Annotated in this window: 94 protein-coding genes (1 of these 94 running past the window's edge); 75 read left to right on the forward strand and 19 right to left on the reverse strand. The window is 66.6% G+C overall.

What is annotated here, in order from left to right:
- The 57 genes from flgJ to ACYJSS_RS25820 form a co-directional block, all read left to right on the forward strand.
- Window positions 1–1072, forward strand: partial view of a flagellar assembly peptidoglycan hydrolase FlgJ gene (gene flgJ, locus ACYJSS_RS25540; protein ID WP_236205866.1) — the 3' portion only. Its footprint begins 137 nt before the window's first position; the window shows 1072 of its 1209 coding nt (coding positions 138–1209); its start codon lies off the left edge, out of view; it ends in the stop codon at window positions 1070–1072.
- A 9-nt stretch (window positions 1073–1081) separates the two neighbouring features.
- Complete coding sequence (gene flgK / locus ACYJSS_RS25545) at window positions 1082–3106, forward strand: flagellar hook-associated protein FlgK (protein ID WP_111260915.1); 2025 nt, start codon at window positions 1082–1084, stop codon at window positions 3104–3106.
- Between the two features lie 12 nt (window positions 3107–3118).
- Window positions 3119–4423 carry a flagellar hook-associated protein FlgL gene (gene flgL, locus ACYJSS_RS25550; RefSeq protein ID WP_111260914.1) on the forward strand — a complete coding sequence of 435 codons (1305 nt, stop codon included), beginning with the start codon at window positions 3119–3121 and terminating at the stop codon, window positions 4421–4423.
- 191 nt (window positions 4424–4614) lie between these two features.
- A complete protein-coding gene (gene pseB, locus ACYJSS_RS25555) occupies window positions 4615–5610 on the forward strand; it encodes a UDP-N-acetylglucosamine 4,6-dehydratase (inverting) (protein WP_111260913.1) in 996 nt (331 codons plus the stop codon).
- Between the two features lie 2 nt (window positions 5611–5612).
- A complete protein-coding gene (gene pseC / locus ACYJSS_RS25560) occupies window positions 5613–6770 on the forward strand; it encodes a UDP-4-amino-4,6-dideoxy-N-acetyl-beta-L-altrosamine transaminase (RefSeq protein WP_236205867.1) in 1158 nt (385 codons plus the stop codon).
- A 12-nt stretch (window positions 6771–6782) separates the two neighbouring features.
- Window positions 6783–7403 carry a pseudaminic acid biosynthesis-associated methylase gene (locus ACYJSS_RS25565; RefSeq protein ID WP_236205868.1) on the forward strand — a complete coding sequence of 207 codons (621 nt, stop codon included), beginning with the start codon at window positions 6783–6785 and terminating at the stop codon, window positions 7401–7403.
- Window positions 7400–8104, forward strand: a complete 705-nt coding sequence (pseF, locus tag ACYJSS_RS25570; RefSeq protein WP_236205869.1) for a pseudaminic acid cytidylyltransferase — start codon at window positions 7400–7402, stop codon at window positions 8102–8104. Before ACYJSS_RS25565 ends, pseF begins: the two co-directional genes overlap by 4 nt.
- Before the next feature lies 1 nt (window position 8105).
- Window positions 8106–9170: a UDP-2,4-diacetamido-2,4,6-trideoxy-beta-L-altropyranose hydrolase gene (pseG, locus tag ACYJSS_RS25575; protein WP_236205870.1), complete on the forward strand. Its 1065-nt coding sequence runs from the start codon at window positions 8106–8108 to the stop codon at window positions 9168–9170.
- A gap of 24 nt (window positions 9171–9194) precedes the next feature.
- Window positions 9195–10268 carry an N-acetylneuraminate synthase family protein gene (locus tag ACYJSS_RS25580; RefSeq protein ID WP_236205871.1) on the forward strand — a complete coding sequence of 358 codons (1074 nt, stop codon included), beginning with the start codon at window positions 9195–9197 and terminating at the stop codon, window positions 10266–10268.
- Complete coding sequence (gene pseH / locus ACYJSS_RS25585; RefSeq protein WP_236205872.1) at window positions 10265–10822, forward strand: UDP-4-amino-4,6-dideoxy-N-acetyl-beta-L-altrosamine N-acetyltransferase; 558 nt, start codon at window positions 10265–10267, stop codon at window positions 10820–10822. The genes ACYJSS_RS25580 and pseH overlap by 4 nt, the downstream gene beginning before the upstream one ends.
- Window positions 10815–11510: a WbqC family protein gene (locus ACYJSS_RS25590; RefSeq protein ID WP_236205873.1), complete on the forward strand. Its 696-nt coding sequence runs from the start codon at window positions 10815–10817 to the stop codon at window positions 11508–11510. The genes pseH and ACYJSS_RS25590 overlap by 8 nt, the downstream gene beginning before the upstream one ends.
- Window positions 11507–12184 carry a class I SAM-dependent methyltransferase gene (locus ACYJSS_RS25595; protein WP_111260905.1) on the forward strand — a complete coding sequence of 226 codons (678 nt, stop codon included), beginning with the start codon at window positions 11507–11509 and terminating at the stop codon, window positions 12182–12184. The genes ACYJSS_RS25590 and ACYJSS_RS25595 overlap by 4 nt, the downstream gene beginning before the upstream one ends.
- Window positions 12181–13539, forward strand: a complete 1359-nt coding sequence (locus ACYJSS_RS25600; protein WP_236205874.1) for an FAD-dependent oxidoreductase — start codon at window positions 12181–12183, stop codon at window positions 13537–13539. The genes ACYJSS_RS25595 and ACYJSS_RS25600 overlap by 4 nt, the downstream gene beginning before the upstream one ends.
- Window positions 13536–14219 (forward strand): PIG-L deacetylase family protein, encoded by a 684-nt coding sequence (locus ACYJSS_RS25605; protein ID WP_111260903.1) that lies wholly within the window; start codon window positions 13536–13538, stop codon window positions 14217–14219. Before ACYJSS_RS25600 ends, ACYJSS_RS25605 begins: the two co-directional genes overlap by 4 nt.
- Before the next feature lie 25 nt (window positions 14220–14244).
- On the forward strand, window positions 14245–15312 hold the full coding sequence (locus ACYJSS_RS25610) for a hypothetical protein (protein WP_236205875.1): 1068 nt from the start codon (window positions 14245–14247) through the stop codon (window positions 15310–15312).
- Window positions 15309–19250, forward strand: a complete 3942-nt coding sequence (locus ACYJSS_RS25615) for a glycosyltransferase (protein WP_236205876.1) — start codon at window positions 15309–15311, stop codon at window positions 19248–19250. The genes ACYJSS_RS25610 and ACYJSS_RS25615 overlap by 4 nt, the downstream gene beginning before the upstream one ends.
- Before the next feature lie 245 nt (window positions 19251–19495).
- Window positions 19496–20962, forward strand: a complete 1467-nt coding sequence (locus ACYJSS_RS25620; RefSeq protein ID WP_173177766.1) for a flagellin — start codon at window positions 19496–19498, stop codon at window positions 20960–20962.
- 77 nt (window positions 20963–21039) lie between these two features.
- Window positions 21040–21417 (forward strand): flagellar protein FlaG, encoded by a 378-nt coding sequence (locus tag ACYJSS_RS25625; protein ID WP_111260899.1) that lies wholly within the window; start codon window positions 21040–21042, stop codon window positions 21415–21417.
- 79 nt (window positions 21418–21496) lie between these two features.
- Window positions 21497–22948 carry a flagellar filament capping protein FliD gene (gene fliD, locus ACYJSS_RS25630; RefSeq protein ID WP_111260898.1) on the forward strand — a complete coding sequence of 484 codons (1452 nt, stop codon included), beginning with the start codon at window positions 21497–21499 and terminating at the stop codon, window positions 22946–22948.
- A gap of 127 nt (window positions 22949–23075) precedes the next feature.
- Window positions 23076–23456, forward strand: a complete 381-nt coding sequence (fliS, locus tag ACYJSS_RS25635; protein ID WP_111260897.1) for a flagellar export chaperone FliS — start codon at window positions 23076–23078, stop codon at window positions 23454–23456.
- Between the two features lie 14 nt (window positions 23457–23470).
- Window positions 23471–23770 (forward strand): flagellar protein FliT, encoded by a 300-nt coding sequence (locus ACYJSS_RS25640; protein ID WP_111260896.1) that lies wholly within the window; start codon window positions 23471–23473, stop codon window positions 23768–23770.
- 223 nt (window positions 23771–23993) lie between these two features.
- Entirely contained in the window at window positions 23994–25466 is a 1473-nt protein-coding gene (locus tag ACYJSS_RS25645) for a sigma-54 dependent transcriptional regulator (RefSeq protein ID WP_111260895.1), read from the forward strand.
- A gap of 109 nt (window positions 25467–25575) precedes the next feature.
- Window positions 25576–26790 (forward strand): sensor histidine kinase, encoded by a 1215-nt coding sequence (locus tag ACYJSS_RS25650; RefSeq protein ID WP_111260894.1) that lies wholly within the window; start codon window positions 25576–25578, stop codon window positions 26788–26790.
- 4 nt (window positions 26791–26794) lie between these two features.
- Window positions 26795–28219: a sigma-54-dependent response regulator transcription factor FleR gene (fleR, locus tag ACYJSS_RS25655; RefSeq protein WP_236205877.1), complete on the forward strand. Its 1425-nt coding sequence runs from the start codon at window positions 26795–26797 to the stop codon at window positions 28217–28219.
- Between the two features lie 364 nt (window positions 28220–28583).
- On the forward strand, window positions 28584–28916 hold the full coding sequence (gene fliE / locus ACYJSS_RS25660; RefSeq protein ID WP_111260891.1) for a flagellar hook-basal body complex protein FliE: 333 nt from the start codon (window positions 28584–28586) through the stop codon (window positions 28914–28916).
- Between the two features lie 15 nt (window positions 28917–28931).
- A complete protein-coding gene (fliF, locus tag ACYJSS_RS25665; RefSeq protein WP_111260890.1) occupies window positions 28932–30725 on the forward strand; it encodes a flagellar basal-body MS-ring/collar protein FliF in 1794 nt (597 codons plus the stop codon).
- Complete coding sequence (fliG, locus tag ACYJSS_RS25670) at window positions 30718–31734, forward strand: flagellar motor switch protein FliG (protein WP_111260889.1); 1017 nt, start codon at window positions 30718–30720, stop codon at window positions 31732–31734. The genes fliF and fliG overlap by 8 nt, the downstream gene beginning before the upstream one ends.
- A 10-nt stretch (window positions 31735–31744) precedes the next feature.
- Window positions 31745–32578, forward strand: a complete 834-nt coding sequence (fliH, locus tag ACYJSS_RS25675) for a flagellar assembly protein FliH (protein WP_111260888.1) — start codon at window positions 31745–31747, stop codon at window positions 32576–32578.
- Window positions 32568–33926 (forward strand): flagellar protein export ATPase FliI, encoded by a 1359-nt coding sequence (gene fliI / locus ACYJSS_RS25680; protein ID WP_111260887.1) that lies wholly within the window; start codon window positions 32568–32570, stop codon window positions 33924–33926. The genes fliH and fliI overlap by 11 nt, the downstream gene beginning before the upstream one ends.
- Window positions 33927–33932: 6 nt before the next feature.
- Window positions 33933–34382, forward strand: coding sequence for a flagellar export protein FliJ (gene fliJ / locus ACYJSS_RS25685; protein ID WP_111260886.1), 450 nt, complete (start codon window positions 33933–33935; stop codon window positions 34380–34382).
- Between the two features lie 72 nt (window positions 34383–34454).
- Window positions 34455–34760 (forward strand): STAS domain-containing protein, encoded by a 306-nt coding sequence (locus ACYJSS_RS25690; protein ID WP_111260885.1) that lies wholly within the window; start codon window positions 34455–34457, stop codon window positions 34758–34760.
- 7 nt (window positions 34761–34767) lie between these two features.
- Window positions 34768–36465 (forward strand): fused response regulator/phosphatase, encoded by a 1698-nt coding sequence (locus ACYJSS_RS25695; RefSeq protein ID WP_111260884.1) that lies wholly within the window; start codon window positions 34768–34770, stop codon window positions 36463–36465.
- Between the two features lie 31 nt (window positions 36466–36496).
- On the forward strand, window positions 36497–36850 hold the full coding sequence (locus ACYJSS_RS25700; protein ID WP_111260883.1) for an Hpt domain-containing protein: 354 nt from the start codon (window positions 36497–36499) through the stop codon (window positions 36848–36850).
- An 84-nt stretch (window positions 36851–36934) separates the two neighbouring features.
- Window positions 36935–38278 (forward strand): flagellar hook-length control protein FliK, encoded by a 1344-nt coding sequence (locus ACYJSS_RS25705; RefSeq protein ID WP_236205878.1) that lies wholly within the window; start codon window positions 36935–36937, stop codon window positions 38276–38278.
- Window positions 38279–38478: 200 nt separating this feature from the next.
- Window positions 38479–39012: a flagellar basal body-associated protein FliL gene (gene fliL / locus ACYJSS_RS25710; RefSeq protein ID WP_111260881.1), complete on the forward strand. Its 534-nt coding sequence runs from the start codon at window positions 38479–38481 to the stop codon at window positions 39010–39012.
- A 12-nt stretch (window positions 39013–39024) separates the two neighbouring features.
- A complete protein-coding gene (gene fliM, locus ACYJSS_RS25715; protein ID WP_111260880.1) occupies window positions 39025–39996 on the forward strand; it encodes a flagellar motor switch protein FliM in 972 nt (323 codons plus the stop codon).
- 40 nt (window positions 39997–40036) lie between these two features.
- The gene (gene fliN / locus ACYJSS_RS25720; RefSeq protein ID WP_236205879.1) at window positions 40037–40507 is read left to right on the forward strand and encodes a flagellar motor switch protein FliN; all 471 of its coding nucleotides are present in this window, start codon (window positions 40037–40039) and stop codon (window positions 40505–40507) included.
- Between the two features lie 4 nt (window positions 40508–40511).
- The gene (gene fliO / locus ACYJSS_RS25725; RefSeq protein WP_111260878.1) at window positions 40512–40985 is read left to right on the forward strand and encodes a flagellar biosynthetic protein FliO; all 474 of its coding nucleotides are present in this window, start codon (window positions 40512–40514) and stop codon (window positions 40983–40985) included.
- Window positions 40985–41740 (forward strand): flagellar type III secretion system pore protein FliP, encoded by a 756-nt coding sequence (fliP, locus tag ACYJSS_RS25730; RefSeq protein ID WP_111260877.1) that lies wholly within the window; start codon window positions 40985–40987, stop codon window positions 41738–41740. Before fliO ends, fliP begins: the two co-directional genes overlap by 1 nt.
- A gap of 2 nt (window positions 41741–41742) precedes the next feature.
- On the forward strand, window positions 41743–42012 hold the full coding sequence (gene fliQ / locus ACYJSS_RS25735) for a flagellar biosynthesis protein FliQ (RefSeq protein WP_021220581.1): 270 nt from the start codon (window positions 41743–41745) through the stop codon (window positions 42010–42012).
- Window position 42013: 1 nt separating this feature from the next.
- Entirely contained in the window at window positions 42014–42790 is a 777-nt protein-coding gene (gene fliR / locus ACYJSS_RS25740; RefSeq protein WP_111260876.1) for a flagellar biosynthetic protein FliR, read from the forward strand.
- A gap of 75 nt (window positions 42791–42865) precedes the next feature.
- On the forward strand, window positions 42866–44002 hold the full coding sequence (gene flhB / locus ACYJSS_RS25745; protein WP_111260875.1) for a flagellar biosynthesis protein FlhB: 1137 nt from the start codon (window positions 42866–42868) through the stop codon (window positions 44000–44002).
- 155 nt (window positions 44003–44157) lie between these two features.
- Complete coding sequence (flhA, locus tag ACYJSS_RS25750; RefSeq protein ID WP_111260874.1) at window positions 44158–46281, forward strand: flagellar biosynthesis protein FlhA; 2124 nt, start codon at window positions 44158–44160, stop codon at window positions 46279–46281.
- A 15-nt stretch (window positions 46282–46296) separates the two neighbouring features.
- Window positions 46297–47658 carry a flagellar biosynthesis protein FlhF gene (gene flhF / locus ACYJSS_RS25755; protein ID WP_111260873.1) on the forward strand — a complete coding sequence of 454 codons (1362 nt, stop codon included), beginning with the start codon at window positions 46297–46299 and terminating at the stop codon, window positions 47656–47658.
- A gap of 72 nt (window positions 47659–47730) precedes the next feature.
- On the forward strand, window positions 47731–48564 hold the full coding sequence (gene fleN / locus ACYJSS_RS25760; RefSeq protein ID WP_021220576.1) for a flagellar synthesis regulator FleN: 834 nt from the start codon (window positions 47731–47733) through the stop codon (window positions 48562–48564).
- The gene (fliA, locus tag ACYJSS_RS25765) at window positions 48561–49307 is read left to right on the forward strand and encodes an RNA polymerase sigma factor FliA (RefSeq protein WP_031288164.1); all 747 of its coding nucleotides are present in this window, start codon (window positions 48561–48563) and stop codon (window positions 49305–49307) included. The genes fleN and fliA overlap by 4 nt, the downstream gene beginning before the upstream one ends.
- An 84-nt stretch (window positions 49308–49391) precedes the next feature.
- Window positions 49392–49766 carry a chemotaxis response regulator CheY gene (locus ACYJSS_RS25770; protein ID WP_003083073.1) on the forward strand — a complete coding sequence of 125 codons (375 nt, stop codon included), beginning with the start codon at window positions 49392–49394 and terminating at the stop codon, window positions 49764–49766.
- A 19-nt stretch (window positions 49767–49785) separates the two neighbouring features.
- Window positions 49786–50574: a protein phosphatase CheZ gene (locus ACYJSS_RS25775; protein WP_111260872.1), complete on the forward strand. Its 789-nt coding sequence runs from the start codon at window positions 49786–49788 to the stop codon at window positions 50572–50574.
- An 11-nt stretch (window positions 50575–50585) separates the two neighbouring features.
- On the forward strand, window positions 50586–52862 hold the full coding sequence (locus ACYJSS_RS25780) for a chemotaxis protein CheA (protein WP_236205880.1): 2277 nt from the start codon (window positions 50586–50588) through the stop codon (window positions 52860–52862).
- 40 nt (window positions 52863–52902) lie between these two features.
- Entirely contained in the window at window positions 52903–54018 is a 1116-nt protein-coding gene (locus ACYJSS_RS25785; RefSeq protein ID WP_111260870.1) for a protein-glutamate methylesterase/protein-glutamine glutaminase, read from the forward strand.
- A 16-nt stretch (window positions 54019–54034) separates the two neighbouring features.
- Window positions 54035–54775, forward strand: coding sequence for a flagellar motor protein (locus tag ACYJSS_RS25790; protein ID WP_111260869.1), 741 nt, complete (start codon window positions 54035–54037; stop codon window positions 54773–54775).
- Window positions 54776–54785: 10 nt separating this feature from the next.
- The gene (gene motD / locus ACYJSS_RS25795) at window positions 54786–55673 is read left to right on the forward strand and encodes a flagellar motor protein MotD (protein ID WP_111260868.1); all 888 of its coding nucleotides are present in this window, start codon (window positions 54786–54788) and stop codon (window positions 55671–55673) included.
- Window positions 55674–55713: 40 nt separating this feature from the next.
- Complete coding sequence (locus ACYJSS_RS25800) at window positions 55714–56502, forward strand: ParA family protein (protein WP_111260938.1); 789 nt, start codon at window positions 55714–55716, stop codon at window positions 56500–56502.
- 87 nt (window positions 56503–56589) lie between these two features.
- On the forward strand, window positions 56590–57516 hold the full coding sequence (locus tag ACYJSS_RS25805) for a CheW domain-containing protein (protein WP_111260867.1): 927 nt from the start codon (window positions 56590–56592) through the stop codon (window positions 57514–57516).
- A gap of 98 nt (window positions 57517–57614) precedes the next feature.
- Window positions 57615–58094 (forward strand): chemotaxis protein CheW, encoded by a 480-nt coding sequence (locus tag ACYJSS_RS25810; RefSeq protein WP_021220567.1) that lies wholly within the window; start codon window positions 57615–57617, stop codon window positions 58092–58094.
- A 4-nt stretch (window positions 58095–58098) separates the two neighbouring features.
- Window positions 58099–58506 carry a DUF2802 domain-containing protein gene (locus ACYJSS_RS25815; RefSeq protein ID WP_111260937.1) on the forward strand — a complete coding sequence of 136 codons (408 nt, stop codon included), beginning with the start codon at window positions 58099–58101 and terminating at the stop codon, window positions 58504–58506.
- 117 nt (window positions 58507–58623) lie between these two features.
- On the forward strand, window positions 58624–59052 hold the full coding sequence (locus ACYJSS_RS25820) for a rhodanese-like domain-containing protein (protein WP_111260866.1): 429 nt from the start codon (window positions 58624–58626) through the stop codon (window positions 59050–59052).
- Here ACYJSS_RS25820 and ACYJSS_RS25825 read toward each other — a convergent pair.
- Window positions 59042–59377, reverse strand: coding sequence for an EscU/YscU/HrcU family type III secretion system export apparatus switch protein (locus tag ACYJSS_RS25825; protein WP_111260865.1), 336 nt, complete (start codon window positions 59375–59377; stop codon window positions 59042–59044). The genes ACYJSS_RS25820 and ACYJSS_RS25825 overlap by 11 nt on opposite strands.
- A gap of 37 nt (window positions 59378–59414) precedes the next feature.
- Complete coding sequence (gene fliK / locus ACYJSS_RS25830; RefSeq protein ID WP_236205881.1) at window positions 59415–60953, reverse strand: flagellar hook-length control protein FliK; 1539 nt, start codon at window positions 60951–60953, stop codon at window positions 59415–59417.
- A 151-nt stretch (window positions 60954–61104) separates the two neighbouring features.
- Here fliK and ccmA point away from each other — a divergent pair, with 151 nt between their 5' ends.
- The 11 genes from ccmA to ACYJSS_RS25885 all read left to right on the forward strand — a co-directional run bounded on the left by ccmA (window position 61105) and on the right by ACYJSS_RS25885 (window position 69275).
- Window positions 61105–61740, forward strand: coding sequence for a cytochrome c biogenesis heme-transporting ATPase CcmA (ccmA, locus tag ACYJSS_RS25835; protein WP_213625444.1), 636 nt, complete (start codon window positions 61105–61107; stop codon window positions 61738–61740).
- Window positions 61737–62408 carry a heme exporter protein CcmB gene (gene ccmB / locus ACYJSS_RS25840; protein WP_236205882.1) on the forward strand — a complete coding sequence of 224 codons (672 nt, stop codon included), beginning with the start codon at window positions 61737–61739 and terminating at the stop codon, window positions 62406–62408. The genes ccmA and ccmB overlap by 4 nt, the downstream gene beginning before the upstream one ends.
- A gap of 165 nt (window positions 62409–62573) precedes the next feature.
- Window positions 62574–63329: a heme ABC transporter permease gene (locus tag ACYJSS_RS25845; protein WP_111260861.1), complete on the forward strand. Its 756-nt coding sequence runs from the start codon at window positions 62574–62576 to the stop codon at window positions 63327–63329.
- On the forward strand, window positions 63326–63502 hold the full coding sequence (gene ccmD, locus ACYJSS_RS25850) for a heme exporter protein CcmD (protein ID WP_111260860.1): 177 nt from the start codon (window positions 63326–63328) through the stop codon (window positions 63500–63502). The genes ACYJSS_RS25845 and ccmD overlap by 4 nt, the downstream gene beginning before the upstream one ends.
- On the forward strand, window positions 63499–63951 hold the full coding sequence (gene ccmE, locus ACYJSS_RS25855; protein ID WP_111260859.1) for a cytochrome c maturation protein CcmE: 453 nt from the start codon (window positions 63499–63501) through the stop codon (window positions 63949–63951). The genes ccmD and ccmE overlap by 4 nt, the downstream gene beginning before the upstream one ends.
- Before the next feature lie 4 nt (window positions 63952–63955).
- Entirely contained in the window at window positions 63956–65929 is a 1974-nt protein-coding gene (locus ACYJSS_RS25860; RefSeq protein WP_111260858.1) for a heme lyase CcmF/NrfE family subunit, read from the forward strand.
- Window positions 65926–66462, forward strand: a complete 537-nt coding sequence (locus ACYJSS_RS25865; RefSeq protein WP_111260857.1) for a DsbE family thiol:disulfide interchange protein — start codon at window positions 65926–65928, stop codon at window positions 66460–66462. The genes ACYJSS_RS25860 and ACYJSS_RS25865 overlap by 4 nt, the downstream gene beginning before the upstream one ends.
- Window positions 66459–66944: a cytochrome c-type biogenesis protein gene (locus ACYJSS_RS25870; RefSeq protein ID WP_111260856.1), complete on the forward strand. Its 486-nt coding sequence runs from the start codon at window positions 66459–66461 to the stop codon at window positions 66942–66944. Before ACYJSS_RS25865 ends, ACYJSS_RS25870 begins: the two co-directional genes overlap by 4 nt.
- Window positions 66944–68152, forward strand: a complete 1209-nt coding sequence (gene ccmI, locus ACYJSS_RS25875) for a c-type cytochrome biogenesis protein CcmI (protein WP_111260855.1) — start codon at window positions 66944–66946, stop codon at window positions 68150–68152. The genes ACYJSS_RS25870 and ccmI overlap by 1 nt, the downstream gene beginning before the upstream one ends.
- A 25-nt stretch (window positions 68153–68177) precedes the next feature.
- Window positions 68178–68582 carry a hypothetical protein gene (locus tag ACYJSS_RS25880; RefSeq protein WP_236205883.1) on the forward strand — a complete coding sequence of 135 codons (405 nt, stop codon included), beginning with the start codon at window positions 68178–68180 and terminating at the stop codon, window positions 68580–68582.
- 129 nt (window positions 68583–68711) lie between these two features.
- Window positions 68712–69275: a DUF4124 domain-containing protein gene (locus ACYJSS_RS25885; RefSeq protein WP_236205884.1), complete on the forward strand. Its 564-nt coding sequence runs from the start codon at window positions 68712–68714 to the stop codon at window positions 69273–69275.
- Window positions 69276–69350: 75 nt separating this feature from the next.
- Here ACYJSS_RS25885 and ACYJSS_RS25890 read toward each other — a convergent pair whose 3' ends face one another.
- The 9 genes from ACYJSS_RS25890 to gcl form a co-directional block, all read right to left on the reverse strand.
- A complete protein-coding gene (locus tag ACYJSS_RS25890; protein ID WP_236205885.1) occupies window positions 69351–70349 on the reverse strand; it encodes a sulfate ABC transporter substrate-binding protein in 999 nt (332 codons plus the stop codon).
- Window positions 70350–70436: 87 nt separating this feature from the next.
- A complete protein-coding gene (locus tag ACYJSS_RS25895) occupies window positions 70437–71054 on the reverse strand; it encodes an HD domain-containing protein (RefSeq protein ID WP_111260851.1) in 618 nt (205 codons plus the stop codon).
- Window positions 71041–71883 carry an ion transporter gene (locus ACYJSS_RS25900; protein WP_236205886.1) on the reverse strand — a complete coding sequence of 281 codons (843 nt, stop codon included), beginning with the start codon at window positions 71881–71883 and terminating at the stop codon, window positions 71041–71043. Before ACYJSS_RS25900 ends, ACYJSS_RS25895 begins: the two co-directional genes overlap by 14 nt.
- Window positions 71884–71924: 41 nt before the next feature.
- Complete coding sequence (locus tag ACYJSS_RS25905) at window positions 71925–72845, reverse strand: urea transporter (protein ID WP_111260849.1); 921 nt, start codon at window positions 72843–72845, stop codon at window positions 71925–71927.
- 120 nt (window positions 72846–72965) lie between these two features.
- On the reverse strand, window positions 72966–74381 hold the full coding sequence (gene pyk, locus ACYJSS_RS25910) for a pyruvate kinase (RefSeq protein ID WP_236205887.1): 1416 nt from the start codon (window positions 74379–74381) through the stop codon (window positions 72966–72968).
- On the reverse strand, window positions 74378–75652 hold the full coding sequence (locus ACYJSS_RS25915; RefSeq protein WP_111260847.1) for a glycerate kinase type-2 family protein: 1275 nt from the start codon (window positions 75650–75652) through the stop codon (window positions 74378–74380). The genes pyk and ACYJSS_RS25915 overlap by 4 nt, the downstream gene beginning before the upstream one ends.
- A 177-nt stretch (window positions 75653–75829) precedes the next feature.
- A complete protein-coding gene (locus ACYJSS_RS25920; RefSeq protein ID WP_236205888.1) occupies window positions 75830–76720 on the reverse strand; it encodes a 2-hydroxy-3-oxopropionate reductase in 891 nt (296 codons plus the stop codon).
- 16 nt (window positions 76721–76736) lie between these two features.
- The gene (gene hyi, locus ACYJSS_RS25925) at window positions 76737–77519 is read right to left on the reverse strand and encodes a hydroxypyruvate isomerase (RefSeq protein WP_236205889.1); all 783 of its coding nucleotides are present in this window, start codon (window positions 77517–77519) and stop codon (window positions 76737–76739) included.
- 60 nt (window positions 77520–77579) lie between these two features.
- Window positions 77580–79355, reverse strand: a complete 1776-nt coding sequence (gcl, locus tag ACYJSS_RS25930; protein WP_111260844.1) for a glyoxylate carboligase — start codon at window positions 79353–79355, stop codon at window positions 77580–77582.
- A 335-nt stretch (window positions 79356–79690) separates the two neighbouring features.
- Here gcl and ACYJSS_RS25935 point away from each other — a divergent pair, with 335 nt between their 5' ends.
- Together ACYJSS_RS25935 and ACYJSS_RS25940 are read left to right on the forward strand one after the other, a co-directional pair.
- Window positions 79691–80134, forward strand: a complete 444-nt coding sequence (locus tag ACYJSS_RS25935) for a GlcG/HbpS family heme-binding protein (protein WP_236205890.1) — start codon at window positions 79691–79693, stop codon at window positions 80132–80134.
- 159 nt (window positions 80135–80293) lie between these two features.
- On the forward strand, window positions 80294–81730 hold the full coding sequence (locus ACYJSS_RS25940) for an RtcB family protein (RefSeq protein ID WP_111260843.1): 1437 nt from the start codon (window positions 80294–80296) through the stop codon (window positions 81728–81730).
- A gap of 10 nt (window positions 81731–81740) precedes the next feature.
- On the opposite strand, the gene ACYJSS_RS25945 is transcribed toward ACYJSS_RS25940, so the two are convergent.
- Window positions 81741–82370, reverse strand: a complete 630-nt coding sequence (locus tag ACYJSS_RS25945; RefSeq protein WP_111260842.1) for a TetR/AcrR family transcriptional regulator — start codon at window positions 82368–82370, stop codon at window positions 81741–81743.
- A 222-nt stretch (window positions 82371–82592) separates the two neighbouring features.
- Here ACYJSS_RS25945 and moaA point away from each other — a divergent pair, with 222 nt between their 5' ends.
- From moaA to ACYJSS_RS25965, 4 genes are all read left to right on the forward strand, one after another.
- Entirely contained in the window at window positions 82593–83588 is a 996-nt protein-coding gene (gene moaA, locus ACYJSS_RS25950; protein ID WP_236205891.1) for a GTP 3',8-cyclase MoaA, read from the forward strand.
- A gap of 161 nt (window positions 83589–83749) precedes the next feature.
- Entirely contained in the window at window positions 83750–85108 is a 1359-nt protein-coding gene (locus ACYJSS_RS25955) for an 8-oxoguanine deaminase (RefSeq protein ID WP_111260840.1), read from the forward strand.
- 61 nt (window positions 85109–85169) lie between these two features.
- Window positions 85170–85997: a substrate-binding periplasmic protein gene (locus tag ACYJSS_RS25960; RefSeq protein WP_371921685.1), complete on the forward strand. Its 828-nt coding sequence runs from the start codon at window positions 85170–85172 to the stop codon at window positions 85995–85997.
- Window positions 85998–86183: 186 nt separating this feature from the next.
- The gene (locus ACYJSS_RS25965; protein ID WP_111260839.1) at window positions 86184–86633 is read left to right on the forward strand and encodes a PA2169 family four-helix-bundle protein; all 450 of its coding nucleotides are present in this window, start codon (window positions 86184–86186) and stop codon (window positions 86631–86633) included.
- 80 nt (window positions 86634–86713) lie between these two features.
- On the opposite strand, the gene ACYJSS_RS25970 is transcribed toward ACYJSS_RS25965, so the two are convergent.
- The 7 genes from ACYJSS_RS25970 to puuE all read right to left on the reverse strand — a co-directional run bounded on the left by ACYJSS_RS25970 (window position 86714) and on the right by puuE (window position 94311).
- Window positions 86714–87535, reverse strand: a complete 822-nt coding sequence (locus ACYJSS_RS25970; protein ID WP_111260838.1) for an outer membrane protein OmpK — start codon at window positions 87533–87535, stop codon at window positions 86714–86716.
- Between the two features lie 748 nt (window positions 87536–88283).
- Window positions 88284–89630, reverse strand: coding sequence for a nucleobase:cation symporter-2 family protein (locus ACYJSS_RS25975; RefSeq protein ID WP_111260837.1), 1347 nt, complete (start codon window positions 89628–89630; stop codon window positions 88284–88286).
- A gap of 256 nt (window positions 89631–89886) precedes the next feature.
- Complete coding sequence (locus ACYJSS_RS25980; protein ID WP_111260836.1) at window positions 89887–91197, reverse strand: urate hydroxylase PuuD; 1311 nt, start codon at window positions 91195–91197, stop codon at window positions 89887–89889.
- A 53-nt stretch (window positions 91198–91250) separates the two neighbouring features.
- Window positions 91251–91754: an ureidoglycolate lyase gene (locus tag ACYJSS_RS25985; protein ID WP_111260835.1), complete on the reverse strand. Its 504-nt coding sequence runs from the start codon at window positions 91752–91754 to the stop codon at window positions 91251–91253.
- Window positions 91755–91818: 64 nt separating this feature from the next.
- The gene (alc, locus tag ACYJSS_RS25990) at window positions 91819–92814 is read right to left on the reverse strand and encodes an allantoicase (protein ID WP_111260834.1); all 996 of its coding nucleotides are present in this window, start codon (window positions 92812–92814) and stop codon (window positions 91819–91821) included.
- A gap of 55 nt (window positions 92815–92869) precedes the next feature.
- Window positions 92870–93385, reverse strand: coding sequence for a 2-oxo-4-hydroxy-4-carboxy-5-ureidoimidazoline decarboxylase (gene uraD / locus ACYJSS_RS25995; RefSeq protein WP_111260833.1), 516 nt, complete (start codon window positions 93383–93385; stop codon window positions 92870–92872).
- Entirely contained in the window at window positions 93382–94311 is a 930-nt protein-coding gene (puuE, locus tag ACYJSS_RS26000) for an allantoinase PuuE (protein WP_111260832.1), read from the reverse strand. Before puuE ends, uraD begins: the two co-directional genes overlap by 4 nt.
- A gap of 405 nt (window positions 94312–94716) precedes the next feature.
- Here puuE and uraH point away from each other — a divergent pair, with 405 nt between their 5' ends.
- Entirely contained in the window at window positions 94717–95070 is a 354-nt protein-coding gene (uraH, locus tag ACYJSS_RS26005; protein ID WP_111260831.1) for a hydroxyisourate hydrolase, read from the forward strand.
- The last annotated feature ends 199 nt before the right edge of the window (window positions 95071–95269 follow it).

The raw sequence follows: 95269 nt of genomic DNA on the forward strand, positions 1-95269 counted from the left end.
GGAATTCGAGTCGCTGTTCCTCAACGAGATGATGAAGGCCATGCGCTCGGCCAACAATGTGTTCGCCGAGGGCAACTTCCTCAACAGCAACGAGAGCAAGACCTACCAGGACATGTACGACCAGCAGCTGGCCGTGACCATCTCCAAGGGGCAGGGCATCGGCCTGTCCGACGTGCTGACCCGCCAGCTGACCAAGAACAAGGGCGTCTCCAAGGCCACCGGCCCGAACCCCTTCGCCCAGGTGGCCGAGACCAACGGCATCAGCTGGCCGCAGAAGGGCAGCAAGCTCGAAGCACCGGCCGACGGTCGCGACGACTCCAGGCTGCTGGCCATGCGTCGCATCAGCCTGCCGAGCAAGCTCACCGACCGCCTGCTGGCCGGCATCGTGCCCTCCGCCAGCGCCGCCGAAGGCGCTGCCCAGGCGCCGGCGCAGAGCCAGGCCCTGGCCGGCTCCGACTGGCTGCCGGCCAAGTCCTATGGCGCCCCCGAGACCAGCGCCAACCGCATCGCCGGCAACGACGCCGTGATCGGCCGGCGCATCGCCCAGCCGCCACTGGCGCCGGGCAAGTCCGCGTTCGGCTCGCCGCAGGAGTTCATCGACACCATGCTGCCCATGGCCCAGGAGGCGGCGAAGAGCATCGGTGTCGACCCCCGTTACCTGGTGGCCCAGGCGGCGCTCGAGACCGGCTGGGGCAAATCGATCATCCGCCAGCAGGACGGCAGCAGCAGCCACAACCTGTTCGGCATCAAGTCCCATGGCTGGGACGGCCAGTCGGCCCGTGCCCTGACCACCGAATTCAAGGACGGCCAGGCCGTCAAGGAAGCGGCATCGTTCCGCGCATACGATTCCTATCAGCAGAGCTTCCACGATTATGTGAACTTTCTGCAGGGGAACGATCGATATCAAGAGGCACTGGAAGTAACCGACAAGCCTGAGCGTTTCGTCCGCGAACTGCAGCAGGCCGGCTACGCGACCGACCCGCAATACGCGCGCAAGGTCGCCCAGATCGCCCGGCAGATGCAGACCTACCAGGCTGTAGCGGCCGGCGAGTCGGCGGTGCCCCGCTCATGAGGATGAGACATGGCTGACCTGTTATCCATCGGGCTGTCCGGGCTGCGCACCTCGCAGACCTCCCTGACGGTGACCGGACACAACATCAGCAACGTGAACACGCCGGGCTATTCGCGCCAGCAGGCCGTGCAGCAATCGAACATCCCGCAGTTCACCGGCGGCGGCTACATCGGCTCCGGCAGCCAGGTGGTCGACGTGCGTCGCCTGGCCAGCGAGTTCCTCACCTCGCAGCTGCGCACCGCCACCAGCCAGAACAGCGAACTGCAGACCTTCAAGAGCCAGATCGAACAGCTCGACGGCCTGCTGTCCAACACCACCACCGGCATCAGCCCGGCGCTGAAGAGCTTCTTCACCTCGCTGCAGACCGCCTCCCAGGACCCGTCCTCGGTGGCTGCGCGCGAGGCGGTGCTGTCCCAGGCCAAGGGCCTGGCGGACACCTTCAATACCCTCTACGACCAGCTCGACAAGCAGAACAGCCAGATCAACGACCAGCTCGGCGCGCTGACCACCCAGGTCAACTCCCTGGCCGCCAACGTCGCCAACTACAACGACGCCATCGCCAAGGCCCGCGCCAGCGGCGCCGAGCCCAACGACCTGCTGGACGCCCGTGACGAGGCCATCCGCCAGATTTCCGAGATGATCGGGGTCAAGACCCTGGAGCAGAGCGACGGCAGCGTCAGCCTCTTCGTCGGCACCGGGCAGCCGTTGGTGGTGGGCAACACCGCTTCCACCCTGCGTGCCAAGCCCGGCGTCGACGACCCGTCGCGCTACCAGATCGACCTGGTCACAGGCGGCGTCTCGCAGACCATCACCACGCAGATCTCCGGTGGCGAGATGGGCGGCCTGCTGGCCTACCGCGACACCGCGCTGGACCAGTCGTACAACGCCCTCGGCCAGCTGGCGATCACCCTCTCCGACACCATCAACAGGCAGCTGGGGCAGGGCCTGGATTCCGCCGGTCGGGCCGGCAGTCCGCTGTTCGGCAACATCAACGACCCGCAGTCGACGTCGCTGCGGGTGCTGCCGAACGTCAACAACACCGGCACCGCCAATGCCACGCTGAACATCACCGACACCAGCAAGCTCGGTACCAGCGACTACCGCCTGGATTTCGACGGCACCAACTACACCGCCACGCGCCTGTCGGACAACGCGCCGATGACGGTCACCGTCACCGGCACCGGCCCCTACACCCTGGCCTTCGCCGACGCCGCGGGCAACGACCAGGGCTTCCAGGTGCAGCTGGACTCGCTGCCGGCGGCCAATGATCGTTTCACCCTGCAGCCGACCCGGCGCGGCGCCACGGATTTCGAGAGCGTGCTCAAGACCTCCGACCAGCTGGCCTTCTCCGGCTCGGCGCGGGCCGAGGCGACCACCAACAACCGTGGCACCGGCACCATCAGCCAGCCGGCCCTGACCAGCGGGCCCTCGCCGATCGACGTCACCGACCTGCAGGACCTGTTCGGCGCCAGCGGCATCGCGCTGACCTTCGACGCGACCACCAACACCCTCAACGGCACCCTGCCGGCCGGCGCCACCCTGAGCTACGTGTCGCCGTCCACCACGGCGCTGACCCCGGGGCAGACCAACACCCTGCGGCTGAACTACACCGACCCGTCGACCAACAACAGCTACACCTACGAATTCACCATGGGCGGCACCCCGCAGAGCGGCGATAGCTTCAGCCTGGCCTTCAACAACAAGGGCACCGGCGACAACCGCAACGCCCTGGCCCTGGTCGGCCTGCAGACCAAGCCGGTGGTCGGCAACGGCAGCACCGGCGCCACCTACACCGATGCCTATAGCGGACTGGTGGAGCGGGTCGGTTCGCTGACCGCGCAGGTGCGGGTCAACTCCGATGCCAGCGAGGCGGTGCTGAGCCAGGCGCAGGAGAACCGCGACTCGCTCTCGGGCGTGAACCTGGACGAGGAGGCGGCGAACCTGATCCAGTTCCAGCAGTACTACAACGCCAACGCCCAGGTCATTCAAGTTGCGCGCGCGCTGTTCGATACACTCATAGGCGCCTTCAATTGAGGCTGATGTGAAATGAGAATCTCGACTATCCAGGCTTTCAACAACCAGGTCGCGGGCCTGCAGAAGAACTACGCGAACGTGACCCGGACCCAGGAGCAGATCAGCACCGGCAAGCGCATCCTCACGCCCGCCGACGATCCCGTGGCCTCCGTGCGCCTGCTGCAGTTGAGCCAGGAAGAGGCGCTCAATGCCCAGTACAAGTCCAACATCACCGCCGCGAAGAACAGCCTGAACTCCGAGGAGAGCATCCTCACCTCCGTCGGCAACGTGATGCAGCGCATCCGCGAGATTGCCGTCGAAGCGGGCGACGGTGCCCTGGACTCCACCGACAAGGCTTCCCTGGCCACCGAGCTGCAGCAGCGCGAAGACGAGCTGATGAGCCTGCTCAACAGCAAGGACGCCAGCGGCAAGTACCTGTTTTCCGGTTCCCAGGCCGACACCCAGCCCTTCGTGCGCAATGCCGACGGCACCTACAGCTACCAGGGCGACGAAGGCCGGCGCGAGGTCCAGGTGGCCAGCAGCAACTTTCTGGCCCTGGGTGACAACGGCAAGGACCTGTTCGAGAACGTCTTCAACGCCAACCGCGTGACCACCTCCAAGAGCGCCACGGGGACCGGCAGCACCGCGACCATTTCCCAGGGCCTGGTCGTCGACAAGACGGACTACGACACGGTCTTCCCGTCCAGCAACCCGCCGGCGGCCACCGACGCCATCGGCATCCACTTCCTCGATGCCCAGCGCTACGTGGTCTACGACCCGGCCACCCTGCCGGTCGGCTATGACTGGACCACCTACAACCCGGCGACCCCGCCGGCCGGGCAACTGGCCACCGGCGCCCTGGACACCAACTCGCAGACCTCCGATTTCATCACCTACGGTGGCGTCAAGGTACAGATCGACGGCGCGCCGGCGGCAGGTGACGACTTCGCCGTCAACCGCAAGCCGGATGCCGAGAAGCGCAGCCTGCTCAACGTGGTCTCCGACCTGCGCAAGGCGCTGCAGTCGTCCTCCGACACCCCGGCGGGCAACCGGCAGATCCGTGACGCGGTGGCGGTCGCCACCTCCAACCTCGACGCGGTCAACACCAAGGTGCTGGCCGTGCAGGGCTCGGTGGGCGCACGCCTCAACACCCTGGATTCCACCGAAGGCTTCGTCGACGACGTCAGCCTGGTGAACAAGTCCGTGCAGTCGTCGCTGGAGGACCTCGACTACGCCGAGGCCCTGTCGCGCCTGACCATGCAGTCCACCATCCTCCAGGCCGCGCAACAGAGCTACGTGAAGATCAGCGGCCTGAGCCTGTTCAACTTCCTCAACTGAGCCGTCCGCCGCGCTGTCGCGCGCGGTGCCAGGCCATCCATCTCCCCGCCGGGCCACCTTGCATTTCAACGGGTTGGCACCATGCTTGCTTTGGGTCTCGACATCAAAAGCGAGCGCCATAAAACTGTCGGTGACAAAGGCAGCGCGTTCATCCGGCGCAGGGCCGGCTGACATGGGCAGGGGAGAGCAGCATGTTCGATGGCAAGTCCGTATTCGTTTCCGGGGGCACCGGCTCGTTCGGTCGCGCGTTCATCCGTACCCTGCTGGCGCGCTACCAGCCCAAGCGCGTGGTGGTGTTCTCCCGCGACGAACTCAAGCAGTACGAGATGCAGCAGGAGTTCAACGCCCCCTGCATGCGCTATTTCCTGGGTGACGTGCGCGACGCCGACCGCCTGCAGCAGGCCATGCGCGGCATCGACCTGGTGGTCCACGCCGCCGCGCTGAAGCAGGTGCCGGCCGCCGAGTACAACCCCACCGAGTGCATCCGCACCAACGTCAGCGGCGCCGAGAACATCATCAACGCGGCGCTGGCCAATGGCGTGCAGAAGGTCGTGGCGCTGTCCACCGACAAGGCCTCCAGTCCGGTCAACCTCTACGGCGCCACCAAGCTGCTCAGCGACAAGCTGTTCGTCGCCGCCAACAACATCACAGGTGACCACCAGACCCGTTTCGCGGTGGTGCGCTACGGCAACGTGGTCGGCTCCCGGGGCTCTGTCCTGCCGTTCTTCCGCAAGCTGATCGCCGAAGGCGCCCGCGAGCTGCCGATCACCGACCCGCGCATGACGCGCTTCTGGATCACCCTCGACGAGGGTGTCGACTTCGTCATGCGCAGCTTCGAGCGCATGCACGGTGGCGAGCTGTTCGTGCCGAAGATCCCCTCCGCGCGCATCACCGACCTGGCCGAGGCGCTGGCGCCCGGCATGCCGCACAGGCAGGTGGGCATCCGTCCGGGCGAGAAGCTGCACGAGATGATGATCTCCCGCGACGACAGCACCCACACCTTCGAATTCGCCCGGCACTTCGTCATCGCCCCGTCGATCACCTTCAACACCCAGTACGACTACGCCCGCGATGGCCTGGGCGGCGTGGGCGTGGCGGTGGAGGAGGGCTTCGAGTACGTCTCCGACAGCAACCCCCACTACCTGAGCGTGCCCGAGCTGCGACAGCTGGCCGACGCCTGGGCCTGACCATGATTCCCTACGGTCGCCAGAACATCAGCCAGGCCGACATCGATGCGGTGGTCGCCACCCTGCGTTCCGACTGGCTGACCCAGGGCCCGGCCATCGAACGCTTCGAGCAGGCCGTTGCCCAGCGTTGCCAGGCCGCCCATGGCATCGCCGTGAGCAACGCCACCGCCGCCCTGCACATTGCCTGCCTGGCCCTCGACCTGGGGCCGGGCGACCGCCTCTGGACCAGCCCCAACACCTTCGTCGCCAGCGCCAATTGCGGCCTTTATTGCGGCGCCCAGGTGGATTTCGTCGACATCGACCCGGCGACCCTCAACCTCGACGTCGCCCAGCTCGACGCCCGCCTGCAACGCGCCGAGCGCGACGGCACCCTGCCCAAGGTAGTGGTTCCCGTGGCCTTCGCCGGGCAGAGCTGCGACATGGCTCGCATCGCCGAGCTGGCGCGGCGCTACGGCTTCCGCGTGATCGAGGATGCCTCCCATGCCATCGGTGCCCGCTACGGCGGTCGCCCGGTGGGCTGTTGCGAGCATGCCGACATCACCGTATTCAGCTTCCACCCGGTGAAGATCATCACCACGGGGGAGGGCGGCCTGCTCACCACCAACGACCCGCGGCTGGCCGAACGCCTGCGTCGCCTGCGCAGCCACGGCATCACCCGTGACCCGGCGGCGATGACGGGGCCGAGCGAAGGCCCCTGGTACTACCAGCAGCTGGAACTGGGCTTCAACTACCGCATGACCGACCTGCAGGCCGCCCTCGGCCTGTCCCAGCTGCAGCGCCTGGACGCCTTCGTCGCCCGTCGCCGGCAACTGGTGGCCCGCTACGGCGAGCGGCTCGCCCACCTGCCGCTGGAGCTGCCGCAGGTGCAGGCGGGAGCCGAGCCGGCCTGGCACCTTTACCCGGTGCGCCTGCGCCTGGAACGCCTGCAGCACGGCCATCGGGCGATCTTCGAAGCCCTGCGCGGCGCCGGCATCGGCGTCAACCTGCACTACATCCCCGTGCACCTGCAGCCCTATTACCGGCAGCTGGGCTTCGCCCCGGGCGACTTCCCCGAGGCCGAGCGCTACTACGCCCAGGCCCTGAGCCTGCCGCTGTTCCCCGACCTGACCGACGAGCAGCAGGACCAGGTGGCGAGCACCCTCGCCAGCGTCCTGCAGTGACTGGAGAAACCCGTGCGTGAGCTGACCGAGCAAGAACGATTCTGGCAGGGCGAGTTCGGCGACCAGTACGTCGACCGCAACGACGGCGAGGTCCATGTCGCCAACGTCACCGCCTTCTTCGTCCAGGCCCTGCGCCGTGCCGGACGCATCGACAGCGTGCTGGAGCTGGGCACCAATCGCGGCCTCAACCTGCGCGCGCTGAACCGCCTGTTCCCCCAGGCGACGCTGCGGGGCGTCGAGCTCAACGCCAAGGCCCGCGACATCGCCCAGGCCCTGGGCATCGCCGACATCTGGCAGGGCTCGCTGTTCGACTACCCGGTGCAACAGCCCGTGGACCTGGCCTTCACCCGCGGCGTGCTCATCCATCTGCCGCCGGAGCTCCTGCCCCAGGCCTATGCCAAACTCCATGAGGCCAGCCGCCGTCACTTGCTGATCGCCGAGTACTACAGCCCCTCGCCGGTGGAAATCAGCTACCGGGGCCATGCCGGCAAGCTGTTCAAGCGGGACTTCGCCGGCGAGATGCTCGACCTGTATCCCGACCTGCAGCTGGTCGACTACGGCTTCGTCTATCGGCGCGACGTCAATTTCCCGACCGACGACATCAACTGGTTCCTTCTGGAAAAACGCCCATGAGCAAGGTCGCCATCATTCCTGCCCGCGGAGGCAGCAAGCGGATTCCGCGCAAGAACGTGAAGCTGTTCCAGGGGCAGCCGATGATCGCCTACTCGATCCGCGCGGCGCTGGCCTGCGGGTTGTTCGAGCGGGTGGTGGTCAGCACCGACGATGCCGAGATCGCCGACATCGCCCTGGCTCAGGGCGCCGAGGTGCCCTTCCTGCGTCCGGCGGCGCTGGCCGACGACCATGCCGGCACCGTCGAGGTGATCCAGCACGCCCTGCGCGAGCTTGCCGCCGCCGGGTACCACCCGGACTACGCCTGCTGCCTCTACGCCACCGCCCCCCTGGTGCTGCCGGAGAAGCTCTGCGACGGCTTCGAACTCCTGGCCGCGAACCCGGACAAGGACTTCGCCTTCACCATCACCGACTACGGCTCGCCGGTGCAGCGCGCCCTGCGGATCAACGCCGATGGTGGCGTGGAGTCGCTCTACCCGGAGTTCTACGACACCCGTTCCCAGGACCTGGAGCGCGCCTACCACGACGCCGGCCAGTTCTACTGGGGCCGCGTCGCCGCCTGGCTCGACGGCAAGGCCATCCACGCCCCGCATTCGCTGCCGCTGGTGCTGCCGCGCTACCTGGTTCAGGACATCGACAGCCCCGAGGACTGGCACCGCGCCGAACTGATGTACGCGACCCTGCTGCTGGAGGGGGACATCTGAGATGCGCGTGCTGTTTCGCGTGGACGCCTCGCCCGTCATCGGCAGCGGCCACCTGATGCGCTGCCTGACGCTGGCCCGCGAACTGCACGAGCAGGGCGCCCGCCTGAGCTTCGCCTGTCGCGGCCTGGAAGGCGCGCCCCTGTCGCTGGTGCCGGCCGAATACGAGCTGCTCGAGCTGCCGGCACGCCATGCCGACCCGATGGCCGCTACCGCCGAGGCGCGGATCGACAACCGCGCCGACGCCGAGGCGTTGCATGCGCTGCTGGGCGATCGCCAAGTCGACTGGTGCGTCGTCGACCACTACGGCCTCGACGCCGAGTGGCACGGCCTGGCGCGTCGCCATGCGCGGCGGGTCATGGTGCTGGACGATCTGGCCAACCGCCCGCTGGACTGCGACCTGCTGCTGGACCAGGGCCTGCACGCCGCGCCGGAGGCGCGCTATGCCGGCTACCTGGCGCGTGCGGCAACCTGCCTGTTCGGCCCCACCTACGCGCTGTTGCGCGACGAATTCCTGCTGGCCCGCGAGCAGGTCGCCCCGCGTACCGGGGAGCTGGAGCGCGTGCTGGTGTTCTTCACCGGCGGCGACGACCAGGGCGAGACGCTCAAGGCCCTGCACGCGCTGGCCGGCTGGCGGCCGTCACTGCAGGTGGACGTGGTCATCGGCCAGGGGCACGCGGACCGGCAGGCGCTGGACGCCCTGTGTGCTGCCCACGGCTGGCGCCTGCATTGCCAGATCGACTACATGGCCCGGCTGATGGCCGAGGCCGACCTGGCCATCGGCGCCGCCGGCTCGTCGTCCTGGGAGCGTTGCGCCCTCGGCCTGCCAGCGCTGGTGGTGGTGCTGGCCGAGAACCAGCGTGAGCTGGCCAGGGGGTTGCAGGAACTCGACCTGGCCATCGACCTGGGCGAGCACGCCCGCCTTACCCCCATGGACTACCGGCGCGCGCTGGACGGCCTCGATGCCGAGCGGTTGCGCGGGCTTTCCCAACGCGCCTGGGACCTGGTCGACGGCTTCGGCGCCGTCCGGGTCTGCCGCGCACTCCTGGATGCGTCGGTCGGCTCCTGAGCCGGCCGCAGAGGAATCATCAGCATGTCGACACGCCGCTTCGAAATAGCCGGACGCCCCATCGGGCCCGACGAGAAGCCCTATTGCATCGCCGAGGTGGGCATCAACCACAACGGTGATCTCGACCTGGCCCTGAGGATGATCGAAGTCGCCCGCGAGTCGGGCGCCGATGCGGTGAAGTTCCAGACCTTCAAGGCCGAGGAGTTCTGCGGCGACCCGCAGCAGATGTTCACCTACCAGTCCCAGGGGCGAAGCGTCACCGAATCCATGCTGGCGATGTTCAGGCGCTACGAGTTCAACGAGGCGCAGTGGCGGGCGGTCAAGGCCCATTGCGCCAAGGTCGGCATCACCTTCTTCTCCTCGCCGCAGAACCGCAGCGATCTCGAGGTGCTGCAACGCATCGGCGTGCCGGCGATCAAGGTCGGCTCGGACGATTTCAGCAACCTGCCGCTGCTGCGCCACTACGCCGGCGCCGGGCTGCCGCTGATCCTTTCCTGCGGCATGAGCGACCTGGCCGACGTGCACCAGGCGCTGGAGACGGTGGGCTGGTTCGACGGGACCCAGGTCGCGCTGCTGCTGTGCACCTCGCAGTACCCGACCCCCGACGCGGACGTCAACCTGGCCAAGCTGGGCACCCTGCAGCAGGCCTTCCCCGGGCTGCTGACCGGTTTTTCCGACCACACCCAGGGGCCCTTGGCCGCCTCCCTGGCGGTGGCGCGCGGGGCGCGGCTGTTCGAGAAGCACTTCACCCTCGACCACGACCTGCCGGGGCCGGATCACTGGTTCTCCGAGAACCCCCAGGGCCTGGCCGAATGGATCGCCCATATCCACCGGGCCGACGCCATCATCGGTTCGCCCTACCTGCGCCCGACACGCGCCGAGGGGGACATGCGCGTGCTCGCCCGGCGCAGCCTCATGGCGCTGCGCGATATCGCCGTGGGCGAACGCCTGGACGAGCACAACCTGGGACTGCGCCGCCCCGGCAACGGCTTGCCGCCCGCCCTTTACGAGCAGGCGCTGGGCAGCGTCGCGACACGGGCGATCGCCAGTGGCGAGCTGCTGCGCCTGGGGGATTTCGCCCCGGTGGACGCGCCATGAGCGCGGTGCCCGCACCGACCTTCCGGCTGCGCCCGGTGACCCTGGACGATGCCGCGCTGCTGCTGCGCTGGCGCAACGCCGAGCCGGTGCGCCAGTGCATGTACAACACCGCCGAGATCGCCCTGCCCGAGCACCAGAGGTGGTTGCAGCGCGAACTGGCCAACCCGGCCTCGCGCCACCTGTTGCTCGAGCGTGACGGTGCGCCCGTGGGCTACGCCAGCCTCGCGGACATCAGCGAGCGACACCGGCGCTGCACCTGGGGCTTCAATCTCGGGGACGCGTCCCAGCCCCGGGGCACCGGCCTGCGCATGCTGGCGCTGCTCGCCGAGCAGGTGTTCGAGGTGCTGCAGCTGGAGAAGATCTGCTCGGAGGTGCTCGACTTCAATGCGGCCAGCCTGCGGGTCCACCAGCGCCTGGGCTTCGTGGCGGAGGGACGCCTGCGCCGGCACATCCACCGCCCGGATGGAGTCTTCGACGTCGAGGTGCTGGCGCTCTTCGCCGAGGACTGGCGACGCCTGCGCGGGCCACTTCTGGCGGAGCTCTTCGATGAGTGACGCGCGCCGGGTCGCCATCCACCAGCCTGCCTACCTGCCGTGGCTGGGCTACTTCGACCGCATCGCCCGGGTCGACCGCTTCGTCTTCCTCGACACCGTGCAGTTCGAGAAGAACAGCTTCATCAACCGCAATCGCATCAAGACGCCCCAGGGCGCCCAGTGGTTGACGGTGCCGGTGCTCGGCCGGGGCCACCTGGCCAGCACCCTGCGCGATACCCGCATCGACGAGAGCCGCGACTGGCGCCGCGACCACCTCAAGGCCGTGGCGATGAACTACCGCCGGGCACCACGCTTCGCCGAGCGCTACGCGCAGCTGGAGCAGCTGTACGCCGAGCGCCAGGACAACCTGGCCGAGCTCTGCTGGCGCCAGCTGGGCTTCTGGCTGGATGAACTCGGCATCGAGACGCCCCTGGTGCGTGCCAGCGAGCTGGACGTCGACAGCCGCAAGTCGCAGCTGGTGCTCGACATCTGCCTGGCCCTGGGCGCGGACAGCTACCTGTCCGGCGCCCTGGGCCGGGACTACCTCGACGAGGCCGCCTTCGCCGAGCGGGGCATCGACGTGCATTACCAGGCCTTCACCCCGCCCACCTATCCTCAGCTGTGGGGCGCGTTCGTGCCCGGCCTCGGCGTGCTGGACTGGTGGATGAACAGCGGCGACAGCCGCAGCGAATTCAGGGAGCTGACATGAGTTTTTCCATCGAGTGGGAACAGCGCTACGCCGCCAGCACCCACCTTTCCATCTGGCCCTGGTCCGATGTGGTCAGCCTGACCAAGCGTCATTGCCGCGAGCTCGGCCCCGGCAGGCGTGTGCTGGAGCTGGGCTGTGGCGCGGGCGCCAACATCCCGTTCTTCCAGTCCCTTGGCGTGGACTACCACGCCGTGGAAGGCAGCCCGACCATCGCCGCCCAGTTGCGCGAGCGTCTGCCCGAGCTGGCCGCGACCATCGCCACCGGCGACTTCACCCAACCCTGGCCCTTCGCCCCGGGCTTCGACCTGGTGCTGGACCGCGCCTCCCTCACCTGCAACGGCGAGCAGGCCATCCGCCGCTGCCTGCGCCAGGTGCACGACGCCCTGGTGCCCGGAGGGTTCTTCATCGGCGTCGACTGGTACTCGGTGAACCATTCGGACGCCAGCCGTGGCCAGCCCGATGCCGACCCGCACACCCGCAGCGGCTTCACCGATGGCTCCTTCGCCGGCACCGGCCGCGTGCATTTCTCCGACGAGGCGCACCTGCGTGCGCTGTTCGCCGACTTCGAACTGCTGCACCTGGAGGAGAAGCAGTCGGTGCGCTACGAGCCGGCGGATGGTCATCGCTTCGCCTCCTGGCTGCTGGTGGCGCGCAAGCCGGCGGTGCGGGCATGAACGCCGTGCGCCCGGTCGTGGTGGTGGGCGGCGGCATCGCCGGGCTGTTGGCGGCGAACTGGGTACAGGCCTGCGGCCTGCCCGTGGTGCTGATCGAGCGCGCCGACGCGTGCGGCGGGCTGCTGCGCTCCTACCGCGACGAGGACGGCAATGCGTTCGACCAGGGCACCCACGTCCCGGCGATGACCGGTGATGCGCGGGTCGACCGCCTGCTGTTCGACGAGGCCGGCCTCGACTGGCAGGACGTGCCCGTGTTGCGGGTCGGCAACGTCTTCGCCGGCGTGCTCAACGACCGCAGCCAGTTCATCGACATCAGCGTCCTGGCACCCGGCCTCTACCAGGCCTGCTTCACCGGGCTGCTGAACAGCCTGACCACCGACCGCGACGCCCCGAGTCTCGAAGCGGCGCTGCTCGCGCACTTCGGCGAGCCGCTGGCGCGCGAGGTGTTCTTCCCGCTGCTCAGGCGTTTCTACGTGGCGCCCTTCGACCAGCTCAGCGCGAGCAGCCACCGCTTCCTCGGCTATGGCCGTGTCATCGCCGGCAGCGCCGAGGTGTGCCGGGAGCTCAAGCGCTCGGTGGTCTACGACGCCAAGGTGGCGTTTCGCGACTACCTGGAGGGGCGCAGCGCGGTGCGCCACCGCTACCCCCGCAACGGCGGTGTCGGCAGTTGGGTCGAAGCCCTCTGCGAGCGCCTGCGCGCTGGCGGCGGGCGCATCCTCACCGGCGCCCAGGTCCAGGGCGTCGATCACGCGGCGCAGGTGCTGAGCCTGGCCGATGGCGAGCGGCTGGGCTTCGAGCAACTGGTCTGGACCGCGCCGCTGGCGCTGCTGGCCAGGGCGCTGGGGCTGCCGGTCGCCTCCGCGCCTCCGCGCTTCCTGCCCCTGCGCCTGTTCCATTTCCTGCTGGACCGGCCGGCGGCGTGCGACTGCCATTACCTGTACCTGAACGACCCGGCGGCACGCGCCTTCCGCATCACCCTCTACGACAACGTCCTGGAGCGGAACGAGGCACCCTGGCGCCTGACCGTGGAGGCCCTCGATGCGCCGGGCGAGACCACCGGGCAGCAGGCCGCGGCGGTGTTGCGCGAGCTGCGCGATGCCGGCGTGCTGGCGCCCGGTTGCGAGGCGCGGCTGGTGCTGGAGCAGTCCATCGCCAATGGCTTCCCGGAGGTCACCCTGGCCCAGGAAGCCGCCAACCGCGAGCTGCGCGAGCGCGTGCTGGAGCATGCCCCGGAGCTGGTGCTCTGCGGCCGCAACGCCTCGGATGCCTTCTTCACCACCGACGTCCTGCTGGATACCGCCACCCAGCTGGAACGCCGCTTCGGCGTACCCGCCACCCCCGGAGACCCCCGATGAGCAAGGAACGCGTACTGGTCATCGCCGCCCACCCCGACGACGAGGTGCTGGGTTGCGGCGGCAGCATCGCCCGTCATGTCGCCGACGGCGACGAGGTGCAGGTGGCGATCATGGCCCAGGGCCTGTTCAGCCGTGGCACCCCGGAGGAGGCCGAGCAGCAGGCGCTGCGCGATGCCTGCGCCGAGGCCAACCGCATCCTCGGCGTGCAGGGCCTGGAGTGCTTCGACCTGCCGGACAACCGCCTGGACGGCCTCGACCTGCTGGACCTGGTCAAGCCCGTCGAGGCGCTGGTCGCCCGCCACCGCCCGGGCATCGTCTATGCCCACTGGAGCGGCGACGTGAACATCGACCACCGGCGCCTGCACGAGGCGGTGGTCACCGCCTGCCGCCCGCAGCCGGGCCACCCGGTGCACACGCTGCTGTTCTTCGAAATCCCCTCGTCCACCGAATGGCAGGTGCCCCACAGCGCGCCGGCCTTCTGGCCGGGCTGGTTCAACGACATCGGCTCGACCCTCGACACCAAGCTGCGCGCCCTCGACGCCTACGCGATGGAGATGCGCGAATGGCCGCATCCGCGCTCGCTCAAGGCCGTCGAGCACCTGGCCCGCTGGCGCGGCGCCTGCGTGGGCATGGAGGCCGCCGAGGCCTTCGTGCTCGGCCGCCACCTGAACCGACACTGATGGGGCCTGGCCCCTGGAACCGCACATGAATCCGCAGCCGCTTGACGAGAAAGACTGGAGCGCCAACCACCTGGCGCTGTCCGAAGGGCCGCAGCTCTTCGACAACCCCGGCATCGCCCGCCTGCGCCGTGCCGTGGAGGACGACTTCGCCGCCCGCCACCTGGCCGGGCGCGTGGTCGTCGAACCGACCGCCGGTGCCCGCGAGGCCTGGGACGGCGTTCGCGCCTTCGCCGCGCTGCCGGCGCCGGGCGACCTGGCGCACCTGCTGGATCGCTGCACCGAAGGCCTGCGGCCTGCGGGGCGGGTGGTCCTCGACCTGCGCTCGCCCGCCCATTGGCAGGCGGCCTTCGGCGAGTCGCCGGCGGCCTGGCCCGAGCGTGGCCGTGACGACCCGGCGGTGGCGCTCTGCTCGCCTGCCGCGTTGCTGGCGGCGGCCGATGCCCGGGGCCTGAGCCTGGTGGCGCTGGAGCCCTATGCGGGCCTGTGGGACAACGCCTTGCTCTACCTGCGCCTGGAGCGGCGCTTCAAATGGTTGCGGCTGCTGTCCTGGCTCGACAGCGACGAGGCGCTCTTCGGCCTGGCGCTGCAACTGGAGCAGAAGGTGCTCGCCAGGCTCGGCACCTCTGCCAGCGGGCGCTACCTGGTGGCCCTGGAGAAGCGTCGCGACCCGGCCGGCAACGCCGCCTGGGCCGAACGCCTGGCTGCCCGCGAGGCGGTGCTCGCGGCGCCGTCGCTGGCCGGTATCGAGGGCCTGCTGCAGCAGGGCCCCGAAACCTTTGCCGCGCAGACCGCCGGGCTGCTCGGCAGCTTGCGGACCCGGCACGTGCTGTTCCTCCTGCACCAGGCCCTGGCCTTCCATCGCCCCGACTTCGACCTGGAGCCCTGGCTGGCGCCCGAGGTCGCCGAGCAGCTGCGTCGCTGGCAGCGGGCCCAGGCCATCGACGGCCGCAACATGGCCATCGCCCGGGGCTGGGTGGTGGAGCCGATGCTGCGGCAGCGGCAAGGCGTGGACCTGGTCTCCGGCCTCGAGTACCACCTGGCGACCGCGCTGCTGCGCGATTACTTCAAGACCCACAGCGGAGTCAGCTCGTGAAAACCCCCGCCATCGTCAGTTTCCTCTGGGAGCCCCAGGTGGGCGTGCTGAAGGAATTCTTCAAGCGCCACGGCCCGCTCACCGTGGTCACCCTGACCCCGTACATCTCCCAGGCGCTGATCGATATCGTCGACGAGGCCGGTGGCAAGCTCTATGCCATGGACCAGGAGCTCGGCGACATGGGCGCCCAGGGTATACGTGCCGAGTGGGAGCCGCTGCGCGAGCTGTACGGCCAGCACCTGGAACAGGCGCTGCCGGCGCTGCTGGCGGCCGAGGAGGGCGGGGCGCTGGCGCGGGTGATCGGCGCGCGCCTGGATGCCGAGCTGCCGCTGCTGATGACCGTGCTGCATGGCCTGGAACTGGCCCAGCGGCACTACCAGTTGTGCCTGATGATCGGCAGCGAGGACGTGCTGCCGGTGTCCAAGGTGGCGATGCACTGGGCGCGGACCCAGGGCATCCCGTCGTTGCACCTGTCCCACGCCCTGGCGCTGAACGACCCGCACACCGTGCATGCTCACCTGGTGGCGGACATCCATGCGGTCTATGGGCAGCGCGGGCTGGAGGGGTACCTGGACTACGGCGTGCCGGCCGAGCGCCTGCGCGTGACCGGCAACCCGGCCTGGGACAAGTTCCTCAAGCTGGCCGGCGAACGGCTGGTCCACGAGGGCGAGCTGCGACGCCGGCACGCCTTGCGCGAGGGCGAGCCCATCGTGGTGTTCGGCACCACCTGGACCAGCAGCCTGACCGCCCATGGCGACGAAGGCATCTTCGGGCAGACGGTGGGTGCCTTCATCGACGCCTGCGAAACCCTCTTCCGCGCCGGCCTGCAGATCAACCCGATCATCAAGGACCGGCCGCCGAACTATCACTTCGGCGAGCGCCGCTTCAAGGAGCTGCTGGCCGAGCGCGGTGCGGACCCGGCGCGCTATTTCTACCTGGTCGAGGATGGCCCGCTCTGGGCCGCCAGCGCCGACGTGCTGGTGGCGGTGGACTCCAACTACTGCGTCGAGGCGATGCTCTGCGGCACCCCGGCGATCAACCTGCAGCACCCGGCCAACACCCTGTTCGGGCCGTGCTACGACGCCGAGGCGGGCGTGCTGGACGTCGAGCCCGGTGAGCTCGCCGAGGCCATCCGCCTACTGCTGGTGGATACGGCGTTCCGCGAGCGGCAGCAGGCGCTGGCGGCACGGGCGCGTCCCTATTTCAACCTCGGCATCGACGGCCTGGCCTCGGCCCGTGTCGCCGAGCTGATGGGCGAGATGGCCGTGGGCCTGGTGCCCAAGCTGCTCGCCTGGCTCGATTCGCGCCTGCCGGTGGCGGCCGAGCGCGCTCTGATCGACGAGCGCCTGGCGCTGTGCAAGGGCGACGGCCCCGTGCTCGGGGTGCTGGTGCTCGAGCGCAACGATGCGCGGGCGCTGGAGCGCACCCTGGCGAGCCTGGAGCGCGCATTGCCGGCGCCGGTGGACGTCACCGTCTTCGGCGCCAGTGCGACGGCCGTGGGCACGCGCGCCGGTTTCGTCCTGGCCTCGCCCGATGATCCCTATGAGGCGATCAACGGGTTCGTCGCCGCAGCCGCCTTCGACTGGGTGCTGCTGGTGGACGCGGGCACCGAGTTCACCCAGGCCGGGCCCTTGCTGTTCTGCCTGGAGCTCGCCGAGGCCCTGGCCCATGAGGCGCAGACCGGCGAGATCATCCACGCCTTCTATGCCGACGAGCTGCAACGTTCGCCCTCCGGTGCCCTGGGGGCGCTGTTCAAGCCGGACTTCAACCTCGATCTGCTGCTGAGCTTCCCGGCCATGCACGGCCGTCACTGGGCGCTGCGCCGGCGCAGCTTCGTCGAGCTGGGCGGCTTCGATCCGGTGTTCGGCGATGCCTGCCGGCTGGACCTCGTCCTGCGCCTGGTCCAGGGCTCTGGCGGCAACGGCCTGCTGCACCTGCCCGAGGTGCTGCTGGTGGCGGATGTCCCCAGCCTGGCCTTCAACCCCGCCGAACAGGTCGCGCTGGAGCGCCATCTGCAGGCCCGTGGCTACCCGGCCACGGTGCAGGCGTTCATGCCGGGGCGCTACCACATCGACTACGGCCACGCGGACCAGCCACGGGTGTCCATAGTGGTGGCGGTGCGTGACCACCTGCCGCTGCTCCAGCGCTGCGTGGAGAGCGTGCTGGAGAAGACCCGCTACGCCCGCTACGAGTTGCTGCTGGTCGACTGCGAGAGCCGGGAGCCGGCGACCCGCCAGTGGCTCGACGGCGTCGAGGCGCTGCAGAGCGAGCAGGTGAAGGTCTGGCGCTTCGCCGGGGCATTCAATTTCTCGGCGACGGTCAATGCCGTGGCGATGGCGGTGGAATCCGACTACCTGCTGCTGCTGAGCCACGACGTGCAGGTGGTGCAGGAGGATTGGCTGGAGCAGTTGCTCAATCATGCCCAGCGCCCGGAAGTGGGGGTGGTGGGTGCCAAGGTGCTCGATTCGATGGGGTGCATCGAGCAGGCCGGCATCGTGCTGGGGTTGCACGACGTCGCCGGGCGCGCCTTCGTCGGCGAGGAGGGCGACGCCCCTGGTTACATGAACCGCTTGCAGGTGACGCAGAACTACAGCGCGGTCGGCTCGGCCTGCCTGATGGTGCGACGCAGCGCCTACATCGAGGTCGGCGGCATGGACGAGGCGCAGCTGAGCGCCTTCTATGGCGACATCGACCTGTGCCTGCGCATCCGCAGCGCGGGTTTGCTGAACGTCTGGACGCCCCATTGCACGGTGCTGCGCGACGGCATCGAGCTGCCCGTGCTGGCCATCGACGGCGCCTTGCAGCGCCAGGCCGCGCTCAAGGCGGCGCGCGAGGAGATGTTGCAGCGCTGGCTGCCGACCCTGGCCCGCGATCCGGCCTACAACGCCAACCTGTCCCTGGCCGGCAATGGCTTCGGCTTCGAGTACGGCACGCGGCGGGTGCACCATCCGTTGCTGCCCCAGGTGCTCTGCTACCCGGCGGACGCCACCGGCTGCGGCCACTATCGCGTGCGCCAGCCCTTCGCCGCGCTGCGCGAGGAGGGCCTGATCGACGGCCTGATCAGCGCCGTGCACCTGGCGCCGGTGGAGCTGGAGCGCTTCGGTGCCCGCAGCGTGGTGTTCCAGCGGCAGATCATGGAGCCGCAGATCGCGGGCATGCGCGAGGTGAAGGCCCTCTCCGGCGCCTTCAAGGTCTACGAGCTGGACGACTACCTGCCCAACCTGCCGCTCAAGAGCATGCACCGCGAGACCATGCCCCGGGACATCCTCAAGTCCCTGCGCCAGGCGGTTTCCCTGACCGACCGCTTCGTGGTCTCGACGCAGCCCCTGGCGGAAGCCTTCGCCGACCTGCACCCGGACATCCGCGTGGTGCCCAACACCCTGCCCACCCATTGGTGGGGCAACCTGCGCAGCCAGCGCCGTCGCGGTCGCAAGCCCCGCGTCGGCTGGGCCGGCGGCAGCAGCCACCAGGGCGACCTGGAGCTGATCGCCGACGTGGTGCGCGAACTGGCGGGGGAGGTGGAGTGGGTGTTCTTCGGCATGTGCCCGGAGAAGCTGCGACCGTTCGTCCACGAGTTCCACATGGGCCTGCCCATCGACCAGTACCCGGCCAAGCTGGCCAGCCTGGACCTCGACCTGGCCCTGGCGCCGCTGGAGCAGAACCTGTTCAACGAGTGCAAGAGCAACCTGCGCCTGCTGGAGTACGGGGCCTGCGGCTTCCCGGTGATCTGCAGCGATGCGCTTTGCTACCGCGGCGATCTCACCGCCACCCGCGTGAAGAACCGCTTCCGCGACTGGGTGGACGCCATCCGCATGCACCTGGCCGACCTGGACGCCACGGCCGCCGCCGGCGACGCCCTGCGGGCACAGGTGCTGGGCAACTGGATGCTGGAGGGGGACAACCTCGTGCGCTGGCGCTCCGCCTGGCTGCCGGACTGACCGGAGGTCGCCGACGAACGGCGTGGCGAACGGCTAAACCTTCGCTACGCCTGCCGATAACCCTGGTACGAACACTGTTCGAGCCTGCTCGGCAAGCCCAAGGCGAAATAAATTTCAAATTTCCCCTAAAGCTCCACCAGCAAGCGCCGATAAACAGTTCGAATGCGAATTCTAGGGGCACCTGAGCAGCAGGTCCTGAAGGTCGCAAAGCTCAGGTAAATACTAGGTACTTCGGGAGACGCCAAATGGCACTTACAGTCAACACAAACATCGCTTCGCTCAACACTCAGCGCAACCTGAACGCATCGTCCAACTCGCTGAACACCTCGCTGCAGCGTCTCTCCACCGGCAACCGTATCAACAGTGCCAAGGACGACGCCGCCGGCCTGCAGATCTCCAACCGTCTGACCAACCAGATCAGCGGCCTGAACCAGGCGACCCGCAACGCCAACGACGGCATCTCCCTGGCGCAGACCGCTGAAGGTGCCCTGCAGCAGTCCACCAACATCCTGCAGCGTATCCGCGACCTGTCCATCCAGGCAGCCAGCGGCTCGAACAGCGACGCCGACCGCGCCGCCCTGCAGAAAGAAGTGACCGCCCAGCAGGCCGAACTGTCCCGTATCGCCGAAACCACCACCTTCGGTGGCCGCAAGCTGCTGGACGGCACCTTCGGTACCACCAGCTTCCAGGTCGGTTCCAACGCCTACGAAACCATCGACGTGACCCTGAAAGACGCGTCCTCCGCCAAGCTGGGTTCCTACCAGGTCGGTGGCGGTGCCTCCACCAACGCTGCCGGTGCTTCGGCCGCCTCGGTCTCCACCGTCGCAGGCACCCTGGTCACCGGTAGCGGCGGCGCCTTCGCCTCCGGCACCGTGACCGTGGTCGGCAATGGCCAGACCAAGGACGTGAACATCACTGCGACCGACAGCGCGAAGAGCATCGCGCAGAAGTTCGACGGCTCGATCGCCGGCCTCTCTGCCACTGCCCGTACCGTGATCCAGGCCGATGTGAACTTCACCTCCGGTGCTGCCACCTTCAACATGACCGTAGGTTCCAACACCGTTCAGATGGTGGGTGTGACCTCCAACGAAGACCTGGCCAACCAGATCAACTCCAACGCCGGCAAGCTTGGCCTGACCGCCAACTACGACACGCAGAGCGACAAGATCACCATCACCTCGTCCACCGGTGAGACGATCCAGTTCGGCACTGCCACCGGTACCTCCGCAGGCACCATCGACGTGGCCGTACAGGGCAGCGACGGTACCTACGGCGCATCCGCGGACGTGAAGGCGGGTGGGGGCAAGGCCTTCGGTTACGTACAGCTGGATTCCCCGGTATCCTTCGCGGTGACCGGTGCGACCGGTGGTGTGTTCAACGCCAGCTCCTCGACGCTGAACACCGTTGCCAACGTCGATATCTCCACCGCCGACGGTGCCCAGCGCGCCCTGGCCGTGGTCGATAGCGCCCTGGCCGCGATCGACTCCCAGCGTGCCGACCTCGGTGCTGTGCAGAACCGCTTCGATAACACCGTAGCCAACCTGCAGAACATCTCCGAGAACGCCGACGCTGCTCGTAGCCGGATCAAGGACACCGACTTCGCAGCTGAAACTGCGACCCTGTCCAAGAACCAGGTTCTGCAACAGGCCGGTACCGCGATCCTGGCCCAGGCGAACCAGCTGCCGCAGTCGGTCCTCAGCCTGCTGCAATAACGCAGGAAGAGCGCCCAGCAACAATGGGGGGAAGGGGATAACCCTTCCTCCCATTTGGCCATTGTGAGGTATGTAAAATGGATATCTCGAACATTACGTCGGTCGGTGCCCTGCCCAGGTTGGCCAAGGACCCCGTTGCCAGCGTAACGCCCGGCCAGGAGGCTGCCAGGACGGTAGCGCCCGCCAGCAATGCGGCAAGCCCCGAAGAGGCGGATGCCCGTTCCCAGGCCCAAGGTGGTGACCTGGAATCGGCGGTCGCCGATATCCAGTCCTTCGTCCAGACGGTGAAACGCGGCCTGGACTTCAACGTCGATGACTCCAGCGGTGAAGTGGTGGTGAAGGTCATCGATACGGATTCCGGCAAGCTGATCCGGCAGATCCCCTCCGAGGAATTGCTGAAGCTCGCTGAACGCCTGGAAGACATCCGCAGTCTGATGTTCGAGGCCAAGGCTTGAGTTGGTACGTTTCTTGAGTGCCAAACTCATGATCGTTCCCCGAAGGGAACTCGGGACGTTTTTTTGACGGAGGTGTGAGATGGCTACCACCATCGGTACGGTTGGATCTGGACTCATCGATATCGATGCCACTGTGAAAGCGCTGGTGGCCAACGCCAGGGCGCCGAAGCAGAACCAGCTCGATACCCTCGAGTCGAAGTCCACGACCAAGCTCACCGCCCTCGGCTCGCTTCGGAGCGCCGTCAGTGATTTCCAGACGGCGATGTCGCTGCTCAACAGCCCCACCAGCTTCCTGTCCCGCACCGCGACCTCGAGCAACACCGCGGCGCTCAACGCCACGGCCAGCCAGAGCGCCATCGGCGGCACCTACAAGATCAACGTCACCCAGCTGGCCACCGGCAGCAAGATCGCGTCCGCTGCATTCGGTACCGGCGCGACCACCAAGTTCAACGAAGGCTCGCTGGACATCAAGATCGGTGGCGACGATGCGCTGACCGTTGCCGTCGACAGCACCAACAACACCCTTTCCGGCATCCGCGACGCGATCAACAAGCAGGGCGCGGCGAAGGGCATCAGCGCCACCATCGTCACCGACAACCAGGGTTCGCGCCTGGTGTTGAGCAGCAGCAAGATGGGCGATGGCAAAGACATCACCATGACCGGCACCAGCACCTCGGGCAGCAACACCGACCTGAGCCAGCTGACCTTCCCCGGCCCGACCCTGAACCCGGCGGACTTCCCGACCACCGCCGAGTACGACGCGGCCGTGGCCAAGGCCGGCAAGACCCTGTCGACCGCCCAGAGCGCGAAGCTGACGGTGGACGGCCTCAACGTGGTGAGCGACTCCAACGCCGTCACCACCGCCATCGATGGCGTCACCCTGAACCTGACCGCCGAGACCGAGGCCAACAAGCCGCTGACCCTGACCGTCTCGCAGAACAGCAGTGCGGTTAAGACCAACGTGCAGAACTTCGTCACCGCGTACAACAAGATGGTCAGCACCATCAGTTCGCTGACCAAGGTGACCACTGTGGAAGGCAGCGACCCTGTGGTGGCGGCGCTGGCCGGCGACTCCACCGCCCGTTCCCTGCTCGCCTCGATGCGCAGCGAGCTGGTCACCCCCAGTGGCGAAGGCTCCGTCAAGGCCCTGGCCAGCCTGGGTATCACCACCAAGCAGGACGGCACCCTGGACCTGGACGCCACCAAGCTGGACAAGGCCATCGCCGCCGATTACCAGGGCATCTCCGATTTCTTCACCGGTGACAACGGCCTGGCCAGCCGCATGACCAAGCAGGCCAAGCCCTATACCGACTCCACCGGTGTCATCGAGCAGCGCAGCAAGGTGCTTCGCGACACCATCAAGGGGGTCGACAAGCAGCAGGAGGCCCTCGACCTGCGCATGACCGCGCTGCAGACCCGCCTGTACAAGCAGTTCACCACCCTCGACTCCCTGCTGGCGCAGATGCAGGGCACCAGCGACAGCCTGACCTCTCAGCTCGACGCACTGCCTGGCCTGACCAAGAAGAACTGACCGAACCCGAGGTTTGGTCAGCTCGCGTCCTAATGACGAAAAAAGCTCAGCAGGAGGCTTAAAGCTCCCGTGAAACCAGCCGATATTATGGACATCGAAGAAACACTGGTTCACGAGGAGTTGCGAGATGAGAGCGATGTTGGCCATGAAGCAGTATCAGCAGGTGAATGTTCAGGCTCAGGTCTCTGATGCAAGCCCTCATCGCCTGATCCAGATGCTGATGGAAGGCGGGCTCGAACGCATGGCTCAGGCCCAGGGCGCGATGATGCGCGACCAGGCCTCACTGAAAGGCGAGCTGATCAGCAAATCCATCGGTATCATCGGCGGCCTCCGCGAGGCACTGGACCCGACTCGCGGTGGCGAAGTCGCGGCCAATCTCGATCGCCTGTACGAATACATGATCGCGCGCCTCATCCACGCCAACAAAGCCAACGACCCTGCGGTTCTCACCGAGGTTGCCGGCCTGCTGCGTGAAGTGAAGTCCGGCTGGGATGCCATAGCGCCCTGAGTTAGGAGAGGAAAATGAGCCAAGCCATGCTCCAGCAGATCGAAGAAACCCGCCTGGCCCTGGTCTCCGCCTTCGAGAGCCAGGACTGGGAAATCGTGAGCCAGCTCGACCGCCAGTGCCGCGACCAGGTGAATGTCGCCATGCTCGATTGCGCCGACATGGAAGAGGGCCTGCGTGCCCAGCTGGAAGCGCTGATCGATGTCTACCGTCGTCTCACCGAAGCCTGTGCCCAGCAGCGCGACCAGGTCGCCGACGAACTCCGCAATCTCGTCCGCTCCAACCAGGGCGCGAAGGTCTATCAGCTGTTCGGCTGATAGCGTCCCGATGCGGCGTCGGCAGGTGATCGGCGCTGCACCCTCAGCCTCTTAGGCTATCTGTCGCCAGACGCAAAAAAAGCACGCCATAAATTTGACTCTTGGCACTTTTTTGACTTTACTAGTGGCCAATTGCTGGCGTTCATCGGGAATCTGATGGCACCGGTTGCCCTTGTGCCGCTGCAGAGGCGGCATCAGCCCTCGAGCAAAGAACAGAACAAGCATGTGGCGTGAAACCAAGATTCTGCTGATTGACGACAACAGCGATCGCCGCCGTGATCTGGCGGTCATTCTGAACTTTCTCGGCGAAGAGCACCTGGCCTGCGCCAGCCGCGACTGGCGTGAAGCCGTCGGCGCGCTGAACGCCACGCGCGATGTGCTCTGCGTCCTGCTCGGGGATGTCGAGTCCAAGGGTGGCACCACCGAGCTGCTCAAGCAGGTGGCCACCTGGGACGAGTTCCTGCCCGTGCTGCTGATCGACCAGGTGGTCCCGGCCGACTGGTCCGATGAGGTGCGCCGCCGTGTGCTGGCCAGCCTCGAGATGCCGCCCAGCTACAACAAACTGCTGGACTCCCTGCACCGCGCCCAGGTCTACCGCGAAATGTACGACCAGGCCCGCGAGCGCGGGCGCCAGCGCGAGCCGAACCTGTTCCGCAGCCTGGTGGGCACCAGCCGTGCCATCCAGCAGGTGCGGCAGATGATGCAGCAGGTGGCCGATACCGACGCCAGCGTGCTGATCCTGGGCGAATCGGGCACCGGCAAGGAGGTGGTGGCGCGCAACCTGCACTACCACTCCAAGCGTCGCGATGCGCCCTTCGTTCCGGTCAACTGCGGTGCCATCCCTGCCGAGCTGCTGGAAAGCGAACTGTTCGGCCATGAGAAGGGCGCCTTCACCGGTGCCATCACCAGCCGCGCCGGGCGTTTCGAGCTGGCCAACGGCGGCACCCTGTTCCTCGACGAGATCGGCGACATGCCGCTGCCCATGCAGGTCAAGCTGCTGCGCGTGCTGCAGGAGCGCACCTTCGAGCGCGTGGGCAGCAACAAGACCCAGAACGTCGACGTGCGCATCATCGCCGCCACCCACAAGAACCTCGAGCAGATGATCGAGACCGGCGGCTTCCGCGAAGACCTCTACTACCGCCTCAACGTGTTCCCCATCGAGATGGCCCCGCTGCGCGAGCGCGTGGAGGACATCCCGCTGCTGATGAACGAGCTGATCTCGCGCATGGAGCACGAGAAGCGTGGCTCCATCCGTTTCAACTCCGCCGCCATCATGTCGCTGTGCAACCACGACTGGCCCGGCAACGTCCGCGAGCTGGCCAACCTGGTGGAGCGCATGGCGATCATGCATCCCTACGGCGTCATCGGCGTGACCGAGCTGCCGAAGAAATTCCGCCACGTGGATGACGAGGACGAGCAACTGGCCGCCAGCCTGCGCGAGGAGCTCGAAGAGCGCTCCGCCATCGGTGCCGGCCTGCCTGGCGTCAGCAGTCCGGCGATGCTGCCGCCCGAGGGCCTGGACCTCAAGGACTACCTGGGCAACCTCGAGCAGGGGTTGATCCAGCAGGCCCTGGACGACGCCGCCGGCGTGGTGGCCCGCGCCGCCGAGCGCCTGCGCATCCGCCGCACCACCCTGGTGGAGAAGATGCGCAAGTACGGCATGAGCCGTCGCGACGACGAAATGGCAGAAGATTGACGCTGATTTCGTAATTCATTGTTTTAAAAGGATATTTTTTTAGGCACGGGTATTGCTATGTCTCTCTCGACTGACCGTCTCCTGACGGTTTGCCGAGCGAGAGAGAATCATGACCGCCAGTGCCAGCCCATCGCAGAAACCTGAGTCCGCCAGTGCGGCGCCCGTGGAAGAGGCCGGCCGAGCCAGCCTCGAGCAGGCGTTCGCCATGTTCAACCAGATGTCCAACCAGCTGAGCGAGTCGTACAGCCTGTTGGAAGCCCGGGTGACGGAGCTCAAGGGGCAGCTGGCCCTGGTCAGCGCCCAGCGCATGCAGGAACTCGCCGAGAAGGAACGCCTGGCCCTGCGCCTGCAGAGCCTGCTCGACCTGCTGCCCGGCGGCGTCATCGTCATCGACGGCCAGGGCGTGGTCCGGGAAGCCAACCCCGTGGCGCGCAGCCTGCTCGGCAAGCCGCTGGTGGGGATGCTCTGGCGCGAGGTCATCGCCCGCAACTTCGCCCCCCGCAAGGACGACGGTCACGAGATATCCATGAAGGACGGGCGCCGCCTGTCCATCGCCACCCGTTCATTGAACGGCGAGCCCGGGCAACTGGTACTGCTCGCCGACCTCACCGAAACCCGTCGCCTGCAGGACCAGCTGGCCCGTCATGAGCGCCTCTCCGCGCTGGGGCGCATGGTCGCCTCCCTGGCCCACCAGATCCGTACGCCGCTGTCCGCCGCGCTGCTCTATGCCAGCCATCTCACCGAGCAGGTCCTGCCGGTGGAGCAGCAGCAGCGTTTCGCCGGGCGCCTGAAGGAGCGGCTGCACGAGCTGGAGCACCAGGTCCGCGACATGCTGATCTTCGCCCGTGGCGACCTGCCCCTGCCGGATCGCCTGAAGCCGGTGATGCTCTTCGCCGCGTTGCGCTCGGCCGCCGAATCCCATGTCGGTGGCCTCTCCGTGCGCTGGCAATGCGACGCCAGCGGCGGCGAACTGCTGTGCAACCGCGACACCCTGGTGGGGTCGCTGCTCAACCTCATCGAAAACGCCATCCAGGCCGCCGGCCGCGACGTGCGCCTGAAGATCCACCTGTACAGCCGCAGCGGCACGCTGCGCCTGTGCATCAGTGACAACGGCCCGGGCATGGACGCCGCCACCCTGGCTCGCCTGGGCGAACCCTTCTTCACCACCAAGACCACCGGAACGGGCCTCGGCCTCGCGGTGGTCAAGGCGGTGGCGCGTGCGCACCAGGGTGAGTTGCTGCTCAGCTCCCGCCCCGGTCGTGGCACCTGCGCCACCCTGGTCCTGCCGCTGCTTGGCACGGCACAGCCGGTAATTCAGGAGTAACCCCATGACCGTCAAAGTTCTGTTGGTCGAAGACGACCGTGCCCTGCGCGAAGCGCTTGCCGACACCCTGATGCTCGGCGGCTACGACTTCCGCGAAGCGGATAGCGCCGAGGCCGCCCTGGTGGCCCTGGGCGAGGAGCCCTTCGGCATGATGATCAGCGACGTCAACATGCCCGGCATGGATGGCCACCAGTTGCTCGCGCTGGTGCGTACCCGCTACCCGCAACTGCCGGTGCTGCTGATGACCGCCTATGGCGCCGTCGAGCGTGCGGTCGACGCGATCCGCCAGGGTGCCGCCGACTACCTGGTCAAGCCCTTCGAGCCGCGCGCGCTGCTGGAGTTGGTCGAGCGCCATGCCCTGGGACGCGCCAGCGCCGGTGAAGGGGAGGGCCCCGTGGCCCAAGAGCCGGCCAGCCTGCAACTGCTGGAACTGGCCGCCCGTGTGGCCCGCAGCGACTCCACCGTGCTGATCTCCGGTGAGTCCGGTACCGGCAAGGAAGTGCTCGCCCGCTACATCCACCAGCAGTCACCGCGTGCCAACAAGCCCTTCATCGCCATCAACTGCGCGGCGATCCCCGACAACATGCTCGAGGCGACCCTGTTCGGTCACGAGAAGGGTGCCTTCACCGGTGCCATCGCCGCCCAGCCCGGCAAGTTCGAACTGGCCGATGGCGGCACCATCCTCCTCGACGAGATTTCCGAGATGCCCCTGGGCCTGCAGGCCAAGCTGCTGCGCGTACTGCAGGAGCGCGAGGTGGAGCGGGTCGGTGCGCGCAAGCCCATCGAGCTGGACATCCGCGTACTGGCCACCACCAACCGCGACCTCGCCGGCGAAGTGGCGGCGGGGCGCTTCCGCGAGGACCTCTATTACCGCCTCTCGGTCTTCCCCCTGGCCTGGCGCGCGTTGCGCGAGCGCCCGGCGGACATCCTGCCCCTGGCCGAGCGCCTGCTGGGCAAGCACGTCAAGAAAATGAACCATGCCCCGGTGCGCTTCTCCGCCGAGGCGCGCCAGGCGCTGGTCAGCCACCCCTGGCCGGGCAACGTCCGCGAACTGGACAACGCCATCCAGCGTGCGCTGATCCTCCAGCAGGGCGGCCTGATCCAGCCCCACGACCTGTGCCTCATCGCGCCCATCGGCATGGCCGTCGCACCGGTATCGGTACCCCTGAGCCCGGTCGCCGCCGTCGTTCCGGCGCCGGTCGGCCTGCCCGCCAGCCCTGCCGCGCCCGCTGCGGACGCCGCAGGCGCGCTGGGCGAAGACCTGCGTCGACACGAGTTCCAGATGATCATCGACACCCTGCGCTCCGAGCGCGGCCGCCGCAAGGAAGCCGCCGAACGCCTGGGCATCAGCCCGCGCACCCTGCGCTACAAGCTCGCGCAGATGCGCGATGCGGGGATGGATGTGGAGGCGTATCTGTATGCCAGCTGACGCTGGAGCGCGCGCAAGCGCTTGAGCTATAAGCCGCAAGCTGCAAGAAGTCCGGCCTGCTCACCTCGAGTGGGCCTGCTACTGCCCGCTACTTGTAGCTTGCCGCTGTGTAGGGTGGGTAGAGCGGAGCGAAACCCACGCAGATCGCAGTTCAGGAAGACTCCGAATGGTGGACCGGTGAAGCGTGGTCCACCCTACGCTCTGGAGGCCATGCGAGAGCTTGAGCGGCTGCTGCTCTTAAGACTTGCCGCTTGAAGCTTGCTGCTTGAGGCTGCTCCCCCCCCCCCCACCTTGGCACCCTTGTTGCAACCTCCCCCGCAAAGACCGCTCCAGTGTCAAAAAATTGCGGTCGCGGAGGAATGTGATGAGCCAGGGTGTCGAATTCAATCGCCTGATGTTGGAAATGCGCTCCATGCAGATGGAGGCCATGGCCCGTACCAAGCCCGTGGCCAGCGCTACGCCCGAGGTCAACGCGCCGAGCTTTTCCGACATGCTCGGCCAGGCCGTCAACAAGGTGAACGAGACCCAGCAGGCGTCCAGCCAGCTCGCCACCGCTTTCGAGATGGGGCAGAAAGGCGTCGACATCACCGACGTGATGATCGCCTCGCAGAAGGCCAGCGTGTCCTTCCAGGCCATGACCCAGGTACGCAACAAGCTGGTCCAGGCGTATCAAGACATCATGCAGATGCCGGTTTAAGGGCAGGGTTGAGAAATGGCAGACGCGGCAACCGCTAACGTCCCGGCCCAGGCGGGCGAGCAAGGCGAGAAGAAGCCCCTGTTCGGGCTGGCATTCCTGGAAAACCTGTCGCAGATGAGCATGCTGCGCCAGATCGGCCTGCTGGTCGGTCTCGCCGCCAGCGTGGCGATCGGTTTCGCCGTGGTGCTCTGGTCGCAGCAGCCGGACTACCGTCCGCTCTACGGCAGCCTCAGCGGCATGGATGCCAACCAGGTGATGGAAGCCCTGAACGGCGCCGACATCCCCTACAAGATCGAACCCAATTCCGGCGCCCTGCTGGTCAAGGCCGACGACGTCGCCCGTGCCCGCATCAAGCTGGCCGGTGCCGGCATCGCGCCGAACGATGGCAACGTCGGCTACGAGATCCTCGACCAGGAGCAGGGGCTGGGCACCAGCCAGTTCATGGAGGCGACCCGCTACCGTCGGGGCCTGGAAGGCGAGCTCGCACGCACCATCTCCAGCCTGAACAACGTCAAGGGCGCTCGCGTGCACCTGGCCATTCCCAAGAGCTCGGTATTCGTCCGCGACGAGCGCAAGCCCAGCGCTTCGGTGCTGGTCGAGCTGTACCCGGGGCGTTCCCTGGAGCCGAGCCAGGTGATGGCGATCGTCAACCTGGTCGCCACCAGCGTGCCGGAACTGGACAAGGGCCAGGTCACGGTCGTGGACCAGAAGGGCACGCTGCTGTCCGACCAGCAGGAGCTTTCCGAGCTGTCCATGGCGGGCAAGCAGTACGACTACACGCGTCGCATGGAAAGCCTGTTCACCCAGCGCGTGCACAGCATCCTGCAGCCGGTGCTGGGCAATGGCCGCTACAAGGCCGAAGTGTCCGCGGATGTCGACTTCAGCGCGGTTGAGTCCACCGCCGAAATGTTCAACCCGGACCAGCCCGCGCTACGCAGCGAGCAGAAGCTCAATGAGGAGCGCCAGGCCGCCTCCGGTCCGCAGGGCGTGCCCGGTGCGCTGTCCAACCAGCCCCCGGGCCCGGCCACGGCCCCGCAGCAGGCCGCTCCGGCCGCTGCCGCACCGGCCGTGGCACCCGGTCAGCCGATCCTCGACGACAACGGCCAGCAGATCATCGACCAGGCCACCGGCAAGCCGATGCTGGCGCCGTACCCGACCGACAAGCGCGACCAGACCACGCGCAACTTCGAGCTGGATCGCTCCATCAGCTATACCAAGCAACAGCAGGGTCGCCTGCGCCGGCTTTCCGTCGCCGTGGTGCTGGACGACCAGGTCAAGGTCAACGCCCAGGGCGAGACCACCCATGTACCCTGGACGGCCGACGAGATCGCCCGCTTCACCCGCCTGGTGCAGGATGCCGTTGGCTTCGATGCCAGCCGTGGCGACAGCGTCAGCGTGATCAACACCCCGTTCGTCGGCGGGGGCGAGGAGGTGATCGAACTGCCGTGGTACGAGCAGGTCTGGTTCCAGATGCTGACGTCGGGCCTGAAGCAGCTGTTCCCGGCGCTGCTGATCCTGATCCTGGTGTGGTTCGTGCTGCGTCCCGTGCTCAACAACATCTCCGGCGGCGGCAAGGGCAAGGACCTGGTCGGCGGCGGTCGCGACGGGGACGTCGAGCTGGGCGAAATGGGCGGGCTGTCCGGCGAGCTGTCCGATGATCGGGTGAGCCTCGGTGGGCCGCAAAGCATCCTGCTGCCGAGCCCGAGCGAGGGGTATGATGCACAACTGAACGCGATCAAGAGCCTGGTAGCCGAAGACCCGGGCCGCGTGGCCCTGGTAGTCAAAGAGTGGATCAACGCCGATGAGTGATAATCGCGCCCCGGTCAAGCTGACCAAGGTGGACAAGGCCGCCATCCTCCTGCTTTCCCTCGGCGAGACCGATGCCGCGCAGGTGCTGCGCCACATGGGCCCGAAGGAAGTGCAGAAGGTCGGCGTGGCGATGGCGCAGATGCGCAACGTGCACCGCGAGCAGGTCGAGCAGGTGATGGGCGAGTTCGTCGAGATCGTCGGCGACCAGACCAGCCTGGGCGTCGGTGCCGACGGCTACATCCGCAAGATGCTCACCCAGGCCCTGGGCGAGGACAAGGCCAACAACCTGATCGACCGTATTCTGCTAGGCGGCAGCACCAGCGGCCTGGACAGCCTGAAGTGGATGGAGCCGCGCGCCGTGGCCGATGTCATCCGCTACGAGCACCCGCAGATCCAGGCCATCGTGGTCGCCTACCTCGACCCGGACCAGGCCGGCGAGGTGCTCAGCCACTTCGACCACAAGGTGCGCCTGGACATCATCCTGCGCGTGTCCTCGCTGAACACCGTGCAGCCTTCCGCGCTCAAGGAACTCAACCTGATCCTCGAGAAGCAGTTCGCCGGCAACGCCAGCTCCACCCGCACCACCATGGGCGGCGTGAAACGCGCGGCGGACATCATGAACTTCCTCGACAGCTCGGTGGAGGGCCAGCTCATGGACTCCATCCGCGAAGTGGACGAGGACCTGTCCAGCCAGATCGAGGACCTGATGTTCGTCTTCGACAACCTCGCCGACGTCGACGATCGCGGCATCCAGGCGCTGATGCGCGAGGTGTCCTCCGATGTGCTGGTGCTGGCCCTCAAGGGGTCGGACGAGGCGATCAAGGAGAAGGTCTTCAAGAACATGTCCAAGCGCGCGGCCGAGCTGCTGCGCGACGACCTCGAGGCCAAGGGCCCGGTCCGCGTCAGCGACGTGGAGACCGCGCAGAAGGAAATCCTCACCATCGCCCGTCGCATGGCCGAAGCCGGAGAAATCGTGCTCGGCGGCAAGGGCGGCGAAGAAATGATCTGAGGCCCGCCCGATGGCTACCAAGGAAGCGCAGAGCGAGCTGATCCGCGCCAAGGACGTGAGCGCCTTCGACCGCTGGTCCCTGCCCAGCTTCGACCCCGAAGGGCCCGCCGATGTGGCCGAGGAGCCGGTCGAGCCCGTCCGGCAGCCGGACGCACCGGCCACCGCCGAAGCCGCTGAAGCCGCCCCGACGCTGGAAACGCCCCAGGCGATCGAGGAGGTCGAGCCCGAGGCCGTCAAGCCGCTGACGCTCGATGAGCTGGAAGCGATCCGCCAGGACGCCTACAACGAGGGCTTCGCCACCGGCGAGAAGGACGGTTTCCACGCCGGCCAGATCAAGGCGCGGCAGGAGGCCGAGGTGGCCACCAATGCGCGCCTGGAGTCCCTGGAAAGCCTCATGGGCCAGCTCATGGCGCCCATCGCCGAACAGGACCAGCAGCTGGAAGAGGCCATGGTGCACCTGATCGGGCAGATGACCCGCCAGGTCATCCAGCGCGAGCTGGCGATGGACTCCAGCCAGATCCGCCAGATCCTGCGCGAGGCCCTGAAGCTGCTGCCCATGGGCGCCAGCAACCTGCGCATCCACATCAACCCGCAGGACTTCGAGCTGGTGAAGGCCCTGCGCGAGCGCCACGAAGAAACCTGGCGCATCCTCGAGGACGAGACGCTGCTGCCCGGTGGCTGTCGCATCGAGACCGAGCACAGCCGCGTCGACGCCAGCATCGAGACGCGCATGAGCCAGGCGCTCAAGCAGCTGTTCGACCAGCAGCGCGAGCAGAAGGTGCACCCGCCGGCCGCCGACATCGCCCTCGACCTGAGTGCCCCGGAACACCCCCATGCGTCTTGAGCGCATCAGCTTCGCCAAGCGCCTCGGCGGCTACGCCGATGCCGTACGGCTGCCCACCCAGCCGGTGGTGGAAGGACGCCTGCTGCGCATGGTCGGCCTCACCCTCGAGGCCGAAGGCCTGCGCGCCGCGATCGGCAGCCGCTGCCTGGTGATCAACGACGACAGCTACCACCCGGTGCAGGTCGAAGGCGAGGTCATGGGCTTTTCCGGCAACAAGATCTACCTGATGCCCGTCGGCAGCCTCGCCGGCATCGCACCGGGCGCGCGCGTGGTGCCGTTGCCCGATACCGGGCGCCTGCCCATGGGCATGTCCATGCTCGGTCGCGTGCTCGATGGCGCCGGGCGTGCCCTGGATGGCAAGGGCGGGATGAAGGCCGAGGACTGGGTGGCGATGGACGGCCCGGTGATCAACCCGCTCAACCGTGACCCCATTTCCGTGCCGCTGGACGTCGGCATCCGCTCCATCAACGGCCTGCTCACCGTTGGCCGGGGCCAGCGTCTCGGCCTGTTCGCCGGCACCGGCGTCGGCAAGTCGGTGCTGCTGGGCATGATGACCCGCTTCACCGAGGCGGAGATCATCGTCGTCGGCCTGATCGGCGAGCGGGGCCGCGAGGTCAAGGAATTCATCGAGCACATCCTCGGCGAGGAGGGCATCAAGCGCTCCGTGGTGGTCGCATCCCCTGCGGACGACGCCCCGCTGATGCGCCTGCGCGCCGCCATGTACTGCACGCGCATCGCCGAGTACTTCCGCGACAAGGGCAAGAACGTCCTGCTGCTGATGGATTCGCTGACCCGCTTCGCCCAGGCCCAGCGGGAGATCGCCCTGGCCATCGGCGAGCCCCCGGCGACCAAGGGCTACCCGCCATCGGTGTTCGCCAAGCTGCCCAAGCTGGTGGAGCGTGCCGGCAACGGCGAGAAGGGCGGGGGTTCCATCACCGCCTTCTACACCGTGCTGTCCGAGGGCGACGACCAGCAGGACCCGATCGCCGACGCGGCGCGTGGCGTGCTCGATGGCCACTTCGTGCTGTCACGCCGCCTGGCGGAGGAGGGGCACTATCCGGCCATCGACATCGAGGCGTCGATCAGCCGGGTCATGCCCCAGGTGGTCAGCCCGGAGCACATGAAGCTGGCCCAGCGCTTCAAGCAACTGTGGTCGCGCTACCAGCAGAGCCGCGATCTGATCAGCGTCGGGGCCTATGTCGCCGGTGGCGACGCCGACACCGACCTGGCCATCGCCCGGCATCCGGCCATGGCCCGCTACCTCCATCAGGGGCTCAACGAAAGCGAGCCGCTGGCGCAGAGTGTCGAAGGCCTGGCAGCGGTGCTGAACACCGGCAACGCGGGCTGATGATCCATGGCCCGTGACCGCGCCGCGCGCCTGGCACCCGTGGTGGAAATGGCGCAGAAAGCCGAACGCGACGCCGCCCGCCAGGTCGGCCACTGCCAGGGCCTGCTCGGCCAGGCCGAAGGCAAGCTCGGCGATCTCGAGCGTTTTCGGTCCGACTACCAGCAGCAGTGGATCACTCAGGGCAGCAAGGGCGTCTCCGGCCAGTGGCTGACCAACTACCAGCGCTTTCTCTCGCAATTGGAAACGGCCGTCGCCCAGCAGACCCAGAGCGTGGCCTGGCACCGCGAGAATCTGGTCAAGGCGCGTGAGGCCTGGCAGCAGCGCTACGCACGCCTGGAGGGCCTGAAGAAACTGGTGCAGCGCTACCTCGACGAAGCGCGGGCGATCCAGGACAAGCGCGAGCAGAAGCTGCTCGACGAGCTCTCGCAACGCCTCATCGGGCGTGAGGAACGCTAAATCGCGGTTGCCGAGGCTCCAGGCGGGTGCTAAATCTTCAGCACGCGTTTTCATCTGATCAAGGAGTCTTGCATGGCCATCACCTCGCTGCCTTCGAGCGACGGGCAAGAGTTGACCATCGTCATCCAGGGACGTTTCGATTTCGGGGCCCACCAGGAATTTCGCGACGCCTACGAGCGCGTGAGCATCCACCCCACACGCTACGTGGTGGACCTCAAGGGCACCACCTACCTCGACAGCTCGGCCCTGGGCATGCTGCTCCTGCTGCGTGACCATGCGGGCGGCGACAGCGCGCAGATCCGCCTGGTCAACTGCAACCCCGACGTCCGCAAGATCCTCGCCATCTCCAACTTCGAACAGCTGTTCCAGATTGCCTGAAACCGCCATGTCGGCCCGCCTGTCGATCCTCATCGCCGAGGACAACGCAGCCGACCGCATGCTGCTCTCCACCATCGTCAACCGCCAGGGCCATCGTGCCCTGACGGCGGCCAATGGCCTGGAAGCGGTGGCGCTGTTCGAGCAGGAGCGGCCGGACATGGTGCTGATGGATGCGCTGATGCCGGTCATGGACGGCTTCGAGGCCGCACGGCGGATCAAGCAACTGGCGGGCGAGGAGCTGGTGCCGATCATCTTCCTCACCTCGCTGACCGAGAACGAGGCCTTGGTGCGCTGCCTGGAGGCCGGTGGTGACGATTTCCTCGCCAAGCCCTACAACCGCGTCATCCTCGAAGCCAAGATCAAGGCCATGGATCGCCTGCGCCGCCTGCAGGAGACGGTCCTGCACCAGCGTGACCTGATCGCCAAGCACAACGAACACCTGCTCACCGAGCAGCGGGTGGCCAAGGCGGTGTTCGACAAGGTGGCCCACTCCGGCTGCCTCAATGCCTCCAACATCCGCTACCTGCAATCGCCCTACGCGCTGTTCAATGGCGACCTGCTGCTGGCCGCGTTCAAGCCCTCCGGCGGCATGCACGTACTGCTCGGCGATTTCACCGGCCACGGCTTGCCGGCCGCCATCGGCGCGATGCCGCTGGCCGAGGTGTTCTACGGGATGACCGCCAAGGGCTACGCCATGGTCGACATCCTCCGCGAGATGAACGCCAAGCTGAAGCGCATCCTGCCGGTGGGCGTCTTCTGCTGTGCGACCCTGCTCAACCTCAGCTTCCAGCGTCGTGTGCTGGAGGTGTGGAACGGCGGCCTGCCCGATGGCTACCTGCGTCGTGCCGACGGCAGCCCGGTGGTGCCGCTGGTGTCGCGGCACCTGCCGCTCGGGGTGCTCGACCCCGCAGTGTTCGATGACAAGTACGAGGTCTACCCGATGGAAGTCGGCGACCGCGTGTTCCTCTGGTCCGACGGCGTGCTGGAGACCCGCAACGAAGCCGGCGAGCTGTTCGGTGACGAGCGCCTGCAGCGGGTGTTCGCCGGCAATACCCGCGCCGATCGGTTGTTCGACGAAATCCAGCGCACCCTGGCCGCGTTCCGTGGCGAGGCGCAGGACGATGTCAGCATGATCGAGGTGGCGCTGGTCGAGGACCTCGACCAGCGTCCGCAACTGGCCTTCACCGACAGTGGCCAGCTGAGCCCGATGGATTGGTCCGCCTGTTTCGAGTTCCGCGCCCCGACCCTCAAGCGCTTCAATCCCCTGCCTTTCCTCCTGCAACTGCTGCTGGAGGTGCAGGGGTTGCGTGACCAGGGCGGGGCGCTCTACACCGTGCTCGCCGAGCTCTATTCCAACGCACTGGAGCACGGTGTGCTGGGCCTGGACTCATCGCTCAAGCGCGATGCGCGCGGGTTCGCCGAGTACTACCGCGAGCGTGCCCTGCGCCTGGCCTGCCTGGAGGACGGCCATGTGCGCATCCACCTCGAACTGCTGTCCGAGAGCGAGGAAAGCGGGTGCCTGTCGATTCGGGTCGAGGACAGCGGCAAGGGCTTCGATGCGCAGGCGATGCTGGCGCGTGCGGCGGACACGTCGCGCCTCAGCGGTCGTGGCCTGACCCTGGTCAGACAACTTGCCGCGCGCTGCGACTTGCCGGAGGATGGCAGGGGCATTCGCGTGGAGTTCGTCTGGCCGCGCCCATCCTGATTCCCATCGTGTCGTTCAAGGAGTGATCCGGTTGTCCGATCTGCATATCGACAATGGCGTACTGGCCGCTTTGCAGGAAGTCATGGAAGACGAGTACCCGGTGTTGCTGGACACCTTCCTGGTCGACTCGGAAGAGCGCGTGCGCCTGCTCCACCAGGCCTGTGACCAGCAGGACGCGCAGGCCTTGCGCCTTGCCGCGCACAGTTTCAAGGGCAGTTGCAGCAACATGGGCGCGCCGTTGCTGGCGAGCCTGTGCAAGCAGCTGGAAGAGAGCGCTCGCCGCGAGCGCCTGGAAGACGCGCCGGACCTGGTCGAGCGCATCGAGCGCGAGTTCGCCATCGTGCGCATCCTGTTCCGCTCCGAGCGCCAGCGCCACAGCTTCTGACGCACCGCTGCCCTGCATGGCTGAAACTTGGCCCGCCCCTTGCAATCCCCTTGGCACGAACCAACCCCTCAGCGGAGAGTGCCCATGCCCGTTGCCACCGATATGCTTCTGCAGGCCAGCCCTGATGTGAAGCCGAAAGTGCAGGCGGCAAAAGCCCAGGTGAAGGCCCCGGAGCCCAGCAGGAATGCGGCTCCCAGCTTTGCCCAGGTGTATGCGAAGGAGCAGCAGGCCAAGCCTGTAGAACGAAACGAGCCGGCGGCCAAGCCCGCCCGTGACAAGCCCGATGACACCCGCAAGGCGGACGATTCGGCGGACCGGCCGGCCAATGACAGCAGCGGCAAGCCATCGACGGTTGCCGATAGCGGCAACGACTTGCCGGCCGACCGCGACAGCGGAAAGGGAAGCGGCGGCGGGGGCGAGGCCAGCGACGACACCGTCACCGCCAGCGACGGCACCCAGCCGGATGACCCGGTGATCGACCCGCTGCTGCTGATGGCCATGAGCGGCCAGATCGCACCTCCGGTGGTCGAGCCGCCGGCGCCGGAAATCACCCTGCCCACCGGGCTGCCCGGCGTCGCCGCGGCCACTCCCGGTACCTCCACCCTGGAGGTCGACCCGCAGGCGGACCCGCTGCAGGGCTTCGCCGGCATGCAGGTCGGCCTGCAGGCCACCGGCGAGGGCGACCAGGTCCAGGTCGCGACCACAACTACGGTCACTGCGCAGAACTCGGCCAGTGCCGGGCAGAGTTTCGCCAGCGCCATGGCCGCGTTCTCCGACAAGCCGGCGGAGACGGGCGAGGCCCCGGTGGATGTCGAGCTGCCGGTGGCCGAGCTCTCCGAGCAACTGACCCAGGGCCTGGGCGAGAGCAAGTCGGAGATCCGCAGTGAAGTCCTCGACAGTCGCCTCAACGCGCTCGGCCAGGCCATCAGCCAGCAATCGGCCCTGGCCCAGCGCACGCCGGCACTGGTCCCCGGCCAGCCGGTGGCGATGAACCAGGGGGGCTGGAGCGAAGCGGTGGTCGACCGGGTCATGTGGCTGTCCAGCCAGAACCTCAAGTCGGCCGAGATCCAGCTCGACCCGCAGGAACTGGGGCGCCTGGAAGTGCGTATCCACATGAACCAGGACCAGACCCAGGTGACCTTCGCCAGCCCCAACGCCGGGGTGCGCGACGCACTGGAAGGGCAGATGCACCGGCTGCGCGACATGTTCTCGCAGCAGGGCATGAACCAGTTGGACGTCAACGTCTCCGACCAGTCCCTGAACCGCGGCTGGCAGGGCCAGCAGGGCAACGAGGGGGGTAGCGGCCGTGGCAATGGCGGCGCATCGCACCTGGGCGGGGGCGGCGATGAGGAGATCGCCGTCGGCATCAGCGAGATTCGCAGCCCGACGGCGGGTGGCGGGCGTGGCCTGGTGGACTACTACGCCTGATCCGCATCCCGGCAATCGCCATGTTCTAGACTGAAGGCGCCCGGTGGCTGAACGAAAAGCCACCGGGCGCCTTTTTCGTGGGTGACAGGCGCCAAGGACACTGGTATATCCGCTGCGGCGTTTGTTGAGAAGCTGGCATAACACTTGCTCTCAACCCATTGAATGCGGGTGTGAACCCGAATCAGCGACGGAATTTTGGCATGGCGAAGAAAGAAGCGAAGGCGGACGCGGGCGGCGGCGAGAAGCCGGCGGGCAAGAGCAAGCTCAAACTGATCATCCTGCTGGTCGTCGTGCTGCTGGTGGTGGTGGGCGCCTCGGTCGGCGCCACCTGGTTCCTGCTCGGTCGCGGCGATGCCAAGAAGGACGATGCCAAGGACGCCGAAGCGGCCGCCGAGCACGCCGCACCGGTCAAGCAGATCGCCCTGTACGAACCGCTGGCCCCGGCCTTCGTGGTCAACTTCAACCAGAACGGCCACCAGCGCTACATGCAGGTGACCGTCGCCCTGATGGGCCGCGACAAGGCCGAGATGGACGCGCTGAAAGTCCACATGCCGGTGGTGCGCAACAAGCTGGTGATGCTCTTCTCCAGCCAGACCTTCGACACCCTGGTCACGCCGGTGGGCAAGGAAATGCTGCGCCAGCAGGCGACCGCGACCATCCAGGAGGTGGCCAAGGCGCAGACCGGCAAGGTGGCGATCGAACAAGTGCTGTTCACCAATTTCGTATTGCAGTAGCAGGGGAGACCGATGGCAGTCCAAGACCTGCTTTCCCAGGACGAGATCGACGCGCTGCTCCACGGCGTCGACGACGGCCTGGTCGAGACCGAGAACGACGCGGAACCCGGGAGCGTCAAGAGCTACGACCTGACCAGCCAGGATCGCATCGTCCGCGGACGCATGCCGACCCTGGAGATGATCAACGAGCGCTTCGCCCGTTACACCCGCATCAGCATGTTCAACCTGCTGCGCCGCTCGGCGGACGTGGCGGTGGGTGGCGTGCAGGTGATGAAGTTCGGCGAGTACGTGCATTCGCTGTACGTGCCCACCAGCCTCAACCTGGTGAAGATGAAGCCGCTGCGCGGCACCGGCCTGTTCATCCTCGACGCCAAGCTGGTGTTCAAGCTGGTGGACAACTTCTTCGGTGGTGACGGCCGTCACGCCAAGATCGAGGGCCGGGAATTCACCCCCACCGAGCTGCGCGTGGTGCGCATGGTGCTGGACCAGGCCTTCGTCGACCTGAAGGAAGCCTGGCATGCGGTGATGGACGTGAACTTCGAGTACATCAACTCCGAGGTGAACCCGGCGCTGGCCAACATCGTCAGCCCCAGCGAAGTGATCGTGGTCTCCACCTTCCACATCGAGCTCGATGGCGGCGGCGGCGACCTGCACATCACCATGCCCTACTCGATGATCGAGCCGATCCGCGAGATGCTCGACGCGGGCTTCCAGTCCGATGTCGATGACCAGGACGAGCGCTGGATCAAGGCCCTGCGCGAGGACATCCTCGACGTCAGCGTACCGGTCGGCGCCACCGTGGTCCGCCGCCAGCTGCGCCTGCGCGACATCCTGCACATGCAGCCGGGCGACGTGATCCCGGTGGAGATGCCCGAGCACATGATCATGCGCGCCAACGGCGTGCCGGCCTTCAAGGCCAAGCTGGGGGCCCACAAGGGCAACCTGGCCCTGCAGATTCTCGATCCGATCGACCGTCAGCGCTGACGGTCGCTCCACCCCCATTTGAGCCAGCCGAGGTCAACCGATGGCAGACGAAGAAAACACCACCCCCGAGGAACAGGCGCTCGCCGACGAGTGGGCGGCGGCCCTGGCCGAGGCGGGCGACGAGGCCAGCCAGGACGATATCGACGCACTGATGAACCAGGGCGCTGCCCCTGCGGCACCGTCCAATCCGCGCGCGCCGATGGAGGAGTTCGGCAGCATGCCGCGTTCCAACGCACCGGTGAGCCTGGATGGCCCCAATCTCGATGTGATCCTCGACATCCCGGTATCGATTTCCATGGAAGTGGGCAACACCGACATCACCATTCGCAACCTGTTGCAGTTGAACCAGGGGTCGGTGATCGAGCTGGACCGCCTGGCCGGCGAACCGCTGGACGTGCTGGTCAACGGCACCCTGATCGCCCATGGCGAAGTCGTGGTGGTCAACGAGAAGTTCGGCATCCGCCTGACCGACGTGATCAGCCCCAGCGAACGCATCAAGAAGCTGCGCTGACGCCATGCGCCGACTCCTGCTCGCACTGCCCTGCCTGCCGCTGCTGGCCTTCGCCGCCGATCCTGTCGCACCGGCGGCCTCCGCCACCCCGATGACGATGGCGGCCCCGGCTGCCGCGGCTCCGGTGGTCAATGCCGGCGGTGGCGTGGCCGCGCAGCTCGGGCAGCTCACCCTGGGCCTGCTGCTGGTGGTGGGTGTGATCTTCCTGCTCGCCTGGCTGTTGCGCCGGGTCCAGCAGATGAACCCACGTGGCGGCCAGGTGATCAAGCTGATCTCCAGCCAGGCGCTGGGCCCGCGTGATCGGCTGGTGCTGGTGCAGGTCGGCGGCGAGCAGATCCTCCTCGGGCTGACCGCCGGGCGCATCACCCCGCTGCACGTGCTCAAGGAGCCGGTGCACATGCCCGACGCCGAGCCTGCCACCCCCGAATTCGCCCAGCGCCTGATGGAGCTGCTGGGCAAGGACAAGGACAAGAGCTGATGGGTTACTGGCGCATCCTGATCGCCCTGCTGCTGGCACTGGCGGCCCCCCTGGCGCTGGGCGCCGACGACCCGTTGTCGATCTCCGCCATTACCCTGTCGACCAACGCCGAAGGCCAGCAGGAATACTCGGTCAGCCTGCAGATCCTGCTGATCATGACCGCGCTGAGCTTCATCCCGGCGTTCGTCATGCTGATGACCAGCTTCACCCGGATCATCATCGTCTTCTCCATCCTGCGCCAGGCGCTGGGCCTGCAGCAGACGCCGTCGAACCAGATCCTCACCGGCATGGCGCTGTTCCTCACGATGTTCATCATGGGGCCGGTGTTCGACCAGGTGAACCGCGACGCCCTGCAGCCCTACCTCAACGAGCAGTTGCCGGCGCAGGAGGCGATCAAGCGCGCCGAGGTGCCGGTGAAGAACTTCATGCTGGCGCAGACCCGCTCCAGCGACCTGGAGCTGTTCGTGCGCCTGTCCAAGCGCACCGACATCCAGTCGCCCGACGCCGCGCCGCTGACCATCCTGATCCCGGCCTTTGTCACGTCCGAGCTGAAGACCGCATTCCAGATCGGCTTCATGATCTTCATCCCGTTCCTGATCATCGACCTGGTGGTGGCCAGCGTGCTGATGGCGATGGGCATGATGATGCTGTCGCCGCTGATCATCTCGCTGCCGTTCAAGATCATGCTGTTCGTGCTCGTGGATGGCTGGGCGCTGATCATCGGCACACTCGCCGGAAGCTTTGGAGGGGTTTAGCCATGACGCCCGAAGTCGCTGTCGACCTGTTCCGCGAAGCGCTGTGGCTGACCTGCGTGATCGTCGGCATCCTCGTGGTGCCGAGCCTGGTGGTGGGCCTGATCGTTGCCATGTTCCAGGCCGCCACGCAGATCAACGAGCAGACCCTGAGCTTCCTGCCGCGCCTGCTGGTGATGCTGATCTCGCTGATGTGGGCCGGGCCCTGGCTGACCCGTGAGTTGATGGAATACATGACCAACCTGTACCACAACATCCCCATGCTGATCGGCTGACATGTTCGAGCTGAGTGCGGCGCAGATCGGCGGGATGCTCAGTGGCTACCTGTTGCCGCTGTTCCGCATCGCCTCCCTGCTGATGACCATGCCGCTGATCGGCACCCAGCTGGTGCCGACCCGGGTGCGGCTGTACCTGGCCCTCGGCATCACCACGGTGCTGGCGCCCTCGCTGCCGCCGATGCCGGCGGTCGATGCCATCAGCCTGCAAGCCTTCCTGCTGATCGCCGAACAGATCCTGGTCGGCGCGGTGATGGGCTTCGCCCTGCAATTGTTCTTCCACGCCTTCGTCGTCGCCGGGCAGATCCTCGCGGTGCAGATGGGCCTGGGCTTCGCCTCGATGGTCGACCCCACCAACGGCGTCTCGGTGCCGGTGATCGGGCAGTTCTTCACCATGCTGGTGACCCTGCTGTTCCTCGCCATGAACGGCCACCTGGTGGTTTTCGAGGTGCTCGCCGAGAGCTTCGTCACCCTGCCGGTGGGAGGCGGCCTGATGGCCGCGCACTACTGGGAGCTGGCCACCAAGCTCGGCTGGGTGCTCGGCGCCGGCCTGCTCCTGGCGCTGCCGGCGATCACCGCGCTGCTGGTGGTCAACATCGCCTTCGGCGTGATGACCCGCGCCGCGCCGCAACTGAACATATTCTCCATCGGCTTCCCGCTGACGGTGGCCCTGGGCCTGGTGATCATCTGGATCGGCATGGCCGACATCCTCGCCCAGTACCAGATCCTCGCTTCCGACGCCTTGCAGCTCCTGCGCGAGCTGGCGAGGGCGCGCTGATGATCGTCCAGCCTGGCTGCGCGCAGCCCATTGCCCGTCCCGGTCGGTTAACCGGGCCTGCTGCCGAGGTGCGCCATGGCGGAGAGTGAGAGCGGGGCGGACAAGAGCGAAGAACCCACGGCGAAACGCCAGCAGGAGGCGCGCGAGAAGGGGCAGATCGCCCGTTCCAGGGAGCTCAACACCCTCGCCATCACCCTGGGTGGGGCAGGGGGCGTGCTGGCCTCGGGCGGCGGCCTGGCGGACATGATGATGCGCATGATGCAGTCCAACTTCACCCTGCCGCGCGAGGTGCTGATGGATGAGCGCAGCATGGCGTTGTGGCTGTTGCAGTCCGGGCAGATGGCGCTCTCGGCCATCACGCCGCTGCTGGTGACCCTGCTCATCGTCTCCCTGGTGGCGCCCATCTCCCTGGGTGGCTGGCTGTTTTCCTTCGAGGCGCTGGCACCCAAGTTCAGCCGCATGAACCCGCTGTCCGGCCTCAAGCGCATGTTCTCCATGCACGCGGTGGTGGAGCTGCTCAAGGCGCTGGGCAAGTTCGGGCTGATCCTGATGGTGGCGCTGATGGTGCTGTCCTCGGATGCCGACGACCTCCTGGCCATCGCCCACGAGCCGCTGGAGCAGGCCATCCTGCACAGCGTCCAGGTGGTGGGCTGGAGTGCGGTCTGGCTGGCCTGCGGGCTGATCCTGATCGCCGCCATCGACGTGCCCTACCAGCTCTGGGACAACAAGCAGAAGCTGATGATGACCAAGCAGGAAGTGCGCGACGAGTACAAGGACAGCGAGGGCAAGCCGGAGGTCAAGTCGCGCATCCGCCGCATGCAGCGCGAGATGGCCGAGCGCCGCATGATGTCCGCCGTGCCCCAGGCCGACGTGGTGATCACCAACCCGACCCACTTCGCCGTGGCCCTGAAGTACGACCCGGCCAAGGGCACGGCGCCCTTGCTGCTGGCCAAGGGCAACGACTTCACCGCCTTGAAGATTCGCGAGATCGCCCAGGAGCACAAGATCACCGTGCTGGAGTCCCCGGCCCTGGCGCGGGCGGTGTTCTACTCCACCGAGCTGGACCAGGAGATCCCTGCCGGCCTCTACCTGGCGGTCGCCCAGGTGCTGGCCTACGTCTACCAGCTCAAGCAGTTCCGCGCGGGCAAGGGCAAGCGCCCTGCGCCCCTGGCGGAGCCGCCGATCCCTGCCGACCTGCGCCGCGACGAGTGACCCGCAGACGGTCGGCCATTGCCGCTTCAACCCCTCTGTAAAGCCGATCCCGGCGAAGTTGGTGAGCTTCTTGCACAAGCCCTCCAGCGCGCATCCGCGCGTCAAAAGATTGAATGGGCGAGGGCTGTGTTTCGCCATTGCGTGAGGGTAGAGATTTGGATCGTTCGCAACTGATCGGCAACGTGCGCGGCAACTTCGCCAGCCTTTCCAGGGGCAACCTGGGGGTGCCGCTGCTGGTGCTGATCATGCTCGGCATGATGACGTTGCCGGTGCCGCCGTTCCTCCTGGACGTGTTCTTCACCTTCAACATCGCCCTCTCCATCGTGGTCCTGCTGGTCAGCGTCTATGCCCTGCGCCCGCTGGACTTCGCGGTCTTCCCCACCATCCTGCTGGTCTCGACCCTGCTGCGCCTGGCACTGAACGTGGCCTCCAGCCGCGTGGTGCTGCTCCACGGCCAGGACGGCCACGACGCCGCGGGCAAGGTGATCCAGGCCTTCGGTGAAGTGGTCATCGGCGGCAACTACGTGGTCGGTGCGGTGATCTTCGCCATCTTGATGATCATCAACTTCGTGGTGGTCACCAAGGGTGCCGGGCGTATCTCCGAGGTGAGTGCACGTTTCACCCTGGACGCCATGCCCGGCAAGCAGATGGCGATCGACGCCGATCTCAACGCCGGCATCATCGACCAGGTCGAGGCCAAGAAGCGCCGCGCCGAAGTCTCCCAGGAAGCCGACTTCTACGGCTCCATGGACGGTGCCAGCAAATTCGTCCGCGGCGACGCCATCGCCGGCCTGCTGATCCTGTTCATCAACCTGATCGGCGGCATGGCCATCGGCATCATCCAGCACGGCCTGACCTTCGGCGACGCCGGGCGCATCTACTCCCTGCTGACCATCGGTGACGGCCTGGTGGCGCAGATCCCCTCGCTGCTGCTGTCCACCGCCGCTGCGATCATGGTGACCCGCGTCTCCAGCTCCGAGGACATGGGCCAGCAGGTCAACCGCCAGATGTTCGCCTCGCCCAAGGCCCTGGCCGTCTCCGCCGCCATCCTCATCGCCATGGGCCTGGTCCCGGGCATGCCCCACGTGTCCTTCCTCGGCCTCGGCCTGATCGCCGCCGGCGGTGCCTGGTGGATCTGGCGCAAGGGGCAGAAGGAGAAGGAAGTGGCCGTCCAGGAAGCGCAGCGCCAGCAGGAACTGCTGCCGGCCCAGCGTGCTCCGGAGACCAAGGAGCTGGGCTGGGACGACGTCACCCCGGTGGACATGGTCGGCCTGGAGGTCGGCTACCGCCTGATCCCCCTGGTGGACCGCAACCAGGGTGGCCAGTTGCTCACCCGGATCAAGGGCGTGCGCAAGAAGCTGTCCCAGGAAATGGGCTTCCTCATGCCCTCGGTGCACATCCGCGACAACCTCGACCTGCTGCCCAACGCCTATCGCCTGACCCTGATGGGCGTCAGCGTGGCCGAGGCGGAGGTCTACCCGGACCGCGAGCTGGCGATCAACCCCGGACAGGTCTTCGGCACCCTCAATGGCATCGCCGCCAAGGATCCGGCGTTCGGCCTGGAGGCCGTTTGGATCGATGGCAGCCAGCGCGACCAGGCGCAATCCCTCGGCTACACGGTGGTGGACGCCAGCACCGTGGTCGCCACCCACCTCAACCAGATCCTGCACAAGCACGCCCACGAGCTGCTGGGGCACGAAGAAGTGCAGCAGCTCATGCAATTGCTGGCCAAGAGCTCGCCCAAGCTGGCCGAGGAGCTGGTGCCGGGCCTGGTGTCGCTGTCGACCCTGCTCAAGGTGCTGCAGGCGCTGCTGCAGGAGCAGGTACCGGTGCGCGACATCCGCACCATCGCCGAGGCCATCGCCAACGTGGCCCCGAAGAGTCAAGATCCCGCCGCTATGGTGGCGGCGGTTCGCGTGGCGCTCGCCCGTGCAATCGTGCAAAGCATTGTGGGACTAGAGCCGGAGCTGCCTGTGATCACCCTGGAGCCCAGGTTGGAACAGATATTGCTCAGTAGCATGCAGAAGGCCGGACAAGGCTCCGAGGATGGCATCCTCCTGGAGCCTGGCATGGCCGAGAAGCTGCAACGTTCCCTGGTGGAGGCGGCGCAGCGCCAGGAGATGCTCGGCAAGCAGGCCATCCTGCTGGTGGCCGGGCCGATCCGGGCGATGCTGTCGCGCTTCGCAAGGCTCGCCGTGCCAACCATGCACGTACTGGCCTACCAGGAAATACCGGACAACAAGCAGGTCACCATAGTCGCGACTGTGGGGCAGAACTAACCGAGGTCACAGGCCATGCAGGTCAAACGCTTCTTCGCTGCGGATATGCGCCAGGCCATGAAACTGGTGCGGGACGAACTGGGCGCGGATGCCTCCATCATCGGCACCCGTCGGGTCGCAGGTGGCGTGGAGATCACCGCCGCGCTCGACTATCCCATGCCGGCTCCCGCGCCGAGCAAGCCCAACCCGGCCCTCGAAGCCGAGCTGCGCCGCACCCAGGCCCGCATCGCCGAGGCCCACGCGGAGCTGAGCAACCGCGGTGGCCAGGCCGACGCCGGCAAGAACCGCCAGCTGATCGCCGACCGCTCGGAGCTGTCCCCGGAAAGCCTCGCCGCCGCCATGCGTTCGTCGCGCCTGGAGCGCCCGTCCGCCGCGCCGGTGGCCCCGTCTCCCGCCGCCGCTCCGGCCAGGCCCGCCGCACCGGCGGCCGCCGACCAGCGCAGCCTGGACGCCATGCGTTTCGAGCTCAATGGCCTGCGTGAGCTGATCGAAGTACAACTCGGCTCCATCGCCTGGGGCCAGATGCAGAGCCGCCGTCCGCAGCAGGCCGGCCTCTGGCGTCGCCTGCAGCGCATGGGCCTGTCCGCCGAACTGTCGCGGGCGCTGATGGAGCGCGTTGCCTCGGTCAAGGACCCGCGCCAGGCCTGGCGCATGGTCCTGGCCCACCTGGCCCACGCCATCCGCACCCCGCAGCAGGAGCCGCTGGAGGAGGGCGGGGTGATCGCCCTGGTCGGCCCCGCCGGCATGGGCAAGACCACCACCCTGGCCAAGCTGGCTGCGCGCTACGTGCTCAAGTACGGCGCCCAGCAGATCGCCCTGGTGAGCATGGACAGCTATCGCATCGGCGCCCAGGAGCAGCTCAAGACCCTCGGCCGCATCCTCAACGTCTCCGTGACCCACGTCGATCCGGGCCAGTCCCTGACCCAGGCCCTGGCGCCCCTGGCGCGCAAGCGCGTGGTGCTGATCGATACGGCAGGCCTGCCGGCAGCCGATCCTGCGCTTAAAATGCAGTTGGAAACGTTGGCCAGCAAAGGGGTCAAAGCCAGGAATTATCTGGTGCTGGCTGCAACCAGCCAGAGCCAAGTGCTAAAGGCGGCCTACCATAGTTACAAGCGCTGCGGTCTTTCCGGCTGCATCCTGACCAAGCTCGACGAAGCGGCGAGCCTGGGAGAGGTTTTAGGACTGGCTATCGGCCAGCATCTCCCGGTAGCCTATCTCGCCGATGGGCCCAGGATTCCGGACGACCTGCAGGTGCCCCGCAGCCACCAACTGGTGAGCCGTGCGGTCAGCCTGCAGACCCCGGAAGACCCCAGCGAAGAAGCCATGGCCGACCTCTTCGCCGGCCTGTACCAGAATCCGGCCCGCCGAGTCGGTTAGAACCCCAGCCACTCCGGATGAGTGGCACGAGCCCGCCAAGTGGCCCAGTCGACGTGAGACAAGGTGTAATAAATGGGTAGTTTGCATCCCGTACAGGTGATTGCTGTGACCGGCGGCAAGGGTGGCGTCGGCAAGACCAATGTGTCGGTGAACCTCTCGCTGGCCCTCGCCGACCTCGGTCGCCGGGTCATGCTGCTGGACGCCGACCTCGGCCTGGCCAACGTCGACGTGCTGCTCGGCCTCACCGCCAAGCGCACCCTCGCCGACGTGATCGCCGGCGAGTGCGACCTGCGCGACGTGCTGCTGCAGGGGCCGGGGGGTGTACGCATCGTGCCGGCCGCTTCCGGCACCCAGAGCATGGTGCAGCTTTCGCCCATGCAGCACGCCGGCCTGATCCAGGCCTTCAGCGAGATCAGCGACAACCTCGATGTGCTGGTGATCGACACCGCTGCCGGTATCGGCGATGCGGTGGTCAGCTTCGTGCGTGCGGCGCAGGAAGTGATAGTGGTCGTCTGCGACGAACCCACTTCCATCACCGACGCCTATGCTTTGATCAAGCTCCTCAACCGCGACTACGGCATGAGCCGTTTCCGCGTATTGGCCAACATGGCACACAGTCCACAGGAGGGTCGCAACCTCTTTGCTAAGCTGACAAAAGTGACTGATCGCTTCCTGGATGTGGCCTTGCAATACGTCGGTGCGGTGCCCTATGACGAGTCCGTACGCAAGGCCGTGCAGAAGCAGCGCGCGGTTTACGAAGCCTTCCCGCGCTCGAAGTGCGCCCTGGCGTTCAAGGCGATAGCCCAGAAGGTGGATAGCTGGCCCCTGCCGGCGAACCCACGCGGTCATCTGGAGTTCTTCGTCGAGCGCCTGGTGCAGCAACCGATCGCGGATTCGGCCATATGACACCCGCTAGTGGACTTCGTATGTACAACAAGGCACAGGCTAGGGATTCCCAGCACCAGCTGATCGAGCGCTACGCGCCGCTGGTCAAACGTATCGCCTACCACCTGCTGGGCCGCCTGCCGGCCAACGTGCAGGTGGAGGACCTGATGCAGGCCGGCATGATCGGCCTGCTCGAAGCCTCGAAGAAATACGATTCCAGCAAGGGCGCCAGTTTCGAGACCTACGCCGGCATCCGCATCCGCGGTGCCATGCTCGACGAAGTGAGGAAAGGGGACTGGGCACCACGTTCGGTCCACCGCAACACCCGGATGGTGAGCGATGCCATCCGGAAAATTGAGGCGAGAACCGGGCGAGACGCTAAAGATCAGGAAGTTGCGGCCGAACTTGGATTGAGTCTCGAAGATTACTACGGCATCCTGAGCGACACTTTGGGCAGTCGCCTGTTCAGCTTCGACGACCTGTTGCAGGACGGTGAGCATGGCGCGACGCACGAAGATACCGGAGTCACCCATCTCGAACCTTCGAATGATCTGGAAGACGAACGCTTCCAGGCGGCGCTGGCTGACGCCATCGCCAATCTGCCGGAACGAGAGCGCCTGGTACTGGCGCTGTATTACGACGAAGAGCTGAATTTGAAGGAAATCGGCGAAGTGCTGGGGGTCAGTGAATCGCGTGTGAGCCAGTTGCACAGCCAATGTGCTGCGCGTTTGCGGTCGCGGCTGGGCGAGTGGCGAGCACACTGATCGGCACGCCGGTTTTTCGATTGATCGACGCCCCCGTTATTCGGGGGCGTTTAGGACTGTACGGAGGTCGATTTGGACAAGAACATGAAAATCCTCATCGTGGACGATTTCTCGACGATGAGACGCATCATCAAGAACCTCCTGCGTGACTTGGGTTTCACCAATACCGCAGAGGCCGATGATGGCACCACCGCTCTACCCATGCTGCACAGTGGCAATTTCGATTTCCTGGTCACCGACTGGAACATGCCCGGCATGACCGGGATCGATCTGTTGCGCGCCGTGCGTGCCGACGAGCGCCTCAAGCACCTGCCGGTGCTGATGGTGACGGCCGAGGCCAAGCGTGACCAGATCATCGAAGCGGCCCAGGCCGGTGTGAATGGCTATGTGGTCAAGCCTTTCACCGCCCAGGTGCTCAAAGAGAAGATCGAGAAGATCTTCGAACGGGTCAACGGCTGATGCCAGTCGCGAGGACGCCATGGACCAGAAAGATTCCCAATCGGGAGACCTAGAGTCGACCCTGAAAAACCATGCGCGCGAGCTGGTCGAGACCCTTGAAAAAGGCAATTTCGGCGATGCCGTGCAACTCATCCATGAACTCAACAAGGTCCGTGACCGTGGGCTTTACCAGGAAGTCGGCAAGCTGACGCGCGAGCTGCACACCGCGATCGTCAACTTCCAGATCGACCCGCATCTGCCCCACGCCACCGAGGTCTCGCAGATCGCCGATGCCACCGATCGTCTCTCCTACGTGGTGAAGATGACGGAGAAGGCTGCCAACCGGACCATGGACCTGGTGGAGGAGAGCGCGCCGCTGCTCAACGGGTTGGGCGACGAAGCCCAGAGCCTGGGTGAGGAGTGGGGCCGCTTCATGCGTCGGGAAATTGGCGCGGATGCCTTCCGCGACCTGGCCAAGCGTATCGAGACCTTCCTTGCTCGCAGTCAACGCGACACCGAGCAGCTTTCGTCCAGAATGAACGACATCCTTCTCGCTCAGGACTACCAGGACCTGACGGGGCAGGTGATCAAGCGCGTTACCCAGTTGGTCACCGAAGTCGAGAGCAATCTGGTGAAACTGGTACTGATGGCCAGCGACGTCGATCGTTTCGCCGGCATCCAGCACGACCGTGCGGAGCTCGTGGCTGAAAAAGAAAAACAAAAAGAGCCTTCCAGGGGTGAAGGTCCGCAGATCAATGCCGATAAGCGTGATGATGTCGTGTCCGGTCAGGTCGATGTCGATGATCTGTTATCCAGCCTTGGATTCTAGGGAGCAACCGAATGAGCTTCGACGCCGATGAAGAAATCCTCCAGGACTTCCTGGTTGAGGCCGGCGAAATATTGGAGCAATTGTCCGAACAGCTGGTCGAGCTCGAGAGCCGTCCGGACGATATGGATCTGCTCAATGCCATTTTCCGCGGCTTCCACACGGTCAAGGGCGGTGCCGGTTTCCTCCAGCTGAATGCGCTGGTGGAGTGCTGCCACATCGCCGAGAACGTGTTCGACATCTTGCGCAAGGGTGAACGCCGCGTGACGGCGGAGCTCATGGACGTGGTCCTGCAGGCGCTGGACACCGTCAACGAGATGTTCAGCCAGGTGCGTGAGCGTGCCGAGCCGACGCCGGCCACCCCCGAACTGCTCGCCGCCCTGGCGCGGCTGGCCGAGCCGGGTGGCGACGACGAGGAATCGCCCGCTGCCGAGCCGGAGTACGAGCCCGAGCCTGAACCTGTCGCCGAGGCCGCTCCCGCTGTATCCGGCGACATCACCGACAGCGAGTTCGAGCAACTGCTGAACGTGCTCGACGCGCCAGCTGCCGAAAGCCCCGTATCGCCTGCCGCCGCCGCTGCCGGCAGCGACGAGATCAGCGACGACGAATTCGAAGCCTTGCTCGACCAGTTGCATGGCAAGGGCAAGTTCGTTGCCGAGCCGACGGAAGCCGCCGCGCCGGCGAAACCGGCCGCACCTGCGCCTGCCGCACCGGTTGCCGGTGGGGGCGACGAGATCAGCGACGACGAGTTCGAAGCGCTGCTCGACCAGTTGCACGGCAAGGGCAAGTTCGCTGCGACGGAAGCCGCTGCACCGGCTGCCGCCGCGCCCGCCCCGCAGGCGGCTGCACCCGGTGCCGGTGCCGGCGACAACATCACCGACGACGAATTCGAAGCGCTGCTCGATCAACTGCACGGCAAGGGCAAGTTCGTTGCCGAAGCTGCCGAGGTCGCGCCTGCCAAACCCGCTGCACCGGCCAAGCCCGCTGCCGCACCGGCCGCCAAGCCTGCTGCCGCCGCGAAGCCGGCGGCTCCGAAGGCCGCCGAGCCGCCCAAGCCGGCTGCCAAACCCGCAGCGGCGCCTGCACCGGCGGCGGCCGACAAGGCCGCGTCTCCCGCCAGCGAAGCCGAGACCACGGTGCGCGTGGACACCGCGCGCCTGGACGAGATCATGAACATGGTCGGCGAACTGGTGCTGGTGCGTAACCGCCTGGTGCGCCTGGGCCTCAACAGTGGCGACGAGTCCATGGCCAAGGCCGTGTCCAACCTCGACGTGGTCACCGCCGACCTGCAGACCGCCGTCATGAAGACGCGCATGCAGCCGATCAAGAAGGTCTTCGGCCGCTTCCCGCGCCTGGTCCGCGACCTGGCGCGCAACCTGAAGAAAGAGATCAACCTCGAGCTGGTGGGCGAGGAGACCGACCTCGACAAGAACCTGGTCGAAGCCCTGGCCGACCCGCTGGTCCACCTGGTGCGCAACGCCGTCGACCACGGTGTCGAGACGCCCGAGGAGCGCGAGGCCGCCGGCAAGCCGCGTACGGGCCGCGTGGTGCTCTCCGCCGAGCAGGAAGGCGACCACATCCTCCTGATGATCACCGACGACGGCAAGGGCATGGATGCCAACATCCTCCGCGCCAAGGCGGTGGAGAAGGGGTTGCTGGACAAGGACGCTGCCGACCGCCTGACCGATCTGGAGTGCTACAACCTGATCTTCGCCCCGGGCTTCTCGACCAAGACCGAGATTTCCGACGTGTCCGGCCGTGGTGTCGGCATGGACGTGGTGAAGACCAAGATTTCCCAGCTCAACGGCACGGTCAACGTGTTCTCGCAGAAGGGGCAGGGCTCGAAGATCGTCATCAAGGTGCCGCTGACCCTGGCGATCATGCCGACCCTGATGGTGATGCTGGCCAACCAGGCCTTCGCCTTCCCGCTGGTCAACGTCAACGAGATATTCCACCTCGACCTGTCGCGCACCAACGTGGTGGACGGCCAGGAAGTGGTGATAGTCCGCGACAAGGCACTGCCGCTGTTCTACCTCAAGCGTTGGCTGGTTCGCGATGCCGCCCATGAGGAACAGGGCGAAGGCCATGTGGTGATCCTTTCCGTGGGCACCCAGCGCATCGGCTTCGTGGTGGACCAGCTGGTCGGCCAGGAAGAGGTGGTGATCAAGCCCCTGGGCAAGATGCTCCAGGGTACGCCCGGCATGTCCGGCGCGACCATCACCGGTGATGGGCGCATCGCCCTGATTCTCGACGTGCCGAGCATGCTCAAGCGCTACGCGCGCCGCGGTTGATCGTTTAGGCGGCCCGTCGGGCCGCCTGTTAGGAGTGTTTATGGCAGTCAAGGTTCTGGTGGTTGATGACTCCGGGTTCTTCCGTCGTCGCGTTTCGGAGATTCTGTCCGCCGACCCCAATATCCAGGTGATCGGTACCGCCACCAATGGCCGCGAGGCCATCGACCAGGCGCTGGCGCTCAAGCCGGACGTGATCACCATGGACTACGAGATGCCGATGATGGACGGCATCACCGCAGTGCGGCACATCATGCAGCGCTGCCCGACCCCCGTGCTGATGTTCTCCTCCCTGACCCACGAAGGCGCCCGGGTGACCCTGGACGCCCTGGACGCGGGTGCTGTGGATTTCCTGCCGAAGAACTTCGAGGACATCTCGCGCAACCCCGACAAGGTCAAGCAACTGCTCTGCGAGAAGGTCCACAGCATCGCGCGTAGCAACCGTCGCTACAGCAGCTACAGCCCGGCTCCGGCTGCCCCGACGCCGTCGCCCAGCCACGCCGCACCCGCTCCGGCACCCTCGCGTCCCAGTGCCGGCGCTGCGCCTGCACCGGCTTCGGGCGCCGGTGGCGCTTCCAGCCCGAGCCCCAAGCGCAAGTCCTACAAGCTGGTGGCCATCGGTACATCGACTGGCGGCCCGGTGGCCCTGCAGCGGGTGCTGACCCAGCTGCCCGGCAACTTTCCGGCGCCCATCGTCCTGATCCAGCACATGCCGGCGGCCTTCACCAAGGCCTTTGCCGAGCGCCTCGACAAGCTCTGCCGGATATCCGTCAAGGAGGCCGAGGACGGTGATGTGCTGCGCCCCGGCCTGGCGCTGCTGGCGCCCGGGGGCAAGCAGATGATGGTGGACGGGCGCGGCACCGTGCGCATCCTCCCCGGCGATGAACGCCTGAACTACAAACCCTGCGTGGACATCACCTTCGGTTCCGCGGCCAAGGCCTATAACGACAAGGTCCTGGCGGTGGTGCTGACCGGCATGGGCGCCGATGGCCGGGAGGGCGCGCGTCTGCTCAAGCAGGGCGGCAGCCAGGTGTGGGCGCAGGATGAGGCCAGCTGCGTGATCTATGGCATGCCCATGGCCATCGTGAAGGCCAACCTGGCCGATGCCGTTTACGGGCTCGACGATATCGGCAGGCACATCGCCGAGGCGTGCCTGTAATGGAGAGCACGCTTCAATGGATGTACTGAGTCTCGTCGGGGTCATTCTCGCGCTCGTCGCGATCATCGGTGGCAACTACCTGGAAGGCGGGCACGCCGGGGCCCTGCTCAACGGCCCGGCGGCGCTGATCGTCATCGGCGGCACCCTGGGCGCGGCATTCCTGCAGACCCCCATGAGCGTGTTCAAGCGCTCCCTGGTCGTCATCCGCTGGATCATCTTCCCGCCGCAGATCGACCTCGCCGGTGGTATCAACCGCGTGGTCGGCTGGAGCATGGCGGCGCGCAAGGAAGGCCTCCTGGGACTCGAACCCATTGCCGATTCCGAGCCCGACGCCTATGCGCGCAAGGGCCTCCAGTTGCTGGTGGACGGCGCCGAGCCGGAGGCCATCCGCAGCATCCTCGAGGTGGACCTCTACACCCAGGAAGCCCGCGACTTCCAGGCCGCCAAGGTGTTCGAGAGCATGGGCGGCTACGCGCCGACCATCGGCATCATCGGCGCGGTGATGGGCCTGATCCACGTGATGGGCAACCTGGCCGATCCCAGCCAGCTGGGCGGCGGTATCGCGGTGGCCTTCGTCGCCACCATCTACGGCGTCGGCTTCGCCAACCTGCTGCTGCTGCCCATCGGCAACAAGCTCAAATCCATTGCCATGCGCCAGTCGCGCTACCGGGAAATGCTGCTCGAAGGCATCCTTTCCATCGGCGAGGGCGAGAACCCGCGCTCCATCGAGTTGAAGCTGCAAGGCTTCATGGATTGATGGAGGCGACATGGCCCGCAGACGTCATCAGGAAGAACACGAGAATCACGAGCGTTGGCTGGTCTCCTACGCCGACTTCATCACCCTGCTTTTCGCCTTCTTCGTGGTCATGTATTCCATCTCCTCGATCAACGAAGGCAAGTACAAGATCCTCTCGGAGAGCCTGACCGGGGTCTTCAACCAGCCGGATCGCTCGATCAAGCCGATCCCCGTGGGCGAGGAGCGCCCGCGCACCACCGAGTCCGACAAGTCCATGACCCAGGACTCCGGCAGCAGCGACGGCGACGCCAGCGATCCCCTGCGGGAGATCACCCGCAATATCAGCGATGCGTTCGGCGACCTGATCAAGGACGAGCAGATGACGGTTCGCGGCAACGAGCTGTGGGTGGAGATCGAGTTGAACTCCAGCCTGCTGTTCCCCAGCGGCGACGCCATTCCGGCCAACGAAGCCTTCACCATCATCGAAAAGGTCGCGAAGATCCTCGCCCCCTACGAAAACCCGGTGCACGTGGAAGGTTTCACCGATAACCTGCCGATCAGCACGGCGAACTATCCTTCCAACTGGGAGCTGTCTACGGCGCGGGCCGCGAGCATCGTGCGGATGTTGTCGATGGACGGTGTGAACCCGGCGCGATTGGCGGCGGTCGGCTATGGCGAGTTCCAGCCCGTAGCCGACAACGCGACGGCAGAAGGACGCGGGCGCAACCGGCGCGTGGTATTGGTGATTTCCCGCAATCTGGACGTGCGTCGCGCGGTGAGCGGCGTCGGCAGTGCCAACGCAAAACCTGATGGCGCCTTGCAGCGTGCTGGCACGCAACCTGCACCGTCGCCAGCAGCGAGCCCCTCTGCAGAGGGGGGCGTCAATTCCCCGTCGCCGGCCCCCGCAGGCGGACAATGATTCTCGGCAAGGCGGCGTTTCTGCCGGGAGGATGAAGAAGATGAGAGTTTGGGCGGTAGCCAATCAAAAGGGTGGTGTAGGCAAGACCACCTCGTCGATCGCACTGGCGGGCCTGCTGGCCGACGCCGGCAAACGTGTGGTCGTGGTCGACCTCGACCCCCACGGTTCGATGACCAGCTACTTCGGGCATGACCCGGACACCCTGGAGCACAGCTGCTTCGACCTGTTCCTGCACCAGGGCAACGTGCCGGATGGCCTGCCGCGCCAGTTGCTGCTGCAGACCAGTCATGAGCGCATCTCCCTGCTGCCTTCCAGTACCGCGCTGGCGACCCTGGAGCGCCAGTCTCCGGGGCAGAACGGCCTGGGCCTGGTGGTCGCCAAGAGCCTCGCGCAACTGTGGCAGGAGTTCGACCACGCCATCATCGACAGCCCGCCGCTGCTGGGCGTGCTGATGGTCAACGCCCTGGCTGCCAGCCAGCAACTGGTGATCCCGGTACAGACCGAGTTCCTCGCGGTGAAAGGCCTGGAGCGCATGGTCAGCACGCTGGCGATGATCAACCGCTCGCGCAAGCAGGCGCTGCCGTACACCATCGTCCCGACCCTGTTCGACCGCCGCACCCAGGCCTCCCTGAATACCCTGCGGGTGCTGCGCAATTCCTACCCCGAGCACCTGTGGCCGGCCTATATCCCGGTGGACACCCGCCTGCGCGATGCCAGCCGCGCCGGGGTCACGCCTTCGCAGTACGATTCCAACAGCCGTGGGGTGATCGCCTACCGTGCGCTGCTCAAGCATCTGCTCAGCCAGCAACTGGCCGCCCAGGTAGCCTGAAATGAGCGTCTATGCTGAATTGCATCCCTCAAGTCGCGCGGCCTTGCTGCCGATAGACTCTGGAGCCCACTCCTGCAGGTCCCATCAATGAGCCGTACCGTCGCCACCGCCACGAGGCCGCAGCTGGCCTTGCAGTCCTACCTCGATTCCCTGTTGCAGGAAGCGACGATCGAACTCGCCGACAGCATCACGCTGGACGAGTTCGAGGCAGCGGTGCTGGAGGAGCAGGTCCGTGATGCCCGGCTGATGACCGCCAAGCCGGTGATCGCGGCCGTGCCATCCCCTGCGCCCGTGGCGGCTCCTTCCGTGGTCGCCGCTGCGGTCGCAGCGCCAGCACCCGTGGCCAGGCCGGTGGTCGAGGCCGCGCCGTTGCGTACGCTGGTCGCGGCGCCGACCGAGCTGCGTACCGAGGCCATGCCCGCCGCACCTGTGGCGCCGGCCGCTCCGGTCGCTCCCGTTGCCCGCCCCAGCCTGGTCGAGCCGGTCGCCGAGCTCAAGGCAGTCAACGCGCCGCTGCTCGACAGCGAGCCGATGTCCTTCGACCAGCGTCCGAGCTGGGCCGAAGAGCCCTTCGAGTGCCTGCTGTTCGACGTGGCCGGCCTCACGCTCGCGGTCCCGTTGGTTTGCCTGGGCTCCATCTATCCCCTGGCCGGCCAGGAGCTGACCCCGCTGTTCGGCCAGCCCGACTGGTTCCTCGGCATCCTGCCGAGCCAGGCCGGCAACCTGAAAGTGCTCGACACCGCGCGCTGGGTCATGCCGGACCGGTATCGCGATGATTTCCGCGAAGGCTTGCAGTACGTTATCTCCGTCCAGGGCTACGAGTGGGGCCTGGCCGTGCACCAGGTGAGCCGCTCCATCCGCCTGGACCCGAGCGAGATCAAGTGGCGCACCCAGCGCACCCAGCGTCCCTGGCTCGCCGGTACCGTGATCGAACACATGTGCGCGCTGCTGGACGTCTCCGCGCTGGCTGAACTCATCGCCAGCGGTGCCGTCAAGAAGATGTCGCTCAACTGAATGCCGGCGCCTCGCACGAGCGTGGCGCCCAGGTTTGTAAAAAAGCGGGCAGAACCCGCGAACGCCGCCCCGGGCGGTTCTAGAAGAGGCTAGGGAACATGAAGAAATCGTCAGGGCAAGGTTCCGAAGATCCCATTCTGCAATGGGTGACTTTCCGCCTGGACAACGAGACCTACGGCATCAACGTGATGCAGGTCCAGGAAGTGCTGCGCTACACCGAGATCGCGCCGGTCCCGGGTGCCCCGAGCTACGTGCTGGGCATCATCAACCTGCGCGGTAACGTCGTCACCGTGATCGACACCCGCCAGCGCTTCGGCCTGGACTCGGCCTCGGTCACCGACAACACCCGCATCGTCATCATCGAGGCGGACAAGCAGGTGGTGGGCATCCTCGTCGACAGCGTCGCCGAAGTGGTCTACCTGCGTCAGTCCGAGGTCGAGACCGCGCCCAACGTGGGCAACGAGGAATCGGCCAAGTTCATCCAGGGCGTCTGCAACAAGAACGGCGAGCTGCTGATCCTGGTCGAGCTGGACAAGATGATGAGCGAGGAAGAGTGGTCGGAGCTGGAGAGCATCTGACGTGCTGACCGAAATCGCGCTGGCGATCCTGGCGATCGCCTGTGCAGCCCTCGCAGTCACCTGCGTGCGGCTGCAGAAGGGGCAGCGCCTGGCAGCCGAGGAGCAGACCCGGCGGGACGCCGTGCGCGATCAGCGGATCAAGGAGCTCGCCCGGCGGCTCGACGCCTACCTCAGCGGCAGCATCCGCATGGGGGAGGAGTTGCACGAGCTGCGCCGGGTGGTGGCGCCGCTGCCCGACAAGGTCAGCCAGATCGAGCAGCGCGATCCCAGCAGCCTGTCCTTCACCCAGGCCGCGCGCCTGGCAGGCATGGGCGCCAGCGTCGATGACCTCACCCATTCCTGCGGCCTCACCCAGGCCGAGGCCGAGCTGGTCAGCAAGCTGCAGCTCGCTCGCAAGCAGAAGCAGGGCTGAGCCCCGCTAACTCCCTCTCGCTCTAACCACCTCATCCCCTCTGAACCAATAGTTCCAAGGCCTGCTCCGGTCGCTGCCTAAGCTCAAGGCTCGGGTATCGATTCCGCGAGGTCCGCCATGCGACTTCTGCCGCTCCTGCTGTTGTGCGTCCTGCCGTTTGCCGTAGCCGAGGAAGCTCCCCTGAGCGTCAAGGGAGCGACCACGGTGAATGTGCTCCAGGCCAAGCGGCTGTATGACTACGGCGCCCTGTTCATCGATGTGCGGCCTTCGGCGGAATGGAGCTGGGGCCATGTGCATGGCGCCGTGCACCTGGACCTGGCCGATCGCTTCGCCGGCCTGGCGATGCCCCACTGGCCCCGGCACGTGCCGCTGGTGATCTATTGCGACAGCGACGTCTGCCCGAGAGGCGCCTTGGCGGCGCAGCTCGCGGTGAGCTGGGGCTACAAGCAGGTGTTCTACTTCCGCGATGGTTACTTCGCCTGGCAGTTGCTCGACTTCCCGCTGGGCAAGGGGGTGGAGGGCGAGGTGCTGGCGTTCAGCCCCTAGGGCCGCCCAGCAACGGCACTGCTGGGGTGACGTCGCGTTCGCCATCGGCGACGAAGCCTGCCGGGCACTTGCCCTTGAGGTACCAGGCGAAGGCGATGATCTCGGCGATGGTGCGATAGAGCGCCTCGGGAATGGCCTCGCCCAATTCCATGCGCGCCAGGAGGCGCACCAGCTCGGCGTTCTCGTAGATCGGCACTTCGTACTCCCGCGCGATGGCGAGGATCGCTTCCGCCAGTTCGTCGTCGCCCTTGGCGGTCAGGCTGGGGGCGGTGGCGCCGTCGTAGGAGAGGGCGATGGCCTGGCGTGGCTGCTTGGCCTGGGTCATTGCGGTGTGCTCCGGGTGAGCGGGAAGGGCAGGGCGTTCATGCGGTCTCGTCCACCCAGCGCTGCTGCAGGTTGGTGCGCGGGCCTTGTGGCGGTATGCCCTGGCGGCAGGCCAGCTCGCTGACTTCGAGGCCGGCGGACACCAGGCGCTCACGCAGGTTGGGCAATTCACCATCGATCAGGCTCGCGGTGCGCGCGCGCTCGGCCCAGAGCTGGCTGGAGATGGCGCCGCGCATCAGTTGTGCCTGTACCTGCAGCGGCCCCAGCGGCTCCATGTCGAAGGCCAGCTCGATGCGCCACAGGGTCTCCTTCTGTTCTTCCTTGCGCTTCTGCGGGGTCTGCTCCTGCTGCACCTTCACCTGCAGGGGCACGATGTCCTGGTTGTTGCGCATGGGCAGCTCCAGCTGCCAGGTGGTGAGCAGGTTGCCCTCGGGGGTCATCTGCGACTGGGCGAGGCTCGACAGCTGATGGGTTTGCAGGCGCGAGACGGCGGCGGCGGCCATCTTCAGCAGCAGCTCCAGGTCGCCTTCGCCCTCGGCCTGCTGCGCCAGGCGCGAGGGCAGGGGGAAGCTCAGGGCCTGTTGCCGGGCGCTGGCCTGGCCCAGGGAGCCCAGCGCGCTGCGGATGAAGGCCGGCAGGGCCTGGGCCATGGCGTTGCTGGCGCCGGCGGTGGGGAGCGCGGCCGGGCCGTTGGGCAGGTTGGGCAGCAATTGGGCGATCAGGCGCAGCAGGTTGCCCTTGATGTCCTGGCCAAGGGCTGCCCCATGGCCAGCCAGCAGGCGCGCCTCCAGCAGGGCGCCGCTGTTCTCCATGGCCTTGGCCAGCAGCTTGGCGTCACTGAGCTGAGAGGCGTCGGGCAGGCTCGCCAGCAGGCGGTCGACGCTGCCGCGCAGGTTGCTCGGGAGCGCGTCGCCCATGCCCTTGAGCGCCTGTACCAGGCCCTCCAGCGAACCCTGGCGGCTCTGCTGGGTAGCGAGCTGCTGGGTGAGGGCGAGCTGGTCGAGCTGGGCGGACAGGGGCAGGAACTGCAGGGACTGGCTGCTCTGCACCTGGGCGCTCAGCAGGCTGCCGATGGGCAGTGGCAGCGGGCCTTCCACCGCCATCTGGCGACCGGCCAGCGATGTGTTGATCAGGTTGATCAGGGAGCGATAGACGGTGCTGCGGGCCTCGGCCAGTTGCTCGCTGGAAACCACCTTGCCCTGTACCAGGGTGCCCACCGGCAACTGGTCCAGATCGATGCTGTCCAGTACGGCGGTGCCGCCGGGCTGCAGGGCCACCATCAGTCGGGTTTCCGAGACGGCGGTGACGTTGAGTAGGCTGCCCTGGGCCAGGGGACGGTTGCTGCTGGCTTCCACCGTGGCCTGCTGGCCGCCGTTCAGGGTGAGCTTGAGCAGCACCTGGAAGCTGTTCTGTGCGTTTTCCTTGACGCTGACCACTTCGGCGTCCGCGCTGTCACCCGCCGCGAGCAGTCCGCCGATCGGCTGCAGCAGCTTCACGGCGGCTTCCGCAACCGTCTGTACGGGGCGGCTGGCCGCCGGGGTGGCACTGATGGGGCGCGAGGAACTGATCTCGGTCATCAAGGGTAACAACCTGTTGAAAAGCCCCCTTCGGGGGCCGTGGTGGACATGTATAATGCCGCCCCGTCCGGGCCGGGCGCCGAATTCGCGCGCACCTGAGTATAGCGGCCGGCACCTCCATGACTTGAGTTCCCCCAGGGTATCCGTTGCCGTGACCAGTCCTTATCTCGAGACCCACGACCTCGCCTGCGAGCGCGACTGGCGGATGCTGTTCGAGCGGCTCGACCTGCGCCTGGGCCACGGCGAGATGCTGCAGGTGGCCGGCCCCAACGGCAGCGGCAAGACCAGCCTGCTGCGCCTGCTCTGCGGGCTGATGCAGCCGACCGCCGGCGAAGTACGGCTGAAGGGCGTGGCCCTGGCCGGGCAGCGCGGTGAACTCGCCCGCGAACTGCTGTGGATCGGGCATGCCGCCGGCATCAAGGGCCTGCTCAGCCCCGAGGAGAACCTCGCCTGGCTCTGCGCCCTGCACCAGCCGGCCAGCCGCGATGCCATCTGGCAGGCGCTGGAGGCGGTGGGCCTGCGCGGGTTCGAGGACGTCCCCTGCCATACCCTGTCCGCCGGCCAGCAGCGCCGCGTGGCCCTGGCGCGCCTGTACCTCGATGCGCCGCCGCTTTGGATCCTCGACGAACCCTTCACCGCCCTCGACAAGCAGGGCGTGGCGCAACTTGAGGAACACCTGGCCCAGCATTGCGATGCGGGTGGCCTGGTGGTCTTCACCACCCACCACAGCATGGCCCGCGTCCCCGCCGGCTACCGCGAACTCGACCTCGGGCGGCGTGCCGCATGATCCGTGTATTCGGCCTGGTGGTCGCCCGCGAAGCGCGCCTGCTGTTCCGCCGACCGGCGGAGCTGGCCAACCCCCTGGTGTTCTTCGCTATCGTCATCGCCTTGTTCCCCCTGGCCGTCGGTCCGGAGACGCAATTGTTGCAAAGCCTTTCTCCGGGGCTGGTCTGGGTCGCGGCCCTGTTGGCCGTCCTGCTCTCTCTGGACGGGCTTTTCCGCAGTGATTTCGAGGATGGATCGCTGGAACAGTGGGTCGTTTCGCCGCACCCCCTGCCGCTTCTGGTTTTGGCCAAGGTACTGGCACACTGGCTTTTTTCCGGGCTGGCACTGGTGCTGCTGGCGCCCTTGCTGGCGCTGATGCTGGGCCTGCCTGCGCGCTGCCTGCCGGTACTGCTCGGTTCGTTGCTGTTGGGTACGCCGGTGCTGAGCCTGCTCGGCGCGGTCGGCGCTGCCCTGACCGTTGGTCTCAAGCGCGGCGGGCTGTTGCTGGCGCTGTTGATTCTGCCGCTGTACATCCCGGTGCTGATCCTTGGCAGCGGGGCGATGCAAGCGGCCCTGCAAGGACTGCCGACGGTGGGCCACCTGTTGTGGCTGGCCTGCCTCACCGCCCTGGCGGTGACCCTGACTCCCTTTGCCATAGCCGCCGGCCTGTCCATCAGCGTCGGCGAATAAGAAACAGAGTTGCCTGATCATGAGAAAGCTGTTGAAAAACGTAGCGAGCGCAGCCGAGACAAGGCGAAAGCAGGCGAGGGCGCGGAGTTTAGTCGCCCTGAATGAGCAGCCCGAGCCTGCTTTCAACGCCGTATCGGCAAGCGCAGTAGTTTTGAGGCAGCTTTCATGAACTGGACCTGGTTCCACAAGCTGGGCTCGCCCAAATGGTTCTACGAGATCAGCGGTCGCTGGCTGCCCTGGTTCGCCTGGGCAGCGGGCATCCTGATCCTCGCCGGCCTGGTCTGGGGCCTGGCCTTCGCGCCGCCGGACTACCAGCAGGGCAACAGCTTCCGCATCATCTACATCCACGTGCCGGCCGCCTTCCTGGCGCAGTCCTGCTACGTGATGCTGGCGGTGTGCGGCGTGGTCGGCCTGGTGTGGAAGATGAAGCTGGCCGACGTCGCCCTGCAGGCCGCCGCGCCCATCGGCGCCTGGATGACCGCCATCGCGCTGCTCACCGGGGCCATCTGGGGCCGCCCGACCTGGGGCGCCTGGTGGGTGTGGGATGCCCGACTGACGTCGATGCTCATCCTCCTTTTCCTCTACTTCGGTGTCATTGCCCTGGGCCAGGCGATCAGCAATCGTGACAGCGCCGCCAAGGCCTGCGCGGTGCTGGCCATCGTCGGCGTTATCAACATCCCGATCATCAAGTACTCGGTGGAGTGGTGGAACACCCTGCACCAGCCGGCCACCTTCACCGTCACCGAGAAACCGGCCATGCCTGCCGAAATGTGGGTGCCGCTGCTGATCATGGTGCTGGGCTTCTACTGCTTCTTCGCCGCCGTGCTGATGCTGCGCATGCGCCTGGACGTGCTGCGCCGCGAGGCGCGGGCCAGCTGGGTCAAGGCGGAAGTGAAGGCACTGGTGGAGAAGGCATCGTGAATTTCGCAACGTTCGGCGAGTTCCTCGCCATGGGCCATCACGGCCTCTATGTCTGGACCGCCTACGGCATCAGCCTGGCGATCCTGATCCTCAACGTCGCGCTGCCGCTGATGGCGCGCCGTCGCTACCTGCAAGACGAGGCGCGCCGTTTGCGCCGGGAGGAGTCGAAGTGAATCCGGTCCGCAAGAAGCGCCTGTTCATCATCCTGGCCATCCTGGCCGGTGTGGGAGTCGCCGTGGCGCTGGCGTTGTCGGCGCTGCAACAGAACATCAACCTGTTCTACACCCCCACGCAGATCGCCAACGGCGAAGCGCCGAAGGACACCCGCATCCGCGCGGGCGGCATGGTGCGTGATGGCTCGGTGCAGCGCTCGCAGGATTCCCTGGAGGTGCAGTTCGTGGTCACCGACTTCGCCAAGGACGTGACCATCCGCTACCACGGCATCCTCCCGGACCTGTTCCGCGAGGGGCAGGGCATCGTCGCCCTGGGCAAGCTGGACGCCGAGGGCGTGCTGGTGGCCGATGAAGTGCTGGCCAAGCACGACGAGAAATACATGCCGCCGGAAGTGACCAAGGCGTTGAAAGAAAGCGGCCAGATGGCCCCCGCGAAGAAAGAGGGCTGATTCCATGATTCCCGAACTCGGCCACCTGGCCCTGATCCTCGCCCTGTGCATGGCCGCCGTGCAGGCGACCCTGCCGCTGATCGGCGCCTGGCGCGGTGATCGCCAGTGGATGAGCCTGGCCCAGCCCGCCGCCTGGGGGCAGTTCGCCTTCCTGGCGTTCGCCTTCGGCTGCCTCACCTACGCCTTCATGGTCGACGACTTCTCCGTCTCCTACGTCGCCAGCAACTCCAACAGCGCGCTGCCCTGGTACTACAAGTTCAGCGCCGTGTGGGGGGCCCACGAAGGCTCGCTGCTGCTCTGGGCGCTGATCCTCGGCGGCTGGACCTTCGCCGTGTCGGTGTTCTCCCGGCAGTTGCCCGAGGTGATGCTGGCCCGCGTGCTCGCGGTGATGGGCATGATCAGCATCGGCTTCCTGTCGTTCCTGATCATCACCTCCAACCCCTTCAACCGCCTGCTGCCGAACATGCCGGCCGACGGCAACGACCTCAACCCGCTGCTGCAGGACTTCGGCCTGATCGTCCACCCGCCGATGCTCTACATGGGCTACGTGGGCTTCTCGGTCGCCTTCGCCTTCGCCATCGCCGCACTGCTCGGCGGCCGCCTCGACGCCGCCTGGGCTCGCTGGTCGCGTCCGTGGACCATCATCGCCTGGGCCTTCCTCAGCGTCGGTATCGTGCTCGGCTCCTGGTGGGCCTACTACGAGCTCGGCTGGGGCGGCTGGTGGTTCTGGGACCCGGTGGAAAACGCCTCCTTCATGCCCTGGCTGGTGGGCACCGCACTGATCCATTCCCTGGCGGTGACCGAGAAGCGCGGCGTGTTCAAGAGCTGGACGGTGCTGCTGGCCATCGCCGCCTTCTCCCTCAGCCTGCTGGGCACCTTCCTGGTCCGTTCCGGCGTGCTGACCTCCGTGCACGCCTTCGCCTCGGACCCGGAGCGCGGCGTGTTCATCCTGATCTTCCTGCTGATGGTGGTGGGCGGCTCGCTGGCCCTGTTCGCCGTCCGCGCGCCGGTGGTCAAGAGCCAGGTGGGCTTCGCCCTGTGGTCCCGCGAGACCCTGCTGCTGGTGAACAACCTGGTGCTGGTGGTGGCCGCTTCGATGATCCTCCTCGGCACCCTCTACCCCCTGGTGCTGGACGCGATCTCCGGCGCCAAGCTGTCGGTGGGGCCGCCGTACTTCAACGCCCTGTTCGTGCCGCTGATGGCGCTGCTGATGGTGGTCATGGCGGTCGGCGTGCTGGTGCGCTGGAAGGACACCCCGATGAAGTGGCTGCTGGGCATGCTCGGCCCGGTGCTGATCGGCAGCCTGGTACTCGGCCTGCTCGGCGCGTTCGTCTATGGCGACTTCCACTGGGCGGTGCTGGCGGTGTTCGCCCTGGCCGCCTGGGTGGTATTGGCCGGTGTGCGCGATCTGCTCGACAAGACCCGCCACAAGGGCCTGATCAAGGGCGCCCGCAGCCTGACCCGCAGCTACTGGGGCATGCAACTGGCCCACGCCGGCATCGCCGTGTGCGCCCTGGGCGTGGTGCTTTCCAGCCAGTACAGCGCCGAGCGCGACCTGCGCCTGGCCCCGGGCGAGTCCGTCGAGCTGGGGGGCTATCGCTTCGTGTTCGAGGGCGCCGCCCACCACGAGGGCCCCAACTTCACCTCCGACAAGGGCACCGTGCGCGTGCTCGACGGCGACCGCGAAATTTCCGTGTTGCACCCGGAGAAGCGCCTGTACACCGTGCAGCAATCGGTGATGACCGAGGCGGGCATCGACGCCGGCCTGACCCGCGACCTCTACGTGGCCCTGGGCGAACCCCTGGGGGATGGCGCCTGGGCCGTGCGCGTGCACGTCAAGCCCTTCGTCCGCTGGATCTGGCTCGGCGGCCTGCTGATGGGCCTGGGCGGCGTGCTGGCAGCGTTCGACCCGCGCTACCGGGTCAAGGTGAAGACCCGCGTGCGTGACGCGCTGGGCATGGCTGGAGCGCAAGCATGAAGCGCCTGATCCTGTTGCTGCCCCTGGTGATCTTCCTGGGCGTGGCGGTGTTCCTCTATCGCGGTCTGTTCCTCGACCCCGCCGAGCTGCCGTCGGCGCTGATCGGCAAGCCCTTCCCGGCGTTCTCGCTGCAGTCCGTGGACGGCTCGCGCAACCTCAGCGAGGCCGACCTCAAGGGCAAGCCGGCACTGGTCAACGTCTGGGGCACCTGGTGCATCTCCTGCCGGGTCGAGCACCCGGTGCTGAACAAGCTCTCGCAGATGGGCGTGGTGATCCACGGCGTCAACTACAAGGACGACAACGCTGCGGCGCTGAAATGGCTGAAGGAGTTCCACAACCCCTACCAGCTGGACATCCGCGACGAGCAGGGCAGCCTCGGGCTGGACCTGGGCGTCTATGGCGCCCCCGAGACCTTCCTGATCGACAAGGACGGCATCATCCGCCACAAGTTCGTCGGCGTGATCGACGAAGTCGTCTGGCGCGAGCAACTGGCGCCGCTGTACCAGGCCCTGGTCGACGAGGCCGGCCAATGAAGCGCCTGCTCGCCACCCTGGCCCTTGGCCTCGCCCTCACCGGCGTGGCCCGCGCGGCCATCGACACCTACGAGTTCAAGGACGAGGCCGAGCGCGAGCGTTTCCGCGTGCTCACCGAGGAACTGCGCTGCCCCAAGTGCCAGAACCAGAACATCGCCGACTCCAATGCGCCCATCGCCACCGACCTGCGCCGCGAGATCTTCCGCATGCTGGAAGAGGGCAAGGGCGACGACGAGATCGTCGACTACCTGGTCGCCCGCTACGGCGACTTCGTGCGCTACAAGCCGCCGGTCAACGGCCGCACCCTGCTGCTCTGGTACGGCCCGGCGGGCCTGCTGGTGGGCGGCCTGCTGGTGCTCGGGGTGATCGTGCTGCGCCGCCGCCGCGTCGAGAACGCCCCCGGCGACGCACTGCTTTCCAGCGATGAGCGCGCCCGCCTGGATGCGCTGCTCAATCAAGAGACTCAGGACAAGAACCACTGATGATCGATTTCTGGCTTGCCGCCGGCCTGCTCCTGCTGGTCGCCCTCGCATTCCTGCTGATCCCCGTGCTGCGTGGCCGCAAGGCCCAGGCCGAAGAGGATCGCACCGCACTCAACGTCGCCCTGTACCAGGAGCGCCTGGCCGAGCTCCAGGGCCAGCGCACAGCCGGCACCCTCACCGAGGAGCAGCTCGAGGCCGGCCGTGCCGAAGCCGCGCGTGAGCTGCTGGCCGACACCGAGGGTGCCGACACCGGCCGCAGCTCGCGCCTCGGCAAGGCCCTGCCGCTCGCTGTCGCGCTGGCCGTGCCGCTGCTGGGCATCGGCCTGTACCTGCATTGGGGCGCCAGCGACAAGGTCGAGCTGGCCCGCGAGATGCGCGAGCAGCCGCGCACCATCGAGGAGATGACCGCGCGCCTGGAAAAGGTCGTGCAGGCGCAGCCGGATTCCGCCGAAGGCTGGTATTTCCTCGGCCGTACCTACATGGCCCAGGAGCGTGCCGGCGATGCCGCCAAGGCCTACGAGCGCGCCGTGCAGGTCGCCGGTCGCCAGCCCGAGCTACTGGGGCAATGGGCCCAGGCGTTGTATTTCGCCAGCCAGAAGCGCTTCACCCCCGAGGTGCAGGCGCTGACCGAAGAGGCCTTGAAGGCCGATGCCAATGAAGTCACCAGCCTTGGCCTGCTGGGTATCGCCGGCTTCGAGGAGGGCCGTTTCAAGGACGCCATCGGCTACTGGGAACGCCTGATCGCGGTGTTGCCGCAGGACGACCCGTCCCGCGGTGCCCTGCAGGGCGGTATCGAGCGTGCCCGCGAGAAGCTCGCCGAGAGCGGTGAAACGCTGCCGGAGCGCGATACCCTCACCAAGTCCATGCCGCAGCTGAAGGTCCGTGTCGACCTGGCCTCCGCGCTCAAGGACAAGGTGCAGCCGGGGGATGCGGTGTTCATCTTCGCCCGCGCTGCCGAAGGCCCGCCCATGCCGCTGGCCGTCAAGCGCCTGACGGTGAAGGACCTGCCGGCCGAGGTGGTGCTCAGCGACGCCGATGCGATGATGCCGCAGCTGAAGATTTCCAACTTCGCCCAGGTGCAGCTGGTGGCGCGCATCTCCCGCGAGGGCAATGCCAAGGCAGGCGAATGGATCGGACGCAGCCCGGCGTTGTCTAGTGCTGTGCAGGAGCAGCAGCGCCTGACCATCGACAGCCCGGACCAGCCCTGATCCACCGACCGACGAGCACGCAGCCATGAATTCGACCCTTCGATTTTCCCTTGCCTGCCTGCTCCTCGGCCTTGCCGGCTGCTCCCTGCAGCCGCCGGCTCCCGAGCACGGCGGCGGGCCCGCTGCACCGCGACAGCTGCCGCCGCCCGGCCAGCAGAACCGCCCGCCGGTGACGCCGTCCCAGCCGCTGCCGCCCAAGGTCACGCGGATGAAGAGCCACCCGCGCTACGCGCCGCCGCCCGGCGCTGCCTGCTACTGGGACACGGCGCTCGGGGTCTATGTGCTCGAAGGCGAGCAGGACCTCTACTACCGCGAGCGCACCTACTACCACTGGGACCAGGGCTGGCACTGGTCCAACAGCCCCAGCGGCCCCTGGCAGGCCACCGATTCCAGCGGCGTGCCCGCCGGTCTCGGGCGTCGCCACCCCTGAGCCCGGCCGCGCGTCCTGACGCGCGTCCTGACGCGCGGTCATGCCGTTCCGACCACCGTCACCGCGGCGCGTGGACAGCCTGGCAGCCCTTGTGTACTGTGCTGGCGTTCTGCCATTTGGAGCACAAGGATGTTCGCTCGCATCGCCCTGGCCTTTCTGTCCATGCTCATCGCCCAGCCGGTTCTCGCCCAGGTCTACCAGTGGCGCGACGAACAGGGGAAGATGCATTTCACCGATACCCCGCCACCGGAAAGCCGCAATGTCACCGAGCAGAAGCTGCAGGTGAACACCATCCAGGGCCTGGACGACTCCGAGCTCCAGCGCACCTCTTCGCGCAGCACCCTGTTCGAGGACGACGAGGAAAACCTGAACCCCGGGCAACTGCACCAGAAGGGCATGGTGCAATGTGCCGCCGCCATCCGCCGCATGCCGTCGCTGATCACCGAGACGCAGAAGATCGGTCGCGAGGCCGTGCGCCAGAAGCGCGCTACCCAGGCGCAGCTGGATGACGCCATGTACAAGATGGACACGGCCTACAAGGAGATGAAGCGCAACGAGAAGGCCTGCGCGAGCGACTACGCCAAGGGCGGCACGGCGCGCCTGGCGGTCAACTGCCTTGCCGATACCGATGACGTGATGAGCTTCGGCCTGTGCATGAAGTTCGGCGAATGGGCCAGCACCTTCGGGCAGTGAGGCCGGCGACTCCGGCCTGATCCACAAACAAGAACGGCGACCCCAGGGTCGCCGTTTTCGTGTCTGCCGCCCGGCTTACTGGCCGGTGTAGACCTGGTCGAAGACGCCGCCGTCGTTGAAATGGGTCTTCTGCACGTCACGCCAGTCGCCGAAGGTCTTCTCCACGGAGAGGAATTCGACCTTGGGGAAGCGGTCGGCGAACTTGGCGAGGATCGCCGGGTTGCGCGGGCGCAGGTAGTTGTTGGCGGCGATGGTCTGGCCCTCGTCGCTCCACAGGTACTTCAGGTACGCCTCGGCGGCCTCGCGGGTGCCTTTCTTGTCGACCACCTTGTCGACCACGGCCACCGGCGGCTCGGCTTCGGCGGAGACGCTCGGGTAGACCACTTCGAAGCCGCCACGACCGAATTCGCGGGCGATCATCTCGGCTTCGTTCTCGAAGGTCACCAGGACGTCGCCGATCTGGTTCTGGATGAAGGTGGTGGTGGCGGCGCGGCCACCGGTATCGAGCACCGGCGCCTGCTTGAACAGCTTGCCGACGAACTCCTTGGCCTTGTTGTCGTCACCGCCGTTCTTCAGCACGTAGCCCCAGGCGGAGAGGTAGGTGTAGCGACCGTTGCCGGAGGTCTTGGGGTTGGGCACCACCACCTGGACGCCGTCCTTGAGCAGGTCCGGCCAGTCCTTCAGCCCCTTGGGGTTGCCCTTGCGCACGATGAACACGGTGGCGGAGGTGAACGGGGCGCTGTTGTTCGGCAGGCGCTCGGCCCAGTTCTGCGGCACCAGGCCGCCGTTGTCGGCCAGGGCGTTGATGTCGGTGGCCTGGTTCATGGTGATGACGTCGGCGGGCAGGCCGTCGATCACGGCACGGGCCTGCTTGCTGGAGCCGCCGTGGGACATCTGCAGGGTGATGTTCTCGCCTTTCTCCTGCTGCCAGTGCTTCTGGAAGGCGGCGTTGTAGTCCTTGTAGAAGTCGCGCATCACGTCATAGGAGACGTTGAGCAGGGTGGGGGCGGCCTGGGCCGCGCTGGCCAGGGCCAGGCCCGCTGCCAGCAGCGAAGCGGAGAACAGACGTTTCACGGATCGTTCCTTCTAGGGGGTGAGGGCAAGGGAATATAGCGGTGTGCCATATATTCTTTTAAATACTGAAAACGAATTTGCTTATTCTCAGGCCAAGGCCTTCAGGGCGCCAAGCAGATTCTCGCGCGCCGGCTGCTCCCAGCGTTGCGCGAGCGGGGTCTTGTGGTAGAGGCGGGGCATGTCCAGCAACTGCTTCAGCAGCTTGCTGCGCCCAGCTCGGAACAGCGGTTCCGGCACCCATTCGTATTCGGCGCGCACGGCCTTTTCGTAGGCGTCGTAGACCTCCCTCGGGGCTGCCAGGATCGACAGGTCCAGGTCCACCACCAGCTCGGCGTCACCGGCACGCGGCGGTTCCATGTGGCGGGTGGCGAGGATCAGCCCGCGCAGCGCCTCGCCGTGCTCGCCAAGCCCGGCCTGGAGCAGCCAGGCGACCGTCTGCTCGGCGCTGGCTGCCTCGTTGTCCTGGCGCTGCGGGTCGTACACCAGGTCGTGGGTCCAGAGCGCCAGTTCGACCCGGTCGGGGTGGTCCGCCAGGTGGCTCCATTCGTCGAAGTGGCCCAGGCAGGCGCTGATGTGTGCGGTGCTGTGGTACTGGCGCTGGGGCGCACCGTAGGCCTCGCGCAGCTGATCGAAGCTGCCTTCGGGCGCGGGCGCGCCCAGGCGCAGCCAGAGGGCGTCCCAGCGTGCCTGATCAAGTTGTTTCATGTTCGCCTCCTCGCGGGAAAAGCGGGTTGCCGCAGCGGCTGTAGAAGCTCGCGGCGGATTCGTGGCCGCGCTTGCGGCAGGTGGCGCACTCCTTGTCCAGTTGCCCCTCCTGGCGCATGGCGTTGGCCAGCTCGGCGCTGAAGATACCGGTGGGCACGGCGATGATCGAGTAGCCGGTGATCATCACCAGGCTGGCCACTGCCTGGCCCAGTGCCGTCTTCGGGGTGATGTCGCCGAAGCCGACGGTGGTCAGGGTCACCACCGCCCAGTAGATGCTGGTGGGAATGCTGGTGAAACCGTTCTCCGGACCTTCGATCACGTACATCAATGCACCGAACACCACCACCAACGTGGAGACGCTGAGCAGGAACACCGCGATCTTCTGCTGGCTGCCGCGTAGCGCGCTGAGCAGGAAGTTCGCCTGCACCAGGTAGTGGCGCAGCTTGAAGATGCGGAACACCCGCACCAGGCGCAGGGCGCGGACGATCAACAGGTACTGGGCATCCGGATAGAGGAGTGCGACCACCCCGGGGATGATCGCCATCAGGTCCACCAGGCCGAAGAAGCTGAAGGCGTAGCGCAGCGGCTTCGGCGCGCTGTAAAGGCGCAGCAGGTATTCCGCGATGAACAGCGCGGTGATCGCCCATTCGAGCCCCGACAGCAGGCCGGCGTGGCGGCGGTGGATGTGCTCGACGCTGTCCAGCAGCACGACGGCCAGGCTGGCCAGGATCAGCCAGATGAGCCAGGTGTCGAAGCGCCGCCCGGCCGGGGTGTCGGCCTGGAAGATGATGCTGTACAGACGCTCGCGCCTGCTGTGTGGCTCGGCCATGGAGTCCTCCTCAGGAGACGAACCTTAGCAGAGCCGCCCTTTCAGTGGCGCAGGCGGGTGGGGCGCGGCCGCGTGCCGTTCTGGCGCAGCAGGCGGCCGCCGGCAATCACCAGCCAGCACGCGAGGATGAATGGCGCGGTCATGGCGGGCAGGCCGAAGGTGGCGAAGCCGGGTTGCAGCAGCACGCCGAGGGTGACGCCGATGATGACCACCGGCAGGCTGGCCAGGCGCTTGCCCAGGGCGATGCCGATCAGCACGCCGTTGAGGCTGAACAGGCCGGCCAGCAGTGTGTCGGTGGGCAGTTTCAGGCAGAGGCCCAGTGCCAGCGCCAGGGCGCTGCCGAATGACGCCCAGAGCGCTACCCGCCAGGAGGACAGGAGCAGGGCGAGGAGCACGCAGGCCCCGGCCAGCGGGTCGGCGAGGAAGATCACCTGGCCGAAGCCACGCAGCAGGGCGAGGAACAGGCCGGTGGTGTCGGCATCGAGAATGGCCGCCGGCGGGGTTGGCAGGGCAGTCAGCTGCAGTCCATGGGCCAGCCACAGCAGCACCCAGCCGAAGCCGACGAAGGGGCTGGTGAAGGCGGGCAGCCACTGGCGTTCCCGCGCGTTGCGCAACAGGCGGTGCAGCAGCAGGGTGGAAAGGCCGGCGCAACAGACGATCAGCAGTGGCAGGTGCAGCGTCCATTCGAAGCGCGAACCCAGCAACATGCCCAGCAGCACGCCGTTGTAGCCGTAGAGGCCGGCTTCCACGTCCTCGCGCGGGTAGCCCCGGCGCAGGGCGGTGAGCCAGCTGGCGAAACCGCCGAGCAGGGCACCGCCGAGCAACTGTGGCGCGCCGACGAGGATGGCGCAGAGCAGCAGGACGCCGCAGCCGGGGTGGCGCTGCAGGAAGATCTGGCTGAAACCGTTGAGCTGGGCACTGGCCCAGGAACGGGCATCGCAAGGCAGAGGAAGGTGTCGCATGGTGTGGCCGGTTGAAAGGGAAAAGGCGCCCGTCCCTGGGACGCGGCGCCTGCGGACGGCATTCGACCTGCCGGAGCAGGGCGGCCCGGTGCGTCTGCGCGCGCCGTGGCCGCGGATGGATCAGTCCAGATGGGCGATGCGCAGCATGTTGGTGGAGCCGGGCTGGCCGAGGGGCACGCCGGCGGTGATCACCAGGGTGTCGCCGCTGCGGGCCATGCCCTGGGCACGGGCGATCTCCAGCGCGGTGCCTGTGACGTCCTCGACCTTGTCCAGGCGCTGGTTGACCACCGAGTAGACGCCCCAGGCCACGGTCAGGCGGCGGGCGGTCTCCAGGCTCGGGGTGAGGCTGAGGATCGGCGCCTTGGGGCGTTCGCGGGAGGCGCGCAGGCTGGAGCTGCCGGACTCGGTGTAGTTCACCAGGGTCGCCACCGGGAGGATGCTGCTGATGCGGCGGATGGCGCAGCTGATGGCATCCGATGCGGTGGCTTCGGCCTGCGGGCGGCTGACGTCGAGCTGGGACTGGAAGTCCGGCCCCTGTTCCACCTGGCGGATGATCTTGCTCATCATCTGCACGGTTTCCAGCGGGTAGTCACCGGAGGCGGTCTCGGCCGAGAGCATCACGGCGTCGGTGCCTTCGGCCACGGCATTGGCGACGTCGGTCACCTCGGCGCGGGTCGGCGCCGGGGAGAAACGCATGGATTCCAGCATCTGGGTGGCGACCACCACCGGGCGGCCGAGCTGGCGGCAGGTGCGGATGATGTCCTTCTGGATGCGCGGCACGTTCTCGGCCGGCACTTCGACGCCCAGGTCGCCACGGGCGACCATGATGGCGTCGCACAGGCGGGCGATCTCTTCCAGGTGTTGCACGGCCGACGGCTTCTCGATCTTGGCCATCAGGGCGGCGCGGCCCTGGATCAGGCCCCGGGCCTCGACTATGTCCTCGGGGCGCTGGACGAAGGAGAGGGCGACCCAGTCGACGCCCAGCTCCAGGCCGAAATCGAGGTCGCGGCGGTCCTTGGCGGTCAGCGGGGACAGCTGCAGCACGGCCTCGGGGACATTGACGCCCTTGCGGTCGGACAGCTCGCCACCGGCGATCACCCGGGTGTCGATGGCATCGGCGTGCTTGGCGGTCACCTGCAGGCGCAGGCGGCCGTCGTCCAGCAGCAGGTTCATGCCCGGCTGCAGGGCTTCGATGATCTCGGGGTGGGGCAGGTTGACCCGGCTGGCATCGCCCGGGCTCGCGTTCAGGTCCAGGCGCAGGGCCTGGCCACGCTCCAGGTGGACCTTGCCCTCGGCGAAGCGCCCGACCCGCAGCTTGGGCCCCTGCAGGTCCATGAGGATGCCGATCGGGCGGGCCAGCTGGCGCTCGACCTCGCGCACCCACTGGTAGCGCTGGGCATGGTCGGCATGTTCGCCGTGGCTGAAGTTGAGGCGGAACAGGTTGACCCCGGCCTCCACCAGTTGACGGATGTCGTCGACGCCCTTGATGGCCGGGCCGAGGGTGGCGAGGATTTTGACTTTCTTGTCGGAGGTCATTGTGCGGGGCTCTCGAGAATCAGGATGGCGCGGAAGTCGTTGACGTTGGTACGGGTCGGCTCGGTGACGATCAGGCTGTCGAGGGCGGCGAAGTAGCCGTAGCCGTTGTTGTTGTCGAGCTCGTCGCTGGCGGACAACCCGAGCGCCGCGGCGCGGGCGTGGCTGGTCGGGGTCATGATGGCGCCGGCGTTGTCCTCGGAACCGTCGATGCCGTCGGTGTCGCCGGCCAGGGCGTAGACGCCGGGCAGGCCCTTGAGGGTGTGGGTCAGGCTCAGCAGGAACTCGGCGTTGCGCCCGCCACGGCCCTTGCCGCGCACGGTGACGGTGGTCTCGCCGCCGGAAAGGATCACGCAGGGCGGCTTGATCGGCTGGCCATGGAGGACGATCTGCCGGGCGATGCCGGCGTGGACCTTGGCCACCTCGCGGGACTCGCCTTCCAGATCGCCCAGTATCAGCGGGGTGAAGCCGGCGGCGCGGGCCTTCTCGGCGGCGGCATCGAGGGATTGCTGGGGCGTGGCGATCAATTGGAAGTGGCTGCGCGAGAGCACCGGGTCACCGGGCTTCACGGTCTCCGAGCGCGGGTCCTGCAGCCAGGCGCGGACGTTGGCCGGCACTTCGATCTGGTAGCGCGCGAGGATCGCCAGGGCCTCCGCCGAGGTGGTCGGATCGGCGACGGTGGGGCCGGAGGCGATGACCGTGGCTTCGTCACCGGGCACGTCGGAGATGGCATAGGTGTAGACGCTGGCCGGCCAGCAGGCCTTGGCCAGGCGACCGCCCTTGATCGCCGAGAGGTGTTTGCGCACGCAGTTCATCTCGGAGATGGCGGCGCCGGATTTCAGCAGGGCCTTGTTGATCGCCTGCTTGTCCTTGAGGCTGATGCCTTCGGCGGGCAGGGCCAGCAGCGAGGAGCCGCCGCCGGAGAGGAGGAAGATCACCCGGTCGCTCTCGCTCAGGCCGCTCACCAGCTCCAGCACGCGCTGGGCGGTCTCCAGGCCGGCGGCATCCGGTACCGGGTGCGCGGCTTCGACCACTTCGATGCGGCGGCAGTTGGCGCCGTGCCCGTAGCGGGTCACCACCAGGCCGGAAATCTCACCCTGCCATTCCTGCTCGATCACCTCGGCCATGGCGGCGGCGGCCTTGCCGGCTCCGATGACGATGAGACGGCCGCTGCGGTCGGCGGGCAGGTGGTCGGCCAGTACCTGGCGGGGGTGGGCGGCGTCGATGGCGGTGGCGAAGAGGTCGCGCAGCAGGCTTTGCGGATCGAATGACATGACAGACTCCGGAGGGGCGCTGGATTCTCGTTGCGGTGGGGCTTGGAGGCCGATTGCAGTCCCGAGCCGCCGCTCGCAGCGACTCGGGACTGGAATCGACCCACCTGGCCATTGGGCCGTGACTCCGCCGGCCAGGAAGGTCGAAAGGGGGCCGGGCGGGTGCCCGGCGAAAGCGGCTTACTCTTTGCGGATGGAGAAGTTGGCCATGTGCTCCAGGCCTTTCACCAGTGCGGAGTGGTCCCAGTTGCTGCCACCGATGGCGGCGCAGGTGCTGAAGACCTGCTGGGCGTTGGCGGTGTTGGGCAGGTTCAGGCCCAGCTCGCGGGCGCCGGACAGGGCCAGGTTGAGGTCCTTCTGGTGCAGGCTGATGCGGAAGCCCGGGTCGAAGGTGCCCTTGATCATGCGCTCGCCATGCACTTCGAGGATCTTCGAACCGGCGAAGCCGCCCATCAACGCTTCGCGCACCTTGGCCGGGTCGGCGCCGTTCTTGGCGGCGAACAGCAGGGCTTCGGCGACGGCCTGGATGTTCAGGGCGACGATGATCTGGTTGGCGACCTTGGCGGTCTGGCCATCACCGTTGCCACCCACGCGGGTGATGTTCTTGCCCATGGCCTGGAACAGCGGCAGGGCGCGTTCGAAGGCGTTCGGGCAGCCACCGACCATGATGCTCAGGGTCGCGGCCTTGGCGCCGACTTCACCGCCGGATACCGGGGCGTCCAGGTAGGAGGCGCCGGTGGCCTTGACCTTCTCGGCGAAGACCTTGGTGGCGGAGGGCGAGATGGAGCTCATGTCGATCACCACCTTGCCGGCGCCGACGCCTTCGACCACGCCGTCCTTGCGGAACAGCACGTCGTCGACCTGGGGGGTGTCCGGGACCATGATGATGATGAACTCGGCTTCCTGGGCCACTTCGCGCGGGTTGGCCAGGGCGATGCCGTTGTCACCGACCAGGTCGGCGGGCGCCTTGTCGAAGTGCTCGGAGAAGAACAGGGTGTGGCCGGCTTTCTGCAGGTTCTGAGCCATGGGCTTGCCCATGATGCCGGTGCCGATGAATCCGATCTTGGCCATGTGGATTACCTCTTTCTTAGATGGCGTTATGGGTTTTCAGCCAGCCAAGGCCGGCGGCGGTGGTGGTGGCGGGCTTGTACTCGCAGCCGACCCAGCCCTGGTAGCCGATGCGGTCCAGGTGCTCGAAGAGGAAGCGGTAGTTGATCTCGCCGGTGCCCGGCTCGTTGCGGCCGGGGTTGTCGGCCAGCTGCACGTGGTTGATCACGGCGAGGTTGCCTTCCACGGTGCGGGCCAGGTCACCTTCCATGATCTGCATGTGGTAGATGTCGTACTGCAGGAACAGGTTGGCGCTGCCGACCTTCTCGCGAATGGCCAGGGCTTGTTTGGTGGTGTTCAGGTAGAAGCCCGGGATGTCGCGGGTGTTGATCATTTCCATGACCAGGCGGATGCCTGCGGCTTGCAGCTTCTCGGCGGCGTACTTCAGGTTGTCGACGAAGGTATTCTCGACGGTGGCGCAGTCCGGGCCCTGGGGGCGGATGCCGGCCAGGCAGTTGACCTGCTGGTTGCCGAGCACCTTGGCGTAGGCGATGGCCTTGTCCACGCCGGCGCGGAATTCCTCGACGCGGTCCGGGTGGCAGGCGATGCCGCGCTCACCCTTGCCCCAGTCGCCGGCGGGCAGGTTGAACAGCACCTGTTCCAGCTTGTTGGCGTCCAGGCGGGCCTTGATCTCCTCGGCCGGGAAGTCATAGGGGAATAGGTACTCGACACCGGTGAAACCGGCTTCGGCAGCGGCGGCGAAACGGTCCAGGAAGTCCACTTCGGTGAACAGCATGGACAGGTTGGCGGCAAAACGGGGCATGAAGATTCTCCTCGGTAGACGTCCCTCTCCCGCCACGAACGGGAGAGGGGGCGTTGCTCGTCAGTCCAGCATCGAGATGGCGGTCGGGGCGTCGGCGCCGCGCTGGGCCAGCTCTTCGAACTCGTTGATCGCGTTGATCTCGGTGCCCATGGAGATGTTGGTGACACGCTCCAGGATGACCTCGACCACGACCGGTACGCGGAACTCTTCCATCAGCTTGCGGGCCTTGGCGAAAGCGCCTTGCAGCTCGTTGGCGTCGAACACGCGGATGGCCTTGCAGCCCAGGCCCTCGACCACTGCGACGTGGTCCACGCCGTAACCGTTGAGCTCCGGTGCGTTGACGTTGTCGAAGGACAGCTGCACGCAGTAGTCGATCTCGAAGCCGCGCTGCGCCTGGCGGATCAGGCCCAGGTAGGAGTTGTTCACCAGCACGTGGATGTAGGGCAGGTTGAACTGCGCGCCCACGGCCAGTTCCTCGATCATGAACTGGAAGTCGTAGTCACCCGAGAGCGCCACGACCGGCCGGCTCGGATCGGCCTTGACCACGCCGAGGGCGGCGGGAACGGTCCAGCCCAGCGGGCCGGCCTGGCCGCAGTTGATCCAGTGGCGCGGCTTGTACACGTGCAGGAACTGGGCGCCGGCGATCTGCGACAGGCCGATGGTGCTGACGTAGCAGGTGTCCTTGCCGAAGAACTCGTTCATTTCCTCGTACACGCGCTGCGGCTTGACCGGCACGTTGTCGAAGTGGGTCTTGCGCTGCAGGGTGCGCTTGCGCTCGCGGCAGGATTCGACCCAGGCGCTGCGGTCCTTCAGCTTGCCGGCGGCCTTCCACTCGCGGGCGACTTCGAGGAAGGCGTCCAGCGCGGAACCGGCGTCGGAGACGATGCCCAGGTCCGGGGTGAACACGCGGCCGATCTGGGTGGGCTCGATGTCCACGTGGATGAAGCGGCGGCCCTGGGTGTAGACGTCGACGGAGCCGGTGTGGCGGTTGGCCCAGCGGTTGCCGATGCCGAACACCAGGTCCGATTCCAGCAGCGTGGCGTTGCCGTAGCGGTGCGAGGTCTGCAGGCCGCACATGCCGGCCATCAGCGCGTGGTCGTCGGGGATGGTGCCCCAGCCCATCAGGGTCGGGATCACCGGTACGCCGGTCAGTTCGGCGAATTCGACCAGCTTGTCGGAGGCGTTGGCGTTGATCACGCCGCCGCCGGAAACGATCAGCGGGCGTTCGGCCTCATTGAGCATGGCCAGGGCCTTCTCGGCCTGGATGCGGGTGGCGGCCGGCTTGTTCACCGACAGCGGCTCGTAGGCGTCGATATCGAATTCGATCTCGGCCATCTGCACGTCGAAGGGCAGGTCGATCAGCACCGGGCCGGGGCGGCCGCTGCGCATTTCGAAGAAGGCCTTCTGGAAGGCATAGGGCACCTGGCCCGGCTCGAGGACGGTGGTCGCCCACTTGGTCACCGGCTTGACGATGCTGGTGATGTCGACGGCCTGGAAGTCTTCCTTGTGCAGGCGGGCCCGAGGGGCCTGGCCGGTGATGCAGAGGATCGGGATGGAGTCGGCGGAGGCCGAGTACAGGCCGGTGACCATGTCGGTGCCGGCAGGGCCGGACGTACCGATGCACAGGCCGATGTTGCCCGGGTTGGTGCGGGTGTAGCCCTCGGCCATGTGCGAGGCGCCTTCGACGTGGCGGGCCAGGACATGGTCAATGCCGCCGATCTTGTTCAGCGCGGCGTACAGCGGGTTGATGGCGGCGCCGGGGATGCCGAACGCGGTGTCGATGCCTTCGCGGCGCATCACCAGGACGGCGGCCTCGATTGCTCTCATTTTGGCCATGTTTTGTGCCTCTTTTCTTGTGAAAATTGTATACAAGGTGCTTGTGGCGGATTCTATTCAGGTGCCGACTGAAGGGTCAAGGAGATTTGTCGGGCGAAATGTCGCAGGCTCGGGTTTCTTTAAAACGCCCGTTTGACGCGGCTTTCAGGGCCTGCGCGGAGCGGTAATTGAATTAATGTATACAAAATAAAAATAAATTGTATATCAAGATTGATTTTTCTGTGTTCGGTGAGATAGTTGAGGAAAGCGCCGCCATTCGTGCACTCGGCTCCGTGATGGCCATGGCAACCCGGCGACGTGCGTCCGCTTCAACCACTACCCGAGGAAGCCTCACGATGAGCACCCTGTCCCTGGAAACCGCTGTCAGCATCTCCAACCGCGCCCTGGCCATTGGCCGCGAACTGCGAACCGCCCCCCTGACCATCGCCGTGCTGGATGCCGGCGGCCACCTGATCACCCTGCAGCGCGAAGACGGCGCCAGCATGCTTCGCCCGCGGATCGCCATCGGCAAGGCCTGGGGTGCCGTCGCCCTGGGCAAGGGCTCGCGCCTGATCGCCGCCGATGCGCAGCAGCGCCCGGCCTTCATCGGTGCGGTGAACAACCTGGCCGACGGCAACCTGGTGCCTGCGCCGGGTGGCGTGCTGATCCGCAATCAGGCGGGGGAGGTGATCGGTGCCATCGGCATCAGCGGCGACACCTCCGATATCGATGAGCAGTGCGCCATCAGCGGCGTGGAATCGGTGGGCCTCAAGGCCGACGCCGGCATCGCGGCGGCCTGACCCTCCCGAGCCTCCCGCTCGCGGGAGGCACCCTGGCGCAGGTGTTGAATCGCCCTGGCGATGCCGTTAACATCCGCGCCGTCCCTTTCTGCTGCTGACGGACATCCACATCGCCATTGCGGCGATGTCTTTTTTCGTCTGTCGAAAAAGCAGCATTCCATGAAGAAGACTCCCTTCAAGCGGGTCCAGCAAAAGCTGGCCCGAGCCGGCGTGGCCATCAGCCGCGTCGACGGCAACACCCTGTCCGTTTCCTCACTGAACAGCGCCGGCCTGGGTGCCAGCATCCTGCTGCCCGAATCCTTTCCCATCGAGGAAAAGGCGGTGCTGCAATTGCTGGATTTCGCCGGTGTCTCCCACCCCGACGGCGGCGAGGTGCGTTGCGCCTGCGCCACGCCGGACTTCCACGCCGGCTCCGGCATTCCGGTGGGCTCGGTGATCGTCACCAGCCCCGACATGGTGATCCCCCAGAGCATCGGTACCGATATCAACTGCGGCATGCGCCTGCATCGGCTGGGCATCCATTACGACGCCTTCCTCGCACGCAAGGCGGAATGGGTGGAGCGCGTGCGGGGCGACCTGCTGGGCGGCACCCGCAACATCCCCACGGCGCCGGGCGACATGACCGCGCTGTTCGAAGGCGGGCTCGGCGACTTCTGGAATGCGGTGGGTCGCCGCCCCGACCGCGACGGGCTCCTGGCGCGGCTCGACCTGGAGCAGGTGACGCGTGAACTGGCGGGTTTGCACCCGTCGTCCTTCGTCCGGGGCGAGGCGGCCTATGCACCCGAGGCGTTGCAGAACACGGGCCGCGCGGTACTGCGCGACCCCGGGCTGGGCACCCTCGGTGGCGGCAACCACTTCGTCGAGGTGCAGGTGGTGACCGAGCTGGTGGACCGGCGCGCCTGCTTCGAGCGCGGGCTGTCGGTGGGGCAGGTGGTGGTGATGATCCACACCGGCTCGCGGGACGTCGGCTTCCATGTCGGCCGTCGCTGGATGGACAAGGCCCGGGAGCTGTGGCCCAAGGGCATGAAGCATCCGCAGTCGAAGGTCTTCGCCCTGGTGGGCGAGATGGCCGGGCACTACCTGCTGGCCATGCACAGTGCTGCCCATTACGCCGACGCCAACCGCGCGTTGATCGCCGAGATGGTACGCCAGCGCACCCGCGAGCTGTTCGGGCCGGACACCGAAGCGCCGCTGCTGGTGGATGTGCCGCACAACATCGTGCTGCAGGAGCCGCAGGGCAACGTGCATCGCAAGGGGGCGACGCCGGCCTATGCGGGGCAGGACCTGCTCATCCCCGGCAGCATGGGGCACGACTCCTACCTGCTCACCGGGCTCGGCAACCCGCGCTGGCTGAGCTCGGCCAGCCACGGCGCGGGGCGCTCGATGTCGCGCAGCGAGATCCTGTTCAAGGGGCGCAAGGACCCGGGCATCCTCGGTCTGGAGCGGGTGCAGTGCATCACCACCCGCGAGGAACGGCTGATCGAGGAGGCGCCTGGCGCCTACAAGGAGATCGGCGAGGTGGTGCGCTCACAGGTGGAGGAGGAGACGGTGGCGGTGATCGCCCGGTTCAGCCCGGTGCTCACCTTCAAGGCCTGAAGGGGTTCCCTCAGGCGCTCTGCGCCTGGGGGGCTTCCTGCACTTCGCAGCCTTTGAGCACGAGGCGGATGATGGTGTCGGCGGCGGCTTCGTAGTCGGCGTCGCTGAGCGAGGCCTTGCCGGTGACGACGGAGATCTGCCAGTCGAAGTCGGCGTAGGTCTGGGTCGCCGCCCAGATGCTGAACAGCAGGTGGCTGGGGTCGATCCTGGCCATCAGCCCCTGGTCGATCCAGCCCTGGATGCAGGCGATGTTGTGGCGGGCCTGCTCGTTGAGGTGGGCGGTCTGCTCGGCGGACAGGTGCGGCGCCCCATGCATGATCTCGCTGGCGAACACCTTCGAGGCGTGGGGCAGCTCGCGGGAGATACGGATCTTCGAGCGGATGTAGGCCTTGAGCACATCGCCCGGGTGTCCGCCCGCATTGAAGGGGTGGGAGGCGGCCAGCAGCGGCTCGACGATGCTTTCGAGCACCTCGCGGTAGAGGTTCTCCTTGGACTTGAAGTAGTAGTAGACGTTGGGCTTTGGCAGGCCGGCCTTGGCTGCGATGTCGCTGGTCTTGGTGGCGGCGAAACCCTTGTCGGCGAACTCTTCACTGGCCGCCCGCAGGATCAGCTCTTTATTGCGCTCGCGAATGCTGCTCACATCTGCTCCTCTGTTCACTCGCCGGGTGGCCGTCACGGGTCGGCTGGCGAGCGGTCGGGCATGGTAGCACCGGCCTCCCGGGCCTCTCAAGCAAGCGGGGGAGGGGTGGCGAGGGCGCGGTCCGACAGGTTTCTGTATACAAGATTTTGGATTTCTGTTTTTATTCCGCATCCGTCCATGCCGCCGGGGTCCCGACCGGCGCGTGTTGCGGCAGGCTGCACCATGCAAGACAGCACATTGCGCGACCCCTTCGGTCGCCGGATCACCTACCTGCGTCTCTCGGTCACGGACCGTTGCGACTTCCGTTGCACCTACTGCATGAGCGAAGACATGGTCTTCGCCCCGCGGGCGCAGATACTCAGCCTCGAAGAGCTCTATGCCGTGGCCGATGCCTTCATCGGGCTCGGCGTCAGGCGCATCCGCGTGACCGGTGGCGAGCCGCTGGTGCGCAAGGGCCTCACCGGCCTGCTGGCGCGGCTCGGTGCCCGTCGCGAGCTGGATGACCTGGCCATCACCAGCAACGGTTCGCAGCTCGTCCACATGGCGCACGACCTGCGCGCCGCCGGTGTCACCCGCCTCAACATCAGCCTCGACTCCCTGCAGCGCGAGCGCTTCGCCGCCTTCACCCGCCGCGACGCCCTCGATCAGGTGCTGGCCGGCATCGATGCCGCGCGTGACGCCGGCTTCCAGCGCATCAAGCTCAATACCGTGGTGCAGAAAGGCCGCAATGACGATGAGGTCGAGGACCTGGTGGCGTTCGCCGTCGAGCGTGGCCTGGACATCAGCTTCATCGAGGAGATGCCCCTGGGCAGCATCTCCAGCCACGAACGCAAGGTCACCCTGTGCACCTCCGAAGAGGTGCGCGAGCGGGTCGAGCGACGCTTCCAGCTCCTGCCCAGCAGCCATCGCACCGGTGGCCCGTCGCGCTACTGGCAGGTGATCGGCAGCGATACCCAGGTCGGTTTCATTTCCCCCCACAGCCGCAACTTCTGCGGCGACTGCAACCGTGTGCGCGTCACCGCCGAAGGCAAGCTGGTGCTGTGCCTCGGCCATGAAGGTGCACTGGACCTCAAGGCACTGATCCGTCGTCACCCCGGTGACGGTGAGCGGCTGCGCGCGGCCCTGGTGGATGCCCTGCGGCTGAAGCCGGAGCGGCACCATTTCGAGGCGGATTCCCAGGTACAGGTAGTCCGCTTCATGAGCACCACCGGCGGCTGATCGGGCTGCTGGGCTTAGGCCCGGCTGCGTTGCGCCCTCTCGCCGTACGTACCGTACTGTCTTCGAGGGCGCGCCTTGCCGGTCCGTCTCCCAGCAACCCGATCCGTTGCTGCATTCCTTTTCAAGAACAAGAGCGCCCTGAAGGGCTGAGGAGATTGAGCATGGGCAAGACATTGCTGGTGAAGAACGCTGACCTGCTGGTCACGATGGACGGCGAGCGCCGTGAGCTGAAGCAGGGCGGGCTGTTCATCGAGGACAACGTCATCCGCCAGGTGGGGCCGAGCGCCGAGCTGCCGCAGAGCGCGGACGAGGTGCTGGACCTCAAGGGCCACATCGTCATCCCCGGCCTGGTCAACACCCACCATCACATGTACCAGAGCCTCACCCGCGTGGTGCCGGCCGCCCAGGACGGCGAGCTGTTCAACTGGCTGACCAACCTCTACCCGATCTGGGCGCGCCTGACCCCCGAGATGATCCAGGTCTCCACCCAGACGGCGATGGCCGAGCTGATCCTTTCCGGCTGCACCACCTCCAGCGACCACCTCTACATCTACCCCAACGGCTGCAAGCTGGACGACAGCATCCACGCCGCCGGCGAGATCGGCATGCGCTTTCACGCCGCGCGCGGCAGCATGAGCGTCGGCCGCAGCCAGGGCGGCCTACCGCCGGACTCGGTGGTGGAGAAGGAGGCGGACATCCTCAAGGAATCCCAACGCCTGATCGAGGACTACCACGATGCGTCCCATGGCTCGATGCTGCGGGTGGTGGTGGCGCCGTGCTCGCCCTTCTCGGTGAGCCAGGACCTGATGCGCGAAGCGGCGGTGCTGGCGCGCCAGTACGGCGTGTCGCTGCACACCCACCTGGCGGAGAACGTCAACGACATCGCCTACAGCCGCGAGAAGTTCGGCATGACCCCCGCCGAGTACGCCGAAGACCTGGGCTGGGTGGGCCATGACGTGTGGCACGCCCACTGCGTTCAGCTCGACCAGCACGGCATCGACCTGTTCGCCCGCACCGGCACCGGTGTCGCCCACTGCCCCTGCTCGAACATGCGCCTGGCCTCGGGCATCGCGCCGATCCGCCGCATGCGCGATGCCGGCGTTCCGGTCGGCCTGGGTGTCGACGGCTCGGCCTCCAACGATGGCGCCACCATGATCGGCGAGGTGCGCCAGGCCCTGCTGCTGCAGCGCGTCGGTTTCGGCCCCGATGCCATGACCGCGCGCGAGGCGCTGGAGATCGCCACCCTGGGCGGCGCCAAGGTGCTCAACCGTGACGACATCGGGGCCCTGGCCCCTGGCATGGCGGCGGACTTCGTCGCCTTCGACCTGAACCAGATCGCCTTCGCCGGCGCCCTCCACGATCCGCTGGCGGCCCTGGTGTTCTGCGCCCCGGCCCAGGTCTCCCACAGCGTGATCAACGGTCGCCTGGTGGTGAAGGATGGCCAGCTGATGACGGTCGACCTGCCACGCGTGATCGAGCGCCACAACCGCCTCGCTCATCAGTTGGTGCTGGGCGAGTGATGGCGCGCCGGGCGCGGCTCGTGTCGCGGCCGGCACCCTACCCGAAGACGAGGAGAGTCCTTTGAGAGCGAGCTATCTGGGCTGGCTGCTGGCCAGCCTGTTGCCCCTGGGTGCGGCCCATGGGGAAAGCTATGTCGTGGGCGTCGAACGCCTGTCCTTCCAGCCGCATTACTGGGTCGACGAACAGGGTGAATACCGCGGCTTCGCCCGCGAGGTGCTGGATTTGTTCGCGCAGGCCGAGCACATCGAGCTGAGCTATCGCGCGCTGCCGGTCACCGAGCTTGCCGGGCGCCTGGTCAAGGGCGAGGTGGACCTGAAGTACCCGGACAGCCCCGAGTGGGCGGATGACGTCAAGGCCGGCAAGCCCATGGCCTACAGCGCACCGGTGGTGGGTTACGTGGATGGCGTGCTGGTGGACCCCAAGCGGGTCGGGCAGGGCATCGAGACCCTGCGGCGCCTGGCCCTGGTGCAGGGCTGGACGCCCCGTGGCTACCAGTCGCGTATCGACGAGGGCAAGGTGCAGCCGGTGCAGGGCAGCGACCTGCGGCAGATGATCCGCCAGGCCCTGAAGAAGCAGGCCGACGGTGCCTACTTCAACGTGGTGGTCGCCACCTATTACCTGGACAACATCCGCGCCCGCCCCGGTGCGCTGGTGTTCGACCCGTCGCTGCCGCACACCCGCGGCACCTTCCACCTCTCCAGTTCCCGGCACCCGGAGCTGGTGCAGCGCTTCGACCGCTTCCTGGTGTCGCACAAGGCGGAAGTGGATGCGCTCAAGGCGCACCATCGCGTCGAGGCCAACCTCGATACCGAGTACATGGGGCTGGAGCAGTGGAAGGTGGACTACCTGGAGCGGCAGAAGCGCAAGGACGACCCCGCCAGGCCCTGACCGACGAACGGGCCGCACCGCACGGACGGCCCCTTGCCCCGCCGGCTCGTCGCGCTCAGCGCGAGCCGTTCCGTCATGCCTCGTTGCCGAAACCTTGAACCATCGGAAAACCCGTCCGGTCCATCTTCCTGAGTGGCTGAGGAAGAAACTCGGCTGGAATCCCTACCGGAAAAAGAGGAAAGCACGATGGATAACGACAAGGCTATCTCCGTTCTCAACGACCTGATCGAAACCAGCAAGGACGGCGAAAAGGGGTTTCTCGAATGCGCCGAGGACGTCAAGAACCCCCAGTTGAAAGCCACCTTTACCCAGCGCGCCCAGGAGTGCGCCCGCGCCGCTGCCGAGCTGCAGCAGGTGGTGCGTTCCATGGGTGGTGACCCGGAGACCTCCTCCAGCGTGGCCGGTGCCCTGCACCGTCGCTGGGTCGATCTCAAGGCCCTGGTGACCGGCAAGGACGATGCCGCCATCCTCAACGAATGCGAGCGCGGCGAAGATGTCGCGCTGAAGGCCTACAAGGATGCGCTGGGCAAGGAGCTGCCGCCGCCGGCTCGCTCCATCGTCGAGAAACAACTGCTCGGCGTGCAGCGCAACCATGACCAGATCAAGGCCCTGCGCAACCTGGCCCGCGCCAGCTGACGGCGGGTATCGGCGGCATTGCCGCCAACGAAAAAGGGATGGCGTTTCGCGCCATCCCTTTTTTCATGCAGCAGGTGCTATCAGAAGTGCACCTTGACCAGCAGGCTGGCGGTGTTCTGGTCGGTACCGCCGAGGATCTCGTCACCGAGGAAGCTGTCGTCGTCGATGCCGTACTTGTTGCTCCAGTAGTCGTACTCGACACCGACGTAGAGCTGCTTGGCACCCAGGTCCAGCGCCTTGCCCAGGTCGTACTTGATCTGCGGGTTGAAGTGCAGGTTGGCGTGCAGGTCGTTCGGGCGGCTGCTGCTGCCGTCCTTGTTGTTCCACACCCAGTCCATGAAACCGTCGATGAGGATGTCGGAGTTGCCGACGGGGATGGTGTACGACCACACCGGGGTGACCTGCCACTGGCCGGCGGGGTTGTTGGTGATGCCGTCGGGCTTGCGGTAGTAGAAGTTCAGCTGGAAGTAGTCGAAGCCGGGGATGGCCAGGTCGAAGCCCGGGCCGAGCAGGTAGTTCTGGGTGCGGTTCTCGCCACGCTCGTAGGTGGCGGCGAGCAGCACGTCGGTCACCGGGCCGAAGGCGATCTTCTGGTCGAACAGCTTGCCGAACGACAGGCGCGGCTGGATTTCACCGTAGTAGGTGTTGTTGCCCGCATTGGCGTCGGCCTTGCCGTTGTAGTTGATCTGGTCGGCGAAGATGAACAGGTCGCCCCAGGTCCAGCCGCTGGCGTGCTCGAAGGTGAAGGTCTGCTGGATTTCCGGGTTGACCTTGAAATCCTTGCCGTACAGGTAGGTGACGCTGTTGTTCTGCCACAGCAGCGGGCCGTCGGCCATGGCCTGCCCTCCCGCCAGGAGGCCTGCGGTCAGGGCGATGCAGTGAGGCAGATGCTTCAGGTTCATGCGGTTTTCCTTATTTTTCAGGGCTTCAGGTTGGCCTCTACGCAGCCGGCAGGAAGCCGCCCCGCAGAGCGGGGCGGTCTTGCTGGATGCATGGAGGGATTCCGGGTTGGCCGTCCTGGCGTCAGCTCGGCATGACGACGCGGTCGGTCTTCGGATTCCGGGGCGGCGACGGGCGATCTTCAGCGCTGGGCTGTTCGGCTGCGTCGTGCGAAATGCACCGTGCCTCGTGGGGGAAGGCCGCGGTGGGGAATGTCGTGAACGGGGAGGGCAGGACAGTGGGCGTGTCGCGGTCGGAACGGCGGACGGCGCCGGATGTGCCGGTCTGGGCGGATGGGTTCATCGTTCAAAGCCTGCCTGTTGTTTTTGTAGGTCGTGGGCTTGCGGGTTACAGCCGTCCCGCTGGCTGCCTCGCGTCCAGAATCTGAACTGCGGGTCAGGTTTTGCGAATATAGCATCCTGTTTACAGGCTGTGTAACAAAACAAATCAAAATTGTGTACATAAAATCGGCCGTTTTGCCTGCGACCGATCGACTCGTCACATGCCTCCCGCGAACGCCCTGTAAAGCACGCGGCTAACGCCTGAAACGTAGGTTGGCGCGGAGCGCAGCGAGGCCCAATGGCGCGGAATCGAACCCCCTACGTGCCTTGTCGTTCCGTTCGAAGGCGGATGCCCATAAAAAAGCCCGCTTTGTAGGCGGGCTGGAAGTCCTGTCCTCACCGGGTCGGTGCATCCAGGTGGGAGCAAGGCTCAGTGGGCGGCGCAGTGTCGGCTGCGCTCCTTCTCGCCCAGGATGTTGAACAGGATGTTGAGCACCAGCGCGCTGACGGTGGCCATGGCGATGCCGCTGTGGGTGATGGGTTCCATCCAGTGGGGCAGGTGGGCGAAGAACTCGGGGCGCACCACCGGTGCCATGCCCATCCCCATGCTCACGGCCACCAGCAGCTGGTTGCGGCGGTCGGTGATGTCGGCCTCGTGGAGGATCTTGATGCCCGTGGCGGCGACCATGCCGAACATCGCCAGCCCTGCGCCGCCGAGCACGGCGGGCGGGATGGAGGCGACCAGGAAGGCGGCCTTGGGCAGCAGGCTGAGGGTGATCAGGAACAGGCCGGCGACGGCGGTGACGTAGCGGCTGCGCACGCCGGTCATCTGCACCAGGCCGATGTTCTGGGCGAAGGAGGAGTGAGTGAAGGTATTGAAGAAGCCGGCGAAGAAGGAGGCGCCGGCGTCGCACAGCAGGCCACGGCGCAGGGCCTTGGGGCAGACCTCTCGGCCGGTGATCTTGCCCAGGGCGAGGAACATGCCGGTGGACTCGACGAAGATGATCACCACCACCAGGCACATGGACAGCACGGGTGCCAGCTCGAACCTGGGCATGCCGAAGTGCAGCGGTGTGACCACCTGGAACCAGGGCGCCTGCTCCAGGCCCGTGAGGTCGACCATGCCCATGCCGCCGGAGACGATGTAGCCCACGGCCATGCCGATCAGTACCGAGACGTTGACCCAGAAGCCGCGCATGAAGCGGTTCACCAGCAGGATGATGCCCAGCACCAGGGCGGCCACCGCCAGGTATTCCAGGGCGCCGAACTGCACCGCCTTGCTGCCGCCGCCGGCCCAGTTCACCGCCACGGGGAAGAGCGTGAGGCCGATGGAGGTGATCACCGTGCCGGTGACCAGCGGTGGGAAGAAACGCACGATGCGCGCCATGAAGGGGGCCAGCAGCAGTCCGAAGAAGCCGGCGGCGATGGTAGCGCCGAAAATGCCCTGCAGGCCCACCCCGGGCATGCCGGCCATCACCACCATGCTGCCGACGGCGGCGAAGCTCGCGCCCATCATCACCGGCATGCGGATGCCCACCGGGCCGATGCCGATCGACTGCACCAGGGTGGCGATACCGGCCACCAGCAGGTCGGCGTTGATCAGGAAGGCGATCTCCTCGCGGGACAGGCCGGCCGCCTGGCCGACGATCAGCGGCACGGCCACGGCGCCGCCGTACATCAGCAGCACGTGCTGGATGCCGACGAGCAGGAGTTGCAGCAGAGGCAGGTGTTGATCGGCGGGCGGAATGGCGAGCTCGGGCTCGGTCAGCTTGGTCATGCAACACCTCTGGCGCTTTTGTTTTTGTTGAGCCTTATAGGCCGCAGCCGGCAAAGGCCGGCTGCGATCCTGGTATTCATGTTTCTGCCATCCAGGCCCAGCTGTGGGCGGTGGACGGGGGCACGCGGAACAAAGGGCAGGGCCTGATGCTGGACGTGCACCGGAACGCCTTGCCGGAAGACGGTAAAAAAAGCCTGCCTGGGGCAGGCTTGAAGTACGGGCCGCAGCTTGGGGATGCGGCCCGTCGTGGTCGAGATCAGTTGGTCTTGGCGCCCTGTGCGATCCAGGAACCGATCAGGTCACGCTCGGCCTGGGTCATCTGGGTGATGTTGCCCAGCGGCATGATCTGGGTAGCGACGGCCTGAGCCTGGATCTTCGGTGCCATGGCCTGGATCTGCTGCGGGGTGTCGAACATCACGCCGCCCGGGGCCGCGGTGAACATCGGGCTGGTGGGCTTGGCGGAATGGCAGACGGAGCAGCGCTCCTGGATCACGCTGTGGACCTTGTCGAAGTCCGCGGCGCCGGCGTTGGCCTGGGCGGTGGCGGGCTGGGCCGGTGCCTGGGCCTGCTCGGCGGGCTTGCTGCCTTCGGGGGTAGCTGCCGGGGACGCGGCCTCGGTCTGGGCCGGTGCGGTCGCCGGGGCGACGTTGGCGATGGGCGCGGTGGCGGCCTTGTAGTTCGGCGAGGTGACGAAGGCCAGGCAGATCATGCCCAGGGCGCCGGCCGGGAGGGTCCAGGCGAACTTGTTGCTCTCGTGACGGGTGTTGAAATAGTGGCGCACGAGGACGGCGATCACCGCGATCCCGGCCAGGATCAGCCAGTTGTACTGGCTGCCGTAGGTGCTCGGGAAGTGGTTGCTGATCATGATGAACAGCACCGGCAGGGTGAAATAGTTGTTGTGGCGCGAGCGCAGCAGGCCCTTGGCCGGCAGCGCCGGGTCCGGGGTGCGGTTCTCTTCGATCGCCTTAACCAGCGCACGCTGGGCCGGCATGATGATGCGGAACACGTTGCCGACCATGATGGTGCCGATCAGCGCGCCGACGTGGATGTAGGCACCGCGACCGCTGAACACCTGGGTGAAGCCCCAGGCCGCGCCGATCACCAGCACGAAGAGGATCAGGCCGAGCAGGGCGGGCTGCTTGCCCAGGGGCGAGTCGCACAGCAGGTCGTAGATGAACCAGCCGGCGATTAGCGAACCGACGCCGATGGCGATGGCCGCCGCCGGGGCGAGGTCGAGGCCGGGGGCGATCAGGTACAGGGTCGGGTTCAGGTAGAACACCACGGTCAGCAGGGCGACGCCCGACAGCCAGGTGAAATAGGCCTCCCATTTGAACCAGTGCAGGTTGTCCGGCATTTTCGGCGGGGCGAGCTTGTATTTCTCCAGGTGGTAGATGCCACCCCCGTGGATCGCCCACAGGTCACCGGCCAGCCCGTCGCGCGGGGCCTTGCGGTTGAGGTTGTTCTCCAGCCAGACGAAATAGAACGATGCGCCGATCCAGGCGATACCGGTGATCATGTGAACCCAGCGAATGCTCAGGTTCAGCCATTCGGTCAGATGTGCTTCCACAGTACGTACCTCTTTCCCGAACGATCGGCACGGCGATCGCTGGGCTTCTCTTATTAGTGGTGGGGGTCGAGGAAGAGCTGTTCGTCCTCGGTGAAGTAATGCTCGTCGCAGTTGTTGCCGGAACCACTGCGATCAACCACCAGGAAGTCATCCCGCTTTTCGATCGTCAGCACCGGGTGGTGCCAGACGCCGCGATGGTAATTAACGCCCTGCCTGCCATTGGTGAGGAAGGCACGGACCAGACCCGGTACAGGTGCATCGCCAACGGGCGCGACCACGACCAGAAAGGGGTTGCCGAGCAGCGGTATGAAGGCCTGGCTGCCCTGCGGATGTCGTTCAAGCATGCGGATGGGGCGGGGCATCTCCAGGGATTCGGCGCTGAAGATGCTGATGATCGCCTTGTCGTCCGGCTGGGCCGTTTCGACGGTGGCCAGCTTGTGGTAACGGCGGGTGGAGCCGTTGTTGATCATGAAGAACTCGCTGCCTTCGGTTTCGATGACGTCACCGAACGGGGCGAATGCTTCTTTGGTCAGGGGCTCGATCTTGAGAGTGCGCATGCTGTGCTTCTTGTCCTTGCTGTCGCCCCGCCACGGTGACGGGGGGGCCGGGAGTGGCCCGGCGTTATCTGGCCACCTTGCCGAACAGGCGCAGGCGACTGACGCCTCCGTCCGGGAATATGTTCAGGCGTACGTGGGTGACGGGGCCGAGGGCCCGGATCTGTTCGGTGTATTCGTGTTCGGCGTGCATCGAGAGCTTCTGGCTCGGCAGCAGCTCGCGCCAGAACAGGCTCTGGGTCTCGATCTGGCTGTCGGTGCCGCCTTTGACGAAGGCCGCCTGGATCGAGCAGCTGTCGGGGTAGTTGCCCTTGAAGTGCAGGGTGTCGACCACGATGCGCTCGATCTCACCGGGGTGGCCGAGGGCGACTATCACCCAGTCGTTGCCAGGCGTACGGCGGCGGGCGGTTTCCCAGCCGTCGCCCATGTTGATGCCACGGCCCGGGTTGAGGATGTTGCCCATGCGGCCGAAGTGCTCGTCGGAACAGGCCAGCGCGCGGCCGCCGTTGAGGGCGGCGGCGAGGTCGACCTGCTCGTTGTCGCCGACCGCGCTCCAGTCGCGATGGGGCACGCCGTATACGCGCAGGCGCGCCACACCACCATCGGGGTAGATGTTGAAGCGCAGGTGGGTGAAGGCCTGGTCGTTGTCGATCGCGTGGTAGTGGTGGCTGTCGCCCTTGAGCTCCACGGCGCCGAGCACGTCGCTCCACTGGGTGTTCTCGTCCGGGTCGCCGTTGGCCACGAAGCAGCCTTCGAGGGACGCGGACGGCGGGTAGTTGCCGGTGAAGAAGCTGGTGTCGATGTCCAGGCCCTTGATCGAGCCCGGTACACCCAGGCGGATCACGGCATGGTCGTAACCTTCGAAACGCTTGCGACGGGATTCCCAGCCGTCCATCCACTTGCCGTTGTCGTCGAACACGCCTTCCTTCCACACGGCCGCGGACGGCTGGAACAGGCGGTTGACGTCGGCGAACCAGTCGTCGGTGACCGAGAGGGCTCGGGTCCCGAGACGGGCGTCGGCGAGGTTGATGTACTTCTCGAAGGGTACTGCGTAGCTCTTCATCAGGGTCTGCCTTGGAACTGGGGCATCGGCGTGTCCGGCGTGCGTGCAGCCAGGGTCACATCTGCTGCAGGCGGAACAGCGCGATCCTGTTGATCTCGGCCAGGGCCCGGCTGAACTCGGCTTCGGGGGTGTTGTGGATGCGCTCCTCGAAGGCCGCCAGGATCTGGTGCCGATTGCTGCCCTTCACCGCCATGATGAACGGGAACCCGAACTTGGCCTTGTAGGCGTCGTTCAGCTCGGTGAAGCGTGCGAACTCTTCAGCCGTGCATTCGTGGATGCCGGCGCCGGCCTGTTCGCTGGTGCTGGCTTCGGTCAACTCGCCTCGGACGGCGGCCTTGCCCGCCAGGTCCGGGTGAGCGTTGATCAGGGCCAGCTGGGCGTCGTGGCTGGCGCTGAGGAGGATGTCGGACATGCGCTGGTGCAGGCCGTCGATCTGGTCGACGCTGGCATCCAGGCCGAGGTCGTAGGCTTTCTCGGCGACCCAGGGCGAGTGCTCGTAGATGTCGGCGAAGGCGCTGACGAAGGCCTCGCGGGACAGGCTGGACGGGGTGATCTTCTGGAAGCTGCTCATTGGGCGTTGCCTTGGAAAGGGTGGATGGTGTGCCAGTGGCGGGCGATGTCCACGCGGCGGGCGAACCAGACCTTGTCGTGGCTCTTCACGTATTCGATGAAGCGGGCCAGGGCGGCGAGGCGCGCGGGGCGGCCCAGCAGGCGGCAGTGCATGCCGATGGAGAGCATCTTCGGCGCGCCGGCTGCACCTTCGGCGTAGAGCACGTCGAAGGCGTCCTTCAGGTATTCGTAGAAGTCGTCGCCTTTGTTGAAGCCCTGCACCTGGGTGAAGCGCATGTCGTTGGTGTCGAGGGTGTAGGGGATCACCAGGTGCGGTTTCTCCACGGTGCTGGCCGGGTCCCAGTAGGGCAGGTCGTCGTCGTAGGTGTCGGAGTCGTAGAGGAAGCCGCCTTCCTCCATCACCAGGCGACGGGTGTTGGGGCCGGTACGGCCGGTGTACCAGCCCAGCGGGCGTTCGCCGGTCAGCTCGGTGAGGATGCGGATGGCCTCGAGCATGTGCTCGCGCTCCTGCTCCTCGCTCATGTACTGGTAGTCGATCCAGCGGTAGCCGTGGCTGCAGATCTCGTGGCCGGCCTCGACCATGGCGCGGATGGCGTCCGGGTGGCGCTGTGCGGCCATGGCGACGGCGAAGATGGTCAGCGGGATGTCGTGCTTCTTGAACAGGTTGAGCAGGCGCCAGACGCCGGCTCGGCTACCGTACTCGTAGAGGGATTCCATGCTCATGTTGCGCGCGCCCTGCAGGGGCTGCGCCGCGACCATCTCGGAGAGGAAGGCCTCGGATTCCTTGTCGCCGTGGAGGATGTTGCGCTCACCGCCTTCCTCGTAGTTGAGGACGAAGGAGAGGGCGATGCGTGCCTCGCCCGGCCAGTGCGGATGCGGGGGATTGCTGCCGTAGCCGATCAGGTCGCGGGGGTAGTCGAGGCTCACTACTGGATTCCTTCTTGTCTGTGGAGGGTTCGCGGAGCCGGGCTGCGCGAACGCGATGAGTGATTGTATACAAACGTCATCGAGTTTTGTAAATGAAATATTTGTCCAGGTCGACGTCCTGCAGGTTTGCAAAAAACTTGCCTGATTGGTCAGTTCTTTGCAATACAACCCTTGCTCTATGCCGGTCTGCATCAAAATGGTGCTGGCGAATCCAGCCGCCGTCGGGGCGATAAAAATTCTCGAATAATTGTGTACAATTTTTATGAATAATGTCTTATATTTGGCGCATCGCAGTTCCCGGAACGCCCCTTTTCAGGGCTTGGGCACTCCCGATGCACCGATTTCAACGAGAAGAGGAGGTGTGGCTGTCGCCGGTCGATGACCGCAGCGGGAGCCCGGAAAACAATGGGACGATTGACTACCCACGTACTGGATGCCGCCCACGGTTGCCCCGGCAGCGACATCAGCATCGAGCTCTACCGCGTCGAGAATGGCGGCCTGGAGCTGATCACCCGCACCACCACCAATGACGACGGCCGTTGCGACGCCCCCCTGCTGCAGGGCGATGACTACGCCACCGGCGTCTACCAGCTGCATTTCCACGCCGGCGACTACTACCGCAAGCGTGGCGTGAAGCTGCCCGAGCAGGCCTTCCTCGATGTGGTCGTGCTGCGTTTCGGCATCAGCGCCGAGCAGGACCACTACCACGTGCCGCTGCTGATCTCCCCCTACAGCTACTCCACCTATCGCGGCAGCTAGTAACCGTCTTACCCCCTGACTCATCAGCGAGTCCTTTTTCCCGGCCCGTTCACACTGCGGGCTTTTTTTTGCCTGCGACTCGGAAATTTCCTAACGGGTAAAGGAGCCTTGATTGGCTTCCATCGACTGTCCGGTCGGTTAGCATTTGCCGCCTTTCTCCAGCCCGCCCGATCTGACGAGTGGTTCGCATTTGGTCGGG

The organism is Pseudomonas sp. No.21 (assembly GCF_054558415.1).

Bases quoted from the DNA above. Each gene is read 5' to 3' on its own strand.
- flgK (WP_111260915.1), top strand. From the start codon at position 1,082: ATGGCTGACCTGTTATCCATCGGGCTGTCCGGGCTGCGCACCTCGCAG.
- flgL (WP_111260914.1), top strand. From the start codon at position 3,119: ATGAGAATCTCGACTATCCAGGCTTTCAACAACCAGGTCGCGGGCCTG.
- pseB (WP_111260913.1), top strand. From the start codon at position 4,615: ATGTTCGATGGCAAGTCCGTATTCGTTTCCGGGGGCACCGGCTCGTTC.
- pseC (WP_236205867.1), top strand. From the start codon at position 5,613: ATGATTCCCTACGGTCGCCAGAACATCAGCCAGGCCGACATCGATGCG.
- pseF (WP_236205869.1), top strand. From the start codon at position 7,400: ATGAGCAAGGTCGCCATCATTCCTGCCCGCGGAGGCAGCAAGCGGATT.
- pseG (WP_236205870.1), top strand. From the start codon at position 8,106: ATGCGCGTGCTGTTTCGCGTGGACGCCTCGCCCGTCATCGGCAGCGGC.
- ACYJSS_RS25580 (WP_236205871.1), top strand. From the start codon at position 9,195: ATGTCGACACGCCGCTTCGAAATAGCCGGACGCCCCATCGGGCCCGAC.
- pseH (WP_236205872.1), top strand. From the start codon at position 10,265: ATGAGCGCGGTGCCCGCACCGACCTTCCGGCTGCGCCCGGTGACCCTG.
- ACYJSS_RS25590 (WP_236205873.1), top strand. From the start codon at position 10,815: ATGAGTGACGCGCGCCGGGTCGCCATCCACCAGCCTGCCTACCTGCCG.
- ACYJSS_RS25595 (WP_111260905.1), top strand. From the start codon at position 11,507: ATGAGTTTTTCCATCGAGTGGGAACAGCGCTACGCCGCCAGCACCCAC.
- ACYJSS_RS25600 (WP_236205874.1), top strand. From the start codon at position 12,181: ATGAACGCCGTGCGCCCGGTCGTGGTGGTGGGCGGCGGCATCGCCGGG.
- ACYJSS_RS25605 (WP_111260903.1), top strand. From the start codon at position 13,536: ATGAGCAAGGAACGCGTACTGGTCATCGCCGCCCACCCCGACGACGAG.
- ACYJSS_RS25610 (WP_236205875.1), top strand. From the start codon at position 14,245: ATGAATCCGCAGCCGCTTGACGAGAAAGACTGGAGCGCCAACCACCTG.
- ACYJSS_RS25620 (WP_173177766.1), top strand. From the start codon at position 19,496: ATGGCACTTACAGTCAACACAAACATCGCTTCGCTCAACACTCAGCGC.
- ACYJSS_RS25625 (WP_111260899.1), top strand. From the start codon at position 21,040: ATGGATATCTCGAACATTACGTCGGTCGGTGCCCTGCCCAGGTTGGCC.
- fliD (WP_111260898.1), top strand. From the start codon at position 21,497: ATGGCTACCACCATCGGTACGGTTGGATCTGGACTCATCGATATCGAT.
- fliS (WP_111260897.1), top strand. From the start codon at position 23,076: ATGAGAGCGATGTTGGCCATGAAGCAGTATCAGCAGGTGAATGTTCAG.
- ACYJSS_RS25640 (WP_111260896.1), top strand. From the start codon at position 23,471: ATGAGCCAAGCCATGCTCCAGCAGATCGAAGAAACCCGCCTGGCCCTG.
- ACYJSS_RS25645 (WP_111260895.1), top strand. From the start codon at position 23,994: ATGTGGCGTGAAACCAAGATTCTGCTGATTGACGACAACAGCGATCGC.
- ACYJSS_RS25650 (WP_111260894.1), top strand. From the start codon at position 25,576: ATGACCGCCAGTGCCAGCCCATCGCAGAAACCTGAGTCCGCCAGTGCG.
- fleR (WP_236205877.1), top strand. From the start codon at position 26,795: ATGACCGTCAAAGTTCTGTTGGTCGAAGACGACCGTGCCCTGCGCGAA.
- fliE (WP_111260891.1), top strand. From the start codon at position 28,584: ATGAGCCAGGGTGTCGAATTCAATCGCCTGATGTTGGAAATGCGCTCC.
- fliF (WP_111260890.1), top strand. From the start codon at position 28,932: ATGGCAGACGCGGCAACCGCTAACGTCCCGGCCCAGGCGGGCGAGCAA.
- fliG (WP_111260889.1), top strand. From the start codon at position 30,718: ATGAGTGATAATCGCGCCCCGGTCAAGCTGACCAAGGTGGACAAGGCC.
- fliH (WP_111260888.1), top strand. From the start codon at position 31,745: ATGGCTACCAAGGAAGCGCAGAGCGAGCTGATCCGCGCCAAGGACGTG.
- fliI (WP_111260887.1), top strand. From the start codon at position 32,568: ATGCGTCTTGAGCGCATCAGCTTCGCCAAGCGCCTCGGCGGCTACGCC.
- fliJ (WP_111260886.1), top strand. From the start codon at position 33,933: ATGGCCCGTGACCGCGCCGCGCGCCTGGCACCCGTGGTGGAAATGGCG.
- ACYJSS_RS25690 (WP_111260885.1), top strand. From the start codon at position 34,455: ATGGCCATCACCTCGCTGCCTTCGAGCGACGGGCAAGAGTTGACCATC.
- ACYJSS_RS25695 (WP_111260884.1), top strand. From the start codon at position 34,768: ATGTCGGCCCGCCTGTCGATCCTCATCGCCGAGGACAACGCAGCCGAC.
- ACYJSS_RS25705 (WP_236205878.1), top strand. From the start codon at position 36,935: ATGCCCGTTGCCACCGATATGCTTCTGCAGGCCAGCCCTGATGTGAAG.
- fliL (WP_111260881.1), top strand. From the start codon at position 38,479: ATGGCGAAGAAAGAAGCGAAGGCGGACGCGGGCGGCGGCGAGAAGCCG.
- fliM (WP_111260880.1), top strand. From the start codon at position 39,025: ATGGCAGTCCAAGACCTGCTTTCCCAGGACGAGATCGACGCGCTGCTC.
- fliN (WP_236205879.1), top strand. From the start codon at position 40,037: ATGGCAGACGAAGAAAACACCACCCCCGAGGAACAGGCGCTCGCCGAC.
- fliO (WP_111260878.1), top strand. From the start codon at position 40,512: ATGCGCCGACTCCTGCTCGCACTGCCCTGCCTGCCGCTGCTGGCCTTC.
- fliP (WP_111260877.1), top strand. From the start codon at position 40,985: ATGGGTTACTGGCGCATCCTGATCGCCCTGCTGCTGGCACTGGCGGCC.
- fliQ (WP_021220581.1), top strand. From the start codon at position 41,743: ATGACGCCCGAAGTCGCTGTCGACCTGTTCCGCGAAGCGCTGTGGCTG.
- fliR (WP_111260876.1), top strand. From the start codon at position 42,014: ATGTTCGAGCTGAGTGCGGCGCAGATCGGCGGGATGCTCAGTGGCTAC.
- flhB (WP_111260875.1), top strand. From the start codon at position 42,866: ATGGCGGAGAGTGAGAGCGGGGCGGACAAGAGCGAAGAACCCACGGCG.
- flhF (WP_111260873.1), top strand. From the start codon at position 46,297: ATGCAGGTCAAACGCTTCTTCGCTGCGGATATGCGCCAGGCCATGAAA.
- fleN (WP_021220576.1), top strand. From the start codon at position 47,731: ATGGGTAGTTTGCATCCCGTACAGGTGATTGCTGTGACCGGCGGCAAG.
- fliA (WP_031288164.1), top strand. From the start codon at position 48,561: ATGACACCCGCTAGTGGACTTCGTATGTACAACAAGGCACAGGCTAGG.
- ACYJSS_RS25770 (WP_003083073.1), top strand. From the start codon at position 49,392: ATGAAAATCCTCATCGTGGACGATTTCTCGACGATGAGACGCATCATC.
- ACYJSS_RS25775 (WP_111260872.1), top strand. From the start codon at position 49,786: ATGGACCAGAAAGATTCCCAATCGGGAGACCTAGAGTCGACCCTGAAA.
- ACYJSS_RS25780 (WP_236205880.1), top strand. From the start codon at position 50,586: ATGAGCTTCGACGCCGATGAAGAAATCCTCCAGGACTTCCTGGTTGAG.
- ACYJSS_RS25785 (WP_111260870.1), top strand. From the start codon at position 52,903: ATGGCAGTCAAGGTTCTGGTGGTTGATGACTCCGGGTTCTTCCGTCGT.
- ACYJSS_RS25790 (WP_111260869.1), top strand. From the start codon at position 54,035: ATGGATGTACTGAGTCTCGTCGGGGTCATTCTCGCGCTCGTCGCGATC.
- motD (WP_111260868.1), top strand. From the start codon at position 54,786: ATGGCCCGCAGACGTCATCAGGAAGAACACGAGAATCACGAGCGTTGG.
- ACYJSS_RS25800 (WP_111260938.1), top strand. From the start codon at position 55,714: ATGAGAGTTTGGGCGGTAGCCAATCAAAAGGGTGGTGTAGGCAAGACC.
- ACYJSS_RS25805 (WP_111260867.1), top strand. From the start codon at position 56,590: ATGAGCCGTACCGTCGCCACCGCCACGAGGCCGCAGCTGGCCTTGCAG.
- ACYJSS_RS25810 (WP_021220567.1), top strand. From the start codon at position 57,615: ATGAAGAAATCGTCAGGGCAAGGTTCCGAAGATCCCATTCTGCAATGG.
- ACYJSS_RS25820 (WP_111260866.1), top strand. From the start codon at position 58,624: ATGCGACTTCTGCCGCTCCTGCTGTTGTGCGTCCTGCCGTTTGCCGTA.
- ACYJSS_RS25825 (WP_111260865.1), bottom strand. From the start codon at position 59,377: ATGACCCAGGCCAAGCAGCCACGCCAGGCCATCGCCCTCTCCTACGAC.
- fliK (WP_236205881.1), bottom strand. From the start codon at position 60,953: ATGACCGAGATCAGTTCCTCGCGCCCCATCAGTGCCACCCCGGCGGCC.
- ccmB (WP_236205882.1), top strand. From the start codon at position 61,737: ATGATCCGTGTATTCGGCCTGGTGGTCGCCCGCGAAGCGCGCCTGCTG.
- ACYJSS_RS25845 (WP_111260861.1), top strand. From the start codon at position 62,574: ATGAACTGGACCTGGTTCCACAAGCTGGGCTCGCCCAAATGGTTCTAC.
- ACYJSS_RS25860 (WP_111260858.1), top strand. From the start codon at position 63,956: ATGATTCCCGAACTCGGCCACCTGGCCCTGATCCTCGCCCTGTGCATG.
- ACYJSS_RS25865 (WP_111260857.1), top strand. From the start codon at position 65,926: ATGAAGCGCCTGATCCTGTTGCTGCCCCTGGTGATCTTCCTGGGCGTG.
- ACYJSS_RS25870 (WP_111260856.1), top strand. From the start codon at position 66,459: ATGAAGCGCCTGCTCGCCACCCTGGCCCTTGGCCTCGCCCTCACCGGC.
- ccmI (WP_111260855.1), top strand. From the start codon at position 66,944: ATGATCGATTTCTGGCTTGCCGCCGGCCTGCTCCTGCTGGTCGCCCTC.
- ACYJSS_RS25880 (WP_236205883.1), top strand. From the start codon at position 68,178: ATGAATTCGACCCTTCGATTTTCCCTTGCCTGCCTGCTCCTCGGCCTT.
- ACYJSS_RS25885 (WP_236205884.1), top strand. From the start codon at position 68,712: ATGTTCGCTCGCATCGCCCTGGCCTTTCTGTCCATGCTCATCGCCCAG.
- ACYJSS_RS25895 (WP_111260851.1), bottom strand. From the start codon at position 71,054: ATGAAACAACTTGATCAGGCACGCTGGGACGCCCTCTGGCTGCGCCTG.
- ACYJSS_RS25900 (WP_236205886.1), bottom strand. From the start codon at position 71,883: ATGGCCGAGCCACACAGCAGGCGCGAGCGTCTGTACAGCATCATCTTC.
- ACYJSS_RS25905 (WP_111260849.1), bottom strand. From the start codon at position 72,845: ATGCGACACCTTCCTCTGCCTTGCGATGCCCGTTCCTGGGCCAGTGCC.
- pyk (WP_236205887.1), bottom strand. From the start codon at position 74,381: ATGACCTCCGACAAGAAAGTCAAAATCCTCGCCACCCTCGGCCCGGCC.
- ACYJSS_RS25915 (WP_111260847.1), bottom strand. From the start codon at position 75,652: ATGTCATTCGATCCGCAAAGCCTGCTGCGCGACCTCTTCGCCACCGCC.
- ACYJSS_RS25920 (WP_236205888.1), bottom strand. From the start codon at position 76,720: ATGGCCAAGATCGGATTCATCGGCACCGGCATCATGGGCAAGCCCATG.
- hyi (WP_236205889.1), bottom strand. From the start codon at position 77,519: ATGCCCCGTTTTGCCGCCAACCTGTCCATGCTGTTCACCGAAGTGGAC.
- gcl (WP_111260844.1), bottom strand. From the start codon at position 79,355: ATGGCCAAAATGAGAGCAATCGAGGCCGCCGTCCTGGTGATGCGCCGC.
- ACYJSS_RS25935 (WP_236205890.1), top strand. From the start codon at position 79,691: ATGAGCACCCTGTCCCTGGAAACCGCTGTCAGCATCTCCAACCGCGCC.
- ACYJSS_RS25940 (WP_111260843.1), top strand. From the start codon at position 80,294: ATGAAGAAGACTCCCTTCAAGCGGGTCCAGCAAAAGCTGGCCCGAGCC.
- moaA (WP_236205891.1), top strand. From the start codon at position 82,593: ATGCAAGACAGCACATTGCGCGACCCCTTCGGTCGCCGGATCACCTAC.
- ACYJSS_RS25955 (WP_111260840.1), top strand. From the start codon at position 83,750: ATGGGCAAGACATTGCTGGTGAAGAACGCTGACCTGCTGGTCACGATG.
- ACYJSS_RS25965 (WP_111260839.1), top strand. From the start codon at position 86,184: ATGGATAACGACAAGGCTATCTCCGTTCTCAACGACCTGATCGAAACC.
- ACYJSS_RS25970 (WP_111260838.1), bottom strand. From the start codon at position 87,535: ATGAACCTGAAGCATCTGCCTCACTGCATCGCCCTGACCGCAGGCCTC.
- ACYJSS_RS25975 (WP_111260837.1), bottom strand. From the start codon at position 89,630: ATGACCAAGCTGACCGAGCCCGAGCTCGCCATTCCGCCCGCCGATCAA.
- ACYJSS_RS25985 (WP_111260835.1), bottom strand. From the start codon at position 91,754: ATGCGCACTCTCAAGATCGAGCCCCTGACCAAAGAAGCATTCGCCCCG.
- alc (WP_111260834.1), bottom strand. From the start codon at position 92,814: ATGAAGAGCTACGCAGTACCCTTCGAGAAGTACATCAACCTCGCCGAC.
- uraD (WP_111260833.1), bottom strand. From the start codon at position 93,385: ATGAGCAGCTTCCAGAAGATCACCCCGTCCAGCCTGTCCCGCGAGGCC.
- uraH (WP_111260831.1), top strand. From the start codon at position 94,717: ATGGGACGATTGACTACCCACGTACTGGATGCCGCCCACGGTTGCCCC.